General features: G+C 46.2%; 104 protein-coding genes, 3 pseudogenes and 2 riboswitches (2 of these 109 cut by a window edge). Of the genes and pseudogenes, 74 read left to right on the forward strand and 33 right to left on the reverse strand.

Going from position 1 to position 115,343, the window contains the following annotated elements:
• The 5 genes and pseudogenes from ACQW03_RS12510 to ACQW03_RS12530 all read left to right on the forward strand — a co-directional run.
• Positions 1-524, forward strand: partial view of a sensor histidine kinase gene (locus tag ACQW03_RS12510; protein WP_071643822.1) — the final stretch only. Its footprint begins 1,240 nt before the window's first position; only the last 524 of its 1,764 coding nucleotides appear in the window; its start codon lies beyond the left edge, outside the window; its stop codon occupies positions 522-524.
• 199 nt (positions 525-723) lie between these two features.
• Complete coding sequence (locus ACQW03_RS12515) at positions 724-2,391, forward strand: ABC transporter substrate-binding protein (protein WP_071643820.1); 1,668 nt, start codon at positions 724-726, stop codon at positions 2,389-2,391.
• Positions 2,392-2,405: 14 nt separating this feature from the next.
• Positions 2,406-3,291, forward strand: a pseudogene (locus tag ACQW03_RS12520) (ABC transporter permease).
• A gap of 142 nt (positions 3,292-3,433) precedes the next feature.
• Positions 3,434-3,887: pseudogene (locus ACQW03_RS12525) on the forward strand (carbohydrate ABC transporter permease); the annotation flags it as partial.
• A 63-nt stretch (positions 3,888-3,950) separates the two neighbouring features.
• Positions 3,951-6,083 (forward strand): endo-1,4-beta-xylanase, encoded by a 2,133-nt coding sequence (locus tag ACQW03_RS12530; protein ID WP_441949940.1) that lies wholly within the window; start codon positions 3,951-3,953, stop codon positions 6,081-6,083.
• Between the two features lie 142 nt (positions 6,084-6,225).
• On the opposite strand, the gene hxlB is transcribed toward ACQW03_RS12530, so the two are convergent.
• Positions 6,226-6,783 carry a 6-phospho-3-hexuloisomerase gene (gene hxlB, locus ACQW03_RS12535; protein WP_076292765.1) on the reverse strand — a complete coding sequence of 186 codons (558 nt, stop codon included), beginning with the start codon at positions 6,781-6,783 and terminating at the stop codon, positions 6,226-6,228.
• A gap of 5 nt (positions 6,784-6,788) precedes the next feature.
• A complete protein-coding gene (gene hxlA, locus ACQW03_RS12540) occupies positions 6,789-7,424 on the reverse strand; it encodes a 3-hexulose-6-phosphate synthase (RefSeq protein WP_441949943.1) in 636 nt (211 codons plus the stop codon).
• A 559-nt stretch (positions 7,425-7,983) separates the two neighbouring features.
• Between hxlA and ACQW03_RS12545 the strand changes: the two genes are divergently transcribed.
• Positions 7,984-8,859 (forward strand): DNA-binding protein, encoded by an 876-nt coding sequence (locus ACQW03_RS12545; protein ID WP_441949945.1) that lies wholly within the window; start codon positions 7,984-7,986, stop codon positions 8,857-8,859.
• 188 nt (positions 8,860-9,047) lie between these two features.
• Here the strand turns inward: ACQW03_RS12545 and ACQW03_RS12550 are convergent, their stop codons facing one another.
• Both ACQW03_RS12550 and pepT read right to left on the reverse strand, forming a co-directional pair.
• Positions 9,048-9,884 (reverse strand): methyl-accepting chemotaxis protein, encoded by an 837-nt coding sequence (locus ACQW03_RS12550; protein ID WP_025721376.1) that lies wholly within the window; start codon positions 9,882-9,884, stop codon positions 9,048-9,050.
• Between the two features lie 200 nt (positions 9,885-10,084).
• Entirely contained in the window at positions 10,085-11,320 is a 1,236-nt protein-coding gene (gene pepT, locus ACQW03_RS12555) for a peptidase T (protein WP_071643812.1), read from the reverse strand.
• A gap of 177 nt (positions 11,321-11,497) precedes the next feature.
• Between pepT and ACQW03_RS12560 the strand changes: the two genes are divergently transcribed.
• From ACQW03_RS12560 to gpmA, 5 genes are all read left to right on the forward strand, one after another.
• The gene (locus ACQW03_RS12560; protein WP_071643810.1) at positions 11,498-12,562 is read left to right on the forward strand and encodes a LacI family DNA-binding transcriptional regulator; all 1,065 of its coding nucleotides are present in this window, start codon (positions 11,498-11,500) and stop codon (positions 12,560-12,562) included.
• Positions 12,563-12,762: 200 nt separating this feature from the next.
• Entirely contained in the window at positions 12,763-15,057 is a 2,295-nt protein-coding gene (locus ACQW03_RS12565; RefSeq protein ID WP_441949948.1) for a glycoside hydrolase family 2 protein, read from the forward strand.
• A gap of 242 nt (positions 15,058-15,299) precedes the next feature.
• Positions 15,300-15,587: a hypothetical protein gene (locus tag ACQW03_RS12570; protein ID WP_071643805.1), complete on the forward strand. Its 288-nt coding sequence runs from the start codon at positions 15,300-15,302 to the stop codon at positions 15,585-15,587.
• 147 nt (positions 15,588-15,734) lie between these two features.
• Positions 15,735-16,475 (forward strand): Bax inhibitor-1/YccA family protein, encoded by a 741-nt coding sequence (locus tag ACQW03_RS12575; RefSeq protein ID WP_076292761.1) that lies wholly within the window; start codon positions 15,735-15,737, stop codon positions 16,473-16,475.
• A gap of 134 nt (positions 16,476-16,609) precedes the next feature.
• Positions 16,610-17,359: a 2,3-diphosphoglycerate-dependent phosphoglycerate mutase gene (gene gpmA / locus ACQW03_RS12580; protein WP_025721385.1), complete on the forward strand. Its 750-nt coding sequence runs from the start codon at positions 16,610-16,612 to the stop codon at positions 17,357-17,359.
• A 63-nt stretch (positions 17,360-17,422) separates the two neighbouring features.
• Here the strand turns inward: gpmA and ACQW03_RS12585 are convergent, their stop codons facing one another.
• Positions 17,423-18,916: an alpha-amylase gene (locus tag ACQW03_RS12585; protein WP_441949951.1), complete on the reverse strand. Its 1,494-nt coding sequence runs from the start codon at positions 18,914-18,916 to the stop codon at positions 17,423-17,425.
• 264 nt (positions 18,917-19,180) lie between these two features.
• On the opposite strand from ACQW03_RS12585, the gene ACQW03_RS12590 reads away from it, so the two are divergent.
• Positions 19,181-20,008 (forward strand): HNH endonuclease, encoded by an 828-nt coding sequence (locus ACQW03_RS12590; protein WP_076292759.1) that lies wholly within the window; start codon positions 19,181-19,183, stop codon positions 20,006-20,008.
• 24 nt (positions 20,009-20,032) lie between these two features.
• Here the strand turns inward: ACQW03_RS12590 and ACQW03_RS12595 are convergent, their stop codons facing one another.
• Complete coding sequence (locus ACQW03_RS12595; protein WP_076292758.1) at positions 20,033-20,428, reverse strand: rhodanese-like domain-containing protein; 396 nt, start codon at positions 20,426-20,428, stop codon at positions 20,033-20,035.
• Between the two features lie 501 nt (positions 20,429-20,929).
• Here ACQW03_RS12595 and ACQW03_RS12600 point away from each other — a divergent pair.
• Together ACQW03_RS12600 and ACQW03_RS12605 are read left to right on the forward strand one after the other, a co-directional pair.
• Positions 20,930-21,361: a DUF1641 domain-containing protein gene (locus ACQW03_RS12600; protein ID WP_013312528.1), complete on the forward strand. Its 432-nt coding sequence runs from the start codon at positions 20,930-20,932 to the stop codon at positions 21,359-21,361.
• A gap of 27 nt (positions 21,362-21,388) precedes the next feature.
• The gene (locus ACQW03_RS12605; protein WP_025721951.1) at positions 21,389-22,570 is read left to right on the forward strand and encodes an NAD(P)/FAD-dependent oxidoreductase; all 1,182 of its coding nucleotides are present in this window, start codon (positions 21,389-21,391) and stop codon (positions 22,568-22,570) included.
• A gap of 104 nt (positions 22,571-22,674) precedes the next feature.
• Here ACQW03_RS12605 and ACQW03_RS12610 read toward each other — a convergent pair whose 3' ends face one another.
• Complete coding sequence (locus ACQW03_RS12610; RefSeq protein ID WP_441949954.1) at positions 22,675-25,230, reverse strand: LamG-like jellyroll fold domain-containing protein; 2,556 nt, start codon at positions 25,228-25,230, stop codon at positions 22,675-22,677.
• Positions 25,231-25,532: 302 nt separating this feature from the next.
• On the opposite strand from ACQW03_RS12610, the gene ACQW03_RS12615 reads away from it, so the two are divergent.
• A complete protein-coding gene (locus tag ACQW03_RS12615) occupies positions 25,533-26,651 on the forward strand; it encodes a hypothetical protein (RefSeq protein ID WP_441949956.1) in 1,119 nt (372 codons plus the stop codon).
• 52 nt (positions 26,652-26,703) lie between these two features.
• The gene (locus tag ACQW03_RS12620; RefSeq protein WP_441949957.1) at positions 26,704-27,489 is read left to right on the forward strand and encodes a copper amine oxidase N-terminal domain-containing protein; all 786 of its coding nucleotides are present in this window, start codon (positions 26,704-26,706) and stop codon (positions 27,487-27,489) included.
• A gap of 127 nt (positions 27,490-27,616) precedes the next feature.
• Here ACQW03_RS12620 and ACQW03_RS12625 read toward each other — a convergent pair whose 3' ends face one another.
• Complete coding sequence (locus ACQW03_RS12625) at positions 27,617-28,660, reverse strand: stalk domain-containing protein (RefSeq protein ID WP_441949959.1); 1,044 nt, start codon at positions 28,658-28,660, stop codon at positions 27,617-27,619.
• Between the two features lie 255 nt (positions 28,661-28,915).
• A complete protein-coding gene (locus ACQW03_RS12630) occupies positions 28,916-29,092 on the reverse strand; it encodes a CsbD family protein (protein WP_013312524.1) in 177 nt (58 codons plus the stop codon).
• A 156-nt stretch (positions 29,093-29,248) separates the two neighbouring features.
• Between ACQW03_RS12630 and ACQW03_RS12635 the strand changes: the two genes are divergently transcribed.
• Positions 29,249-29,764 carry a DUF2179 domain-containing protein gene (locus ACQW03_RS12635; RefSeq protein WP_023990890.1) on the forward strand — a complete coding sequence of 172 codons (516 nt, stop codon included), beginning with the start codon at positions 29,249-29,251 and terminating at the stop codon, positions 29,762-29,764.
• Positions 29,765-30,009: 245 nt separating this feature from the next.
• Positions 30,010-30,222, forward strand: coding sequence for a cold-shock protein (locus ACQW03_RS12640; protein WP_023990889.1), 213 nt, complete (start codon positions 30,010-30,012; stop codon positions 30,220-30,222).
• A 156-nt stretch (positions 30,223-30,378) separates the two neighbouring features.
• Here the strand turns inward: ACQW03_RS12640 and ACQW03_RS12645 are convergent, their stop codons facing one another.
• The 3 genes from ACQW03_RS12645 to ACQW03_RS12655 form a co-directional block, all read right to left on the reverse strand.
• Positions 30,379-31,392, reverse strand: coding sequence for a substrate-binding domain-containing protein (locus tag ACQW03_RS12645; protein WP_441949962.1), 1,014 nt, complete (start codon positions 31,390-31,392; stop codon positions 30,379-30,381).
• Positions 31,393-31,640: 248 nt separating this feature from the next.
• On the reverse strand, positions 31,641-32,840 hold the full coding sequence (locus ACQW03_RS12650) for a glycoside hydrolase family 130 protein (RefSeq protein WP_076292754.1): 1,200 nt from the start codon (positions 32,838-32,840) through the stop codon (positions 31,641-31,643).
• Entirely contained in the window at positions 32,837-34,012 is a 1,176-nt protein-coding gene (locus ACQW03_RS12655; RefSeq protein ID WP_441949964.1) for an AGE family epimerase/isomerase, read from the reverse strand. Before ACQW03_RS12655 ends, ACQW03_RS12650 begins: the two co-directional genes overlap by 4 nt.
• Before the next feature lie 235 nt (positions 34,013-34,247).
• Between ACQW03_RS12655 and ACQW03_RS12660 the strand changes: the two genes are divergently transcribed.
• From ACQW03_RS12660 to ACQW03_RS12720, 13 genes are all read left to right on the forward strand, one after another.
• Entirely contained in the window at positions 34,248-35,570 is a 1,323-nt protein-coding gene (locus tag ACQW03_RS12660; RefSeq protein WP_071643782.1) for an ABC transporter substrate-binding protein, read from the forward strand.
• A 69-nt stretch (positions 35,571-35,639) separates the two neighbouring features.
• Entirely contained in the window at positions 35,640-36,524 is an 885-nt protein-coding gene (locus tag ACQW03_RS12665) for a carbohydrate ABC transporter permease (protein WP_028540811.1), read from the forward strand.
• Positions 36,525-36,526: 2 nt separating this feature from the next.
• A complete protein-coding gene (locus ACQW03_RS12670) occupies positions 36,527-37,360 on the forward strand; it encodes a carbohydrate ABC transporter permease (protein WP_023990883.1) in 834 nt (277 codons plus the stop codon).
• A gap of 61 nt (positions 37,361-37,421) precedes the next feature.
• A complete protein-coding gene (locus ACQW03_RS12675) occupies positions 37,422-38,471 on the forward strand; it encodes a glycoside hydrolase family 130 protein (protein WP_441949968.1) in 1,050 nt (349 codons plus the stop codon).
• Between the two features lie 11 nt (positions 38,472-38,482).
• Positions 38,483-39,442 carry an acetylxylan esterase gene (locus tag ACQW03_RS12680; RefSeq protein WP_441949970.1) on the forward strand — a complete coding sequence of 320 codons (960 nt, stop codon included), beginning with the start codon at positions 38,483-38,485 and terminating at the stop codon, positions 39,440-39,442.
• 58 nt (positions 39,443-39,500) lie between these two features.
• Positions 39,501-39,600, forward strand: a riboswitch (purine riboswitch).
• A 68-nt stretch (positions 39,601-39,668) separates the two neighbouring features.
• Complete coding sequence (locus tag ACQW03_RS12685) at positions 39,669-40,847, forward strand: MFS transporter (protein ID WP_441949972.1); 1,179 nt, start codon at positions 39,669-39,671, stop codon at positions 40,845-40,847.
• An 80-nt stretch (positions 40,848-40,927) separates the two neighbouring features.
• A complete protein-coding gene (locus ACQW03_RS12690) occupies positions 40,928-41,071 on the forward strand; it encodes an RAxF-45 family protein (protein ID WP_016822706.1) in 144 nt (47 codons plus the stop codon).
• 103 nt (positions 41,072-41,174) lie between these two features.
• Positions 41,175-43,250 (forward strand): ribosomal protection-like ABC-F family protein, encoded by a 2,076-nt coding sequence (gene abc-f, locus ACQW03_RS12695; protein WP_441949974.1) that lies wholly within the window; start codon positions 41,175-41,177, stop codon positions 43,248-43,250.
• A 343-nt stretch (positions 43,251-43,593) separates the two neighbouring features.
• The gene (locus ACQW03_RS12700) at positions 43,594-44,322 is read left to right on the forward strand and encodes an ABC transporter ATP-binding protein (RefSeq protein WP_441949976.1); all 729 of its coding nucleotides are present in this window, start codon (positions 43,594-43,596) and stop codon (positions 44,320-44,322) included.
• Positions 44,319-45,119, forward strand: a complete 801-nt coding sequence (locus tag ACQW03_RS12705; protein WP_220030418.1) for an ABC transporter permease — start codon at positions 44,319-44,321, stop codon at positions 45,117-45,119. Before ACQW03_RS12700 ends, ACQW03_RS12705 begins: the two co-directional genes overlap by 4 nt.
• Positions 45,120-45,327: 208 nt before the next feature.
• Positions 45,328-46,560 (forward strand): ABC transporter substrate-binding protein, encoded by a 1,233-nt coding sequence (locus tag ACQW03_RS12710; RefSeq protein ID WP_441949979.1) that lies wholly within the window; start codon positions 45,328-45,330, stop codon positions 46,558-46,560.
• A 16-nt stretch (positions 46,561-46,576) separates the two neighbouring features.
• On the forward strand, positions 46,577-47,443 hold the full coding sequence (locus ACQW03_RS12715; protein ID WP_053326352.1) for a carbohydrate ABC transporter permease: 867 nt from the start codon (positions 46,577-46,579) through the stop codon (positions 47,441-47,443).
• Positions 47,443-48,267, forward strand: a complete 825-nt coding sequence (locus tag ACQW03_RS12720) for a carbohydrate ABC transporter permease (RefSeq protein ID WP_441949981.1) — start codon at positions 47,443-47,445, stop codon at positions 48,265-48,267. The genes ACQW03_RS12715 and ACQW03_RS12720 overlap by 1 nt, the downstream gene beginning before the upstream one ends.
• A gap of 108 nt (positions 48,268-48,375) precedes the next feature.
• Here the strand turns inward: ACQW03_RS12720 and ACQW03_RS12725 are convergent, their stop codons facing one another.
• From ACQW03_RS12725 to ACQW03_RS12735, 3 genes are all read right to left on the reverse strand, one after another.
• Complete coding sequence (locus ACQW03_RS12725; RefSeq protein WP_441949983.1) at positions 48,376-50,061, reverse strand: DUF4179 domain-containing protein; 1,686 nt, start codon at positions 50,059-50,061, stop codon at positions 48,376-48,378.
• Entirely contained in the window at positions 50,021-50,581 is a 561-nt protein-coding gene (locus ACQW03_RS12730; protein ID WP_441949985.1) for an RNA polymerase sigma factor, read from the reverse strand. The genes ACQW03_RS12725 and ACQW03_RS12730 overlap by 41 nt, the downstream gene beginning before the upstream one ends.
• 233 nt (positions 50,582-50,814) lie before the next feature.
• Positions 50,815-51,822 carry an acrylyl-CoA reductase family protein gene (locus ACQW03_RS12735; RefSeq protein ID WP_441949987.1) on the reverse strand — a complete coding sequence of 336 codons (1,008 nt, stop codon included), beginning with the start codon at positions 51,820-51,822 and terminating at the stop codon, positions 50,815-50,817.
• 357 nt (positions 51,823-52,179) lie between these two features.
• On the opposite strand from ACQW03_RS12735, the gene ACQW03_RS12740 reads away from it, so the two are divergent.
• Together ACQW03_RS12740 and ACQW03_RS12745 are read left to right on the forward strand one after the other, a co-directional pair.
• A complete protein-coding gene (locus tag ACQW03_RS12740) occupies positions 52,180-53,589 on the forward strand; it encodes an MATE family efflux transporter (protein ID WP_441949989.1) in 1,410 nt (469 codons plus the stop codon).
• A gap of 224 nt (positions 53,590-53,813) precedes the next feature.
• Positions 53,814-54,827, forward strand: a complete 1,014-nt coding sequence (locus tag ACQW03_RS12745) for a LacI family DNA-binding transcriptional regulator (RefSeq protein ID WP_023990869.1) — start codon at positions 53,814-53,816, stop codon at positions 54,825-54,827.
• A 178-nt stretch (positions 54,828-55,005) separates the two neighbouring features.
• On the opposite strand, the gene ACQW03_RS12750 is transcribed toward ACQW03_RS12745, so the two are convergent.
• Positions 55,006-55,962, reverse strand: coding sequence for a sugar kinase (locus ACQW03_RS12750; protein WP_025721975.1), 957 nt, complete (start codon positions 55,960-55,962; stop codon positions 55,006-55,008).
• A 340-nt stretch (positions 55,963-56,302) separates the two neighbouring features.
• Here ACQW03_RS12750 and kduI point away from each other — a divergent pair, with 340 nt between their 5' ends.
• The 8 genes from kduI to ACQW03_RS12790 all read left to right on the forward strand — a co-directional run bounded on the left by kduI (position 56,303) and on the right by ACQW03_RS12790 (position 65,011).
• Positions 56,303-57,133: a 5-dehydro-4-deoxy-D-glucuronate isomerase gene (kduI, locus tag ACQW03_RS12755; RefSeq protein ID WP_023990866.1), complete on the forward strand. Its 831-nt coding sequence runs from the start codon at positions 56,303-56,305 to the stop codon at positions 57,131-57,133.
• Between the two features lie 79 nt (positions 57,134-57,212).
• The gene (locus ACQW03_RS12760; protein ID WP_025683172.1) at positions 57,213-57,857 is read left to right on the forward strand and encodes a bifunctional 2-keto-4-hydroxyglutarate aldolase/2-keto-3-deoxy-6-phosphogluconate aldolase; all 645 of its coding nucleotides are present in this window, start codon (positions 57,213-57,215) and stop codon (positions 57,855-57,857) included.
• 49 nt (positions 57,858-57,906) lie between these two features.
• Positions 57,907-58,683 (forward strand): 2-dehydro-3-deoxy-D-gluconate 5-dehydrogenase KduD, encoded by a 777-nt coding sequence (gene kduD, locus ACQW03_RS12765; RefSeq protein WP_220026334.1) that lies wholly within the window; start codon positions 57,907-57,909, stop codon positions 58,681-58,683.
• A 247-nt stretch (positions 58,684-58,930) separates the two neighbouring features.
• Positions 58,931-60,169 carry a CynX/NimT family MFS transporter gene (locus tag ACQW03_RS12770; protein WP_441949993.1) on the forward strand — a complete coding sequence of 413 codons (1,239 nt, stop codon included), beginning with the start codon at positions 58,931-58,933 and terminating at the stop codon, positions 60,167-60,169.
• Complete coding sequence (locus tag ACQW03_RS12775; protein WP_025721978.1) at positions 60,150-61,301, forward strand: winged helix-turn-helix domain-containing protein; 1,152 nt, start codon at positions 60,150-60,152, stop codon at positions 61,299-61,301. The genes ACQW03_RS12770 and ACQW03_RS12775 overlap by 20 nt, the downstream gene beginning before the upstream one ends.
• Positions 61,302-61,393: 92 nt before the next feature.
• Positions 61,394-62,758 (forward strand): MFS transporter, encoded by a 1,365-nt coding sequence (locus ACQW03_RS12780; RefSeq protein WP_441949996.1) that lies wholly within the window; start codon positions 61,394-61,396, stop codon positions 62,756-62,758.
• A gap of 62 nt (positions 62,759-62,820) precedes the next feature.
• Entirely contained in the window at positions 62,821-63,411 is a 591-nt protein-coding gene (locus ACQW03_RS12785; protein WP_441949998.1) for a GNAT family N-acetyltransferase, read from the forward strand.
• 439 nt (positions 63,412-63,850) lie between these two features.
• Positions 63,851-65,011, forward strand: a complete 1,161-nt coding sequence (locus tag ACQW03_RS12790) for a cation:proton antiporter (protein WP_076292737.1) — start codon at positions 63,851-63,853, stop codon at positions 65,009-65,011.
• A 98-nt stretch (positions 65,012-65,109) separates the two neighbouring features.
• Here ACQW03_RS12790 and ACQW03_RS12795 read toward each other — a convergent pair whose 3' ends face one another.
• Positions 65,110-65,745: an NAD(P)-dependent oxidoreductase gene (locus tag ACQW03_RS12795; RefSeq protein WP_071643740.1), complete on the reverse strand. Its 636-nt coding sequence runs from the start codon at positions 65,743-65,745 to the stop codon at positions 65,110-65,112.
• Positions 65,746-66,004: 259 nt separating this feature from the next.
• Here ACQW03_RS12795 and ACQW03_RS12800 point away from each other — a divergent pair, with 259 nt between their 5' ends.
• The 4 genes and pseudogenes from ACQW03_RS12800 (at position 66,005) to ACQW03_RS12815 (ending at position 69,977) form a co-directional block, all read left to right on the forward strand.
• Entirely contained in the window at positions 66,005-66,958 is a 954-nt protein-coding gene (locus tag ACQW03_RS12800) for an alpha/beta hydrolase (RefSeq protein WP_071643738.1), read from the forward strand.
• Between the two features lie 206 nt (positions 66,959-67,164).
• Positions 67,165-67,722 carry a glycerol-3-phosphate responsive antiterminator gene (locus ACQW03_RS12805; RefSeq protein WP_441950001.1) on the forward strand — a complete coding sequence of 186 codons (558 nt, stop codon included), beginning with the start codon at positions 67,165-67,167 and terminating at the stop codon, positions 67,720-67,722.
• A gap of 32 nt (positions 67,723-67,754) precedes the next feature.
• Positions 67,755-68,045: pseudogene (locus ACQW03_RS12810) on the forward strand (FGGY-family carbohydrate kinase); the annotation flags it as partial.
• A gap of 228 nt (positions 68,046-68,273) precedes the next feature.
• The gene (locus ACQW03_RS12815; RefSeq protein ID WP_441952389.1) at positions 68,274-69,977 is read left to right on the forward strand and encodes a glycerol-3-phosphate dehydrogenase/oxidase; all 1,704 of its coding nucleotides are present in this window, start codon (positions 68,274-68,276) and stop codon (positions 69,975-69,977) included.
• Positions 69,978-70,094: 117 nt separating this feature from the next.
• On the opposite strand, the gene ACQW03_RS12820 is transcribed toward ACQW03_RS12815, so the two are convergent.
• Together ACQW03_RS12820 and ACQW03_RS12825 are read right to left on the reverse strand one after the other, a co-directional pair.
• Entirely contained in the window at positions 70,095-70,772 is a 678-nt protein-coding gene (locus ACQW03_RS12820) for a CidB/LrgB family autolysis modulator (protein ID WP_013312486.1), read from the reverse strand.
• Positions 70,769-71,140 (reverse strand): CidA/LrgA family protein, encoded by a 372-nt coding sequence (locus ACQW03_RS12825; RefSeq protein WP_013312485.1) that lies wholly within the window; start codon positions 71,138-71,140, stop codon positions 70,769-70,771. Before ACQW03_RS12825 ends, ACQW03_RS12820 begins: the two co-directional genes overlap by 4 nt.
• Positions 71,141-71,271: 131 nt before the next feature.
• On the opposite strand from ACQW03_RS12825, the gene cidR reads away from it, so the two are divergent.
• Positions 71,272-72,171, forward strand: coding sequence for a cidABC operon transcriptional activator CidR (cidR, locus tag ACQW03_RS12830; protein ID WP_023990853.1), 900 nt, complete (start codon positions 71,272-71,274; stop codon positions 72,169-72,171).
• Positions 72,172-72,276: 105 nt separating this feature from the next.
• Here cidR and ACQW03_RS12835 read toward each other — a convergent pair whose 3' ends face one another.
• Positions 72,277-72,450: an aspartyl-phosphate phosphatase Spo0E family protein gene (locus ACQW03_RS12835; protein WP_013312483.1), complete on the reverse strand. Its 174-nt coding sequence runs from the start codon at positions 72,448-72,450 to the stop codon at positions 72,277-72,279.
• A 134-nt stretch (positions 72,451-72,584) separates the two neighbouring features.
• A complete protein-coding gene (locus ACQW03_RS12840) occupies positions 72,585-73,661 on the reverse strand; it encodes a diguanylate cyclase (protein ID WP_441950005.1) in 1,077 nt (358 codons plus the stop codon).
• 168 nt (positions 73,662-73,829) lie between these two features.
• On the opposite strand from ACQW03_RS12840, the gene ACQW03_RS12845 reads away from it, so the two are divergent.
• From ACQW03_RS12845 to ACQW03_RS12855, 3 genes are read left to right on the forward strand one after another with little or no spacing between them, the layout of a single operon-like run.
• Positions 73,830-76,202: an ATP-dependent DNA helicase gene (locus ACQW03_RS12845; protein WP_441950007.1), complete on the forward strand. Its 2,373-nt coding sequence runs from the start codon at positions 73,830-73,832 to the stop codon at positions 76,200-76,202.
• Positions 76,192-76,701, forward strand: a complete 510-nt coding sequence (locus tag ACQW03_RS12850) for a MarR family winged helix-turn-helix transcriptional regulator (protein WP_013312480.1) — start codon at positions 76,192-76,194, stop codon at positions 76,699-76,701. The genes ACQW03_RS12845 and ACQW03_RS12850 overlap by 11 nt, the downstream gene beginning before the upstream one ends.
• Before the next feature lie 37 nt (positions 76,702-76,738).
• Positions 76,739-77,347, forward strand: a complete 609-nt coding sequence (locus tag ACQW03_RS12855; RefSeq protein WP_028540785.1) for a pentapeptide repeat-containing protein — start codon at positions 76,739-76,741, stop codon at positions 77,345-77,347.
• Between the two features lie 80 nt (positions 77,348-77,427).
• Here ACQW03_RS12855 and ACQW03_RS12860 read toward each other — a convergent pair whose 3' ends face one another.
• A complete protein-coding gene (locus tag ACQW03_RS12860; RefSeq protein ID WP_071643725.1) occupies positions 77,428-78,021 on the reverse strand; it encodes a hypothetical protein in 594 nt (197 codons plus the stop codon).
• A 211-nt stretch (positions 78,022-78,232) separates the two neighbouring features.
• Here ACQW03_RS12860 and ACQW03_RS12865 point away from each other — a divergent pair, with 211 nt between their 5' ends.
• Complete coding sequence (locus ACQW03_RS12865) at positions 78,233-79,189, forward strand: nucleoside hydrolase (RefSeq protein WP_441950010.1); 957 nt, start codon at positions 78,233-78,235, stop codon at positions 79,187-79,189.
• A 137-nt stretch (positions 79,190-79,326) separates the two neighbouring features.
• Here ACQW03_RS12865 and ACQW03_RS12870 read toward each other — a convergent pair whose 3' ends face one another.
• The gene (locus ACQW03_RS12870; protein WP_441950012.1) at positions 79,327-80,511 is read right to left on the reverse strand and encodes a GAF domain-containing sensor histidine kinase; all 1,185 of its coding nucleotides are present in this window, start codon (positions 80,509-80,511) and stop codon (positions 79,327-79,329) included.
• A 369-nt stretch (positions 80,512-80,880) separates the two neighbouring features.
• Here ACQW03_RS12870 and ACQW03_RS12875 point away from each other — a divergent pair, with 369 nt between their 5' ends.
• The 11 genes from ACQW03_RS12875 (at position 80,881) to ACQW03_RS12925 (ending at position 93,869) form a co-directional block, all read left to right on the forward strand.
• A complete protein-coding gene (locus tag ACQW03_RS12875; RefSeq protein WP_441950014.1) occupies positions 80,881-81,486 on the forward strand; it encodes a hypothetical protein in 606 nt (201 codons plus the stop codon).
• On the forward strand, positions 81,470-81,994 hold the full coding sequence (locus tag ACQW03_RS12880) for a hypothetical protein (RefSeq protein WP_441950016.1): 525 nt from the start codon (positions 81,470-81,472) through the stop codon (positions 81,992-81,994). The genes ACQW03_RS12875 and ACQW03_RS12880 overlap by 17 nt, the downstream gene beginning before the upstream one ends.
• Positions 81,995-81,996: 2 nt before the next feature.
• A complete protein-coding gene (locus ACQW03_RS12885; RefSeq protein WP_104497673.1) occupies positions 81,997-82,374 on the forward strand; it encodes a DUF4280 domain-containing protein in 378 nt (125 codons plus the stop codon).
• 51 nt (positions 82,375-82,425) lie between these two features.
• Entirely contained in the window at positions 82,426-85,272 is a 2,847-nt protein-coding gene (locus ACQW03_RS12890; protein WP_441950018.1) for a contractile injection system protein, VgrG/Pvc8 family, read from the forward strand.
• 2 nt (positions 85,273-85,274) lie between these two features.
• Positions 85,275-86,717: a discoidin domain-containing protein gene (locus tag ACQW03_RS12895; RefSeq protein WP_441952391.1), complete on the forward strand. Its 1,443-nt coding sequence runs from the start codon at positions 85,275-85,277 to the stop codon at positions 86,715-86,717.
• Between the two features lie 25 nt (positions 86,718-86,742).
• Entirely contained in the window at positions 86,743-87,927 is a 1,185-nt protein-coding gene (locus ACQW03_RS12900) for a hypothetical protein (protein WP_441950020.1), read from the forward strand.
• Positions 87,928-87,951: 24 nt separating this feature from the next.
• On the forward strand, positions 87,952-89,097 hold the full coding sequence (locus ACQW03_RS12905) for a hypothetical protein (protein WP_441950022.1): 1,146 nt from the start codon (positions 87,952-87,954) through the stop codon (positions 89,095-89,097).
• 64 nt (positions 89,098-89,161) lie between these two features.
• Complete coding sequence (locus tag ACQW03_RS12910; protein WP_441950024.1) at positions 89,162-90,244, forward strand: hypothetical protein; 1,083 nt, start codon at positions 89,162-89,164, stop codon at positions 90,242-90,244.
• Positions 90,245-90,261: 17 nt separating this feature from the next.
• Positions 90,262-92,220 (forward strand): DUF4163 domain-containing protein, encoded by a 1,959-nt coding sequence (locus tag ACQW03_RS12915; protein ID WP_441950026.1) that lies wholly within the window; start codon positions 90,262-90,264, stop codon positions 92,218-92,220.
• A gap of 79 nt (positions 92,221-92,299) precedes the next feature.
• Entirely contained in the window at positions 92,300-93,694 is a 1,395-nt protein-coding gene (locus ACQW03_RS12920) for a hypothetical protein (RefSeq protein ID WP_441950028.1), read from the forward strand.
• Between the two features lie 28 nt (positions 93,695-93,722).
• Entirely contained in the window at positions 93,723-93,869 is a 147-nt protein-coding gene (locus tag ACQW03_RS12925) for a hypothetical protein (protein ID WP_441950030.1), read from the forward strand.
• Positions 93,870-94,255: 386 nt separating this feature from the next.
• Here ACQW03_RS12925 and ACQW03_RS12930 read toward each other — a convergent pair whose 3' ends face one another.
• Positions 94,256-94,603 carry a hypothetical protein gene (locus ACQW03_RS12930; RefSeq protein WP_441950032.1) on the reverse strand — a complete coding sequence of 116 codons (348 nt, stop codon included), beginning with the start codon at positions 94,601-94,603 and terminating at the stop codon, positions 94,256-94,258.
• 80 nt (positions 94,604-94,683) lie between these two features.
• Here ACQW03_RS12930 and ACQW03_RS12935 point away from each other — a divergent pair, with 80 nt between their 5' ends.
• From ACQW03_RS12935 to ACQW03_RS12985, 11 genes are all read left to right on the forward strand, one after another.
• Positions 94,684-96,144: a lipase family protein gene (locus tag ACQW03_RS12935; protein WP_441950034.1), complete on the forward strand. Its 1,461-nt coding sequence runs from the start codon at positions 94,684-94,686 to the stop codon at positions 96,142-96,144.
• A 37-nt stretch (positions 96,145-96,181) separates the two neighbouring features.
• Positions 96,182-96,478, forward strand: a complete 297-nt coding sequence (locus ACQW03_RS12940) for a WXG100 family type VII secretion target (RefSeq protein ID WP_441950036.1) — start codon at positions 96,182-96,184, stop codon at positions 96,476-96,478.
• Between the two features lie 402 nt (positions 96,479-96,880).
• Entirely contained in the window at positions 96,881-97,225 is a 345-nt protein-coding gene (locus ACQW03_RS12945; protein ID WP_023990832.1) for a hypothetical protein, read from the forward strand.
• 175 nt (positions 97,226-97,400) lie between these two features.
• Complete coding sequence (locus ACQW03_RS12950; protein WP_441950038.1) at positions 97,401-98,474, forward strand: extracellular solute-binding protein; 1,074 nt, start codon at positions 97,401-97,403, stop codon at positions 98,472-98,474.
• Positions 98,474-99,403, forward strand: a complete 930-nt coding sequence (locus ACQW03_RS12955; RefSeq protein WP_076292722.1) for a nucleoside hydrolase — start codon at positions 98,474-98,476, stop codon at positions 99,401-99,403. Before ACQW03_RS12950 ends, ACQW03_RS12955 begins: the two co-directional genes overlap by 1 nt.
• Before the next feature lie 27 nt (positions 99,404-99,430).
• Positions 99,431-100,252, forward strand: coding sequence for an ABC transporter permease (locus ACQW03_RS12960; RefSeq protein WP_013312457.1), 822 nt, complete (start codon positions 99,431-99,433; stop codon positions 100,250-100,252).
• A gap of 6 nt (positions 100,253-100,258) precedes the next feature.
• Positions 100,259-101,047 carry an ABC transporter permease gene (locus tag ACQW03_RS12965; RefSeq protein WP_013312456.1) on the forward strand — a complete coding sequence of 263 codons (789 nt, stop codon included), beginning with the start codon at positions 100,259-100,261 and terminating at the stop codon, positions 101,045-101,047.
• Positions 101,048-101,063: 16 nt separating this feature from the next.
• Entirely contained in the window at positions 101,064-102,122 is a 1,059-nt protein-coding gene (locus tag ACQW03_RS12970; RefSeq protein WP_441950041.1) for an ABC transporter ATP-binding protein, read from the forward strand.
• A 28-nt stretch (positions 102,123-102,150) separates the two neighbouring features.
• Positions 102,151-103,878, forward strand: a complete 1,728-nt coding sequence (locus ACQW03_RS12975; RefSeq protein WP_441950043.1) for an adenine deaminase C-terminal domain-containing protein — start codon at positions 102,151-102,153, stop codon at positions 103,876-103,878.
• A gap of 417 nt (positions 103,879-104,295) precedes the next feature.
• Positions 104,296-104,772 carry a Dps family protein gene (locus ACQW03_RS12980; RefSeq protein WP_025721838.1) on the forward strand — a complete coding sequence of 159 codons (477 nt, stop codon included), beginning with the start codon at positions 104,296-104,298 and terminating at the stop codon, positions 104,770-104,772.
• Between the two features lie 150 nt (positions 104,773-104,922).
• A complete protein-coding gene (locus ACQW03_RS12985; RefSeq protein ID WP_441950046.1) occupies positions 104,923-106,086 on the forward strand; it encodes a nitric oxide synthase oxygenase in 1,164 nt (387 codons plus the stop codon).
• A gap of 25 nt (positions 106,087-106,111) precedes the next feature.
• Here ACQW03_RS12985 and ACQW03_RS12990 read toward each other — a convergent pair whose 3' ends face one another.
• Positions 106,112-106,273 carry a hypothetical protein gene (locus ACQW03_RS12990; RefSeq protein WP_220030391.1) on the reverse strand — a complete coding sequence of 54 codons (162 nt, stop codon included), beginning with the start codon at positions 106,271-106,273 and terminating at the stop codon, positions 106,112-106,114.
• 120 nt (positions 106,274-106,393) lie between these two features.
• On the opposite strand from ACQW03_RS12990, the gene ACQW03_RS12995 reads away from it, so the two are divergent.
• Positions 106,394-106,852, forward strand: coding sequence for a hypothetical protein (locus tag ACQW03_RS12995; RefSeq protein WP_071643691.1), 459 nt, complete (start codon positions 106,394-106,396; stop codon positions 106,850-106,852).
• A gap of 69 nt (positions 106,853-106,921) precedes the next feature.
• Here the strand turns inward: ACQW03_RS12995 and ACQW03_RS13000 are convergent, their stop codons facing one another.
• The 5 genes from ACQW03_RS13000 to ACQW03_RS13020 all read right to left on the reverse strand — a co-directional run bounded on the left by ACQW03_RS13000 (position 106,922) and on the right by ACQW03_RS13020 (position 110,114).
• Complete coding sequence (locus ACQW03_RS13000; RefSeq protein WP_071643672.1) at positions 106,922-107,359, reverse strand: AbrB/MazE/SpoVT family DNA-binding domain-containing protein; 438 nt, start codon at positions 107,357-107,359, stop codon at positions 106,922-106,924.
• A 185-nt stretch (positions 107,360-107,544) separates the two neighbouring features.
• On the reverse strand, positions 107,545-108,264 hold the full coding sequence (locus ACQW03_RS13005; protein ID WP_013312448.1) for a 3-ketoacyl-ACP reductase: 720 nt from the start codon (positions 108,262-108,264) through the stop codon (positions 107,545-107,547).
• A 120-nt stretch (positions 108,265-108,384) separates the two neighbouring features.
• Positions 108,385-109,236, reverse strand: a complete 852-nt coding sequence (locus ACQW03_RS13010; RefSeq protein ID WP_441950049.1) for a DUF4097 family beta strand repeat-containing protein — start codon at positions 109,234-109,236, stop codon at positions 108,385-108,387.
• A gap of 4 nt (positions 109,237-109,240) precedes the next feature.
• A complete protein-coding gene (locus ACQW03_RS13015) occupies positions 109,241-109,792 on the reverse strand; it encodes a DUF1700 domain-containing protein (protein ID WP_071643483.1) in 552 nt (183 codons plus the stop codon).
• Complete coding sequence (locus tag ACQW03_RS13020) at positions 109,785-110,114, reverse strand: PadR family transcriptional regulator (protein WP_061830478.1); 330 nt, start codon at positions 110,112-110,114, stop codon at positions 109,785-109,787. Before ACQW03_RS13020 ends, ACQW03_RS13015 begins: the two co-directional genes overlap by 8 nt.
• 382 nt (positions 110,115-110,496) lie before the next feature.
• Here ACQW03_RS13020 and ACQW03_RS13025 point away from each other — a divergent pair, with 382 nt between their 5' ends.
• Positions 110,497-111,030 (forward strand): DUF6985 domain-containing protein, encoded by a 534-nt coding sequence (locus tag ACQW03_RS13025; protein ID WP_220030390.1) that lies wholly within the window; start codon positions 110,497-110,499, stop codon positions 111,028-111,030.
• Between the two features lie 87 nt (positions 111,031-111,117).
• Here the strand turns inward: ACQW03_RS13025 and metE are convergent, their stop codons facing one another.
• The 3 genes from metE to ACQW03_RS13040 form a co-directional block, all read right to left on the reverse strand.
• Entirely contained in the window at positions 111,118-113,436 is a 2,319-nt protein-coding gene (gene metE / locus ACQW03_RS13030) for a 5-methyltetrahydropteroyltriglutamate--homocysteine S-methyltransferase (RefSeq protein ID WP_441950052.1), read from the reverse strand.
• 161 nt (positions 113,437-113,597) lie between these two features.
• A riboswitch (cobalamin riboswitch) is annotated at positions 113,598-113,793 on the reverse strand.
• Positions 113,794-113,975: 182 nt separating this feature from the next.
• Entirely contained in the window at positions 113,976-114,473 is a 498-nt protein-coding gene (nrdG, locus tag ACQW03_RS13035; RefSeq protein WP_076292716.1) for an anaerobic ribonucleoside-triphosphate reductase activating protein, read from the reverse strand.
• Positions 114,470-115,343 carry the 3' portion of an anaerobic ribonucleoside triphosphate reductase gene (locus tag ACQW03_RS13040; RefSeq protein WP_441950054.1) on the reverse strand. Its footprint extends 1,076 nt past the window's final position, so only the last 874 of its 1,950 coding nucleotides appear in the window; the start codon falls outside the window, past its right edge; it ends in the stop codon at positions 114,470-114,472. Before ACQW03_RS13040 ends, nrdG begins: the two co-directional genes overlap by 4 nt.

Raw genomic sequence — 115,343 nt, forward strand, 5'->3', positions numbered from 1 at the left:
ATGAGACATCGCGCATTATTCATAACATGGCACGGATTTTCCGCAATTCGCTGGTGTGGAACAAGGATCGGGTTACTTTGGGGGAGGAGCTGGAGCTAATCCGTTGTTTTCTGGAAATTCAGCAATATCGTTTTGGAGAGCGGATACAGTACGAAGTGCAGGCGCGCCCTGAGGACTTGGACAATTTGCTTCCCAAAATGGTCGTGCTGACATTGGTCGAAAATGCAAGTATCCACGGCATTGAGCCGCTAAAGCATGGAGGACGCATTGAGATTCATTTCGAGCGTAAGGAAGAACAACTGCTTTTAACCGTTCGGGATGATGGAGTTGGCATGTCTGCGGAACAGGTACAACGTTTATATGGTTACATGCAAAGACAGGAAGAAATGGGTGAACATATAGGCCTGCAAAATGTCATCTATCGCCTTAAGCTTTACTATGGGAGCCGATTTAAGCTTACCATTCGCAGTGTACCCGGCGAGGGTACGGAGATCCAAATTAGGATTCCAGCGGAACGGGAGTGAGAACAGTACCTTATAGCCTTGAAAAACGCTAACCTATAGTTTCCTAAGTAATACCTTTAAATTGATAGTTGAACGAAATGAACAGCATTTTATAGAATGAAAGTGCTTACATTTTGAGGTATGCGCGATTCTTAATGCTTGCGGCATGTCCGCATGATTCACATAACCGGCAAAAGAGGGCGAAGGAGGAGAGTCTAGTATGGCAAGTAAAAGGTTCGGAATCATTAGTCTGGTCGTGGTTATGATGGCAGCTATGATCACTGCTTGCTCAGGGAACTCGGGTAAGGAGCGTGAGTCAGGAGATAGCAAAGAGAAGGTTACGTTCACGTATTTTAATGCCACTGCGGGAAAGGACATTAATACCAAAGAAACGCGGATCGGCAAAATACTGGAGGATCAGACGGGGGTAAACTGGAAGCTGGAGCATTTGGTGGGTGATTCCAATACGAAGATTGGTACATTTATTGCCGGTAACGATTACCCTGATGCGATAGTACCGGATGGCACAATCGATAAGCTGCTGGATGCCGGGGCTTTTATTCCCCTGAATGATTTAATCGATAAATATGGACCGAATATTAAGCGTGTATATGGACCGTACTACAACTTGATGAAGGCGGAGGATGGAAATATATACTTCCTGCCGCTCAGTGCGGTGGTAGGCAATTATTTACCTGCGCCTGATATAGAGCAAGGGGCCTTTTGGGTGCAACGCAGGGTATTAAAAGAAGCTGGATATCCAAAAATCAAAACACTTGATGAGTATTTGGCGCTGATTCGTAACTATGCTAAAAAACATGCCAACGAAGGCTTGACGGGGTACCTGGCGTTAACCACGCAGGATAGGTTTTATGCTCTTACAAACGCGCCGATGCATCTAGCAGGCTATCCGAATGATGGCGGTACGCTCATTGATATGAAATCTTACCAGGCCAGGGATTATGGAGATATGGAAATCACTAAACGATATTTGAAAGAGCTGAACCAGCTCAATGTAGAGGGCTTATTTGATAAATCGTCCTTTGTGGACAATTATGATCAATACTTGGCGAAGCTGACCTCGGGTAAGGTATTGGGCTTTTTCGACTACCGCTGGCAGGCGGGACAGGCCTTAAATAACCTCCAGGAGGCTTCTAAGAAATCGGGCAATGATGATATGGAATATATAGGACTGCCTATTGTATACGACCAGAATATAAAGGATCAATACATTGATCCGTCATCGTTCGTTAATAACCGTGGTATAGGAATTACGGTCAGTGCCAAGGACCCGGTACGTATCATCAAATTTTTTGACAATCTGCTGACGGACGAAAACCAGGTGTTATCCAACTGGGGAATCAAGGGAGAAACCTATGATGTAGATGAAAAAGGACGCTTTTACCGGACCGAGGAGCAAATTAAGCGGACTGGTCAAGACGCGTTCCGCGAATCGTTCGGGTTTAAATATTTTGAATACAGTTGGCCGCGATACGGTAGTGGTTCCACCCTGCCTGATGGCAACTCGGTTGCTCCCGGACGACAGCCTGAGGTTGCGCGTATGTCCTACACAAAGGGAGATAAAGAGCTACTAAAAGTCTACGGTGTAGAGTCCTTCTCGCAAATGTTTTCCGCACCTGACAAGCGCCCCTGGTTTCCAGCCTGGAGTATCCCGATTACCCAAGGCTCAACTGCGCAGCTCTTCCAGCAACAGAGGGGGGGACTGCAGCGCAAATATTTCCCCCGTTTGGTGCTGTCTGCACCAGAGCAGTTTGATGCGATTTGGAATGAATACACCACTGAATTTAGAAAGCTGGGTGTAAAGGCGTATGAGGAACAGATCACGAAGGAGGTTGCCCAAAAAATCAAAAATTCCGGTGAGAAATAAAGGAGGCAGCAGCTATGGGTTACTCGTTACCCCCACCTACCACGCTCTCCCCGCATCATTTGCCGCCTTCAAGACGAGCCGGCTTCAGGGGATTTATACACAAGCTGACTCAGCAACGGACATTGGTATGGATGTCCATCCCTTTTTTAATCTGGCTGTTCATCTTCAAGTATTTTCCCATCTGGGGCTGGACGATTGCCTTTCAGGATTTTAAGCCTGCCCGCAAGCTGCTCGATCAGCAATGGGTAGGATTGAAGCGTTTCTATTTTTTATTTCAGGATGAACATTTTCTACGGGTTATGCGAAATACGCTGGCAATAAGTTTTATTAATCTGGTGTTGGGCTTTATCACCACTATAACATTAGCGATTTTGTTAAATGGGCTTCGCCAGGTCGTATTTAAGCGGGTAGTACAGACGCTTAGCTATCTGCCGCATTTTATTTCATGGGTGGTCGCGGCTAGCATCATCAGTACGGCGTTGTCTGCCAATGGCGGCATTATCAATGAGGTACTAATGTGGCTGGGCGAGGGAAGCTATTTTTGGGGTATCCTCGGTGCATCGGAGGTATGGAGGAATGTGGACTGGAATACAATTATTTATTTGGCCGCAATGACGATGATTGATCCTTCGCAGTATGAAGCCTGTATTTATCATCCTGCTCATTATGAACATCGGCAATCTGCTGGAATCCGGCTTTGAGCCGCAATACTTACTGGACAACGGTATGAACGTGGATTACTCGGAGAATCTGGATATTTTCGTACTGAAATATGGTATCCAGATGGGGAATTTCTCGCTTTCGATTGCTGCCGGGATGTTCAAAACGGTGGTCAGCTTCATCTTACTGTTCAGCGCCAATCATGTTGCGAAGCGGTTAGGGGAGGGAAGATTGTTCTAGAATAAAGGGAGTTATGGGGGAGAAGGCCGCTTCGCTGGCCTTACACGGGCGATTTCGGGCCCCCTCGGATCGAATTTTTGATGCGTGCAATATCTTGTTTATGCTCTGCCTGATAGTGTTCACGCTGTATCCGTTTTTAAATATCGGGGTGTTTAATTTGATTGGCATTCGCTCCTTTATTGAGGGATTGCCGGAAGGGATTTTGGAGTCGGCGCGTATTGACGGGGCTGGGGAGTTTGCCACTTTATGCGCATCGTTTTGCCGCTGCGTGTTCCCGTACTGGCGACGGTGTCGGTGTTTACAGCGGTCGCGCAATGGAATTCCTGGTTCGATGTGTTTTTGTACAATTCGTCATATGAGCAATGAAGCACTCTTCAATATGAGCTGATGAAAATACTGCAAAATTCCAACACGTCTGTTAACACTCAGGACTATGCGAGCCAATTCGCTGGTTCGGAAAATCTGGAGAAGTCGGTCACGCCTACCTCGATTCGGGCACGATGACGATTGTCGCTTCAGTGCCTATTATTTTAGTTTATCCTTTTTTGCAAAAATACTTTGTGAAGGGTATGACCTTGGGAGGTGTCAAAGGATAGTAACTGAAATCCAATGGTGTGCCCAATACGAATTCAAAAAATTTGAGTGTGGGAGGGATTGCTTTGCGGTTATGTTGGTATAAGCCTTTTAGTCTGTTGCTGGTTGGAGCGCTGTTGTTATCACCTGGTGGTTGGTGGTGGGCATCTGTAGCGAAGGCATCTGCGTCTGTAGAACATTCTCCGCTTGTTGTGGGTACGGCGCTGTCGGCGGGCAGTGTCCATAAGACCATTGGAACGTATGGATTTGAGGAGGGAAACAGTGACGGCTGGAAACCTCGGGGAACTTATACCCAAATTGCATCCGTCACAGAAACCGCTTACGGTGGCACACATAGTCTAAAGGCAACCGCCCGCACAGAAGCTTGGAACGGAGCGGAGCTGGATGTGAAGCCACTGTTGCAGCCGGATGTAGAGTATGAAATTAGTGGCTACGTGAAGCTAGATGGTCATTCTGAAGTTCCGAGCATGGTTAAACTTACAGTGGAGCAGCAGCCGACAGGCGGGACTACGACATGGAAGACGGTAGCGCAGTCGGAGACGGCGGATACATCGTGGATTAAACTTCAGGGGAAATATACTTTTACCGGGGGGATGGACGCATTGAAGCTGTATGTGGAAAGCTCCAATCCCGCGCAGGCCTACTATGTGGATGAGGTAGAAATAACACAGGTATCGAAGACGCCAACGGAGCCGACTAATGGTATCGTATCCGGGTTTGAAGATGGTACGGCTCAAGGATGGGTGTCCCGTATGGGGACCGAGACCGTGCAGGCTTCGAATGCTGCTGCACGAAGCGGCACATACAGTCTGCTGACAACAGGCAGACAAGAGACATATGCCGGACCCAAGCTAGATGTGACTGCTATGATGAAAAAGGGCAGCCGATATACGGTCAGTGCTTGGGTGAAGCTGGCGCCGGGTGAGCAGCCTGCCAAGGTGAGGCTCAGTGTACAGCGTGATCACCAAGGGGATAGTGCGTATGAAACTGTTGTAGGTGACACGGCTACTACCGCTGGGGGATGGATGCATTTGTCTGGTATGTATACGCTCGCGTATGATGCGGACAATGTTTCTATGTATTTTGAAACAGCGGAAGGAACGCCTTCCTTTTATATGGATGATTTCGAGCTGTCACTTGTACCACCACTGGCTATTGAAAAGGACATTCCTTCTTTGCATGGATTATATGGGGGACAGTTTAGCATTGGCACGGCGATTGAAGCTTTCCAGACCGAAGGGGCTTACGGAGAGTTGGTACAGAAGCATTTTAACAGCGTCGTTGCAGGGAATGCGATGAAGCCAATCTCCTTACAACCATCCGAGGGACAGTTCCATTGGGAGGAAGCAGACCAAATTGTGCAGTTTGCTAGACAACATGGACTGGAAATTCGCTTTCATACTTTGGTGTGGCATAACCAAACTGGGGATTGGATGTTCGAGGATAAGAATGGACAGCCGATGACGCCGACTGCTGAGAATAAAAAGCTTTTGCTGGATCGGCTGGAGACGCATATTCGCGCTGTTGCAGCGCGATATAAAAATGTCATCACTGATTGGGATGTGGTGAATGAGGTCATTGATCCTGATCAGCCGGATGGCATGCGCCGCAGCAAGTGGTATCAAATTACCGGTACTGATTATATTGAAAAAGCATTCCGTGTCACGAGGGAAGCGGCGGGCCCGAACGCACGACTATTCATTAACGATTACAACACGCATGAGCCGAAGAAACGGGATTTTCTGTACAATTTGGTACGTGATCTGCTCGCTAAAGGTGTACCGATTGACGGGGTAGGCCACCAATCGCATATCCGCCTGGAGTTTCCCGCTATTAGCGAGATTGAGCAGTCCATAGAAAAGTTTGCTTCGCTTGGTCTGGATAATCAGATTACCGAGCTGGATATGGGTCTTTATTCCAATGACACAGATCGCTATGAAACGATTCCAGAATCTATGCTGATCCGGCAGGCTCACCGCTATCAAGAGCTGTTCGATATGTTTTCAAGGCAGCAAAATCATATCAGCAATGTGACGATTTGGGGTACGGATGATGGAAATACGTGGCTCAGCACGTTTCCAATAGCCCGGTTGGATAAGCCGCTACTATTCGACGAACGGTTAAAGGCCAAATATGCCTATTGGGCACTTGCTGATCCATCCAAAGTCCCGCCGTTGCCAGCAGGGAATAACGAATAAATGGTTTAAATACATGCCGGGCTTGTTTTGCCTTATTCTATGCTGTATCGAACGTCGCCTTATACAAGCATAAAAGCAGGCTGTCCTTCACATGTGACATGTAAAGGACAGCCTGCTTTGTTATCGTAAAGGAATTACAGTGTTATTCCAAATTGGCGTGTTGGCCAAACATAGATTTGGAGGTCAGCTTGCGCAGCTCCATCGTTCTGAGTACCAATGCGTCACCGTACAACAGTAGGGTTTGCTCAAACAATGAGCCCATGGGCTGAATCGTTTGGTAGTCCTTGTTGGACGGGTCCTTGGCCGCACCAGGCAGCTTGACGATGATATCGGCCAGTTTGCCAATGGTGGAACTGGGAGAAGTGGTTAGAAGCGCCAGAGAAGCCCCAAGTTTCTTTGCTTTTTCTGCCATGGAGGTTAGACTTTTGGTTTCGCCAGAGCCTGAACCAATAATGAGCAGGTCGCCCTCGCCCAAACCAGGAGTTACGGTTTCCCCGACCACGTAAGCTTGAACCCCCATATGCATCAGCCGCATCGCCAGCGAGCGAATCATGAACCCTGAGCGGCCCGCACCTGCCAAGAATACCTTGTTTGCAGCGGCGATGGAGTGGATCAGCTGCTCCGATTCTGTATCACTGATCAATTGTGGAACCAGTTGCAGCTCCTTGAGTACCTCGGATAAATATTGAGAGGTCTCCATTGGGATTAACCTTGTTTGATGAGCTGTTGCATTTGGGAAGCTACAGCCTTTTTGTCGTCCTCGCCAGTGATACCACCGCCGACGATAACCAGATCCGGTTGAGCCTTCACGACTTCAGCCAACGTGCCCAGCTTAATACCACCAGCCACGGCAGTTTTGGAGTTTTTCACGACTTTTTTGACGGTTTGCAGTGCTTCGAACGGGCTTTGTCCTTCAGCTTGCAGATCGTAGCCTGTATGCACACAGATGTAGTCAACGCCCAGAGCGTCGATTTCTTTTGCACGTTGCTCCAGGTTTTTAACACCGATCATGTCCACCAGGATTTTTTTGCCGCCTTGTTTTTTCGCTTCTTCTACTGCACCTTTAATTGTTGCATCTTCAGCTACAGCCAAAATCGTAACGATATCTGCACCAGCCTCGGAAGCTTTTAGCACTTCATAGCCCCCTGCATCCATAACCTTCAGGTCAGCCAGCACTTTCAGATTCGGGAATGCTTCTTTCATTGCTTTTACTGCATGAAGTCCTTCATTGATGACAATCGGTGTACCGATTTCTACGATATCAATATACGACTCTACTTCTTTTACCAATGCAATACCTTGCGGGATATCTACTAAGTCTAAAGCCAATTGAAGTTCCATGTTATTAACTTCACTCCTTAAGTGAATTTATATTTTGTTGAACAGGTACATGCTCTGTTGAGTATTACTCTATACTTTGGTTTCATGCACAGGTTTGATTGTAAGGCCCCGATATCCGATTGAAAAGTACGCACTAATTCGTAACGTAGTTACCCCGACGATACTATAGCATCATAAAAACCATCCATGAGAGAGCCTACATTTTGTCTTCTTTAGCATTATTTCTATAAGGGGAGTCGACTATTCGTAACCAAGGATTTTGCGGAAATCCCATAAGCGACTTCCAATGAACAAGATATAGATCGAAATGGTTTAGTTCGTCTATATCTTGCACTTCGGAGCGACTGGAATCGAATTTTGCAAAATCCATAACCATACACAGCAATGTAAGGTTGCAAAAAAGAAGGTAGCGATGATTGAATTGACTTCAAGTTAGGTTTTGACTATATTTGTAATATACTGGTATGCAAAAAATGGAGGCTAAGAGCATAACTACCCTGAAGAGTAGCCGCTGTGCTAAGGGGTAATCGCAATTTTCAGGATAGGGAGGCGGGTTTTAGTGGAAGAGGTCCTGAACCAAAGGGAAGCCATTTATTTGTTGTCGGACAGCCACGAACTCGATAAAGCTTGTGAGTTGTTTAGAATCAGCTACACACATAATGATTGGGATGAAGCGAACAAAGTAGCAGATTATCTGCATAAGTTGGCTGAAAGCCTGTATCACACCCAACTGAGAAATGCTGCAGACGGCAAGTATGAGACATTGGACACCAAACACCCGCTAGTGTTTTATTATGCTTACAGTTATCTGGCGAAGTCTATTTACTATCAGAATATGGGAAAGTATGAGGAAGCCAGAAACTATATTATGAAGTATAGCGAAATGGGCTGGTTTATGGGGCTGGATCAGAGCGGTCACGAAGAAGTAGAGAGATTCCGTTTCCTTGCCAAGGCCAATTTATTTACGATTGAATTACTTTCGGGGAGAAGGGAACTTTTGCCTGAGTACGTTCAATTTCTTCGCGACAATGAAGAGGAGCTACTTCCAGGATTGGTTGGTATTGCCGAAGCGGCTAACTTGAATAATTGGAATATAGACGACCTGCTGAACGATTTTGCTGATGATATTAAGATATTTGAAGGTTATGAAGATAGAGCAAACCGCGTATATTATTTAAAACTGGTCAACCAATTGGCCATTTACCATTTCAAGAAGAAGAAGTACTCCGTTGCCTTAAATTATGTCCTTGATTCTCTGCAATTCTCTGCCCATGTAGAAGCGGATGCCGATTTCAGGACATTGGTTGCTCTGTTTGAGACTTATCGAGATTTGGCAACACCATCACAGCAAGAGCAATACCAAACCATTTTATTAAGGGGGCTTCATAATGAAAAAGGCATTAATCTCGGTAACTATGGTCTTGGCGTTTCTTAGTATTGCTCTTCCGGTGGGAAATATTGTAGGAGGGTTAGACCCTGTGATTCCTTCAAATCATGGTGTTTTTTCTTATATTGCTTGAGTTTCAGATTTAGACCTTCAAACCCGATAGGGCTTTTGTACATAAAGGGAGCACACTTTTACGCATTTTGCGATCAGTGTGCTCCCCTTTTTTATGCCAAGATTTATTTTACGGCATACGAAGTCAGGTCATTGGCCAGATGTTGCATCGTTTCACTCGCCTTTTGCATACGCTCCATCACTTCAGTGAAGGAGCCTACCAGAGTCGCCTGCTCCTGAGAAGAAGAAACAATTTGCTCAATTTCCTGCTCCATTTGACGAATGGAGTTTTGTACATCCTTAAGGGCTCCTTCAATATCGACCGTCGCCTTTTTAGATTCTACGGATAGCTTGCGAACCTCTTGAGCGACGATACCAAAGCCTGCTCCTGCTTCTCCGACACGCGCGGCCTCGATCGCTGCATTCAATCCAAGCAGGTTGGTCTGATCGGAAATTTCCTTGATGAACACAGCTACCTGATTGATTTTACCCGAGTTTTGTACGGCGATTTGAGTGTTTTTCAAAATCTGTTCACTGGTTGCCTGAAGCTCCTCGGAATGAGCCGCCACATGCTGTACCATATCAATGAGCTGCTCGGTGATGGAGCGATTCTCGGATACGATTTGATCCAGTTGATTTTTGTTAGTCAAATTATAAGAGGCCGCAAATGCTGCGATGACTTCACCTTTCTCGTCAAATACAGGGATACTGATCATATCAAGAGGAAACCCCAGAATTTCAGCAGGAATGTGGGTCAGGCTGGGCTCACGTCCATTTTTAAGCATGGCAAAATCTTTATAGTCCTCGAGCAGCTCCGAGCCTGTTTCAAAGCCGAGATCCATACCCTCCGATTGGGTATACATAAGGACATGAGTGCGGTCGAAGAGAGCAAGGGTCACTTTCTCACGCATAATTTGTTGTATGTAGGGAATGGCTGCAATTAATGCATCTATTGTATTCAAATAGATAACCTACCTTTCTTTACTAGATATATTTTTTATAGTCTCGTATATAGTTGTCGGTCTAGAGACGGATAAAAGTTATAAAGATATTGAAAATTTAAAGTGAGATGAAAGCTTCAGAAAAAAAGGCATACCGTTTCCATTACGGAACGATATGCCTTCTATTTAATCTTAACGTGTCAGTGCTGTGTATAGGTAGTTCACTTGCCGCGTTGCTCGAACAGTTGTGCGATTTCCACAATAACCTTAGTAGCAAGTACCATGTTGTCCACCGACACATATTCAAACTTACCGTGGTAGTTCTCCCCACCTGTAAAAATATTCGGTGTAGGCAGTCCCATGTAGGATAGCTGTGAACCGTCTGTACCGCCACGAATCGGCTTGATAATGGGTTCGATATTCAGCTTTGTCATTGCTTCATAAGCGACATCGACGATATGCTTAACAGGCTCTATTTTCTCTTTCATGTTGTAATACTGATCTCTCAGCTCCAGCGCAATACGGTTTTCTCCATAAGCGGCCTGCAGCTCTTTGACTACATTTGTTAAATAAGCTTTCCGTTTTTCAAAGCTCTCGCGGTCAAAATCACGGATAATATAGTATAGCTTAGCTTGTTCTGCCGTGCCTGTAGACTCCAAGAGATGATAGAAGCCATCATATCCGTCTGTATACTCCGGGGCTTCGTTTGCAGGTAACCGACTGTGTAGCTCCATAGCGATTTTAGCAGCGTGGATCATTTTGTTTTTAGCCGTACCGGGATGCACGTTCACACCGTGAATGGTAATATGGGCGGCTGCGGCGTTAAAGCTCTCATACTCCAGTTCTCCGAGCGGTCCGCCGTCTACCGTATAGGCATATTCAGCGCCAAAAGCGGCTACATCAAAGCGTTCCGGTCCTCTTCCAATCTCTTCGTCCGGTGTAAAAGCGACGCGAATTTTGCCATGTTGAATTTCTGGATGGTCAATCAGATAGTGGATAGCTGTCATGATTTCTGCGATCCCGGCTTTGTTGTCTGCACCGAGCAGGGTGGTACCATCTGTTGTGATCAGGGTGTGGCCTTTATATTGAGTCAGTTCGGGAAACTCACGTGGAGAAAGAACCACACCAAGCGAAGCATTCAGCGTGATATCGCCCCCATCATAGTTTTCCGTCAATTGCGGCTTTACCCCTGCGCCAGTCAGCTCGGTAGCTGTATCGAGGTGAGCGAGAAAACCAATGACGGGAACCTCTTTATCCGTATTGGAGGGAAGGGTCGCCATCACATAACCATGATCATCAATGGTCACGTCTGTCATACCGATGGCTTTCAATTCACCCACCAAGAGGTTGCCTAATGTGAGCTGTCCGGGTGTAGTGGGGCAAGTGTGGCTGCTTTCATCAGATTGGGTATCTACCTGAACATATGTAGTCAGGCGGTCAATCAATTCCTGTTTCATGTGTGTATCCTCCTTGGTGTCATTTCTATTATGGTACGTATTTTATCATGATTAGCTTATAATATGAAAAAAATGGTTGACCCTTTAGGAATGACGGGTTGTGTTACACAGGGGAGACGAGTAAGATGATAGTAAAATAAAAGTAAAAATAGAGTAAAACCATTAAAGGAGTCTGCAATGCCTACGTTAAAAGATATCGCCCAGGAGGCAGAGGTTTCGATATCCACGGTCTCCCGAGTGCTGAATTATGATGAAACACTGTCTGTATCTGAGGAAACGCGGCGTAAAATTTTTGAGGTTGCCGAGCGCATGAAATATACGACTGTTAAACGTAAAAATGGCGGTATTGGTCGTCAGCCCCGCAAGAAGGCAGAGGGACCCATCCGGTTGGGTATGGTGCACTGGTTTAGCGCGTACGAGGAACTGGAAGACCCTTATTATCTGTCTATCCGGTTTGGCGTGGAAAAAGAGTGCCGCCAAAGCGGGGCGCAGCTGGAGCGTATTTTCAGAAGAGAGGACCTGACTGCGCTGAAGGCGTCATCCGAAGGGCTACATGGGCTGATCGTGCTGGGGCATTTTAGCAACGAAGAAGTAGAACGTATGCTGGAACTGCCCATTCCTTGCGTCTTTCTGGATCATCCGGTAGAGCGTACAGGGGCAGACTATGTGGTCATTGACCTTGCTCACGCTGCGGCTGATGCACTGGATTATTTGATGGGCGCGGGCCATTGTCACATCGGATATGTAGGTATGGGCAAGGATGAGCAGTCCCATGATTCCGAACGAGTCGAGCTAGATGCCCGCTATGAGACGTTTTTGCGGTATCAGGAACAGCACGGGCTGTGCACGTCGGATGATATTCATGTGTGCGGTGGAACGGCGGCAGATGGCTTCCGTGCGATGGAAGCGGCTATTCTGGCGGGAACAGAAAACCTGCCTACTGCCTTCTTTGTCGCGAGCGATTCGGTAGCTATTGGGGCGCTGAAGGCGCTGGAGCAGCATCACCTTGCGGTGCCTGAACGTATCTCAATTGTTGGCTTCAATGATATTCCGACAGCGGAATATTTGACCCCATCTCTGTCAACGGTCAAAACGCACACCGAACTGATGGGAGAAACGGGCGTCCAGCTCTTGCTGCATACGGTACGCAACGGTGCAAACGAGGTGGGGCGCAAGGTCATCATTCCGACCGAGCTAATGATTCGCAACAGCAGTGCGCCGCTACATACTGATACCCAATAAAATCGACGTTATTGATTTGGACAGCCCCGGCTTACCGGGGCTGTTTTTTTGATATAAAAAGATACAAAAATGGATTGACAATTGTCTTGTAAATGCTTACATTGAACATATATTTATTTTACCAAGTTTTACTCGTCATTTTTACTCAAATATTTTACTATGGTATAAGAGTGAAAAACAAAAGGTTGAGGTGACTGCCCATGCGTACCATTTTGCCGTTGAATGACCAATGGTTTTACCTTCCTGAATATGTCGAGAGCGAAGTAAGCGCAGGCATTGATACAAGTCGGTATGAGCCAATTCAGCTGCCGCACACCAATGTAGAGCTTCCGTATAATTATTTTGACGACAAGGCATTTCAGTTTATTTCTACGTATAAAAGAGAGCTGAACATTCCGGCAGATGCGAAAGGTAAGCGAGTGTATGTTGATTTTGAAGGAGTCATGACCTATGCCCAGGTATATCTAAACGGGGTAAAAGCGGGGGAGCATAAAGGTGGATATACACCGTTCAGCGTTGAATTGACCGAACTTGCCGAGTATGGCGGCCCCAATGTGCTCACGGTCATTGTCGATTCCACGGAACGGGACGACATCCCTCCCTTTGGGGCAGTCATTGACTATCTGACCTACGGCGGTATTTACCGCGAAGTGCAGCTGCGAATAGTAGAGCCTGTACACCTGGGAACGGTATTCATTCAGACACCGGAGCCGCTTGCGGCAAGCAAGACGGTGCGCGTGGTCGTGGAGCTGGAGGGCATCGGCGATCAGCAGGACGACTTGACGGTCGCGCTGCAACTGGTGGACGGAGCGAGTGTGAAGGCGGAGACCGAGCTGGCAGCGATGACGGCGGCGGAAGTAACGCTGGAGCTGAAAGAGCTGGGCGGCCTGCAGCTTTGGGATATAGATGATCCCAAGCTGTATGAAGCAAAGCTGACGCTGCTACGAGGCGAAGAAGAGTTGGATCAGGTGACCGTGCGCTTTGGCTTCCGCGAGGCCGAATTTCAGCCGGACGGTTTTTACTTGAACGGGCGGAAGATCAAGCTGCTTGGCTTGAACCGTCACCAGTCCTATCCGTACGTTGGCTATGCTATGCCTAAAAGAGCGCAGCGTCGTGATGCAGATGTGCTCAAGGAGGAGCTGGGGCTGAATATGGTACGGACATCCCACTACCCTCAGTCCCGTCATTTTCTAGACCGTTGTGATGAGATCGGATTGCTCGTTTTCGAAGAGATCCCGGGTTGGCAGCACATTGGCGGTGAAGCGTGGAAGGAGCAAGCGGTGAGGGACGTAGAGGACATGATTATCCGTGATCGTAATCATCCTTCCATTGTAATCTGGGGGGTACGAATTAATGAGTCGCAGGATGACCATGATCTGTACACGCGTACCAATGAGCTAGCACGAAAACTAGATCCGACCCGTGCTACGGGCGGTGTGCGTTATATTGTAGGCAGTGAGCTACTGGAAGATGTATATACGATAAATGATTTTGTTCATGATGGTGGGCACAAAAAATATTTGGCTAAGGAAATCCGCAATTTTGATACGTATGACGATACAGAAGGCGTAGACGGCGAAACGACAGGCTTGCGCCAGCCGTCTCTCGTTACAAAGCTGGATCATCCGGTCCCTTATCTGGTAACGGAATATAACGGGCATATGTACCCGACCAAGCGTTTTGACCAGGAGGAACGGGTAATGGAGCATGCACTGCGCCATACGCGGGTCCAAAATGCTTCCTATGCCGATGAGGGCATTGCCGGGGCGATTGGTTGGTGTGCTTTTGACTATAACACGCATGCTGATTTTGGTTCCGGTGATAAAATCTGCTACCACGGTGTCATGGATATGTTCCGCCTCCCTAAATTTGCAGCGAGTGTGTACCGGAGCCAGAAGAACGTCGAACAGGAAATCGTTATGGAGCCGGTCACTTACTGGTCGCGTGGCGAGCGGAATATCGGGGGCATCGTGCCGCTGGTGGTGTTCACCAATTGCGATGAGGTGGAGTTCATCTACGGTCATGAGCGCAAAGGTGTTTATCATCCGAACCGAGAGAAGTACCCGGCGCTTCCTCACCCCCCTGTCGTGATCGACGAGCTGACAGGCCACTGGGGCATGAAGTGGGAAGACGCTGTATTCATTGGGTACGTAGATGGGCAAGAAGTGATCCGCAAATACTATTCGCGTAATCCGGTGCCGACAGAGCTACGGGTAGCTGCAGATGATATGGTGCTGGAAGCTGGCGATTGGGACGTAACCCGAGTAGTAGTGGATGCGCTGGACGAATACGGCAATGCCCTGCCGTTCTATGCAGATCCTGTTTCGGTAGAGGTCGAGGGAGTGGGTGAATTGATCGGTCCTTCAAGCTTATCCCTAATTGGTGGGCGCATTGCATTCTGGATTCGTACGAAGGGGGAGGCTGGACAAATTCGTGTGAAGGTTTCTGCGCCTTCCCGTTTCGACCCACAGGAATTGAGCATTCACGTGCAATAAGGAAGCAAAGGCAACATACAATCCTACTAACCGCTTGTATACCGTTTGAGACTTCCATTATTTAAAAAGGAGTTGTCCGCAGATTCTGAAAGGGATCTGAGAGGGCAACTCCTTTTTGGCATAGTTTAGGGTATGCTAATCTATGAGTCTTTTAAATTGTGTCTTATTACTGAGTCACTTAACGTTACACTCATAGATTGGAAGCATAGAATACACTATCAAACGCAAGGGAGGTGAATTCTATGGCGATCCTTTTACCTTCGCAAATTTACAATCTTGCTGCTGGTGTGGGTAAGTCCTATTTTGAAAATTTGAAAGGCGGTAATAATGCAACAATTACCGTGAATAATACGGGTGCCAATCCGGTGGATCTGGTTGTTACCCGTGTCAATGCTCCCGTGATTACGTATGTTATCCCGGCAGCCAACAGTCTGACGTTAGAAGTGGCTTTGTTGCTGGTTGCTGCTCTCCAAGCTACTCCAGCTGGAGCTGTGACGGGCACCATCCAAATTGCTACTGCTGATTTTTAACCTGTAACGGCCTGACCCTCTAACTCTAGCTTTGCCGTATGGCAAGGTTAGAGTTTTTTTGTTTGAAATTTTCTGAAACTTTTTTCATATTGTGCCGATATATACATATAGCATAGCAAACAACAACATCGAAAAGGAGTACCCTGTATGAGCTTTAGCAATCCGGTTTTACGTGATGACATCTTTTTGCGCGAAGATGAAAGAGAAGTTAGCGAACAACGCATGACCATCGGAGGAACGGTGAACAAAACGTTACTTCTGCTGGTTCTGCTCATCGTCTCTGGAAGTATTACCTGGTACATGACCTACGAAGGAACCGTAGAGGTGCTATCCTTGCTGACGGCAGGCTTTATTGGTATGGCAGGCGTAGCACTTGCGATATCCTTTTTTCCAAAAACGGCTCCATTACTCTCTCCTGTATATGCGATTCTGAGTGGTTTTGCTTTGGGTGGCATTTCAGCTTTTATGGAGTATGAGTACCCTGGAATTGTAGCCAATGCCATTTTGCTGACCGTGGGTATTTTGTTCTTGATGCTCTTTATGTACACACAGCGAATCATCAAGGTGACACGCGGCTTTATCTCATTCGTTGTCCTGTGTACGATGGCGATTTTTCTGGTGACGCTAGTTGATTTTATTTTGAATCTTTTCGGTATGAATGTTCCGTATATCCATGAAACGGGTTGGCTGGGTATTGGTATTAGTTTATTTATCGTGATCATTGCGGCTTTGAATCTACTGGTTGATTTCAATTTTATTGAAGAGCAAGCAGATCAAGGTGCACCCAAATATATGGAATGGTATGGTGCTTTTGCATTGCTGGTGACTCTAGTATGGCTGTATGTACGGATTTTGGATCTGTTGGCTAAGTTCAGTAAGAGGGACTAAGTGCAGAGTGAGAAGAAAAGGATGGCTGAATGCCGTCCTTTTTTGTATTAAATAGACGGTTTAAAAATTGCATTTTACGTTAAATACATAGAAGTTGGGTAAAACATAAAGACAGACAGGAGAGGAGTGAGTGTATGTATCAAGTGGTGCTGGTTAGGCATGGAGAAAGCGTGTATAACCGACAAAACCTGTTTACGGGCTGGACGGACGTGGACCTGACTGAACAAGGGACTCATGAGGCCATTGAGGCGGGACGTATTCTCAAGGAGGCTGGATATACGTTTGATTTGGCATTTGCCTCTGTGCTAAAACGATCTATCCGCACGCTGTATCACATTTTGGATGAGCTGGATCATCTGTGGATACCTGTGCAGAAGTCATGGAAGCTGAATGAACGCCATTACGGTGCCCTTCAAGGGCTTAGCAAGCTGGATTCCGCCGTGCAATACGGAGAGGAGCAGGTTCATATCTGGCGGCGTAGCCTAACAGTGCGGCCACCCATGCTGGATGAGAAGGACGAGCGGAGTCCGCATCGGGAAGAGCGTTATCGCAATATTAAGCCAGAAGAGCTGCCGCTTGGGGAAAGTTTGGAGGACACGGTGCATCGGGTAGGTGAGTTTTGGAAGCAGCGGATTGTACCTTTGATTCTCAAAAAGGATCGAGTTATCATTTCTGCACATGGTAACACTTTGCGGGCCTTAATCAAGTATATGGAGAATCTGGACGAAACCGCATTGCTGGATTTGAATATTCCGACAGGCATTCCACTGGTGTACGAGCTGGATGAGCATATAGATCCCATCCGGCGCTTTTATCTCGGTGATCCGAGTCATGTAGAGGCTAAGAAGCAGGCTGTGGCCAACCAAAGCAAGGTAACGGAGTGACTTTCCATACACAAAGAGGACAGGGCGCTTCCTCGCATCCTGTCCTCTTTGTGTTGGGTATGATTAAGCGTTCACTTCTTCTTCTGTTTCTTGGCTGTCTTCATCTGCGGGAAGTGCCCACACCGATACACTGCCGGCACGAACGGGAAATATGCCGTAGCCATCCTGCTCAATCTTTACGGTATGATCGTGACGCCCAGTCAAATCTATCCATTCTTCCGCTGCATGTTGTTTGCCTACGAACATGCGCTTTTCCCCGTCATTTGCGTTGGTGATCACCACAGCACATCCGGAGCCTTCCAGCTCAGGCACGCCTTGACGTACCCATCCAATCGTATGGGGATCATCGAAATAATCTTTTTGCTCACCATAAGCTTTATGGTACCGGGCATATAGAAGCGGGTCTAGCTCAGCCTGCTTGCCTTTGACGGGCGTTTGTCCCTGGATACCGTAGTAATCGCCATAGAATACGCAGGGATAACCGTCTTTGCGCAGCAAGATCAGTGCATAGGCGCTAGGCTTGAACCAGTCCTCCACCCAGGATTCAAGCGCTTCATGCGGCTGGGAATCATGATTATCGACAAAAGTAACCGAGTTCAGGGGATGGGTATGAACCAGCGTATCCTCGAAAATGGTGCTTAAATCGAAATCCTTGCCACCCAAGGAAGCGCTATGTAGTTTGTAGTGGAGGGATACGTCAAATAGGTCGATTTTATAATCAATGGTATCCAGGAACTTTTGACACGATTCCAGATCCGGTTTCCAAAACTCGCCTACCATATAAAAATCCTGTCCGCGTTTTTTAATCATTTCTGTAGCAAATTCTCGTACAAATTCATGATTAATATGCTTGATTGCATCCAGACGGAATCCGTTGCATTGCAGAGTATCTACCAGCCATTTGCCCCAGCGGATCATCTCTTTGCGCACATCCTGATGATTATAATCAATATTGGCGAACATTAAATAATCATAATTGCCGAATTCATCATCTACATTTTCGCTCCAGCTTTTATTTTTACCTAAAATACGATAGATTCCTGTCCGGTCCTGGCTTGCATCGTAATCGGTTCCGTTAAAATGTTCAAAGTTCCATTGAAATGTGGAATACTGACCTTGACGGCCGGGGAACGTAAATTTAGTCCAGCCCTCGATATCAAAGGGCTCGGAAATGACCTCATTGCGATTATCCGGATTGACCTCGACGACCTTGAACACTTCGGTTTCATCCGCGCCAGCCTTATGGTTCATGACCAGATCGACATAGACGGCCACACCGTGGCGAACGCAGGCGGCAACAGCCTCCAGCAGGTCTTCCCTGGTTCCGTATTTGGTGCGCACCGCACCTTTTTGGTCGAATTCGCCCAGATCGTAAAGGTCATAGACGCCGTATCCCGTATCCTCGGGCGATTGGCCTTTGGTGACAGGTGGAATCCATATCGCGTCAATTCCTTTGGCCTTCAGTTCCGGTGCCAGGCGGGTAAGCTTCTTCCAGTGAGAACCGTCAGCTTCGACATTCCACTCGAAAAATTGCATCATCGTATGGTTCCTTTTCATGTGCGTCCCTCCTTCATATATAACAAGTTACCCACCAAGTGAGGGGGGCTAAACGTCAGACGGTCAATATGATGCTGAATGAAGAACAAGGATCGCTGTATAACGTATGCTAAATCATTAAAATTTGTTATACCTAAGTGTTCACAACGACTCGGGTAGCTAGAAAAGGGAACGTGAAAACGGTAAAATGAATCTAACTTAACAATAGTTCGGGTTTTGGTGAAAACCGTAAAGCACGAGCAACAGAGGAAAGGAGGGGTGGACGTGACAGAACCGCAGCAGAACAAGGATAAAGCGAGCAAACCGCTGATTAAAAAATGTACGTATTGTCAGGAAATGAAACCTTTAACGGACTTTCAGCGCAGAACGGGTCGCCGGGCTGGTCCTTATTCCCGGCGTGGTCCTTGCCGTTCCTGTCGGGGGTTGGCCCCACAAGAACGTGCGGCTACGTCCGCTCCTTCCGGCGAGGAAACGAACCCCTCGGCTGCTCCCGTGACGCAGCATAGCCTTGATGCAAATACGGCTGCGCACAACCTGGAGGCGTCACTACCTATGGAGGCACAACGCCCCCGCAGGAAGCCGGTCACGGATAAAGCGCGTGAGCGCCACCGGCAACGGGTTCGGCATCTGCTTAGCAGGCTGAAGCCTGCGGATACCCGGGCGTTGCGGCTCAATCGCAATGGCATGATTCGGCTAAGAGGCAAAACCGACCAGGGGAGACGCTGGCATCAAGAGATTGAGCTTGATCTAGCCATGACCTTGGTCAGAGAGCGTATGGCGGTGATTGTTAATCCATACACCGTGCGCAGACTGTATAGTAACAAGGAATTTCGTCAATATGTGCTTAAGCGTGACCGCTATACTTGCTTTTTTTGCGGAGACTACGGTGACACGATCGATCATTTACTGCCTCGGGCAAAAGGGGGGCACACGACGCCAGTCAATTGTGTATGTGCTTGCAATGAATGCAATCAGGTTAAGGCTGCCCGCGATGTAGATGAGTTCATTGAGTCTGGTGTGCCGCAGCCGTCTCCTGATGATTTCGAGTCACTTGATAATCCGGATGCTTCTGAAGACACCCTACATACGTAGGGCGATTCTTGGAGCGTAGGTCCCTTAGTACAGTTTTACTTCAAAGCCGGATTCTTTCCAGGCTGTTGTTCCACCTTCGATAAAAGCTACATTGGTAAAGCCCATCTGCTGGAGTGTATAAGCTGCCAATGCAGCTTGTCCTCCTGCCCCACAAGTGGTGATAATCGGGCGATTGCGGTCACGTAGACGTTCGTCACGCAAATCCTGTGGAACCTCCAAGTCAGCGCGGATGGGCAGCATGCCCAATGAAATATTGGCGCTTCCGCGAATCAGACCGCAAGCGCCTGCATCATGGGAGTCCTGTACATCGATAACGAATGTATCAGGATTTGCCTCCATTCGCTGACGTGCCTCCTGTGAATCAATGCCCTGAACGTGCTGTCTTGCTTCTTGAACCATATCTCCAAATGTTTTAGCCATCGTGTAAAACCTCCGTATGAATATATTTTGTGTTATTTTCATATTGTTGAACTGAAACGCACTTTCTCTATTACCCTCCTCTAGCATAAATTGACCCTTTTTTTAAGGGAAACTTGGACAAAAATCGAGCTTATTCTAATTTTTATCTAAAATAACAATAAAAATTTTGCAGAAATTTGTGCAAATTTAAAATTTCTTCGACGATTGTGTTGTGAAAGGTGTAATATAGAGGTATAGGGTTCCGTTTCGGCCTGTTGTAGTCACGAAGGAGCGCTTCGTGGGATATTCCGCAGCAGTAACAACAGAATACCGTCTGAGCAATATACAATTGGCATCTGCGATAAATCAGTCTTGCCCTTTAGGGTATAGGCCGGTTTTAGCTGTGCTTCTTGCATGTTTAGGGGCGCGAATTCAATGAACGTTTTATTGCTAGAGTTTATGGATACAGGTTACGAGAAAGGAATGGACTTCTATTTTCACAGTAAAGGAGGACGTTCACGCATGTCTGAAAACCAACAAGAGGTGGCAGTAACACAAGAAGCTACCAAAGAGTCTCGGGATGTATTGGACCAATTGATGAAACCAGAGGTTCAGCAATCGCTGACCGTGCTGGTAGAAAATCTGCCCAAGTTGACTGAGATGGTTACTTTGATGACCGACGCTTATGATGTAGCTCGCAGTCTGGCGACTGACCCTGTCTTTATCGGAGATATGAAAAGCTCCATGGGAGAGTTTGTGAAGCCTGTTACAGATTCGGCTAAAGGATTGGCTTCTGCTGCAATTGAAGCAAATGACCGTGTACAAACTACGGACGGCAGTGTAGGTCTGTTTGGCCTGCTCAAAATGCTTAAAGATCCGAATGTACAAAAAACGCTGCGTTTCAGCCAGGCCTTCCTGGATATTCTGAATGAGCGCCAACGCGAAAGCAAATAATTACCTGATCAAGAACGGAGGATGGACATGTCGAAGCAAATTTTGATCTTGGGCGGCGGATACGGCGGATTGCTGGCCGCTCTTACAGCACGCCAGCATATGGACGCTAGCCAAGCAACCATTACAGTGGTTAACCGCTTTGCGTCGCACCAAATTATTACGGAACTGCACCGTTTGGCGGCAGGTACAATTGCTGAAAAAGCTGTTGCGCTTCCTTTGGAAAAACTGCTGCGTAACAAAGAAATTATCCTGAAAGTGGATACTGTTTCCGAAATCAAGCCTGACGATAAAAAAGTAACCTTGGCCAGTGGCGCTACGTTGAGCTATGACGCTCTCGTTATTTCCCTGGGCAGCGAAACGGCTTACTTCGGTATTCCAGGACTGCAAGAGCATAGCTTCACGCTGAAATCAGTGGCAGAAGCCAATCGGATTCGCGCACATGTGGAAGCTCGTCTGGATGCTTACAAGCAATCCGGTAACCAAGCTGACGCTACAATCGTTATTGGTGGTGGCGGTCTGACTGGCGTTGAGCTGGTGGGCGAATATGCTGACAAATTGCCTGCAATTTGTCGAGAAAAAGGTATTAACTACGAAGATATCAACTTGTATTGCGTAGAAGCTGGACCATCTATTTTGGCAGGCTTCCCTCAACCACTGGTTGATCGTGCAGTAACAAGCCTTGAAAAACGTGGCGTTCAAATCGTAGCGGGTGTACCGATTACAGAAATGAAAGCTGACGAAGTTCTCTTGAAAGACGGACGTTCGATCAAAACGAACACACTGATCTGGACAGGCGGCGTACAAGGTAATGCACTGGTTGGCGCATCTGGCATCGAAGTAAACCGTGGTCGCGCAACTGTGAATGGTGCACTGCAATCGACTTCTCACGAAGACATCTTCCTCGCTGGCGACAGCGCAGTGGTGTTCCCGGGTGAAGGCGAGCGTCCATACCCTCCAACTGCACAGTTGGCTTGGCAAATGGGCGAATTAGTTGGTTACAACATCTTCGCTTATTTCAACGGAGCGAAAATGGAACGCTTTACACCAGTATTCTCCGGTACACTGGGCAGCTTGGGCAGAACAGACGCGATCGGTACTGTAGGTGCGAATGGCACCCAACTGAAAGGCGCTGTAGCCACTTTGATGAAGGAAGGCAGTAACATCCGTTACTTGTCCCACATCAAAGGACTTTTTGCATTGGCCTATTAATATTTCTTACATTTTATATGGTTCATTGGAAGAGAGCGCTATTCAGCGCTCTCTTTTTTGTAGCTTTTCTTTTCGGTACTAGCGATACTCACGATTCATTAGTCTTAATTCACTTTAATCTTCGCTAACTCTGCCACCTGTGCAGGAGGGAGCGCACCTTCAAATATATTCAGCTCATCAATAGATCCTTTGAACGCAGGGTCCCACCAGTTGACACCTAAGCTGAATGTTCCAGATTTGGAGGTAAAGACATCTGGGAATCCTGAGCCCGTAAATTGAAGCTTGCCATTCACATACACAGCTAACACCCCACGATCTACAGTGAAGGCGAGATGGGTCCATTCATTTGTATTGATCTTTAGGCCGGTACTGCCAGTATACCAAGGTGAGCTGCCAGACCAGACCATTGTGTTATCCTTCTCGGGTCCTCTGGGTAAAAGGCTAATCCAGTGATTACTATCCATAGCTCCAAAAAAAGTTGGTGTATGCAGAGTCAATTCGCTTGGTTTTACCCACAGTGACACGGAATATGCTGAGCTGGATATGATTCCTTCAGGCAGAGCAATGCCTGACTTTCCATCAAGGACTACAGCTTGGCCTCTTACGCCTTCAGCGTAGGACACACTTCCGCCCTGGCGATCGATTCGGTCACCGATAACTTCGCCATTAGCAAAAGCATCTTGCTGATCCTCCAGATTATGTTCAAATGTGTATGACGCAGTCAATGTTGCCTTCTCATAAGGGGATACCGTGATGTTGAAAATTTTGTCCCGACTACGTTCTCCTTTGGTAATGGTAGCTGTCAAAGTGGCAGATGCAGCCTTTTCTCCAATTCCTGGACGCTTGATTTCACCTGTATCCGTAATGACGCTTTGATCTGAAGTTTTCCAGGTAATCCGGGATTGCCGACTGCCTTCCTTCGGAAGATTCAGGCTAGCCGTCACCCGACTTGTATCGCCAAGATCTAATTCACGATACACACTGTCCACTACTGTTGTATCGGTCATATCAGGGAGCTTACTGCCCCAAGCCATCTCACCTTTATTCGATAAAACTGTAAACGCCAGGATGTATTGATTCGTAACCTGATCCCATTGTCTTAAGAACACCCCATCCAATACAGCACCATTCAGTGTTAATTGGATATTCGCATCCCCTGACTTGCGCCAAGTTCCTTGCACATCGCCTTCGATGGTATGATCTGCTCTAAGCTGAATAAATTGTGTATTCTTGATCGTAGCTGAAGAATCATTGCCATGATTAATATATTGATAATCGCCAATGAATTGTTTCTCATCCAGCTTTGTAAGCGTCTCGCCACCGTAACGATAAGGAGCTACGACAGGCCAGTCCTCCTGATTCATGAACATTTGGTGTACACGCAGCTCATGTGTCTCCCCCTGATGAGGGAATCGGGTATGAAAGACGACAAACATTTGTCCAGTAGCAGGATCGGTGTATACAGAATTGTGTCCAGGGGAAACATAGCCGTAGCCAGTGCCTGTACCGGGGTCGCCTATTTTACTATCGAACAAGAAATTACCTATCAACTTGTTGCCATAAGTTATATTTTTGGTGTTTGCCGGCAAAACAGCATTCTGCCCTTTGGCATCCTTATAAGGTCCTGTCGGACTCTTGGAACGGAATAACCTCATGTTATACCCTCCGTCCGCTGCAAGGCCACCGTAGGTTACATACAAATAGTAATAACCCGTCTCCTGGTTGTATTCAATATACGGACCTTCCCCTGACTCACCGTATCCACCTGCGATCTTGGTGCCAAAATAACGATCAATGAGCCGACCGTCTTCTGTAGTTCCATCTTTACCTGGGTACATGGGTTTGCCAGTTGCCTTATCCAGCTCCAGTAAAAATATTCCCCCGGACCATGAACCATACGTCATCCACAAGCGCCCGTTTGCATCGTAAAAAACGCTTGCATCGATTGCATTTGGGAACATCCGATTCGCATAAGAACCATCGGTATTAAACCATCCCGGTCTGGGACCCTCAAGCTTGCCTTCCTTAATGAGTTGTTGAATCGGCGTATTTGTCCACTTTTTATCCACTTTGCTATCTTTATCGAATGCAGTCTCCTTCGTAAAACCAGTGTGGATAATGGTATCCACATATTGATATGGACCCTCGATTTTGGGTGCAACTGCAATGCCGATCGCGGAACGAATGTAGGTGGAAGATGCACTATAATAAATCATATATGCCCCTTTTGTCCCATCCTTATTGACATAATGCTCATTCCAAAATACATCGGGCGCCCATACCGAGAATCCTCCCTTACTGTCCGCATCATTCTCACCCGCCCAAGCGAAAGATCCGGCCAGATTCTTCGATAAATCCCCGTAAAGTGTGTTCCCAGGCGTAGTGTAACCGTTTCCAAAAGAAGTCCAGTTTGTAAGATCTTTTGACTTCGCCGCTGAGATATGTGACCCAAATACATAATAAGTGTCACCGTCTTTGACAATGGAAGGGTCATGAACCGATACATTAGAGAAGGTTGGCGCATCCTGCTTATTGTTCTGGTCTGGCACCGTTGCCGCCGCGTCTATTGCACCTAATGGTGCGCTTGCGATTGCTAATAATAATGTTAGTGTTATTGCAATACTTTTCCTGACTTTACGTTTAACAAAACTTCTCATCATACACATTTGCCCCTTTCTAAATTGGAATACAGTGATATATTCTATTTTCATCGCTAAATACCTTTATATTTATAAATATTATTAATGTATTTATGAATTATATAGATGCAAGGAAGGTTTTAGCATCTAAGCGACCTTGACGCCACTGCTCCACACTTTCTTTTTATACGTAGTTGATCCTTCTATACACTATGATTTGTAAAATACTATGCTCTCTTTTTAGGTAAAATTTATAAATTATGGTTGACGTTATATATTTGTGGAGGTATGCTAGTTTCGAAAAATAACTAGGAGGTTTGTGTATGTTTAGGAAAAATAAGTTTATTGGCATGGGATTAGCAACTATCCTCATGTGTTCGGCATTCTCGGGAAGCTTCGCTTATGCGGAAGCTAAGTCCACTACGTACGATGCTGCTTTTTTTCAAAATCTCAAACAGCGGGCCATTGTCCATGAACTTCAAGAACACCAGATTGCCGTTAATCCGAAAGCATCTATTACTGAACTACTGAACACGGCCGATAGTACATCACTAAAGAGTAAAAATAATAGTGATCTACAACAAAATCTGGAGAAGCTTAACAAGTCGGAATACATATATCTTACGCTCGATGGAGAAGTATACAGCTCAGAAAAAGGTTATGTAGGCATGGCAGATAAAGTTGAATCAAAAGAAGATAGTGTAACGGATGCTACTTATATGAAAACAAACTCTTTGAGTGAACCAAGCAACAATCATGATGTTTCCAAATCAAGTAAAAATAATCCCACTCCATCGCAAGTGAGTGGAGGAACAACAGGAGCTTTTTCAAGGGTTCAATTGGATTATGATGGCTTTGATGGCGTGACTGGAAATTTTTGGCTTCCCTATGTTCATAGATTGGGAGATGGAGAGCAGCCGTGGTTCTACTTCGGCTTTGATTCAGCAAAAGGACGGGGAGTTGAAGGAGGATTTTCTTACCAGACTGGTCGGAAAGTTTGGCAGGGATATGTTAGAAACAGTAATCGGTTTGAATATTCTTACGGAACATGGTCAGAGGGAGCAGAAATCAAACCTATGAAATTCTACATTGACTCTAATTCTGGCGATTCTTATCTAATAGTTGGCTCCGAGAAAATTGTCGCTATGATGACTTTTTTTGATGAATCTGATTTTCCTTCGTTGTCTCTTAAAAGAGTTTTTTCAATAGCGAAAAATAACTTTGATGGGAACAATATTTATGGGGCGATAAGTGGGGATTTTTATAATTTACTAGTTTCTAAGGTGAACTCAGATTACTACTATTCTTGGGGGGATTACCCTGAATATTCATTGTGGGACGGGGAAAAATGGCATGGAACTATTGCTTGGCCTACTTATTATATTAAGTACTATGATCCCGACACTAGGATGGCTAGTTGGATTCAAAACCAAAATAGATGATTATCATATTTTTATGAATGGTAACTACGTTATAAGTTTATAGGAGAACGGTATGAAAACTAATTTTTTAATATGTTTTCTAATTACTTTATTGTGTTTAAATCCAATAGTAGGGGACGCAACTGCTAAATCTCAAGAAATCCCTATTCATTTTAAAGTAAACGATTTCTACATTTTATATACTCAACCTGAACCACCATTTGTTGATCCTAAAGGAAGGTTGTTAATTCCCCTCAAAGCGGTAAAAGATTTACTGGGAGGTAAGGTGGCGTACAATGCTATGAATAAAACGGCAACGGTAAATTTATTGGGGCGTAGCGTAGTAGTCACCATTGGATCAAGAGATATTTTTATCAATAATGAGCCCGTAACAATGGATACCGTACCTGTTATGAAAGAGAATGCTATGTTTCTCCCTATTTCAGTGTTGGTCAAGGATACGGATGCCAAGATGCAATGGGACTCAGAACGGGGCTTACTGAAGTTGGAACATGATAGTTTTAATAAAAGTCAGGTGCTTCTTAGCTTTTTGGGGCAAGATCTTGCGGAGGTAACGAATAAGGAAGCCTTTGACCTACACAGTTATGAATGGAATGGTGTAGGAAAGCTAATAATTCACGCAAACTATGATGAAAGCTTGAAATTTTCCGAGAAACAAGTGGACATCCGCCCTTTAATAATGTATGGGAAAACATTTACTATGGATCCTTACTCTAAATCTATACCAGGAAGCAAAATTCAATGTACAGGAAAAGGGAAGCTGACGTTAAAACGCGATTTTGGGAATATGGGTGAAAAGGTGCAATATATTATTGCAGCGGGACGACTTGTTGATTAGAGCGAAGAGTAAATTATACTGTATAACTTAACCTCACGGTATATAATAAAGAGAGACCGGATCCATAATGATCTGGTCTCTCTTTATATGAATATTTTGATTAGTATAATATAAACAAGTCATAATCTTAGAAGGTAATGATTTGACTGCTGTTCCCTTTATTGCGTATAGTTCCATCGATTCTATCAATGGACTCTTCGTCTTTAAGAAAATTAATAATGCCATCTGTCAGGTTGCTTCTTTGTAAATTTGACATTTTATTCCAATCATCCGGATTTACATACACATCCACGTTAGCTTTACTGCTGTCGCCTCTTACGCTGAAATCAAAGCCGTATCCGGCGTAGCTGCTGTATCTGTTGAATAAATCACGTTGGATACTGCTTGCGTCGAAAGATGTACCTACTTTTTTAATCGTAACATCGCCTCTGCTATTGGTTGTAAAGGTTGCTAATTTATCTCTATTACTAGAGTTCTTAACCGTACCCTCTACCTCGGCATCTTTGTACTCTTTCAAAATATCTTCAACGATATCTTCCAGATAGGTTCTTTGTTTGCTGCTGGATAAACCTTCCCATCTGGATTTCGTCATTTCGATGGTCACTGTAATATCCTTTTTGTTGCCACTGAGCTCAATATCCGAATTAGTATCGTAGTCATCGCTGTGATCATCGTTCAGCTCCTTTTGAAGATCCTTCAAGGTGCTAGAGCTGCTTTTGCTCGCGTCATCTTTTAGCGTCTGATTGTCTTTTTGCAGTTGAGCGATGGTAGCGTCTTTCGTTGTGTTTGCTGCTTTTGCTGTGTTGAGCTCTTGAGTCAGCGTCGTAATCTGGTTGTTCAGTGCTGTAACCGTAGATTGATCAATCGGAACACCATTGTCAGCAATGACTACGCGCTTGTTTGTGCCATCCCATGTTACTTTTTTATCCAAAGCTGTACCTGCCAGCTTCAGTGGGATATACGTAACGCCATCCAGCAGGAACGGTTCTGTTTTGGCATCAGAAGCAACCTCGGTTCCGTTGTAGATGATTTTGATATTGTTATATACTGCTTGGATCGGCTTAGTCACTTGTGCGGCATATGTGGATTGGCTGAAAAGAGCCCCGGATATGGCCAAGGCGGATACGGCAGTGATGATGACAGGTTTTTTGATAGATTTCAGTGATTTCATTCGTTGGTCTACCCCTTTATTTAAGAATTATAGCCTGGTTCATAGACTAGAGTAACATTAATGCCTACAAAATCCAACAGCTTGGAGAGTCATTATGGGTTGTGCTTATATTGGTTAGACGCAACAGCAACCGTAAAAGTTGCCCTGTTTGCGCAAAAGTTTTTCCAAAAGTATCCGAGCAACACAAAACAAGCCCGCTGCACAAGACAGCGAGACTTGTTGGTAAAACAGTGCGTCGAGGTTATCCATTCAGGATTATTTGCCGTCCTTCAGTTTGCCTGCTGTTTCCTGAAGATGGCCTTTGGCCTTATCCAGTTTACCTTCGGCTTGAAGGGACTTATTATCGGTAGCGTTCCCGATTTGGTCCTTGATTTCACCTTTGGCTTTGTTCACATTACCTTTGATTTTATCGCTAGTTCCGTTATCCTTCATGTTGTAGCCCTCCTTATGTGATCGAACTTTCATTCAGCATGCTGTAGTTAGTCATTACCCGAGCGAGGGTAATACGAAACCAGAGGCTGTATATCACAGACGGGGGTATAATGTTGGATACGGGTTAAATCAGAACGTGAAGTGGGGAGTGAGCGTATGCTCAAAATTTTATTGTTTATTCTTGTTATTCAAATTATTTACGTATCGGCGTATACACTGCGCATGATTCTGACGCTGAAAGGACAGAAGTACATTGCTGCGCTCATTAGCACCGTGGAGGTTACGGTCTATGTGTTGGGCCTGAACGTTGTGCTTAAGTATCTGGATCAAGTGGCAAGTCTTGCAGTCTACGCCATTGGCTATGCATTGGGCATTCTTATTGGAGCATGGATTGAGGAAAAAATAGCGCTTGGTTATGTCACCGTTAAGGTGATCAGTAATGAGATCAATGGAGGAATTGCCAATGCGCTGCGGGACAAAGGATACGGTGTTACAGCCTGGCTGGGCAGTGGGCGTGATGGAGAGCGCCTAGTGATGGAAATTTTGGCTAAACGGAAAAACCAGAATAAGCTGTACCAGTCCATTCTGGAGCTGGATCCTAAGGCTTTTGTCATTACGGTAGAGCCGAAGCAGTTTCATGGCGGCTTCTGGACCAAGGCTATCCGTAAATAAACATTTTGGTAAATTGCGCATATTTTTTGGAGGTTGGAGCATATTAATACCCGCACAGGTGAATTTTTCAAAAATCCAATAAGCGACTTCCATTGAACAAGATATAGATCGAATTGGTTTAGTTCGTCTATATCTTGCACTTCGGAGCGACTGGAATCGAATTTTTGAAAAAATAATGGCGCAGGTAGAAATTAACGGTAATCCGACAGGGGATATTACCCTATAAAAACCGAGGGGGGATATAGATGTACAGACGCCAGGCCCCGGAAATCATTCCAGAGGAAAATACGGCTATTTGGTCGTGTACAAACGAGGGTTGCAACGGTTGGATGCGAACGGATTTCACCTTTTTGAATGAGCCGGCTTGTCCACTTTGCCAAGCCTCGATGGGGCAGGAAATGCGAATGCTGCCGATTCTCAATCGGGCGGGCAATTCCTTTGTCGCCCAGCGCTCCTAATCCAGGATTTTGCAAAATCTACAATTGAATGTGAGTACGATGATCACACTGCAGAATTTATGAACGTCAAAAGCCGCTCCAGCGACATGCTGAGCGGCTTTTGGTTGTGGAAATTAGAGTAGGGGTGACCTGTCCCCAAAGTAAAATATGCATTGATCATGGTCTCTGGATGGGCTGCACGGAATCACGATATACAATATGTCCCTGCACCAGGACTCGACCAAAGCGGATGCCGGGATGGCTTATTTTTTTCATCATCGAATCAATCGCGGTACGTGCCATCTGCTCGATGTCTACTCCGACCGTGGTCAGTTGCGGAACAATAAGAGTGGCGTATACATCGTTGTCAAAGCCAACCACAGAGCAGTCTTCAGGTACGCGGTAACCCAGGCCAATGAGCTTATGCACCAGATTGTGAGCGACCTGATCGCAGTTACATACAAAGGCAGTTGGTAGCGGCTGAGGAAGCTCCATTTCAACATAAGTACCTTCATCGTCCCGGTCACTGAGCACCCACTCGTTACGGAGGGGCAACCTGTGCTCCAGCAAGGATTTATAGTAGCCGAGGAAACGATCCTGAATACTACTGGTGGAATAGATATTACCCACATATGCAATATCCCGGTGTCCCTGGGCGATCAAATAGTTGGTCAGCTCGTAGGCTCCGTAAAAATTATCCGTCACCACGGAGTCGATATCGGCATGTTCATCATAAAAATCGAGAAACATTTTGGGCAGGTCCATGGTTTGTACAAGCTCAATATATGGCTTGCTCACTTGGCCCAGGAGAATGAAGCCGTCCACCTTGCGGTCGTAATAGATACGTGGCAGATTAAGCTGTTCTTCGTCTTCGCGATGGAGGATGTGAAGGATGCCGTAGTAGCCATATGGCTCCAGTGCCCGTGAAATTTGCTGGTAGATGTGCAGATAAAACGATTGGCCGGGGCCGGTAAAACGTTCAGGGATGACAACACCAATGTTATAGGTGAGGCCCTCCTTCATGGACTTGGCAACGGTATTGAAACGGTAACCCATTTCGCCCGCGAGCGTCTTAATACGCTCTTTTAGCTCCTCGCTAACCCCATCCTTGTCATTGAGCGCCTTCGACACGGTCACGCTGCTTACTCCCAGCTTATCTGCAATATCCCGCATCGTTACGTTGCTCTTCATTCCTGTTCCGCCTTCCAATTTTAAAAAGATAAGCATTTTGCCTAATCCAGAGAATGGATGCAAAATGCTGGGGAATATATCAGTAGCTTAGCCGCCTGTAAAAATCCAAAAAGATTTAGCAGGGTTGCTGTCCTGTAAAGATACAAAGACTGGCAGCATGGCTGCCCATAGAACAACTGTTAGCCTGCGGGTAACAGTTGTTCTATGGATAGTATACATGGTTCCGCAAGCAGGATAAAGCCTGCGGCTTATGTCCGCTGGGAAGGACGGGAGTGTGCTTGCAATAGCGCTTCATTGTGGTGAATCAGCTCACGGCGAACAGCGGCGCTGCTGAGAGAGCGCAACGGGTCGGATGGTGTATTGAAGGTGTAGTCCTCCAGTCGAGCGATGGTGGTCGTCGCTACGTGGATACGGGTATCACTGGATGCGTAGTAAATAAAGACTTCATCTTGTTCGTTAACGACTGCCCCATTGCAAAAAATAACATTCGAAACGTCGCCCACGCGTTCCTCATCATAAGGAGCCAGAAAGTGCCCGCCGGGCTTGGCGATGACGCGCGTGGGGTCTTCCAGACTGGTGGCAAAGGTATACAGCACATACCGCAGCCCGGCGGCCGTATTGCGTACCCCGTGAGCGATATGAATCCAGCCGCGACTGGTTTTGATCGGGGCAGGGCCCTGACCATTCTTGGCTTCGTACACCGTATGATAACAACGCTCATCAATGACGGTTTCGTGTTCAATCACGGGTTGTGTAATATCTTTGCACAGGCCGAAGGCGATGCCACCGCCCGAGCCGGTGGAAATAAATCCGTCCTGGGGACGAGTATAGAAGGCGTAGTGACCGTCCACAAATTCAGGGTGCAGAACAACGTTGCGCTGCTGTGGGGACTGGGTAGTGATGTTGGGAAGCCGGGTCCATGTACGAAGATCACGAGTACGGACCAGTCCGGCCTGAGCGACAGCACTGGACGTATCGTGAGGTGGCGCGCCAGGGTCTTTTTTCTCTGAGCAATAAATACCGTAAATCCAGCCGTCCTCATGCTTCACCAACCGCATATCGTACATGTTTGTTTCTTCTGGGTCGATATCCTCCCAGACTAGGGGGGCGTCAATGAATCGAAATTGATCAATGCCGTTATCGCTCTCTGCCAAAGCGAAAAATGACTTTCGATCCAGTCCCTCGGTACGCGAAACAAGAATGTATTTTCCTTCATGATAGATTGCTCCTGGATTCAATGCCGCATTTACACCCAGCCGCTCCATGAAAAAGGGATTAGTTTGCGCATCCAGATCAAACCGCCAGTGAAGTGGAACATGATGGCGTGTGAGCACTGGGTAGAGATAGCGTTCGTAGATACCATTATAAAAGGTAGTTTTGACCTCATTGGGGCGTGTAATCAGTTCCTCTTGCTGCAATAGCAGCTCATTGTATTTGTTATGGATCATTGGTTCTCCATCCTTTCTAGCATTTCTATGCAAAATCGGCTGTTGTGATAAGGGCACTTCCAAGGGCCTGCAATCTCTCTCGCATCAGGCTTACCATCCGCTTGAACTGACCAGAACCATTCGCCTCCGGGGCGCGGATCGATGATATATTGCCGGGTATAGGACCATAGATTTTTCACAATTTGCAAAAAACGTTCGTCTTTTGTACGTTGAAATGCATTGTAAAAACCAACCATTCCCTCGGCCTGTACCCACCAGATACGTGAGGTGTCTACCCGCTCTCCTTCCCGCTCGTTGATGAGCGATCCGTCCGGCTGAACAGCGCGCTCTGCTACCGCATTGGCAATATCCATCACCATATCCACGTATTCTGACGGGTAATAACCCAGCACATTCATAGCGTCCTCAATCAACCAGCTGGCTTCGATGTCGTGACCATATGAGGTCAGGTCAAGCAGAGAGCGCCATTCACGATCGAAGAATACCCCCAATCGTCGGGCAGAAGCATCGTAAACACGATGATATAAAATGTCCAGTACGTTCGTCAGCGCATCTCGAACCTCTTCATTTGGCCAGACGCGCAGCAATTGGGTATACGCCTCCAAAACATGAATATGCGTATTCATGGTGATATGCGCGGTAACCCCATTTTCGCTGAGTAGCTCATTAGGCTGCGTGTTCCACAAGCGGTCATATTGTTCGCCGTATGCCTGGCGGGTGCGATCATATCCTTTTTGCTCCAGCAGGTGGAACAGCTCCATAGCTAGTGGCAATGCATTCGGGTCGTCTGTGGCACGTGCATACTCTGCTAGCGCATAGATCGCGAATGCCTGCGCGTATACATGCTTGCACGTGTCCACGGGTTGCCCGGTGTAGTCCACCATCCAGTACATTCCTCCATGTAATGGATCAAGCAGGTGATCTCGCAAGAAAGTGAATGCATGTCGTGCGGCTTCTGCATAGGTATTTTCCCCTGTTACACGGGCAGCCGCCGAGAATGACCAGAGTAGCCGTGCAGTGGCAATCCCGCCTTTGTCGGCTTGGTTATGAGTGTGCAGATCCACATCCACCTCGCCGTAAAACCCACCGTGTGTCTGATCCTTCAGTCCAAGCCAGAATGGGAGTATGTGTTCCTTCCATTCCTGTCTAATTTCGTCCAGTAGTGTTTCCAAGAGACAAAGCCCCCTTCGGAAAATAAGTTATTAAGTTATCGTTAACTTTACAGAAGTATCATATCTAGGTGTTTGTAAACTGTCAACTATTCTCGTCTTGTGTTTGTTTATAAGATAATAGCCTAGTGTACTGTACAAAAAAATAATGTAATTGACATAGTAAGCGTTATCATAATAAAATAACTTTTGTTAGCTTAACGATAACCTTATTCAAAAAAATGGGAGGGGTCGTTTCATGAAGTTGTCTAAAGTTTTGATGCCATTGTTGTCAGTACTACTAGTAGCAGGTTTGTTTGCAGGCTGTACTCCAAAAGCATCGGATACACCAGCAGCCAGCTCTGATCCAAAGGATGTGGAAGGTGAAATTACGGTTATCACACAGCGGACAGATATTGTGGATACGGTGTTTCAGGACTACGCCAAGGAATTTAACAAGCTTTATCCGAACGTGAAGGTCAATTTTCAGGCATTGGCCGATTATGAGGGCCAAATTAAAATCCGGATGGGGACCAGGGATTACGGAGATGTTTTGCTGATTCCTGGCAGTATTCCAGTTGAAGAGCTGCCCAATTTTTTCGAGCCACTGGGTACTTATGAGGAGATGAAAAACAAGTATACCGGCCTTGAAGAACGTACGGTGGATCATAACAGCTACGGTATTCCGATTGCGATGGTTTACTCTGGTGTGATTTATAACAAAAAGGTGTTCAAGGACGCAGGAATCACGCAGCTTCCCAAAACACCGGACCAATTCCTAACAGCGTTACAGCAGATTAAGGACAAAACCAAGGCAGTGCCGCTGTTTACGAACTATGCCTCTGGTTGGGCACTGACCCAGTGGGAGTCTAGTCTGGCAACATTGGCGGGTACGAAGGAATACGTAAATGTCACACAGCCGAATACAGATGACAATTTCACGAAGGGCCAGCCCCACTATGAACTGTATAAGGTCTTGTACGATGCAGCTAAAAAAGGCCTGATTGAAAAAGATCCAACGACTACGGATTGGGAGACCTCCAAGGCGGATCTCGCTCAAGGCAAAATCGGTGCGATGGTACTTGGCTCTTGGGCGATTGACCAGATCAAAAGCACAGCTCCTAACAAGGATGATATCGGTTTTATGCCTTTTCCGACGAATGCCTCCAAGGTACTTGTACCGCTAGCGGGTGATTTTAATCTCGGTATTAACGTAAACAGTGAAAATAAAGCGGCGGCCCGTGCCTGGGTGGACTGGTTTACCGAAAAGTCCAACTATGCTGTAGAGCAGGCAGGCAGTATTAGTCCGCTGAAGGGTGCCCCAATGCCTAGCATTTTGAAGCAGTACGAGGATCAGGGAGTCGTTTTTGAAACGCTCACTCCGTCCCCGAAAGGACAGGAAGGAATTGTTGATAAAATAGATAAAATGGGCGAAATTGGTTTGTGGCAGCCTGATTTCAAGAAACGCATTATTGAGGCAGCGGTTGGTAACCGCCCGGAATCGTATGATGCCATTATGAAGGATCTGAACGATGCATGGGTGAAGGCGCGTGCTGAAGTGGCTGCAAAGGAAGCAAAATAGCCATCTGAACTGACGAGAAAAGAAAGGATCGACGTAGCAGTCGATGGACGGATAGCCAGGAGGTGCAGCATGTTAAAATTTTCGAATCTCAGCTACTCCAAACAAAGATTGGCGATTATTGTTGCCTTTTCATTTATTCCGCTAGCGCTGCTGATCACTTTTGCGTACTTGCCGGTGATCAATATGTTTAAGTACAGCTTTTCGGACTGGAACGGCTATAGTAAGCGTCTGGAATATGTGGGTTTTGAAAACTATATCAAAATCTTTACCGACCCCGAGTATTTCTCGGTGTTTAAGGTCAGTCTGTATTACTTTGTAGCCACGTTTGTACAGATGGGTCTGGCCCTTTATTTTGCAACCATTCTCAGCTTTCAGACCTGGTTTAAAAATTTCTTTAAAGGCGTTTTGTTTTTTCCTTCCCTGATGAATGGGGTGGCCATTGGTTTTATTTTTCTTTTCTTTTTTAAGCCAGACGGCACGCTCGATACACTGCTTCAGGCGATGGGGCTGGGTTCGTATGTCAAGCTGTGGCTGGGCAACCCGGAGATTATCAATATTTCGCTGGCAGGTACGTCGATCTGGAGATACATGGGCTTTAACTTTATTGTGTTTCTCGGTGCGATTTCTTCCATATCCAGTGATCTGTATGAAGCAGCCGATATCGATGGAGCCAACCGCTGGCATCAGTTCCGTTCAATTATTCTGCCGAGCATCAAGCGGATTTTGCAGTTGAACCTCATTTTGGCAATTAGCGGTGCGGTCAGTGCATTCGATATTCCGTATATTATGACCGGTGGCTCCAACGGTAGCGAAACATTCGTCATTCAAACTCTTGATGTGGCATTCAAATACAGCAAGGTCGGTTTGGCCTCGGCGATGGCGGTTGTTCTGCTGCTGATTGTAATCGCTGTTACGCTGCTTCAACGGTTGCTAATTCGGGGAGAGGAGGACTAATCATGTATAAGCTGAAAAGAATACTGGCTAGCAGCATCAAGTATGCCGCGCTACTACTAGGTGCGTTCATTGCACTGCTGCCGATTGTCGTAATCTTGTTTGCATCTTTGAAGACGAAGACTGAATATGCGGCAACCAGTCCTCTGACTCCCCCCGTGAACTGGCTGAATTGGGCTAACTATACCAAAGCCTTTATTAACGGAAATATGCTGACCGGATTTGTGAACACAGCTTTTATCCTGTTGATTTCGATCATCGGAGCTACGTTAACGGGTTCCATGATCGCGTATATTTTGAACCGTTTTAAATTTAAGGGCAAAAGTCTTATGCTCGGAGCGTTCCTGCTCGCGACCCTCATTCCGGGGGTAACGACACAGGTATCGACATTTCAAATTATCAACAAGCTGGAGCTGTTTAACACGCCTTGGGCGGCGATCTTGCTGTATTTGGGAACGGATATTATTGCGGTGTATATTTTTCTGCAATTTCTGGATTCCATTGCGGTGGCGCTGGATGAATCGGCCATGCTGGATGGGGCCTCCTATCTGACGATCTACTGGCGCATTATCTTGCCCCTGCTGAAGCCTGCCATTGTGACGGTGATCATTATCAAGGGCGTTAATATTTACAACGACTTTTATACCCCGTTCCTGTATATGCCCAAAACAAGCCTTCAGGTCATATCGACGGCGCTGTTCAAGTTTAAAGGGCCATATGGCTCGCAATGGGAAGTCATTAGCGCGGGCATTATCATTGCCATTATTCCGACGTTGATTGCGTTTTTATCATTACAAAAATATATCTATAACGGATTCGCGCAGGGTTCGGTGAAATAGAATAATGGCGAAATAGAAGATTCGGTGAAATCAAGTATCTCGGTGAGAGGGGAATAAACGTATGAATAAATGGGATGTGGATTTGGGAGTAAATAGCGTACGAATTGTGGGAAATAGTCTGCCGGAAATGCCGTGGCAGGATAAGCCTGAAGGCAGTGAGGCTCCGGTATGGAGACATAGTGAGAATCCGGTCATTGGGCGTAATCCGGTACCAGGCATTGCCCGTATTTTCAACAGCGCAGTAGCTCCGTATGAGGGACGGTTTGTAGGGGTATTCCGGGCTGAAACGATTAATGGACGTCCGCATTTGCATCTAGGCTGGAGTGAGGACGGGTTGGCTTGGGACATTGAGACAGAACGTCTGCATTTGGTTGACGAGGAAGGGAACGATTACCAGCCTAATTATGCTTACGATCCGCGTTTGGTCCGCGTGGAGGATACGTATTATATCATCTGGTGTACAGATTTTTACGGTGCAGCGTTGGGGATAGCCCAAACAAAGGATTTTAAAAGCTTTGTACGATTGGAAAATCCGTTCCTGCCGTTTAATCGCAATGGTGTGCTGTTGCCCCGTAAGCTAAATGGAAACTTTATGTTGCTATCCCGTCCGAGCGACAGCGGACATACACCGTTTGGCGACATTTTCCTAAGTGAAAGTCCTGACTTGGTCTATTGGGGCAAGCACCGTCATGTCATGAGCAAGGGCGGACAGGGCTGGTGGCAATCGGTAAAGATTGGCGGCGGACCGGCTCCGATTGAGACGACCGAGGGTTGGCTGATGTTCTACCACGGGGTGACGGGCACGTGCAATGGGCTGGTATACAGTATGGGCGTAGCCGTTCTTGACCTGGATGATCCGTCTAAAGTTAAATATCGTTCCTCTAATTTCGTGCTGACCCCAGAGGAATGGTACGAAGAACGGGGCTTTGTGCCGAATGTGGTGTTCCCGTGTGCTACGCTGCATGATGCGGACACCGGGCGGATTGCGATTTATTACGGAGCCGCTGATACGTATGTAGGTATTGCATACACGACAGTGTCCGACATTATGAAGTATGTGATCGCAACGGATGAAGTGGTCGCAGACGACCGTGAGTCGGGCCGGATGTAGGAGGAACTTGAATGCCAGAGGATATGTCTTTACAGCAATTGCAGTCGTATATGGGGAGTAACCCGAAGCCGCCAGACTTTGACGCATACTGGGAACGGGCATTACAGGAGCTGGCTCGGCAGCCGCTTGATTATACACTAGAGCCTGCTGATTTTGTCTCTCCGATGGTGGAGTGTTACCATCTATATTTTACTGGAGTGGGCGGAGCAAAGGTTCATGGGAAGCTGGCTCGTCCCAAGCACCTTACGGAACAAGGGCCAGCGTTGGCCATGTTTCATGGATATTCCTGCGACAGTGGCGACTGGTTCGACAAGGTGAGCTATGCGGCACACGGATTCACCGTACTGGCCATGGATTGCCGGGGGCAAGGAGGCCTGTCTGAGGACAATTTGCAGGTTCAAGGAACGACGGTTCGCGGCCATATCATCCGTGGAATTGACGACCCGGACCCGGATCGGTTGTATTACCGCAATGTATTTTTGGATACCGTGCAGACGGTGCGTATTCTAATGTCTATGGAGCAGGTCGACCCTGAACGGATTGGCGCATTTGGCTGCTCCCAGGGAGGGGCCTTAACGGTTGCCTGCGCTGCATTGGAGCCACGTGTCCGTATGGCAGTTCCGGTATATCCATTTCTGTCGGACTATAAAAGAGCTTGGGCGCTGGATGCCACTACATCTGCATATGAAGAACTGGTTTATTATTTTCGTTGGTTTGATCCGAATCATATGCGCGAGGAGGAGCTCTTTCACCGACTAGGCTACATCGATATTCAACATTTGGCAGATCGTATTCGTGGTCGTGTGTTGTTTGTGACGGGGCTGTCGGACATCATCTGTCCGCCTTCTACGCAGTTTGCGGTGTACAATAAAATTGTATCAGACAAGGAAATACTCCTGTATCACGAATACGGTCATGAGTACCTACCTTATCTGTCGGATCGTGCTATGAGCGAATTTTTGCGGCTGTAGGGGGGTTGAACTTAGCCACAGACTCCTTTATAGTAATAGCTATAACCTTCGTGAATGCATAATAAATGAATGCCCCATTTGTATAACCTCAATAATATGGTTTGAGGGTCTCTACCAGGAACCGATAAATCCTGATTACAAAAAGTGTACGTCTTGTACATTTCTTGTGGTCAGGATTTTTTTGCGTAATACGAGGGATTTACATGACAGCAAAGGAGCTAATGTAATGAACTTCAAAGTAGTTATTTTAACGATTGCGACCTTTACGGTGGGTTTGGTGGAGCTGATTATCGGTGGCGTGCTACCCCAAATTGCACAGGATTTGAATGTCTCCGTAAGCACGGCAGGACAGCTTATCATGATCTATGCGCTTGTGTATGCTATTGCTGGGCCAACTTTGTTGGCGTTGACCGCCAAAATTGAACGAAAACGACTGTACCTGTGGTCGATGTTTATCTTTATTCTGGGAAGTCTGCTGGCCTTCTGGAGTCCGAATTATGCTGTTTTGTTTTTATCTCGTATCATTACCGCTGCAAGCGGGTCGCTGATCGTGACATTGTCATTGACCATTGCAGTCAAAGTGGTGTCCAAGGCTTATCAGGCCCGTGTCCTTGGTGTCATCTCCATGGGGGTTAGCTCCTCCATCGTTCTAGGTATTCCAGCCGGGGTGCTGATTGGAAATGCGTTTGGCTGGCGGGTGCTTTTCCTGATCATTGCCTTGTTGACGGTCGTTGCTATGATCGTTATCAACTTGTTTATGGAGCGGATTCCGACGGAACATGTTGTGCCTATGCGCGATCAGCTGAAATCCTTAAAAAATGTTAAAGTCATCAGTGCTCATCTGGTGACCGCGCTGACACTGGCGGGCCATTACACGTTATATGCGTATTTCACTCCATTTTTAGAAAATATGATGGGCTTAAACGCTTCGTGGATTAGTGTGGCCTATTTTGTCTTTGGGCTGGCGGCAGTGAGCGGCGGATTTATTGGCGGCTCTTTGGCAGATCGGTTCGGCACAGCGAAAAGTATTCTAGTCGTCGTAGGCGTGTTTATCGCCGTGATGTTCTTGCTGCCATTCTCAATCCACTCGATTTATGTATTTGCGCCACTACTGATCATCTGGGGCATACTGAGTTGGGCCTTGTCGCCCCCGATGCAAAGTTATCTTATTGAAAATGCACCCGAATCGGGTAGTATTCAGCAAAGCTTTAATTTCTCCGCACTCCAGGTCGGGATCGCTTTAGGTTCTGCCTTGGGAGGAGTAGTGATTGAAAATAGTGAATCTGTTGCCACGAACGCTTGGGTGGGTGGGGCATTTGTGATTGTTGCTTTTGTCTGCGGCGTATTTTCGATTACCAGAGCGGGGACATCGCAGGCTGTCAGAGGGCACCACTCTGTTTCATAATTTGCTGGACCATCGCCCTCTTTTATAATGCGAGCAAACATGTTATACTACACACAATTATGAAAAAGGAGGTGAGGTAGGTGAATCACGAGATGCTGAACAACCGTATTAGCCAGCTGCCGATTGCTATGGCTGGCATTGTTCATGCTTTTCCATACAACGGGAGAAGTCTGTCCAATTTTAATCATACGGTTGTAAACATCGCGAGAAGACGCCTACCTTAACTCGAACGGATTTCTGTATCTTCCGAAGAGTCGCGGGGTTGCTCCTGCGGCTCTTTTTGTGTTACCCGGGTAAGGGTCTTCCTAAATAAAGGAGAGCCTGAACATGTATATAGTAAACGGTCAACAATTGAAAAAATACCACGCTGCCAATCTGATTTTGGATGGTGCATCGTTTGATATCCATACGGGAGAAAAGGTGGGGCTCATCGGCCGCAACGGAAGCGGTAAAACCACCCTATTACGCCTAATCGCACGTTTGTCCCGCCCGGATGAAGGGCAGCTCGTCATCGCCAAGGATACGAAAATTGGCTATTTGCCGCAAATTCCGGCGGAGTTTGAGAGCTTCACTGTGTACGAAACACTGGCTTACGCCTATCGTGAGCTGAAGGATTGTCGCAATCAGATGAGCACACTGGAACGGGAAATGTCAGATCCAGTTGTGGCAGCAGACGTGGGCCTTCTGGAGAAGCTGCTGCAATCATATGCTGCCTTGCAGGAACGGTTTGAACGCAACGGCGGCTATGAAATGGATGCAAACATTGACCAGGTGGCGGATGGGCTGCGTATTCCCAAAGGTATGTATACGCGCAGCTTCGGCTCGCTGTCGGGTGGAGAGAAAACAAAAATAGCGCTGGCATCACAGCTCATCGGACGACCGGATTTGCTGCTGCTGGATGAGCCGACCAACCATCTGGATTTGAAGGGGCTGGAATGGCTGGAGCAATTTTTGCAGGGCTACACAGGTGCGTGTGTGGTTGTATCTCATGATCGTTATTTTCTGGATCGGGTCGCCGTTAAAATGATTGAGCTTGAGGATGGCGAGGCGTTTACGTATTATACGAACTATAGCGGCTATGTTAAGGAAAAGGAAGAACGATTGCTACTGCAGTTTGAAGATTATAAGGAACAGCAAAAGCGGATTAAAAAGATGAAAGAGGCCATTCGGCGTTTTGAAGAGTGGGGGCGCAATGGCGACAACGAAAAGTTTTTCAAAAAAGCAGCCTCTATTCGTAAGGCGTTGGAGCGTATGGAGCTAGTGAAGCGGCCTGTATTGGACCCGCAGGGGGCGGAATTTCACTTAAAGTTGGAGGATCGTTCCGGTCGCCGGGTGCTTCAGTTTGAAGAAATTGTTAAAGCCTATGGAGAGCATCAGATATTAAACGGGGCAACGGGCAGTCTGGAGTTCGGTGAAAAGGTGGCCTTACTAGGTGATAACGGTTCAGGCAAAACGACGCTGCTCAAGCTGCTGCTTGGTCAGGAAAGCGCGGATGCAGGCACGGTCCAGTGGGGTGCGCGCGTAGAGTACGGATATTTGGCGCAGCAAGAGAGAGAACGGAATAGCCGGGCGACTGTGCTTGCTTACTTCAAGGAGGAAGCAGGGGTGGAAGAAGGCGAGGCACGCGGGTTGCTAGCGAAGTATTTGTTTTACGGTGCCGATGTGTTTAAGCCCGTGAGCATGCTGTCCGGTGGCGAATGGTCCCGCTTGCGGCTGGCGTTGCTGGTCATGAAAAAGCCAAATTTGTTGGTGCTGGATGAGCCGACGAACCATCTGGACATTGACTCACGCGAGGCGCTGGAGGAAGCGTTAGACACCTACACGGGAACGGTACTGGCGATTTCACATGACCGCTATTTTGTGAATAAGCTGGCAGGACGCGTGTGGGAGCTGGAGGCTGGAAAGCTGACCTTTTATCTGGGCAGCTTTGATGAGTACCGAGCGAAGAAGCGGGAGCTGGAAAATGCTCGTCTACAGAGCGAGGGGGACACCGGGACACGCTCAACATCTGCAAGCAGTGCTGCATCCGGTGGCGGCTCAGGCTCGGGCTCAGCTGCACATTCCAGTGCAGCGAGCAATGGCACGGGGCTGGCTGCGCAGACGGGAGCGACTACGGGAGCCGATGCGAGCCGTGCACGCTCAGGTCGCTTGGGCTCGCCCGCTGCCGGGTCTGGAGCCCGCGGAGTGAAGGCTGCGAAGCCATCACGCACGCCCGCGGCATCCAGCGAGCGGTTGGAGCGGGCCATCGCCGCCAAAGAAGCAGAATTGGCGACAGCGGATGCAGAGCTGGAGCTGCTCGGCACAAGCGACGACACGATGCACATGGCGGAGCTATGGGACGCGCGTGAGCGACTGCAAGCTGAGCTGGACGCGTTGCTCGGCGAGTGGGTTGAGTTGGAGTAGGTGACAGGCTAGTAATTACTGGCTAGAAAACAGTTTATTTTATATAGAGGGTAGCCCTGAGGTAGAACGTTTACTTAAGGGCTGTCCTTTTTTGAAATGTAAAAACAAACATATCATTACAAAAGTTAATAACCGTTAATTAAGATAATGGGTATTGATGTATTATTGCTATTATATTTTACATATAAAGCTAGCCGTTTACATTTCGCAACATGTGATATTTTTTAATTGAACCAATTATAACATCCAATGTTACATGAAGCTTATGTTATCCAACATGATCTTACATATCAAATACACGCGTTGGAGCTATGTTGTGATTTGTATGGATGGAGGGAATGGTATGTCGGACTCCTTACTGGAGGTCAGTCAGGTAACGAAAAAAATGGGGAGAAGGTATTGGTTGGACCATGTTTCCTTTACGCTTCAGAAAGGGAAGATATATGGATTTATCGGACCTAATGGAGCGGGTAAAACGACAATGATGCGAATCATGACCGGATTAATGCAGCCAACCAGCGGCTCTGTTAAGATAGCCGGCTATGATGTACAGACGGATCGGGAAAAGGCGTTGTCCAAGGTGGGGGCTATTATTGAATCTCCGGTATTTTATGACTATATGACAGGTAGAGAGGTTTTACGCAATTTATCACGGTTACACTCTGAAATTGCACCCTCTGATCGGGAGACCCATATTGAACAGTTGCTGACAAAGGTGAGGCTGGAAGCACAGGGAGATGACAAATTGAAAGCGTATTCAACGGGAATGAAACAAAGGCTAGGTATTGCACAGTCCATGCTGGGTGCTTCTGAGCTTTTATTGCTGGATGAACCGTCTAATGGGCTTGATCCTATCGGGAAGCGTGAGCTGAGAGATATTGTGCTACAGCTCCATGCTTCAGCGAATTATACCTTTTTTATCTCCAGTCCTCTGTTGGATGAAATACAACAGATATGTGATGAGCTCATTGTTATCAAAGGAGGCAGGCTAGCCTGGAAAGGACCTGCTGAGCAGCTAGTCGAGGACAGTCAGCGGCTAGAGAATGCTTTTATGGGATTGATGGGACTATGAAATCATTAATATACAGCGAGTTCGAGCGATTGTGGAGACGAAAGTGGTTCTGGCTCATGGTATTATGTACACCGATTCTAGCCTGTTCGACAGGAGTATATTTTTTGCGCACGATGAAGGTTCCTGTAGAGTTATTATCCTTAAACTTTGTCGTTTCGGGTCTGCGTGAGAATTTGTTTTTAGTATGCAACATAGCTGTGGCTACTTTAGCGGCTGCTGTATATACAGAGGAATTTCGAAGCGGGCAACTGCGGTTGTTATTTATACGCCGATTTACCCGCGGTCAGATTTTCTGGAGTAAGCTGTTGGTTTTGAATACATCTATCTTATTTCTTCTCATTGCATTTGCAGTATCCTCGCAGGTGATCGTTGAAGTATGGACTCTTTCATATCATATAAGTGATGCGGGACTGTCCGGATCTCAAGGACTACAGATGCTTAAATACTATGGTTGGGCGCTTGCCTCATTATTGGCAATAAGCTCCTTTTACTGCTTTATCGCTATGTATAGCAAAAGTGTGACGTATGCCATCGGTGTTTGTATGGTATACAATCTGGGCTCACTGTTGTTTGATTCATTGTATTTAAAATTGGCCGCTTTGGTTTCTCATATCCCCTACTTATACAATGTGATTGCATTTATGGTTGTTCCATATATGCAGCATACAGGACTAGATAGGTCCTTAATGGGGAATTTGTCTGTGAATGGAGCGATTATCACCGTGGTTAGTCTATATCTTATCTTTTTTACTTGGGGCGCATACCGCCGTTTTGTGACTGATGATTATCTGTATTAGGAGCATCCGTAACCTGAACATCATAAAAATAAAAGAAAGATCCAATCGACCGTTTGAGGTCAATAGGATCTTTTTTAACATTAATTCCTCCTGATATCAAGATTGCTGTATGGTTCATGCTATAGCAGTATCGTTTCTTTTCCCTAAGGGACGGGTATTAATTGTCTAGTCCCGCATAGATTGACATAGGGGAAAAGGAGGTATGAGCATGTTGAGTTGGGTCAAAAAGCTGTCTACACTGGCGGCAATCCTTTTGTTGGCTGTTTCTGTAAGCGCATGCAACAAGGGCGATGCTTCGGGTAAGGTGAAAATTGAATTTTTTCAAAACAAGCCGGAGGCCAAGGGTTCATTCGATAAGCTAATCTCTCAATTCAATCAGGAACATCCCGGTATTGAAGTGACACAGGTCAACCCGCCGGAGGCAGAGACCGTGTTATTGACCCGGGTTGTCAAAAACGATGTACCTGACATTGTGGGGCTTGGGGCCACCGATACCTACTCCATTTTGGCACAAAGCGGTATTTTTACGGATCTGGTGAATACAGAATTGCCACGTACAATTGACCCGATTTACCTCAAAATGCTTAAGGATGTAACCGGGGTCGATCCCGTATATGGAATTCCTTATGCTGCGAATGCGAATGGTGTGATGTATAACAAAACGCTTTTTAAGGAAATGGGATTACAGGTGCCCAAAACGTGGGGTGAGCTGATTGCAACGGCGCAAAAGATTAAGGCTGCTGGGAAAATCCCGTTCTATTTTACATATAAAGATGATTGGCAAACAAACCTCCCCTTTAATGCGCTGGGCCCGAATCTGGTGGGCATTGATTTTTTCCTGCAACGGCGTGAAAATCAGGTCACCTTTCAGGACAAGTACCGCGAGGTTGCTGAAAAGCAGCTGGAGCTTCTGAAATACGGACATGGTGATAATTTTGGCAAAAACTATGCCGACGGTAATCGTGCCTTCGCTAACGGGCAGGGATTGATGTACATTCAGGGCTCGTGGGCCATATCTGAAATTCGCAAAGCCAACCCGAAAGTGGAGCTTGGTTTTTTCCCATTACCGACAGGGAATGACGAAAAGGCGGTCAAACTGGTGTCCGGTATAGATACACTATTAGCCGTATCGGAGAGCACTCCGCATAAAAAGGAAGCCGAGGAGTTCATTGCCTTCTTGTTGAAGCCGGAAAACAGCAAGCAATACATTACAGAGCAAACGCTGTTTTCGGCGGTGAAGGGAGTTACGCAGGATGATCCGAGTGTGGCGGAGCTGTTGCCTTATTTTAAATCGGGCCGAGTCATTGATTTTGCCGATCACTATATTCCCAAAGCGGTCCAATTGAATTCTATTGTGCAGGCCTTCCTGCAAAATAGAGACATCGACGCTTATCTGGCCAAGTTAGACAGTGAGTGGAATAAGGTAGCTAACCGCCGATAGGAGAGGAGGAAGAGACATGAATAAGCGACTAACGACTTTTTACTGGATGACGGTGCCGGCGGTGCTATTGTTTTTTGTGTTTTTGACCTTGCCTGCCTTGCAGGGCTTTTATTATTCGCTTACGAACTGGAACGGTTTTGGTCATCAGTATCACTTTGTCGGGTTTAAGAACTATATTAATTTGTTTCAGGATGACAATGTGGGGAACGCATACTGGTTTACTTTCAAATTTGCGATTGTGGTTACCATTGCGACTAATATCCTTAGTTTGCTGATTGCGCTAGGGCTGAATGCTAAAATACGGTTTCGTAACTTTTTCCGCGGTATTTATTTTCTGCCTAATATTTTGAGCGTGCTAATCGTGGGTTACATATTCAATTACTTGTTCTCGAACGTGTTTACGATTTGGGGGCAAAATTTAGGGATTACCTCATTGTCGACGAACATTTTGGGCAGCGAACAACTGGCTTGGGTGGGGGTTGTCATCGTAGCTGTATGGCAGGGGATTGCCTTCAATACGATTCTCTATCTGGCCGGGCTGCAAACCATTCCGACAAGTCTGTATGAGGCGTCCAACCTGGACGGTGCGGGTAAATGGCGCGAATTCTGGAGCATTACCTTTCCGTTAATTGCTCCATTTTTTACGATCAATATGGTATTGGCGATGAAAAACTCCCTGATGGTGTTCGATCAGATCGTGGCTTTGACGAATGGCGGGCCGGGACGGGCCACCCAGTCGATTTCCCACTTGATATACACTGGGGGATTTAGAGGCGGAGAATTTGCTTATCAGTCGGCTAACTCTGTTATTTACTTTATTGTGATCGCGATCATTTCCATCTTACAGCTGAGATTCCTCCAGAGAAGGGAGATGGATAACTGATGAAGACAAGCAGACGTACCAACTGGCCTGTGCTGCTTCTGGTAGCGTTGGGAACAATATTTATTCTGTTTCCTCTCTATATGACGGTGACGATAGCACTTAAAAATCCCGAGCAAATGGCGCAGTCCGCCTTTGCCTTTCCGACCGAGCTGCATTGGGAGAATTTTAGTCGTGCAGTGGAAATGACTAATTTCTTCAGCGCTTTTCAGAACAGTGTGATGGTCACGACATCGACGGTCATACTCACTTTGCTAACCAATTCAATGGTCGCTTATGCGATTGCCCGTAATATGCAGCGACGCTTTTTTAAGGGATTATATTTTTACTTTGTGAGCGCCATGTTTATACCGTTCCCGATCATCATGCTGCCGATTGTAAAACTGGCCTCGGGCCTTCATATGACTAATCTGTTGGGTCTCATTATGCTGCATACAGTGTATGGTTTGGCGTTTAATGTCTTCGTGTATGTCGGTTATATTCGCTCCATTCCGGTGGCATTGGAAGAGGCAGCCACGGTAGATGGTGCGACGACATGGGGTACTTTTTGGCGCATTATATTCCCGCTGATGGCGCCGATTAGTGCTACGGTGGGGATTCTCACTTGTCTGTCCACATATAACGACTTCCTGCTGCCGCTCATTATTATCAGTGATGCGGAGCAGTATACACTACCGCTCGTCCAGTATGTATTTCAGGGGCAGTTCAATACCGACTTTAATTTGGCCTTTGCTTCGTACCTGATGGCCTTGCTGCCGATGATTATTGTCTATCTTATTGCACAAAAATGGATTATCAATGGCGTTACGCAAGGTTCTGTGAAGTAGGGCGGGAGTCAATCGTTTCAGGCAGACTGTGCCTTCCTAGGAAATTAAAAAGGGGTTCCCTATACCACGGTTCACCCAGGTATAGAGGACCCTCTTTTTATAGCATTGCTATTTAGATGCTTCGCTGTTGCTTGTCAGAGGCTGCAAGGGTACGGTTGTCTCTGCTTCCGGGTCGTCCGTTGTATAGTAGAACATATAGATAGAAGCTTCCTTCCCTTTGAAGTTCTTGTAGACATCCACTGCCTTGTTATTGCCGTCTCCGGCGAAATTGGCTGTGATCGGCTTGCCGATAATCCGTTCTTTACCCAGGCCAATATGCGTCTGGTTAATCCCTCCAAAGTGAGCGTCCTCGCTTTCGGTTTCTACGAATAAGTCCGATCCCTGTTTGTAGTAGGTCCACTTCACAGGATAGCCACCGATTTGCGTCGTTAGCGTCTGCTTTTGCTCAGAAATATCAGTTAAACGCTGTGGCGTTTTGTCATCCGAATGGGTCGTAACCTTGTATTTGCCTGTAAAAGTAACAGGAGTGTCCTTGATAATCACAAGATTGGACGGTCGTTCAAAACGGATCGTGTTCAGATCGTGTTCCTGATCAGGTGAAGACCAACGACTACCCTCTAGCGTTGTGCCGTTCACAGAAAGAAAGTATTTTTGATAAGGTAACATGGCGAATTTCTTTTCGCTTCTGATCGTCACACGGATTTGTGTAGGTGTGACAATCATTTGTTCTAGCGTAAAATTCGGATTGCCGTTCTCCAACGGGGTATTCAGCACGCTTTTAATCGTCCCGCTTTCCATTTTCTTTTTGCTTAGCTGCAGATCAAAGTTTATGGGTTCATTTATACTTTTCTCAGTTTGCGCATATTGCAGTTTGAAAGTAGTCTGTCCTTCCGGTATATCTGCTTTAGTAAAATACTGCTGGGCTGTGTATTCCCCATTCTCTCCGGGTGTACCAAAAGCTCCTCCAGGTTGAGGTCTCACAGGTTCTCCACCTTTGTAGGCAATGATTTGTGGATTGTCCCATTCCTTCGGCTTGGACGAATCGAAGGTAATGGCCGAGGACAGCATTAGTTTATCCTTCCCTTGTTCGAATACCTGTACCTTCAAATCTTGTAAGCTGTTACGATCCAGCTTGAACGTCTGCATCTGAGGCGATTTGATATCGAGTGGCAAATCCAGTTCCTGAACGCTGGTGAGCTCAATATGATCTAGGGTCAGTCGCACGTCCTCTGTTTCTTGCTGCGGTGTCCAATCGCTTTCAAAGTAGCCGTTATAACGTTGGTTTTTCTCGTCCCATTGTTGAAAGCTATACTCGCCTGCACTGCTTTTCCCCGCAGCGCTTTTAAGCGATACGCCTTTGACATTCCAAAACTCGTTCTCTGCTCGTTTTCCGACCTCCAAGCTGTACAGAATCACGGTCCGGTTCTCATCGACAATAGCGGTATGCAGCGTCAACTTCACTCCGTCTCTGGTTACGGATTGCTCCAGCGGCTGTCCAAGGTCTTGATTTAGTGCCGTCTGAATGCCGCTTCTTCCGTGCAGCAGATCGCCCCAATTATAATGGATGGCGGCATAGACGGGAACGGCAACGAGAAGTGCACTCAGAGAGGCGGCGATAGCTATTTTGCGCCAATTTCTGTGTCGGTGCGGAGTGAATGAATCGGAAGTGTCGGTTAGCGTAGGGGCAGTATGCCCTGTCTGTTCCATCCGGTTCCACATCTCATCGAAGTCAGGATAGGCCATTTCCGAATCATCATTTAACTTGCGCTTCAATGCCTTTTCTATGTTGTTCATAGTTCTCTCCTTCCATCTCGGGAATTTGTACCCCTGCATCCCGCAGTATTTGCTCCAATAACTTTAGTCCTTTGTGAGTCCTCGATTTGACGGTTCCCAGCGGAATTTCCAGCAGTTTTGATATTTCCGCCAGCGTGAAATCGTGCATATAGCGGAGTGTCAGCACAGCGCGGATTTTGGCTGGAAGACCATTCATATAAACGGCCCATTCCTCTGCCGATTCGCGTTCTTCCACCAGCCTGTCTACAGGCTTACCTTCCGCCCCGCTAAATAGATAGGGATTAGCCGATACCTTCAAATGCAGGCTTTTCTGGCGTTTAAGATAATTCAGACAATGATTGACCGTAATTTTCATAATCCAGGCTTTTAGTTGTTCAATCTGTTCACGATTGCTGCGAAACAGGATGATAAACACTTCCTGTGTTAAATCCTCTGCATCCGATGCATTATGTACCATGTAGTAGCAGGTTCGGTATACATCTCGTTGATACAAATCAAACAACTCTCGATTACTCTCCAATGATGTGCTCTCCTTTCTCGTGCAGTTTATCTATATAACAACTGAGGTCCTCAAAAGGTTCATTTGGTTGCGAAAAGTAAATCCTCTGCTTCAAATGTACCACACGAAAAAAAGAAGCCTGTAAATCTCAAAACTGCAGATTTACAGACTTCTCATATGTTCCTAACCTAGACCCTATGGGATGACTTCTTCACGCGAAAACCGTCAATGGATAGCTTGCGCACCTACTCCGCTTAGTCAACCAGCCGTACTAGCGTTCTTCCTTGCGAGCGGGCTGCAAGGATGTCTTCGAGCGCGCTTGGCAGGTCAGCCAATCCGACTTCGCGCTCAACGAGCTGCTCCAGCCGCTCCGGCTTCCATTCGCTGCCGAGTCGCTTCCAGATCGCTACGCGGGTGTCGTATGGGCAGAAGACAGAGTCTATGCCCAGCAGACTTACGCCGCGCAAAATAAACGGCAGCACTGTCGTAGGCAGCTTGGTGCCTGCCGTCAGGCCGCTCACGGCTACAGAGCCGTTGTAGGCGATTTGGCTGAGCAGCGAAGCGAGCGGCTTTCCGCCTACAGGATCAACAGCCGCTTGCCAAAGCTGCTTGCCCAGCGGGCGGATGCTCTCCGTCCCGTCGTAGACCTCCTCGCGGGAGATGACCTCGGCTGCTCCGAGCGCCTTGAGGTAATCGTGAGCATCAGCCTTGCCACTGCTGGCTACGACATGGTAGCCTCTCTTGTTCAGCAGGGCAATAGCTGCCCCGCCTACGCCGCCCGTCGCTCCAGTGACGAGTACCTTGCCCTGCTCTGGAGTAACACCGTTTTGCTCCAGCCGATATAACGACAGGGCTGCGGTGAATCCGGCTGTTCCGAATATCATCGCCTCTCTCGGCGTGAGTCCGTCTGGAAGTGGAACCACCCAGTCCGCAGGCACGCGTGCATATTGGCTGAACCCCCCGAATTGAGACACACCCAGCCCGTATCCGGTAACGAGCACCGCTTGTCCTTCGCTAAAGCGGCTGTCCTCCGAAGAGACGACGGTTCCCGAGCAATCTATGCCTGGTACGAACGGATAGGCTTTGACAATATTGCCATCCTTGCGGGCAGCAAGCCCATCTTTATAATTGATGCTGGAATAAGCGACACGAATCAATACTTCTCCAGCAGGTAAACTGCTAGCTTCCAGAGAACGAACCTCTGCTTGAACTTCACCATCCTGCGTCTGATCGACGACAAGAGCTTGAAATGATTGAGTCATCTGTAAAAGCCTCCTTTATTACCTTTTAACCCTATGAATGTCCTATATATTCCATCTTTAATTCACAAATTATGCTTAGAAAGCATACGACAATCTTCACAACCTGTCAGCGGGAATGCTCACAGGCTCGTATTCTATTATACTCTTTAGCTCATAATTACGTCAAAAAGACCAGATTCCTGGTATATTCTTTCAATATTCTGTTTCAATAAAGTTCGATAATCAATTATAAAGAGAGTGATAAATGAATTCTTACGCATTTTGCAAATCATTTCACGCAAACGGGATGTATTTTCAGAATGACTGTGCTAACATACCTTTTGATCGTTAAATAAATCTATGAAGAAAGGTGAATGAATGACAACCAGAGCACTAAAAAAAGGTTCGGTATTGTCCGAAGCTAAGGAACTGAATTTGTTCCGTTTAACATGGCCTATTTTCCTTGAATTGTTTCTGTTTATGCTAATGGGGAGTGTCGACACGTTCATGATCAGTTCTGTATCTGATAATGCAGTGTCGGGTGTGGGCGCGTCCAATCAAATTATTTCAATCGCTATCCTTGTACTGGAGGTTATCGGCAACGGCGCTGCTATCGTCGTAGCTCAATATATCGGTTCTAAGAAACTAGTCGAAGCGGCCCAGGTTACAGGTACGGCCATTACGTTGAATTTGATGGTAGGTCTTTTGCTAAGCGTAATTTTTCTTGTGTTTGGTACGCATATGTTGCAATGGCTGAATGTCCAGGGGGACATTCTGGCTTACGCGGAGTCGTATATGAGCATCGTCGGGGGTGCCATTTTTCTTCAGGCATTGATTAACGCGCTGGCGGCGACCATTCGTACGCACGGTTTTACCAAAGAAACGATGTATGTATCGGTTTTTATGAATGTGATCCACGTGGTCGGCAACTATGTTTTGATTTTGGGGCATTGGGGAATGCCAGCACTCGGTGTAGAAGGTGCTGCTATTTCTACAGTAGGTAGCCGCTTTATTTGTCTCTTGATCTTCTTCTGGTTGATGTACCGGGTCACTGAGGTTCGTGTCGAGTGGAAATATTATGTCCAATTGTCCAAAAAGTTTATCTCTAAAATATTGCGTATTGGTGTACCATCCGCGCTGGAGTCCATTATGTATCAGTCGTGTCAGCTCATCTTCACACTGTACGTGACTTATCTTGGCGCAGAAGCAATGGCGACACGCCAATATGCGAATAATATATCAAGCTATATTTACTTGTTCAGTATGGCAGTCGGTATGGGTACGGCTATTGTGGTAGGAAGGCTCGTGGGAGCCAGACAGAAGGATACTGCCTATAAACGTGTACTGACCAGTGTGAAATGGGCGTTGCTCGTGACCGTGATTATTGATGCGGTGGTCATCTTTTTCCGTGTTCCCTTGCTTGGTTTGTTCACGGAAAACCCTGAAATTATTCGTTTGGGAGCACAGGTCATTTTACTTAGCATTCTGCTAGAAACTGGCCGGACAACGAATATCGTCATTATTAACTCGTTGCGTGCTGCTGGAGATGCGAAGTTCCCGGTCTTTATGGGTCTGATCTCCATGGTCTGCATGAGCTTGCCGCTTGGTTATCTGCTTGTATTCAAGCTGGACATGGGGCTTGCCGGCGTGTGGCTGGCGATTGCTGCTGATGAATGGACTCGTGCTGTCATCATGTATGCCCGCTGGAAAAGTCGGTTATGGGAAAAGCATGCGTTGGTCGAGCACGATACACCAGATCAGTCTGTAACGCCCGTTCCGGCACACTGATCCGAGCAGTATTTATGGTTACGCGGAGGCAGTTCAAGAGAACATCTTGAACTGCCTCTTTTTGCTCCTGGAGAACCATACTTCTACACGGTGGCACGATAGGCAACTTTGAAGTTCGACTTATATCATAATGGCATTCATAAATAGAAGTATGGTAAATTTACTAAAAAAAAGATATACTTTTGTTGCACTAACGCAGTACATGAAAGACAAGGAGTGTACCGATGAAGAAGCCGACGATTGAAGATGTTGCCCAGAAGGCAGGAGTGTCTAAAAGCACTGTCTCGCAATTTCTGAACAAACGATATAAATATATGAGCGACCAGACCAGAGACCGGATTGCCGAGGTTATTCAAGAGCTGAACTATCAGCCTAACGGGCTGGCCCGCAGCTTGAAGCAAAACCGGACGTTTATGGTCGGGGTCATTGTAGCCAACATTGACTATACCCTTTCGATCCAGTCTATCCGTGCGATTGAGGAGGAATTGCAGCGTTTTGGCATTCAGGTGATCATTTGCAACGCCGATGAAAATCCGGACAAGGAGGGCCAGTATATTGAGATGCTCAAGGCTCGGCAGGTAGACGGCCTGATCATCTTCCCGACAGGCAAGCATGCAGATATCTACAACCAGCTCATTCGTGAAAAGTATCCGTTAGTGTTTTTGGACCGTTTGGTAGACGGGGTGAATACGCGCAGCCTGCTGCTGGATAACGAAATGGCGATTAAGCTGGCGATTCAGGAACTTGTGGCTCACAAACATGAGCGAATTGCGCTGATTACTTTGCCCCTTGGCTTGAATCGGATTACTCCACGGGTGGAGCGGCTCAGCGGATACAAAAAGGCGCTGGAAGAGCATGGCTTGCCATTTCGAGAAGAGTATATGCGCAGTGTGCCGAGAGAAGAAATCCAGCAGACACTGAAGGAGTTGTTCCAGCTCCCAGAGCCGCCGACTGCGCTGTTGGCCGGGAATGATATTGTGCTAGCAGAGGCGCTGAAATATGTAAATGCCCGCCGTATACGCATTCCGGTGGAGTTGTCTATTATCGGGATTGACGATGCGGAGTTTGCCCATATTTACAATCCGCCGATTACGACTATTACGCAACCGATTGCGGATATGGGGAAGCAAGCGGCAAAGACGCTGCTGTCCAGCATTGAGGAGGGCGGCGAATCGGTTCCGATTATCTACCGATTTGTGCCGGATATTAATCGAGGAGAATCAGTTAAAACGTTGTAGACGAGCATCATGTCATATATTTAAAATAGCCCGTATTCCTTTGTACGACCTGAGCTTGCGTATGCTACTCAGGTCACACAAATGCGAATACGGGCTATTAAAAGTTAAGGCCGACTTCTTTCGGCCTTGTTGAGCTTGCGCTAATAGCGGTGAAGGCTATGCGGGGAATGAAACCGGATTAATTCGTGCTGGCGCTGAGCAAAAAGGATTCCAGCCCGGCTCGTGTCGGATAGCCGTCCATATCTCCAGCTGACATGACAGCCAGTGCGCCAAGGGCATTACCGCGTTTGACTGCCTCTGCCAGGGGCAAGCCTTCCAGCAGTGCGCTGATAACACCTGCTGCAAATCCGTCACCCGCGCCTACGGTATCAACAACATGCTCTACGCGGAAGCGTTTGACGTATCCCTCAGCATCTGCGGATTTGTAATATGCACCTTCGGTTCCCAGCTTGATGATGACCAGCGAGGTACCTCGGTCAAGATAGAAGGAAGCGATATCCTCCGGTGAGGTGTAGCCTGTCAATATTTTACCTTCATGAATGCCGGGTAGAAGCCAGTCGCACCCCTCAGATGCTTCGTTAATCGCCTCTACCATCGTTTGCGTGTCAGGCCATAACTTGGGTCTGAGGTTCGGATCAAAGGATACGGTTTTGCCAGCCTTTTTCATAAATTGCCGCGCATGTCGTGCGAAATCACGGCACTCAGGGGAGAGGGCGACAGAAATACCTGTAAAATGCAGATGGCGAGCTCCGGAAAAGTAAGCCTCGTTAAAATCAGCGATGCTTAATGTGGAAGCGGCGGAATGTTTGCGGAAGTATTCCACCTCTGGGTCCCCACTTGTAACTTTGGATTTAATCAGCATGCCGGTAGAGTGGTCTTTGGTAAACATGACGTTCTGGGTGTCGATCCCTTCCTGACGTAGCGCACTGGCAATGAACTTGCCGAACGTATCCTCGCCGAGTTTGGTCACGAGTCCCGCCCGTAGACCCAAACGCGCCAAACCGGCTGAAACATTCGTCTCTGCCCCGGCCAACGCTTTGGTGAATGAACGCACCTCATCCAGAGAGCCTGCTTCATTGGCATAAAACATGGCCATCGGTTCTCCGAAGGTAACAGCATCCAATGTTGAGGTCATTTGTATTCCTCCTTATGTTTAGTAAACTTAATCTGTAAGCGCATGCACCAACTGAATAAATTGAAATTATCACATAAATCGGTTTTTCACAATGATGAAGTTGATATATTTGCTAAAAACTTTTTGGGTAATATAGATAAAAAAATGCGATTTTGTTTATCAAAAGGTAAAAAGCGTGTAAAACTTCGTGTATATTAAGGTTTTTTCTAGGAATGGTGAAGTTTTGGGTTGACACCCTCTTAGATAATTATTACAATTCTAGCTAAGAAGTAGAGTTAGAAACCGCTTTTATAACAATTCCGTTGATAAAAAAGTTTATCTAAACAGGAGGAATGTTTTTATGGAAATGCGTTATTCAACTCATCCCGAACATGCCAAGCATTTTACGACTGAAGAGTTGCGTCAGCACTATCTGATCCAGGAACTGTTTGTACCTGAGGAGGTAAAGCTGGTCTATACGCATGAAGATCGTGTCATTATCGGGGGCATTTATCCCGTGAATAAATCTGTTGCACTGGAAGGTAACGATCAAATCAAAGCGGAAACTTTCCTGGAGCGCCGCGAACTGGGCATTTTTAATGTCGGGGGCAGCGGTACGGTCAAGGTGGATGGTGAAACTTACGAGCTGGCCACAAAAGACTGTCTCTACGTAGGTAAAGGTGGCAAGGAGTTGATCTTTGAAAGCGATTCCAGTGAAAAGCCTGCGAAATTTTATATCGTTTCAGCTTTGGCTCATACCACGTATCCGACGACGAAGCAGTCTTTTGCCGATGTACCGTCTGAAAGTCTGGGTTCGCAGGAAACAGCCAACAACCGTACGTTGCGTCGCTTTATCCATGATGAAGGCATTCAAAGTTGCCAATTGGTTATGGGGATGACGACGTTGGAGAACGGCAGTGTGTGGAACTCCATGCCGACGCATGTTCATGACCGTCGTATGGAAGTGTATTTCTACTTTGAACTGGATGAGAATGCGAGAATGTTCCACCTGATGGGTGAACCGAACGAAACGCGCCATCTGGTGATGAAGAATGATGAAGCCGTTATTTCTCCACCTTGGTCTATCCACTGCGGTGCGGCTACGGGCAGCTATACCTTCATTTGGGGCATGGCCGGTGAAAATAAAACATACAAAGACATGGATCAGGTTGCCATGAGCGAGTTGCGCTAATCCGATCAGTGTATTGGAGCGTAGACCTGCAAGCGGCTTAGGGTACATGGTCATCCCATTCGTGGAAAGGATCAGGAACATGACGAAAAAGAAAGTTTTGGAACATATCACTTCAGTAGGTGTCGTCGCAGTCATTCGGGGAAACACGGCGGAGGAAGCATATCTAATGTCTAAAGCCTGCATTGAAGGTGGCTTGGATAATATTGAGCTTACATTTACGACGCCGGATGCGGATCAGGTCATTCGAAGATTGAGAGACGAATTTAAAGATCGGGCAGTGATTGGTGCAGGAACGGTATTGGAGTCACTGACGGCGAGAATTGCTATTCTGGCCGGAGCAGAGTTTGTCGTGAGTCCTTCTTTTGAAGAAGAAACAGCGAAGCTGTGCAATTTGTATGCGATTCCTTATATGCCCGGCTGTATGACGCTAAATGAGATCAAGGAAGCCATGAAATTGGGTAGCGATGTCGTGAAGTTGTTCCCAGGAAGTGCGATGGGGGCGGACTTTGTTAAGGCCGTCAGAGGTCCAATGCCTCATGTACAGATTATGCCAACTGGTGGCGTTGATCTGGACAATATGGAAACCTGGCTGCGTAACGGATGTGTAGCCGTGGGAATTGGGGGTAATTTGACGGCTCCAGCCAAAGAGGGTCGCTACGACTTGATCACAGAAAATGCAGCACGTTATGTAGCTAAGTATAAGGAAGTACGCGCAGCGCTGTAGGCTTCAGGAATTATAGGTTTTTATACTAATTTGTGATGGAGGCGTAGGCATGGGTCTGGACAATTTTTCATTGGATTTTTTCAGTCTGAAAGGTAAAACGGCAATTGTAACAGGAGGCAACAGTGGTTTGGGTCAAGGGTATTCCGTAGCTTTGGCCAAAGCGGGCGCAGACCTGTTCATTGTAGCTAACAATGATGATTATGAAGAAACAAGACGTCTGGTCGAACCTACAGGTGTGAAGGTTGTCTTTCATGAGGCGGATCTGACGAATAAAGCATCTATTAAGAAGATTGTAGAAGAATGCGTCAAGGAATTCGGCAAGATTGATATCCTCGTAAACAATGCAGGTACGATTCGTCGCGCCCCTCTGCTGGAGTATAAAGATGAGGATTGGGACGCTGTCATGGAGATCAATCTGAATGCCGTATATCATCTGAGCCAGGAAGTGGCAAAGGTGATGGTAGAGCAAAAAAGCGGGAAGATTATCAATGTCGCTTCTATGCTTGCTTTTCAGGGTGGCAAATTCGTTCCGCCATATACAGCGAGCAAGCATGCGGTAGCTGGTTTGACCAAGGCATTTGCGAACGAGCTGGCGGTTCATAACGTTCAGATTAATGCGATTGCGCCGGGTTATATTGCTACGGCAAACACGGCTCCAATCCGTGCGGATGAAAGTCGCAATCAAGAAATCTTGTCGCGTATTCCTGCGGGTCGTTGGGGCGATCCGTCTGATTTGATGGGAGTTGTGGTTTTCCTCGCCAGTCAGGGTTCCGACTACATGAACGGTCATATCTTGGCGGTGGACGGCGGCTGGTTGGTACGTTAAGCAGCGCTGGTCGCATCGAGGTTTATGAACTGAAAGCTGCCTCAAAAGGAAACTATCCTTTCAGGCAGCTTTTATTTTTTCAATGAAGCTATATGGTGAACTTGAAGACTTGGGGCGCTGTGTCGATCCGTCCTATGCATATGGCACGAATGCCTTTATAATTTAATGAGATAAAAATTGCTAGGCTCCAGCCGTACACTTGGTTGGAGCCTTTGAGCATAACACAGATGGATTGGAGAATGGAGAGATGAGTTCACAGCAACACCAACGAGCTTTGGTATACAAATCTTTGTGGCATGCCGGTCCTTGGGTGCTTGCCGTAGGGATCATTCTGGTAGGTGCCAATCTGCGCGCCTCGATTACCTCGGTAGGACCTCTTATCGGTTTGATTAAGGATTCTTTGCATATTTCGAATACACTGAGTGGTCTATTAACGACATTGCCGCTGCTGGCTTTTGCCCTGTTGTCGCCCTTTGTAGCCAAACTGTCGCGCCGCTTTGGGTCGTCTCTTATTATTTTTGCAGCCTTGCTGCTGTTGACCGCAGGTATTGTGGTGCGCTCAACGCTGGGGGTGACCGCATTATTTATCGGGACCGCCATGCTGGGACTGGCTATTGCCGTGTGTAATGTGTTGCTGCCCAGTCTGATCAAAGAGGAGTTTCCTCGCAACAGCGGACTAATGACTGGCGTATACTCAGTATCCATGAATGTGGTCGCAGCAACCGCATCTGGCCTGAGTATACCGCTGGCTATAAATGGAGGTATGGGCTGGCGAGGTGCTTTGGGAGTATGGGGGATTGTGGGTGTCGTAGGTATTTTACTCTGGGTGCCCCAGCTCCTTAAGGCACGCAAAACAGCCAATAAAGCGGCAGTGTCTGCCCGAACCGTGAATGTATATACATCGTCTTTGGCTTGGAAGGTGACGCTGTTTATGGGGCTGCAATCTGCTCTGTTCTATGTTCCTGCCGCCTGGTTTCCAGAAATGATGAGCGGACAGGGAATGGATTCAGAGACTGCGGGATGGATGCTGTCCGTCCTGCAGTTTTCGCAAATGCCATTTACTTTTATTGTGCCTATTTGGGCGGCACGGGTGAAGGATCAGCGGGTATTGGTTCTGATTATGGCTGCGCTGTATTTTATCGGTCTGGGTGGATTTCTGCTTGGAGCTACACAGTGGAGTGTGATTTGGGTCATTTGTATCGGTATAGCGGGTGGTTTTGCTTTTCCGTTAGTGATGATGTTCTTTAATTTGCGGACGCGGACACCGCAGCAGGCAGCAGAACTGTCTGGTATGGCGCAATCCTTTGGTTATTTGCTAGCAGCGACCGGGCCGACACTATTCGGTTATTTGCATGATGCGACACATGGCTGGACAATTCCGCTGCTGCTGCTCTTGTGCCTGAGTGTTCTGCTTATGTTTATAGGGCTGGGTGCAGCCAAGAAACGATATGTCGGAGGCGAGGTGGATGATCAGACTGCAATTTGATGCAGATGGTTACAGTGTGATCTGTAGTGCAGGTCGTGTTATGTTGTTGGCTAAAGAGTTTGCGCTGTTGCGCTTTCTATACGATAACCGGAATCAGGTGTTCACCCGGGAACAACTGCTGGATCGTGTGTGGCCGCTGGAGTATCCGGTGGAGCGTACGGTGGATGATCATATCTACAGATTGCGCAAAAAACTTAAATCATGGGATGTGCTCCGTATTCATACGGTCAGAGGGTATGGCTACAGCTTGACCTTGACTGACGTGCAGCCACAGAATCATCCGTCCTTGCACGATCAGGAGGTGCAGGACGCCGTACATGGACTATTCCGGAAATACCAGCTGTTGGGGCAGGGGAATTCCATTGTAGCGCTTGCTGCCCAGCAGGAGCAGATGGGTTTTGAATTGTCTGTCTTTTATCAAATGTATACCCGTTTTGTACAGGCGGATGTGTCCTGGTTCTTGGAGCGGGAGGACTTTACACGCGCAGACCGATTGTATTGGATGCTGCTGCTATATATGTGCACAGCAGGGGTGACGGATGAGGGGCTTGCTCTATGCGAGTGTGCGCTTTCCAGCAGGCTGCTGTCCAGTGATCAGGAACGGGAATTACGCATTCTCAACATCCTGGAGGCTTATGTGGAAAATGGAAAACCTGAACGCGCACAGGAAGGTCTACCACTGACCTTGATGGTCATGGAGCGGGATGATCTTGATAAATTTGTGATGCCTGTTGCACTGATGGAGATGTACATGCATCTGGCTTCCAATCATATGGAAAAGGCTGCGGAACTGTCTGATCGTCTGGAAGGCATGCTGTCGGAGGCTCCGTATTTGCGCGAACTGGGCCGTTATCGCATGATGCGCGGACTTATGCTTTTACGTACTGGAGATGTGGGCAACGCCGAGCGGCTCATGGATGAAGGGCTGGACACCCTTGATATGGCTAAACAGGAATTGCTAAAAATCAAGGCGGTCTGCCAAATCCGCAGTTTTTTGAAGCTTTGCGGCTCCTATCCCACGCTGGAAGAGAAATATGCGGCTCAATATGATCGGCTTGACCGGGATAACAGTTTAACACTGCATCGTCCAGCGCTAAGGCGCTGGTTGGAACAAACACTTTCTGTTGTCTGATGTTTTTAGCTGTCTGATTTTCCTCTGATATAGACCCGCTAGAATGTTCTTATTGCTAAAGAAGCTGAAAATGAGAGCAGGGTGAGTAGATAATGAAGGAAAAGAAAGAACTGCAATCCACGCCTAGCATTTGGCGCAATGGCCGTTTTCGGCGGATGTTTGCGGCGCACACGGCTGCTTCCTTTGGCGATTGGTTTGATGCTATCGCCATTCAGGTGCTTGTTGCCTATCGCTGGGAAGCTGATCCTATGATGATTGCACTGATTCCGGTAGTGATGGCGCTACCGGGTCTGCTGCTGGGTTCCATCGCGGGCACGTTAGCCGACCGGGTACACAAAGCCCGGCTGATGATCGTCTGCGATGCAGCTATTGCCTTATTGACGCTGGCCATTCTCGCCGTCCCGGGTCCGGTGTGGCTGCTGCCTTTGCTCGGTCTGCGCGCGGCGGCTGGCGTATTCCAAATGCCTTCACAGCAAGGCTTGACCCGCACGGTAGTCGCCAGCGACGACCTATTTCGGGCGACCTCGCTGAATGGGTTGGTCAATCAGGCCTCCAAAGTGGCAGGGCCATTACTGGGCGCTATGACCTTGACTGTGTTGTCCCCCCAGGCATGCATTATTCTCAATGCATTGCTGCGTCTCTGTTCCGGCCTGCTGCTGTGGCCGCTACGCGGAATCGGTCCGGCGCTGGTCAGCGCAGACCAACAAGCTGTTGCAGCCGAGCAGCAAGAAAAGTCGGCTGCGCATACAGCAGCACCTGAGGCTGATGAAGCCAAAATGCGGGAGGAGCATGTCCGCGCATCTCGTTTTTTCAACCAATGGCGTGAGGGCTGGGCGTTCTTATGGTGCAGTCGAATGCTTTTGCATACGCTCATATTCGGACTTTTCGGCTTAATCGCCATTCTCATGATCGACTACCAGTTCCCTACATTGCTGCGAGTGCTCGCTCCGGGTAATGAATCGCTGCTTGGCTGGCTGGTTTCAGCCATTGGGGCTGGCGCCGTCGGCTGTATGCTTGTGCTTAATCGCTTGAATCGCATAAGCGCAGGCTGGGGGCTCGGTGGTGGATATGTGCTGGTTGGCGGAGCTATTGCTGCTTTAGGCTGGGCGCAACCCGGAACTGGATTGCCCGTACTGCTTATGATCGGGGCTGTGCTGGGCGTGGGCAACGGCCTGTACATTATCACCCAGAACTATATATTACAAGCCAAAACCCCTGCTGATATGGTAGGACGCGTCTTTGGTATCCAAAGTACCGTGATTGGAGCAATCATGGTCGTTTCACCGCTTGCCGGAGGAGTATTGATCCGAATAGCAGGGGCGGGCACGGCTTTTGTCTGGATCGGGATGACTGTTGGAATCCTGGGTTTGACGGGACTGCTGCTTCAATCCGTGATTTGGCGTGAGTCCCTCGCTGATTCTAGCCTGACTACGGAGCAAAATGCAGACCTTGCGTAGTCGATCTTGCGCAATAATTTGCTTCGATTTTCGTCATTTATATTTTTAGCATGGGAGAGATCATGATGACTCAACGAACTTCAGTCTCAGAGCCTGTGGCACGGTTACTTGAAGGATCACGGGTATACTTGCGTCCCGTTAACGTAGAGGACACCGAGCTATACTATAATACATTGTTCGATCAGGATGTGCGGCGGCTGACAGGCACACAACGCAGCTTTACCAAGGATCAAATTGCCCGTTATATTGAAGCTAAAGGACAGGATGCCTCAAGCCTGCTTCTGTTGATTGCGCTTCGCGAAGATGATCGTGTCATTGGGGATATAGCCCTGCAGGATATGGACAGCTTGAACCGCAGCGCCAACATCCGTATTGCAATCAATGAGCAGGGAAATCAGGGGAAAGGCTACGGCACCGAAGCGCTTGTACTCATGCTGGGTTACGGATTCGGTATCTGTAATCTGCATCGGATTGAGCTGAATGTATTTGATTTTAATGAACGTGCCATTCGTTGCTATGAAAAAGTAGGCTTTCAGCGTGAAGGTGTACAACGGGATGCTTTATTCTACAATTATGAATACCATGATTCGATTCTGATGGGTATGCTGGACCACGAATACCGCGACCGCTATGTGAAAAAAGCAGAAAATTGATTCAGCACGTTTACACAGGTTCACAGAAGAGATACAATTAAAAGATAAAGTTGCTTGTTTGCGCAAGTATGTAGAACCGACAACATCAAATGAATATATGAATTACCGGAGGAGCCTGTCACCAAGGCTCCTTTATGTCTTTTTTAGGGGAACCTGTGCTGTATCTCGGGTTCCCCTTTTTATTTTGCAAGTTGTCCGTTAAGGTCAGACACATATTTTGCACGTTTGTTTAGCATTTTATGATTCAGGATTTTGCAAAATTCGATTCCAGTCGCTCCAAAGTGCAATATATAGACGAACTAAACCATTTCGGTCTATATCTTGTTCATTGGAAGTCGCTTATGGGATTTTTGCAAAATCCTCGATTATCAGTTTTATTCAATATTGTGGGTTATGCGCAGATGAGTTCAAGGATTAAATAAAAGGAGGTTATCAGTCTATGCAATTTATACTATATCTTCTGCTGATTCTACTGTTCACAAAAGTCGCGGGTCATTTGTCTGTCAAGCTCGGTCAACCAGCGGTGTTGGGAAAGCTGATCGCAGGAATTGTGCTGGGCCCAGCCGTATTAGGATGGGTTCAGAATGATTCGCTGATTCATAATATGTCTGAAATCGGAGTGCTGCTGCTGATGTTCATTGCTGGACTGGAGACGGACCTGGATCAACTTCGACGTAACTGGAAGCCTGCGGTAGCTGTGGCGGTTGGAGGTATTATTTTACCGCTAATTTGCGGTTTTGGTGTAGGGGAAGCCTTTGGATTCTCGGTGCATGAGGGCTGGTTTCTAGGAATTATTCTGAGTGCTACCTCTGTAAGCATTACGGTACAGGTACTCAAGGATATGAATAAGCTGAATACCCGGGAAGGCTCGACCATTTTGGGTGCGGCAGTGCTGGATGATGTGCTTGTCGTGGTGCTACTAGCGGTAGTAATGAGTATATTCGGTATGGGTGGAGAAACTTCGCTGGGGCTTCTTGTTGGCAAAAAGCTAGTTTTCTTCGTGGTAGCTATTCTGGGGGGCTGGTTCGTTGTTCCATGGATTATGAAAATACTTGCTCCACTCAAGGTGACTGAAGCAGTCATCACGACCGCGTTGATTATTTGCTTTGGGTTTGCGTATTTTGCGGATATATTGGGGATGGCAGGGATTATCGGGGCTTTTGCTGCCGGGATTGCCATTGCACAAACCAGCTTTAAGCACGTCGTAGAAGAAAAGGTGGAGCCCATCGCTTATTCCATCTTTGTTCCTGTATTTTTTGTAAGCATTGGATTAAATGTATCTTTTGAAGGAGTGGGTCAGCAACTTGGATTTGTTGTTATTTTGACACTGGTAGCGTTGGTGACGAAGTTAGTGGGAGGCGGTATCGGCGCGCGGCTGACGGGTTTTAATAACCTTTCTTCGCTCGCGATTGGCTCCGGTATGATATCACGTGGCGAGGTCGCACTTATTATCGCAGCTACCGGATTGCAAACGGGTCTGCTGGCACAGCAATACTTTACATCCGTGATCATTGCTGTCATTTTGACGACTTTGGCTGCACCTCCGATTCTTAAGCTATGTTTTAGCGATAGGAAGTCTTTAAACCAGATAGAGAAGTAAGAGACTGGTACTAACAAGCCATACCAAAAGACCCTTCGGATTCATATTTCCATGCAGCATGGGAAAGTGAGCGAAGGGTCTCTGCTAAGGTGCAGGAATTAGGACTCGGACACCACAGTGAAACGTTGGTTCAGATGTTGCGGTTTTTCGATTTCGTCTACTACGGCAACCGCATAATCCTCATAGCTGACATAGCTTGCACCTTTGGAATTAACCAACAGCGTGTCTTTTCCCACTTGGTAAGAGCCTGTACGTTTACCCAGAGCAAACTCCGCAGAAGGACTAATGAAAGTCCAGTTCAGGTCGCTGGTACCACGCAAAATTTCCAGGTTTTTTCCTTGGTTATTTGCTGTTGGATATACGAAATCAGGGAAGCCAGGAGCATCTTTTACCAAAAGTGTTTGGGATTCGTCAGTGAACAAGCTGCCTGCACCACCTACGACAATCAGGCGAGTACCGGATACATTACGGAGGGCTTCAATTAGTACGTTACCTGCATCGACATGCAAATGCTCTTGTCCGAGTGGAGCGGCAAATGCATTAACGACTACGTCAAAACCTTTCAGATCATCTATTTTCAGATCAAAAACGTCTTTTTGTACTACAGTAGCACGACTTTCTGTTACTTTAGCCGAGTCACGGACGATGGCGGTTACTTCATGCCCTCTGTCTAATGCTTCTTTTACGATATTACTTCCTGCTTTACCGGTTGCACCAATAACTGCAATTTTCATAATAGATAGCCTCCTATAAATATGATGTGGATGATTCATTCGTTTGATCGTAAGTGTACTCAGTGCATTTACGAACTTTAATATGTAACTATTATAGTTACAATATAAAATAAAAGTCAAGCTCTTCTGTTGGGCAAACTAAAGTCCTCCGATTGGAAAGAGAGGAACTCGTTTAAATATATAAGGTGAAACTAAATGAGCAAACTTAGCCATATTGGATATATGTAGACTACAGATAAGAAAGGAAGAGTGAACCGATATGAGTAAAAAAGTACAGCTTGAACCCGCAGCACAGAAATTTGCAGACGATAATGCCAAGCCTCCGTTTCTATATGATTTGGGTCCTGAAAAAGGACGTGAAACGGTCAATGAGGTTCAATCCGGTCCAGTAGACAAACCTGCCGCAGATTTAGAAGATCTAACTATTCCAGGTGGGCCTGGCGGCGAGGTGAAGGTCAGAATTGTTCGCCCACAACAAGTGACAAGCGATCTCCCGGTCATTGTATATATTCATGGAGCAGGCTGGGTATTCGGTAATGCCCATACGCATGATCGTCTGATTCGTGAATTGGCAGTCGGCTCACAGGCAGCAGTTGTATTCCCAGAATACAGCTTGTCACCAGAAGCTAAATATCCGACGGCAATTGAGGAAATTTACGCGGTCGTTCAATGGGTGGCACAGCATGGTCGTGAGCATGGACTGAAGCCTGATACGCTGACGATAGCCGGAGACAGTGTCGGCGGTAACATGACCGCGGCCGTAACGCTGCTGGCCAAAGAACGCAGTGGTCCTTCCATCAGGCAGCAGTTGTTATTTTATCCGGTGACGGACGCTTCCTTTGACACGGAGTCGTACCAGGAGTTCGCCACAGGATATTTCCTGAGCCGCGAAGGAATGCAATGGTTCTGGGATCAATATACGACGGATCCCAACGAACGAGCGCAGATCACGGCGTCCCCGTTACGTGCCACCACAGAACAGCTCAAAGGGCTACCGCGTGCGCTGGTCATTACAGGCGAGGCCGATGTGCTGCGCGATGAAGGTGAGGCTTATGCGAATAAGCTGCGTGAAGCGGGGGTAGATGTGACCGCTGCACGTTTTCAGGGCATCATACACGACTTTGTGATGCTGAACCCATTGTCGGAAACCACGGCCAAGCGCGGTGCGATCATGCTCGCTACCTCATGGCTGCGCCAAGGGTTTGAAGGCTAGTACACTATAGAGCATTTTAAGGGTGCCGTCGTGTGATTTGATCTAGTTTTTTGAACGATTAGGCTGTCTTCTTCCTGCTAACATCTATTGCAGGGAAGGCGGCCTTTATACATATCTGCAATGAGACCGCTTCACCTTCGTCGAACAGAGTGATAATATAAAATTTGAACGAGTTTGACCGACATTCAGCTTTAAGGGGGGGTTCCATGCCATTTCAGGGACAACGCATTTTACCTGCAGCTAAGCATATGAAGCAGCTGGAGGGTATTTTGGACAGCTCTTATGAGTATGCGGTTTTTCTGGATACGCATGTAGCGCAGCTGCGCAACCTGTACCAGATGGCTAGGAGTCGCAACAAGCAAATGCTTCTGCATGCCGACTTGGTGCAAGGCTTGAAGAATGACGAGTATGCGGCTGAATATTTGTGTCAGGAAATTAAGCCGTTTGGGATTATTTCGACCCGATCCGGGGTGATTGCAACCGCTAAAAAGAAGGGGATTCTTGCTGTACAGCGCGTGTTCCTGCTCGATACGATTGCGCTGGAAAAAAGCTACACGCTGGTGGGAAAAACACGACCTGATTATATTGAGGTGCTGCCCGGTGTTGTTCCACCGATGATTAAGGAAGTTAGCGAACGCACAGGCATTCCTATTCTGGCGGGCGGACTTATTCGCACCCCAGAGGATGTGGAAGCGGCGTTGGCTGCGGGAGCTACAGCAGTTACGACCTCCAATAAACAACTGTTCGAGCATTATAAGCAATAGCTTTTATTTGAATCAAGTGGGTAACAATACATCCTGTGCGTTCATTGCGTGTAGATGGAGGCGCAGTGATGAACGAGTTCCTGATGCAGTTCCAGAGCGATATTCTCGATCTGCCTGTAGAACGACCTGCTGTGAACGAGACAACTGCACTCGGTGCGGCGTATTTAGCGGGACTGGCAGTCGGGTTTTGGAGCAGTCTGGATGAAGTCCGGGGATATGCGCAGAGTGATCATACCTTTACTCCGTCCATGAGTGAGGACATGCGAACTGAGCTTTATGGTGGCTGGAAAAAGGCAGTTCATGCCGCAATGGCGTTCAAGTAGAGACGGTTTTGCGATAGAAGGGAGCCATCTGGCAACAGGCAGATTTCCCTTTTCATAGCGTACCGTGTGTGCTACGATATAGATAAGTTAATACTCGTCAGGAGACTTGGAGAGACCATGAACCGCTCGGCATCCGCCGCAGCGATGTTCGTGGTCTTTTTTTGTACCTTATGATGATTCGGTTGGCAGATTGCATCGTGGATATATACAAAGCTGGAGGGATAAATGATGGGAGAACAGGGATTTGCTGCGCAGGAGAGAACCGCTGTTTTGGAACGTATGGGACATGAGCATTTTGATATTTTAATCATTGGCGGCGGCATTACAGGGGCGGGTATTGCGCTGGATGCGGCGGATCGTGGTTTGAAGACGGCACTGGTGGAGATGCAGGATTTTGCAGCAGGTACGTCCAGCCGCTCGACCAAGCTAGTGCATGGTGGTCTTCGTTATTTGAAGCAGTTTGAAGTTAAAATGGTAGCCGAGGTCGGGAAGGAACGGGCAATCGTATTCGAAAATGGTCCACATGTGACCATACCGGAGCGTATGCTGCTTCCTTTTCACAAGGGCGGCACGTTTAACGCATTCACCACCTCTGTCGGGCTGCTGGTATATGATTTCCTTGCTGGTGTTAAGCGTAGTGAGCGCCGTCGTATGCTGGACATCCAGGCTACGCTAGAGCGCGAGCCTTTGCTGAAGCGTGAGGGACTGAAGGGAAGCGGCAGCTATGTGGAGTACCGCACAGATGACGCTCGCCTGACGATTGAGGTCATGAAGGAAGCTGTTACACGAGGGGCGCTGGCGGTGAACTATGCCAAGGCTGACAAGCTGCTGTATGACGAAGGACGAATAAGCGGTGCAAGCGTAACGGACCGGGTAACGGGAAAGCCATACGAAATTCGAGCTTCGCTGGTTATTAATGCAGCCGGACCATGGGTAGACACGTTGCGGGAAATGGATCGCTCCAAAGAAGGAAAGGTGCTTCGCCTGACGAAAGGTATTCACCTGGTGTTCGATGCTGAGCGCTTTCCGCTCAAACAGGCAGTGTACTTCGATACACCGGATGGACGCATGGTATTTGCCATCCCACGTGATGGAAAAACCTATGCAGGCACGACCGACACGGTGTATGAGGGGGATACGGCGCATCCCCGGATGACCGCCGAAGATCGGGCCTATGTGCTTCAAGCGATCAACGGAATGTTCCCAGATGTAAAGCTGACTGTTACGGATGTAGAATCCAGTTGGGCAGGGGTACGGCCGCTCATTTATGAAGACGGTAAAAGCCCTTCGGAAATTTCACGTAAGGACGAAATTTGGGAATCCCGTTCAGGTCTGATCACGATTGCAGGCGGCAAGCTGACGGGCTACCGGAAAATGTCCGAACTCGTCGTGGATCGTGCGGTACGGGAGCTGGGGCGCTTGCATGGGCAGAGCTTCCGGGCATGCCGCACCAGACATATCCCGATTTCGGGTGGCAGCGTAGGAGGCTCAGCGGGCTGGGACGCGTACGTAGGTAAGCAAACCCTAGCAGGTGTTGCGCTCGGCCTATCGCCGGATATAGCTAAAGCATGGGCTACCCGCTATGGCTCCAACACAGAGCGATTGTTCGACATAGCGGCACAGAGCATGAAGGAGGCTACCGAGCAGGAAGCGGCGCTGCCTGTGGAAGTGCGTGTCCCGCTCCTGTATGCGTTGGAACAGGAAATGACAGTGACACCGTCTGATTTTTTTATACGCCGAACCGGGGCGCTGTTCTTCCAGATTGACGAGGTGAAGCGTTGGAGACAGCCCGCCATCGCATGGATGTCTGAACGTGCAGGCTGGAGCGCCGCGCAAGAACGACAATATACGGCTGAGCTGGATGCTTACCTGTATGAAGCTGTAACGCCTGTAGAGGCAGAGGTGAAACCCGGTGACGTTAAAGCTATTTGAGGCCGCGAGGGATATATATCCTTGAGCCATCCATTGCTTTGAAACTTTGACTGAAAGCAAAAAAAAGCAGCGATTCTTCATAACAAGAGAATCGCTGCTTTTTTGTATACAGATTGCTTACAGCATCAAGTGGAACAGGAACGGGGCAGCCGCCAAGGTAAAGAGAGCGGCGAGCACCATCGAGATGCTGGATATCGTCCCCGTCAGCGAACTGAACTCGAATGCTTTGGAAGTGCCTGTACCATGAGCACCGGTACCGAGCAGCACCCCACGTGAGACTTCATTTTCGATACGGAACAGCTTTACAATCATCGGACCGATAATAAGACCGCTCAATCCGGTCAGAATAACGAATACAGCCGTGACCGTCGGATTGCCGCCAATCGTTTGCGATACATTCATCGCAATGGGCGTCGTAATGGAGCGAGGAATCAGGCTGCTCAGCAGCGAAGAATTCAGGTGCATCCACTTAGCAAGCGCCATGGAGGACAACACGGCTACAACAGACCCAGACAGCACGCTAAGCACGATTTGGGTCGCGTGTTTTTTTAACACAGGGAAATATCGGTACAAAGGGACAGCAAATGCAATCGTAGCTGGCTGTAGCAGCATGGACAGCAAGTGAGCGCCCGAATTATAAGAACGGTAGTTCACACCCGTCAGCGTCAAAATCAAAATGATAACAATAGGTGTAATGAGCAATGGAGACAAATACACCTTAGGTAGTGTGCGGTACATGCGTTTGGCCATCCAGTAAATAGCGAGTGTCAATACAATACATAGAAGACCGGTCATGATGATTTATGCTCCTTTCGTTTACCAAGCAGACTAGCGACCATACCTGTGCAGGCCATCACCAGAAAGGTGCCGAGCAACACGACCAGCATAATGCTCATACCATCGTGTTCCAGCATCGGCCAATAATTCATAACGCCGACAGCGGAGGGGATAAAGAATAATAGCAGCTCGGCCAGCAACCAATTTGCGCCAACTTCAATCCAGCTTAGCCGGACCAAGCCGGTTTGCAGCAGAATAAAAAGGATCAGCATACCAATGATACTACCGGGTACAGGCAGGTGGAGCCAGGAGACTACCGCGTTCAGGATGAGCGAAAAGGCCATCAGGACGGCGATCTGGAGGACACCGCGTATGAAGCTTTTCATATATAATGGCTCCTATCTTTGAGATCGGTTATTTTCAAACTGTAATGAAATTTTACATCACAAGCTTTCATGAGTAAAATGCATATAAAGAATGTAATCTATTCCGTTTGTCTATGGGAGAAGGTGTAGCTTTGGATATCCGACATTTACAATATTTTTTGGAAGTCGCGCGGTTGCGTAGCTTTACAAAGGCAGCCCAGAGCATGTTTATTACCCAGCCGACGATCAGTAAGACGATTAAAAGTCTGGAAGATGAACTGGGGGTCGCTTTGTTCGACCGAATTGGCAAAAGAATCGAACTGACGGACGCGGGAAAGGTAATTGAGCTTCAAGCACAAGCGATTGTAAAGTCCTTTCAGAGCCTGTCCTCGGAGCTGAGTGATTTGATGAACCTGAAAAAGGGACATATCCGTATTGGCCTGCCCCCTATGGTCGGATCGAGCTTTTTCCCGCGTGTCATTGGAGAATTCCATAAGGCATATCCTGATGTGACTATTCAATTATTTGAGGACGGAGCGAAGAAAGTGGAACAGGACGTAGAAGCCGGGGCACTGGATATCGGGGTGATTGTGCTGCCTGCGGTTGGAGATATGTTTGAGACATTTCTGTTTGTGGAGGAAAAGCTGAATTTGCTCGTTCATCCTACGCATGCATTGGCAGAGTGCAAGGAGGTACCGTTATCTGCGTTGGCGGAGGAGGCGTTTGTACTGTTCCGTGAGGATTTTACGCTGCATGACCGTATCATTGCCGAATGTGTCCGTGCTGGCTTTCAGCCGCGTGTAGTCTACGAAAGCTCACAATGGGATCTGATTAGCGAAATGGTTGCTGCAAACCTGGGAGTAGCGCTGTTGCCGGAGGCCATTTGCCGAGATCTGGATTCCGAGCGCTTGCGTGTTCTTCCATTGGTGGACCCCGTCATTCCTTGGCATTTGGGGATGATCTGGCGGAACGATCGTTATCTGTCCTTTGCCGCCAGAGAATGGATATCGTTCACACAACAATTGTTGAGGACGGAATATGGCGGAAAATAGTAAGTCAACGAGAAGGTGAGTACGATGCAGATGTGTACCGAAGGAGGACGAATACTGCTTACATCATAAAAAAGCTGCCCTGAGGGGCAGCGATGTAGCTTGCTTCTATGAGTGTGTTTGGTTTATTGCACGCTTGGTGTGAAGGTACTTGTCCATAATACGGTCAAGTCTGGAGGATTTGTCCAATACACGTTCATCTTTTAATCCGTGTAAGTCAGCCATGCGATTCAGTTCACGGCGTTCTTTTTCCATGAGTTTTTCCAATTGTTCGAGGTTCACAAAGCCCACCCCCCATGTCGATTGTAAGGCATGTCTCCACTAGCGGCAGCAGTTTTTTTGATAACGATGTTATTTCCATTTTACCACTTTTTATTAACAATAATCCAGCTTTCCTGACATTTAGCGACTAATATTTATGGTTTTGCCAGTTTCACCTGATTGCGTCCTGAACGTTTAGCTTCATATAATGCCTCATCTGACTTTTCCAGTAAGTGCCTCGATGCAATGACAGGTGAACTGCCTGCTCCGATGGATACGGTTAGCGAGATCGAGATTCCGTCATTCAAAAGAAAACGTTCATTTTCCACAGCTTTCCGAATCTTTTCGGCAAAGCTTGCTGCTTTCTGACTATCACAATTTCCAATCAGAATGGCAAATTCCTCTCCGCCCTTACGGGAGGGGTACGCCCTCGTTGTAGATTCCCGGGTTAACAGCATTCCCAATTGGCTTAAGACGGTATCTCCGTTCAAATGACCATACGTATCATTAATATTTTTAAAGTGGTCAATATCCAGCATCACGAGTCCAAAGGGTTGTTTTGTAGTCTTGGAAGTATGAAAGACCTCTTCGAATAGCGCATCGAAAGCACGCGGACTGTAGAGTCCGGTTAAATGATCCCGATTTGCAGCCTCTTCCAGCAGATGAACAGCCCGTTCTGTTTTTTTGATATGGGACATCATAAAATAAGTGAATAGGCCGCCAAGTAACTTAAAGGTTGTGATTATTATCATAGATTCATTATCAGGAGGATTAGCCACATAGAAAGTAGATAATAGCGACACTATAGCAGCTCCAAGCACGGCCGACATCCACTTGCGGAGTGTTAGGCTTTTTTCTCGAATAAAGATAAGTGAAATGCCCAATGTCATGAAGCAATTGACGGTAGCAGTCAGAGAGACATCTGTCCAACCACCTGTGATGTAAATACGGTACAGGCTAATGATTAGGGTGGTCAGCAGACCGGATACCGATCCTCCCATATAAACAGATATGATAATCGCCAATTGGCGCAGATCGACTACAAAGTGCCCACGGATCCATAAACCGGTCATCATTAACAGAATGCCAAACAGACCCAGCATTAAACCGTTCATTACCCGAAAAATGAATACATGGTTTTCTAGGTAACGTTCATATTTCCGGGAAAATAAATTTCCAAAGAATAAGAAGCTCGTTAATAGCGCAAAATTGTTAATTAATTCTTTTAACATATCCCTATCCTTTATGCTGTAATGAGAGTTGTAGTATCGTTGGGAATAAAGCAGAAGGCCTCGTTTCTATATTTCGGTAAAAAGTAGGCATGAGTGAATACCAATCGACCACAAACGATTCTTATGTCCCTTACGTTTCGTTTATCTACGTGGTACAGTGAGAGGACTATGACCGGAACGGGTGATCGTATGAAGGAACCAATTCACATATCGGTGCGTCCACTTGTGGAATATGTACATCGGAGCGGCAGCATTCATAGCGGCTTTCGCTCGAATAGCAGTATGCTCGAAGGAACTCGCGTCCATCAGGTTATCCAGAAAGGTTACAAGGAGCATGACCGCAAAGAGGTACATTTACGTACAGAAATTTCGTATAAGGACGAATTGTTTATCATTGAAGGCCGCTGTGACGGACTGATTGAGCTGGATGGCGTATGGACGGTTGATGAAATTAAATCGATCTCTTTGCCCCTCGAAGATATTCAGGGTGACGGTCAACCCGTACACTGGGCACAAGCATTTCTGTATGCCTATATGATTGCTCGTGAGGAACAACAGCATTCCATGCAGGTCCAGCTTACTTACGTACAGGCACACAGTGAAGACATTCGCCGATTCAGACGAGAATTATCCTTTACTGAGTTGGAAGCCTTCGCACAGGAGATGATTGCTGGTTATGCACCGTATGCATTCCTGCTAAGAGCACATGCGGAAAAGCGGGATGCCAGCATTGCTATGTTGAACTTTCCCTTTGATACGTATCGTTCGGGTCAGCGAACTCTCGCGGGTTCGGTGTACAAGACGATTGCCGAAGGGGTTAACCTGTTTGCCAAAGCGCCTACAGGTATTGGTAAAACGGTATCCACCTTGTTTCCTGCGATCAAGGCTATCGGTGAGGGGCAGGTTAAGCGAGTATACTATGTAACGGCTCGTACCACCACTCGGGCAGCAGCCGAAGAAGCTTACGCCAGAATGCAGGGCCAAGGGCTGCACATGCATGTGGTGACTTTGACTGCGAAGGATAAAATTTGCTTTAAGGATGAAAATGATTGTGATGCTGGATCATGCAGCATGTGCGAGGGCTATTACGACCGGATCAACGGTGCGATATCCGATATTTTGGCGAATGAGACGTTAATGACCCGAGCGGTGATTGAGCATTATGCGCGCAAGCATAAGGTATGTCCCTTTGAATTTTCGCTGGATGTGGCGTATGCCTCGGATGGTATAATCAGTGATTATAATTATGTTTTCGATCCACGGATTTCTTTGAAAAGATTGCTGGAGGAGCACAAGCGAAAAGGTGTTGTACTGGTGGATGAGGCGCATAATCTGGTAGAACGCGGCCGGGACATGTTTTCGGCGGAAATTTTGAAATCTTCTTTTTTAGAACTGAAACGAGAATTTAAGTTGCTAAGTCCAGAGATTGCTGCGGCTGCGAGTGCAGTGAACGCACATATGATTACGCTGCGCAAGCAATATGCAGATACAGGAAAAGCAGTGGAGACAGCAGCACCGCAAGAGGTGCTGGAGCTGTTGGCGCCTTTTGTAGAAGCAGCTGAACGTGAACTGGTGACGGGGGACAGTACAAGCCACGTAAGCGGTGAGGGTACGGCTTATGCATTGCTTCTAGATACGTATTTTACCGCTCAGAATATGCTGCGAATTGCTGCTTTATATGATGAACGGTACGTTACTTATGTGGAAGCGGGGCGCAGTGAAGTGAGGGTCAAGCTGTTCTGCCTCGATCCTTCTCACTTGCTGGGACAAGCTATTAAGGGCTACCGCTCAGCCATTTATTTTTCCGCAACGTTGACACCGCTTGCTTATTACCGGGACATGCTCGGAGCAAACGAGGAAGATTATACGTTACAGGTTCCTTCACCCTTCCATCAGGAGCAGTGGGATGTACGTCTGCTGCCGCTCTCCATCCGTTATCGGGATCGTGAGCGTTCCAAAGGGGCGATTGCGGATATGCTGGCTGCATTGGTTGTGGAACGGAAAGGAAATATCCTTGTATTTTTCCCGTCCTATCCATATCTGCGTGAGGTATATGAGGAGTTCATGCTTCGGGACGTGTCCGCAAATACGTTGGTACAAAGTCCGGGGATGACCGAACCAGAGCGGGATCGATTTCTAGAGGCTTTCCAGCCTGGGCAAGAGCACACCTTGCTTGGCTTTGCCGTACTGGGTGGTGTGTTTGCTGAAGGTGTCGATTTACCTGGGGATCGCTTAAATGGGGTAGTGGTCGTCGGCGTCGGCTTGCCACAAATTGGAGCAGAGCGGGATGTGCTGCGGGATTATTTTTCCGAACAGGGACGGAATGGTTTCAACTATGCGTATGTATATCCAGGGATGAACAAGGTTCTTCAGGCAGGTGGCAGACTTATTCGCACAGAGCACGACGAAGGATTGCTGGTCCTGGTAGATGATCGTTTTGCCAAGGAACCGTATGCTTCTTTGCTGCCAGACGAATGGAAAAGCTACCGTCTGACGGAACAAGCGGGATTAAGGAAGGAATGGATAGACTATGAACTTTAATTTTCATAATGACTCCATACGCGGGGTGCTGCGTAGCTTTGGGCATGAAGATGCCGAAGTGGATAATATAGAGACTTTTGTGACATTTGCACGCTTGGCTAACGGGATTTTCAGAGAAATGGATACCGATTTTAGCAAGTTGGGGGCTTCTCAGGGCCGGATTATTGTTCTTAGCCTGTTGCATTGCCATTCGCCGCATCGCATGACACCATCAGAGTTGGCGGAAAAAGCTGATGTGACGCGTGGAACCATGACGGGGTTGATCGACGGATTAGAGCGAGATGGCATGATTGAACGTGTGGCTCATGAGAGTGACGGGCGGATGGTGACTGTCGGATTAAAAGAGGCGGGACGAGAGTTGTTAAGTAAGATAGTCCCTTATTATACGAAGTTGATTCGGTCGTGTATGTCTGAGTTTACGCCGCAGGATCATAAGATGATGAAGGGTTTACTGGGAAAAATGAAAGGCGGTTTTGAGCGGTCCTTGCCGAAATGCTGAATTCCTAATATAAGGAATAAGGAATAGGAGAGAGAACATGTTCTTTTATACAGATGAGGTCTATGAAGCCCGTGATTTTGGATCAATGGATGCCAGAGAAGGCGAGTGGAGAAATTGCGAGTTTACCCGATGTCGCTTTCGGGGTGTGGAGATGAATGAGTCCCTCGTGGAAGGCTGTACTTTTGTGGACTGTGATTTTACCGGAGCCATTCTGAATGCATCTCACTACAAGGAGTCGGCTTTTACCAATTGTTTGTTCACCAGCGCCAATCTGTTTGTAGTCCGGTTTGATAACTGCAAGCTGGTAGGTTCAGATTTTGCAGGGGCGAATATGGATGGTATCACAATTACGGGCGGAGACTGGTCTTATACGAATTTGCGTCATGCAGATTTAAGAAAACAAGATTTGCGAAAAATACGATTCAAGGAAGCTGACTTATCCGAATGCAATTTGGAAAAAGCAGATTTACGGGAGGCGGATCTTACCCGAGTAAGACTGCACAAAGCCCATCTTCAAGGAACAGACCTGCGCGGTGCGAAGATGGATGGTGTGAATTTTAAAGATCTGGACATCACTGGAGCCAAGCTGGATATCGAGCAGGCAGTAGCGGTGGCCCGCTCCTATGGTGCCAAGGTGGAAGGCTAAAAAGCACGGGATACAAGAGCTGTCTCGATCTGCAGTACCCCGTGTGGGTGAAATGGATGGTTGACTTGAATTTGAAAGACTTAATCTTTAGTGGATGCCGGCAGTAGTGGAATTGCTGCTTCCGGGTCCCGGTTTGGCAAATGATCAATTCCCACAGGCTCTAGCGGTTGCTGTGGAACCGTCCAGTTGCGCGCGATATCTGCGGCAGTTCGCTGCTCCAGCAAGCGTTTGGCTACTTCATAACATTGATCGACATGCCGATTACCAATGGTTCGCATAGCAGTAAAGCCAATTGCCGCGGCTAGCCCTTGCCCCAGAAGAGGGACAAACTTGCTAACCTGCTTGGTAGCGATACGAATGCCCATTTTTTGCAAAATCTGCACGATGACTTCACGGGTAATGAGTCGCCCGATCAGCTTGCTGCCAATCGAGGTGATAAAACCATACACCATGGATTTTGTTTCTGCGTCCAGACCTTCCAGCTGCTTCTCAGATAATCCGAATTTGCCATTAATAGCTGGCAGTAGCTGCATCAAAATGCCAACATCAGCAAGAACGTCAGCCCCAGGAACTGGAACTAATACCGCTCCACCTGAGGCCGCAGCCCTTTTCGTCACCATGGATTTACATTCTTTACGGATCTGCTCCAACTCTTCTATTGTTCGGGCTGTCATATGCATCTCTCCTTCATACGCTTCCGATTAGGACCCATGATTCTACCCTGTTATTACACACATTTCTACCTTTCTTAAGCATGGAGTAAGCAAAAAATCCCTGATTCACGCACTATCCCACATTTACTCCTGTGAAGCGATCAGGCATAATGAAGGATGGTTGCCGATAAGAACAAGCCTGTTTTACGGGGATAAAGGAAGGAAGAGACAGATGAGTCAGACAAACGTTTATTTTAATCATGATGGTGGAGTGGATGATCTAGTATCCCTTTTTATGCTGCTTCAGATGGAGCAGGTTCATTTGACCGGAGTATCGGTGATTCCAGCAGATGGTTACCTGGAGCCTGCAACGGATGCCAGCCGTAAAATTATTGATCGTTTTGGACAAAATAAAGGGCCTGTGGAAGTCGCAAAGTCTAATTCACGCGGTAAAAATCCGTTTCCTGCCGCTTGGCGTTTACATTCCTTCTATGTGGATGCATTACCCGTACTGAATGAATCAGGGCGTATAGAAGCACCGCTTTCATCCCTGCCAGCTCATCAGCATCTGATCGAAAAGGTACGCGGAGCTGAAGGTAAGACGCTGTTGCTATTCACTGGACCGCTAACCGATCTGGCGCGAGCGCTGGATGAAGCACCGGATATTGAAGCAAAGATTGAAAAGCTGGTATGGATGGGCGGCACCTTTGAAAAAGGGAATGTGGAAGAGCCGGAGCATGACGGCACAGCAGAGTGGAATGTATTCTGGGACCCAGAAGCGGCATATCGGGTGTGGCAAAGCGGCATCACGATTGATCTGGTAGCGCTGGAAAGCACAAGCAAAGTGCCATTAACTCCAGCAGTACGCAATCGTTGGGCTGCCGAGCGCCGATATGAGGGCGTGGATTTCTTGGGCAATTGCTATGCAGGATGTCCGCCGCTCGTTTATAGCGAAACGAACTCAACCTACTACTTGTGGGATGTGCTGACCACTGCATCCGTAGGACGCCCGGACATTGTCAAGAAAAAGACGGTGCATTGCAGCGTTATCGCAGAAGGACCAAGTCAGGGCAGAACAGTGGAACAGGCAGATGGACGTCCTGTGAACCTGGTATATGATACAGATCCAGAAGCCTTCTTTACGTATATGGCGGATTTGGCCAAGCTAGCTGCTCCCAAACGTTACTAAGTCTGGCTATGCACAAACGTACGGCATAGGGCGATAATACTGCCTAGTGATACGTACTCATAACATAAAGCCCGTGACATTATGCGTCACGGGCTTCTATTACATGATTCTCTATATATCACAAGCTAATCTCTGTTTCAGGCAGATTCCTGATATATTTTCAGGGTGAACTGGAGCGTTATCTCTGTGCCGCTACCAGGTTCACTGATCCCTGTCATCTTACCCTTCATTCGTTTTAATAGATGTTTGGTAATCTGCCAACCCAAGCCTGGATTACCATATGAGGGCGAATACCCCCGGTCATGTTCAAGCCACAATTTTAATTTATTTGGAGATATACCGACTCCGGTATCCTTCACCTTTAATTCCAGTTCAACCTCAGGTGCATCGGTCACGGATTGGGTGGTTGCAGATAAAGTGACAGCTCCTGTGCTTGTAAACTTCACTGCATTATCTACCAAATTAATCAGCATACGGCGAATTTTAGACTCATCCCCGATAAAAATAGGCGAGCTGGTGAGATTCCAGTCGAGCTTCAACTCTAGATTCCGCTGCGCGGCTACCTCTGTATACAGGCTCAATACATTTTCCATCATCGTTCTCAGATCAAACGGGTCTTCAATATCATCAATCTGCCTAGACTCCATAGTGCTGTAATCCAAAATATTACTCAACAACGTCATGAGCGAGCGACTGCTCGACTCCATGATGCTCATATATTGCTGTTGTTCCTCTGTTAACTCCGTCGTCAGCATGAGATCGGTGGCTCCCCATATTTCGGTTAGCGAAAACCGAATTTTATTACTCAGGGAAGATATCAAATCCAGCTTGCTCATAGAAGAGATTTCAGCATCTAGCTTGTCTTTCTCCAGTTCCACCACATAGCCCAGAAATACAGCCATAGCCTGAAGGGCCTTCAGTTCGGATTCTGTCAAATGTACAGATGGCGCGTCCAAGATACAAATGGTTCCGTAAGCCTGACCATTTTTCATGCGAATAGGGATTCCTGTAAACGAGTGGTTTCCAATGGTTTTAGTCACATCTAAATTGCATGTGTGCGGGTGAATCGTCGTTTCTGTAATCGTGAGGTGATCCGCAGGATGGTCCAACACCAGACTACAATAGCTAAGCTCGAAAGGGAGCACATCTCCTTCCTTAACGAGCACCTCTTCCCGGTTAAATGAATCTACAATCACATTCGTAATGCCGTCATTAGCGGCAATAAAAATGGTGTTTACATGTAAAATACCACTTAGCACATCAATGACATGCGCGGTAGCCTCTTGAATACTATTATAAAAACCTGTAGGTGAAGTAATCATGTATCTCCAATCCTGATGCAAAGTGGTGGTTATCCAAAACTCTAGCAGTTTGTGTATCCCATTCCCGATCCTCTGAATGTGTTTTTGGAGCGTATCATTAATTATACATGATTATTTCATTATAAACCGATCTTTCTACTTCCATTTACCTATTCGCTTGCGCAAACCTTCATTTCTTAGGTCTAGTGAGGAGGTTTTTTTGAGAGTTTGGTGTATGCGAATACACATTCATGAAATTATCTAATTATTTTTTTGGCTTTTTATACATTCGTTGGCAATCTCATCATATGAAAATTGTGTAATAAAATAGGAGGATAGGACCAGTAATATCATGTAAATATTCTATATAATAGGTTCAGAGGTGGAATTATGAATAGACTGGAAGCCCTAGAACACTTCCATAAGACCTATGCGGAAGATGTATTGAACCAGAAATTACATCAAGCAGCGTATTTGTATGAACAAAGAAAAGATGAGCTCATTTTTTCTTTTATTCAATCCTTTCAATCGATCTGCCTGCAAGCCCATTCCGCAGAAGTGGCCAAGACAAGGATCGGATACATTACTTATTCTATGAGGCGCACGTATCTGATGGATCGCAACTATAACTATGTCGTCGAAGCCTATGATAAAAATTGGTTCTTTGATCCTCAACCTTGTTATGGAATCTATGATGCAGGCTGGGTATTCCGCTTTTTAGCAGAAGTGGAGGGTGAATTGAATCAGCTTCGAAAACCCTATATGAATAAGATTTTTCAGCCTGATGTGGAGCGATTTGTACTCCAGGCTGCAGGGGAATTTCATAAATATATTCTGAAATTAGCGAAAGATGCTATTCAGCAGGCTGTACATTTACCTGAATTCAAGGCGTTGAAATGCGAGGACGAATTGGAAGTAAGAATAGGGGAGTATAAAGGAATCAGTGAGGTGGTGTATTCAACAGCTTATGGAGTACTACATGATTCAACAGGATAATCGTATTACGGAGTATATGTATCCAGTCGAGACGAATCGAAGGCAGTTATTGGAATGGGCAGAAAGCTCATCATGTACTGATGAAGAATCTATTTTACAATTTTATGTATCAGGTGATGCGGACTATATTGATTTTATAGAGCATCCGGTATCCATCGTTTCTGAACAACTAAAGGAAATCTTTGATATATATCAATCCGGATTAAGCTGGAAGTTGGTTGTTTTAGCCGATATGCTGAGAATGCAGCAAACAAGGTATTGGCTAGCAAATTTGCCTAGCCTGATGTGTTTATCACCATGTAGTGAATATCATAGGGACGGTACACTGAAGAAAATCATTCTAGATGAACATGCAGTGGAGAATCATAAAATATTCAGGATTCAGGATGCCAATCATCATATTATTGTAGACCTCGATGTGGCTGAATGTATTTTGAAGTTCAATCTGGCAGGCTTGAAATTACAAAAGGTCGATACAGAGGGGCCATCTATACAAAGGAGAGTCTAAGAATGAGTGAGAGCTATGTAGTGGACGGGGCACAGATACATTGCAGCTATGGAAGTCATACGGAAAGATTTAGTGTTTCAGCTAACAGGGGGATTAGTATTGGCGACAAACTGCAAGGGAATATTCAGGATTTTCACCCGCAGACGCATATCCCTTCTTTCGGAATGTGCCGTAGTATGCATAATCCTGCAGTCTCTTCTGCTAACAAAGGAAATTCCGGAAAAATCATTCCGCAGCCCTGCAAACCGAGCGTTTCTATGCCTTGGTTGAATGGGAAAAAGGATGTATACGTAGATCAATCTCCGGCTCTTATGAGCTGCTCCACGAACTTATGCATGTGGTGTGGAAAAATCTCGTTCTCCACAGACGGGCAGGAATAGTTAGCAGATTGTAGGATTTGCATCACATGAAAAGCAAACGGGGGGAGTAAGATGGGACTGGCAGGAACTGTGCTGACTTATGGAAATATTAGAGTGAATGCACCGTATGAAATTATCAGGCTGCTTGATTTTGAATTGACACAGAAGATAAATGAGCACGGTAAGGTGTACATTACTGCTCTCATACCGGATGAGGATCATGCGAAGTATGACGGTTTAGCGCATGATGAGGATGTGCTAGAGGTATATGAGACGGATGAAGACCGAGGGACAGTTAGCATTTTTAAAGGAATCGTCACCAATATTAGAATTGCATTCAAGAATGGCGTATATCACATGTACATAGAGGCTGCCTCTTTTACATATCTAATGGATCAACAACAGAAAAACCGTTCTTTTCAAAATAGCAACTTGACGTATTATCAACTGTTCCGCGAACTTATAGATGCCTATCCACACGGGGATTTTATTGACCTGACGGACAGCGACAGAAAACTGGACGGCTTTATTATTCAGTATGGGGAGAGTGATTGGGAATTTTTAAAAAGAATGGCCTCTCATCTGCAAGCTGGACTCATTGCCGAGATTACATCCGTGTTCCCGAGACTATGGTTAGGTACCTCGAAAGAACAGGTGAAAGGTGAACTGCGCAGCATTAACTTTTCCCTCCAAAAAACAAAGTCAGGTCCAGAATATACATATGCTGAAGTGGAGGATACGAAGCGTTTTGAACTTGGAGATGTCGTCGTGTTTCAACGAAAGCATTGGGTTATTGATCAGATTCATGCAGAGATGAAGCAAGGCATCATGACATATGGCTACGTTCTCGTTCCGGAAGCAGGTATTCCGAGGGAGGTTATACATAACCCGTTTATCAAAGGTACCTCTATTGAAGGGAAAGTCATTGAGTTAGATGGTGAAAATGAATCCGTTAAACTTCACTTGTCCGTGGACTCTGTGCAGCCCATAGTTGAGGGTTGCTGGTTTTCTTACCCCACCATGTATACCAGTGATGGAATCGGTTGGCATTGCATGCCTGAGTTAGGGGATCATGTTCATTTGTATTTACCTTCTAACAAAGAAAAGGAAGCTCGTGTGGTTCAATCCCTGCGTAAGAGAGACTACAAAGGAGATGAAATCAGCAAGCCGTCAAGAAAGCTGTTTCATACCAAAACTCAAAAAGTGGCGAGATTCGATGACAAAGAGGTAGCACTTTCCACCCAAAAAGAAAAGATACTTGTACGCTTAAATCCTGCTTCCGGCATTCACGTGTATAGTCATCACGATCTTACCTTTCACGCCGATACAGATCTAGTGCTGCATGGCAAAAAGGTACAGATGACCGCTACTCGCGAAATATCTCTGACGTGCAAAACCAGTCATATCCGAACCGATGGAACGCTTCATATCAAGGCTAGTAAGTTCATGAAAAATCAGGTGCCAGATGCAGAGCTGAAAGCCTATAAATCCCTAGTTCAAGAATTGAAAGGGAAGGGGTATCCGCAATGGGTACAGGACTTGCTGCTTCAATATAAAACGGACTACTACAAGGCCGTGGCAGCCGGAGACCAAAAGGGGGCCAAGGAAGCAGCGGCCAAGGCCAAGCAATTGCGTCAGCAGGTGGCAGAAATAGATCGTATGCCCGCCTGGGCCAGAGCGCAAATGCACCAATACACGTCCCAGTGGTGGGAAGCGCACAGCGCAAACGACAAGGCCAAGCAAAAGCAGATGCATCTTCTCGCAAACCAGCTGCGTGACAATGTGCTAATCAACGAACTGATTCGTGGGCATTCTGCCAACTCCTATCTCGATGCGAATCGGTTGGAGGAGCTGTCTGGACAATACGCAGATGCGGCCCATAAGCTGACCGTTGCTGATCAAAAGGCTCTAGCCAAGGAAGCAGCTGCTCTGCGGAGTAAGTATGGCGTGAACAGCCAGCTTGCCAGGGAGAATTTGAACAAGCTTGCCAAGAAGTATCCAGACAGCTTCTCGTACAAGCTTCCAACAACAGGCGATTGGGATAAGGAGCTTAACGCCGCATTGCAGGATTTTGCGAAGAAATACGGCTTGGACAATAAGGGCTACGGCCGTGATGTGCTCGCAGTGTACCTGCATCAAGTAGCCAATGGCGTTCTTCCATGGCCCAAGGTTAGCAAGGCTGCAACGCCGACTGTTCCAACAACGAAAACGGAACCGGGTAAGAAGACGCCGACTACCCCTGAAAAGCCGCAGAAGGAGGAACCAAAGCCATTAGATCCTGAGGATTATAAAGATGGATTGGTAGTGGTGAAAAAGATTGAAAACTATATAAGTAATAAAGGTATAAAAGGTAATCAGGCTCGAGCTCTGTACAGAATAAACGATTACACGAATAACAGTATCATTCAAAAGAAACTGTCCTCGAACCGTAAAGCACCGCTCGTGTTTTTCTTTGAAGGAGACGGTTCGTATAGTTATAAACAAGAAGATCACCCGGAAGGTCGATATGGAGCTGTGGCAATTGTGGTGATAGATGGCGAAATTAAGTATACAAGCAAAAACGCCAGCACACTTCCTGATTATGAGAGCAAGGATAAAACTGTTAAAGATGGAGTGTATGAGTTTGTAGGGGGGTTGCATCGGGGGTCTTATCCTGCTTTGCGTATTCGGGATGGTGCAGCAGTTCCAGCAACCAAAGGAAGCCAAAAAAAGGATACCACAGCAGAAGGCGTAAATATACACAAGGGCTACAATAAAGATACTAAAGGTAAACCGACTTCGACAGCTTGTATTACAGTCCATAAAGACGAGTATGTAAGATTTTTGAGTTCAGTAGGTGTGGTGAAGAATTCATTGGATGAAAGACCTAATCCTGTAACAGGACTAGCTATTCTTGATCGGAAGGATAGATCAAAGTGAAGATGATCAGAAACATATTAATCATTCTTTTTTTAATCGTGTTGTCAGCATGTAATGCTTCTCAAAAAACCTCTACTCCCTTTTCTTCAAAAACGGTAGATATGACTTCAGAAGTGGTGGAATCAGCTAATAAAAATGATAAAACGGAGCTTGTTAAAGAGAATAGCAAGAAAGAATGGGCTTTAACCGTAGAAGAAGGCAAAGAAGATCCAGCAGAATTTTTAGTTCAGCTGGAAGGCTCAAAAGTTGAACGGTTCTTAAGTGCCGAGAAATTGATTAGTCTCCTACAGTCGAAGGAGGATAAAGAGAAATATCGAGATTCTTATGTAAATGTAGGGAGAATCCAAGAAGATGGGAGTCAAATCGCATTCGTATTAGATTTATTTGAAGAAGCGAGATTAATAGTACAGATTTATGATTTGGATTCGGGTAACAAAGTACATGAATTTAAGCTGCCTTATAACCATCCAGTAATTTCGTCTGATTTAACCAAGTATTTATATGAGGATAAAGACAAAGCGTATATATATGACACGTTAACTAATCAATCAACAGCTATTCAGTTAGATGGAAGTTCTATAGATATAGATGACATTCATCAAGGACAATTTTCTCCAGACAGTACCCAGTTTTGTTTTACCAACAGCCAGCAGAATATTGTCATATTTGATGTATCAAATTATAGAACCATTAAGAAAATCCATATAGATTCTGGTATGGCAATAGTCAATCAATGGGCTCAGAAGAATCAATTAATCTATTCTATTGACTCCATGTCTGTAAATAAAACGTACTTGTTAAATTTAAATAATGGAGAGGAGCACCTTTTAGGCAAAGGGATGGAACGACCCTTAATGTCTCGTGATGGGTTGGAGCTATGGTTTGAGAAGTTAGACTTGCCGTCTAATTATAAACTGAATATAAATACAGGTTTAGAAAGTAAAGCCGCATCTATCACTACAATTAATGGGAATACAGCAACGCCTGTGCAGTGGTTTTATACTGCTAATGATTTTTCTAAATATGATAGTGAAATAAAAGTGCATCAAATTAAAGCTTCATCTATTCTGCCAAGTAAAGGCACGCAGACTTATGATGCCAAAAATCTGTTGGATGGAGATACATCTACTGCATGGTGTGAAGGTGTGAAAGGCAACGGGGAAGGGGAAACTATACTGTTAGATCTCGGGTCATTACAGATGGTAAAGGGGATCGAGTTGATTAACGGATATGCTAAATCTGAGAAAAGTTATCGGGAGAATAACAGAGTTCAAAAACTAAAACTGGAATTCTCAGATGGTTCTTCTCTAGAAATGAATGATTTTAACACACGTAAGAAATTTAAAGAGCCTATTAATACCTCATTTATTAAACTTACTATTTTATCAGTTGAACGTGGAACGAAATATCAGGATACATGTATATCCGATGTACGGCTTTTCTAGCATTCTTACAAAAGGGAGATAGCCTATGAAGTGGAAAGAGCCAACGTTTGGTGCAACACCTATGTTGAAAGCTTTAGCAACCGCTAATGCGCACAGGAAAGCAAAGGCTTTTGACTTGGTAGCAGAGCAGAAGAAACAGAAACTGAATTATCCTGATTGGGCACAGACCTGGATGCGTAAATACAAAGAGGATTGGTACATCGCTCAAGCCAACGGTGACGAGGTTGGCATGCGTAAAGCGCAAAAGCTAGCAGAGGGACTGCGAAGCAAACTACGCGAAATGGCTACGTTCCCCAAATGGGCTCAAGAGCAAATGCAAAAAGAAACAATTCGTTGGATGGCTGCTGAGGCAAGCGGGAATATCAAAGAAAAGCTAGCTGCTGAGAAGGCGGGACGAGCTATACGAGAGAAACTGGGTGTGATTGATAAAAGCATTAAAGAACCACCAAAAGAACCAGTTACGAACGAATCAAAGGATGAACCTACAAAAAATGTAAAGACTCCGACTGGAAAATGGATACCTGCTGAATTCCAGTACAATGGTAACTCTAAAGCAGAGAAACTCTTCAAAAAGTATTCATTAAATTTTACAAAATTAAAATGGAATCAGGAAAAGCTGCATAGTTTGTGGGAAGCTACAAAAAAGATACAAGAAGCATATGATATTCAGATTGATCCACGGCTTTTGTTAGCTATCATTATTCAGGAAGGAACAGGAAGCTTCAATACTAGCAGTTCAAATCGAGCAGCAGATGGACAACATGGTGCTGAAACTGATTATGCCAAAGATTTAATGAAAGCCAACAGTTTAATATTCGGAAAACTATTGGGATATATTTACTATGGCGAGGATTTTAGAAAAGCAGTAGCTAAAAACAATAAATCACCTGGAATCACTGGTAATGGGACTTTATTTCAATATTGCAACTGGAAAACCCCAATCGTCAGGATGAACCGAAAAGTAGTAGAACTCGGACCATATGCTGGAAATGGCACGTGGGGAACAAGCGTAGAGAAACTATATAATAAACTTAGTAATAATGAAGCCGATAATTATGAACTATATATATCAAGTATTAATAAAAGTAAGGCTCAAGAAATTGTCAGATCGGAAGGGATAAAGCTACCTGCTTATACATTTAAGGCTCAACGCAATGCGCAAGATTCGAGAGGCGTTTCTAATGGAGAATGGACAATAACAGGCAACTGATAGTTTTTGAAATGAGGAAAAGAAATGCGCAAGCTAATTGTAATCATTGTAATCATTTTCTGGCTAACAGCGTGTAGCTCTGCAGTTGTTAAAACCGACAATCATGAAGTACCCACTCAAGCTAAGTCAGGACAGGAAATAGCTGAGAAGATTGTATCTGCCGATCCGAAGCCCCTTCAGGAAGAGGACTTTGAAATTTCATATCGATCACACAAGATTGATAAAATAACAGACATTAAAGAACTTATTCATAAGTTGGGTTATGGTGAGGGATATGATAGTTCCAATCGAGGATTTATTAGTGGAAACGGGGCTTACAGAAGGTGGAACTTGTCTTATCCTAACTACGTGGACCCAGAAATAAGATTTGTAGTGTTATCTAAGATTGAGCTTGAAGGTGAGGAATTGGTGGATGGTGAAAGTTATCTAGTAGCTGTGAGCTTGGAAAGTCCCAAGTTTAAAACAAAAAGAGGATTGAAGATCGGTGATACCCTTGGCAAAGTACTACAGCTCTACGGCAAACCGAGTATTGTAACAAATGGGAGTCTGCTCTACTCCAAAAACGGCTTGCATTTGAGGATTCTGTGGGACACTAAAAAGGAAAATGTATATAATATTTCCATTGATTACAACATGGAAAAATCCATAAAACAGCAACGTAGCGCAGATTATGTAGAAGAAGATGCTCAGCCCGACCCTAATCTGGAACCATATACTATTCAAGAAGGACAATCTTTTATCACTTCTCTTAATGGGTGGGGGAAAGTAAGGTTTGTATCTACATTAAAAGATGAGGGTACGAATGATCTGATACAAGCAAAGTTTTTTTTGGAAGTTAACAATGACAAATATGTGGAAAAGAAGATACTATACGAATTCCCCGAATTTTATGGTAACAACGGTAGGATGATTGACAGGATTAAAGCAGTAAGCTTTAAGGATTTAAATCAGGATGGGCGTACGGACATTGTCATAATTGCGGATTATATCACCGGGGTTAATGCACATGGAATAGAGACTCACCCTGTTGCGGGTATTTACTTTCAGAAAAAGGACAACACATACACTACCCTGCCTGAATTGGATAATAATATCAATCAAACAGGCCACAATCGAACACTTCAAAATGTCATTCAATATGTAAGTAAACAACGTATAAACATGCAATGAACAATGTAAGAGAGGAGTTTTTTGAATCAACTTTATAAAACAAAATAGAATACTATCTTTAATATTGTTATTTAGCCTGCTATTGAATGGATGTTCGGAAAAATCTACGAATGAGAAGCAGCAGGCAGTTGATCCCATCAAACCTAGCACTCAAGTGGTAGAGCAAAAAGCTGTGACTGAACCAGAGCCTGCTGCTCAAGAACTAGATCAAAATAGCAATATTGTTACTCCAATAAATAAAAGAAGTAGTGCTCGCGCTACAGATTCTGACACATTGGATCAGTTTATAAATAAAATTCAACCCCAAGGTGAGCATATTCAAAAAATATTAAAAGAAGATTTGGATCGTGATGGAAAGCTGGAATACGTGCTTGTTTTTGGATTAGAAAAAGAGAAAATTGACGACATATTTGTAGTCCGGGAGGATGCTGGTTATCACATCATTGATAAATTAAAGGACCCAGTTATGGTTGTGCATCTTAATAAAGATGTGAAGATCATGAAGTTGGATCAAACAGAACAAAAATTTATCGTGGTATATTCCACTAGCGAAGTGAATGAGGCAGAAGGCTTCTCTATATTTGCTTTGGAACATAACCAAATTAATAACCTGAATTACAGTTATCCAGAAGCAACAGGGCAAGGAATCAGGAAGCTGGAGGATATTAATAAAGATAGTGTTTTTGAGGATGTGAGTTATTACCGTTTTCAGGATACTCAACAACATACAATCATGACGTATCAGAAATTTGACAGGACTGGACCAGAAAGATCAGAAGTATTATATGGAAATAAAGATAAAAAATTTGTATACCCTACGATTCCTAAAGATATTATCCAAAATTATTTGGAAGATCATTATCTTATGAATCGCTTCTTGATACACTTGCCCGAAATGGCGGAATTCACAGCTTTGTCAGAAAACCCGAAAAATAATTTTTTTGAAGATATCATAGATTTTTCAACTATGGACTATACGAGATTAGATCTGAATATAAAAGAGATTGCTATTAAGGCTGATCAGCGGGCATTTTTGGTAAAGAGTAACTCAGAAGAAGGGGAATCAAACCAAGGACTTGTATTTACATTAGAAAAACAGTCAGGCAAGTGGAGGATTATGAGCATAGAGTCAAACGATAAATCGTAGAGAGTGTGATATCCAGCATGAGTCACTTCAAGGGCGGTCGTATATGTTTCGTCCTGTTATTGTTATTTTCCTTCGTGGTACTGAACGGATGTACGAAGGGAAATGATTCTTCAAAAGCAGCAACAAATTATGCGCTTGTTCTCCAAAATGAAGCCAAAACGATTTCCTATTCGAAAAAGTTGGATGCATTAGTTCAAAAACTTCGTATAGTCAACGATGAGAATATGGATTCTGATATCAGACAAAACAAGCTTGAGGAGTTCACACAGGAATTTAATTTGTTGTTAAACGAGCCAAAAAGTGTAGAGATGAAGGATGGAGAATTAGTAGAAAAGTTCGATAACAATCTCACTATCTTAACAAAATCGTTTCAGTTAAAAAGTGGGCAGCTAAACGTTAGAGTTATGAATTATAGAGCACCTAAAACGGTGACAGGTACGATCGGAGATAAATACACATTTATTCAGTGGTGGAGTACGAAGCAGCTTGTACACGCCCAGATGATTGAGGATGGCGGGCCAGAATTGGCTACAGATTTTGTGGTTCGAGATTCAGACCAAGGAATACAGTTGTGGTTAGGGGGACATGTCTCCATATATCATCCAGACCCCGTATTTGTTGATTTGTGGGAGTTGTCTGGACAAAAGTGGACGCAGAAAAGTATAGATGTGGGTAAGATGAAGCTCCCGGATGCGTGGGAGCTGAACAAGGATATGGATGAGCCTATTATTCTCGAGAATCGACAACATGATAGCGTGAGTATCGAGGTTTTAGACCACGACGATGGTTTCTTAATAAACAGTGATGATTCTGAACAGAACATTAGCATTGAGTTCTCCAAAAGCGGGGAAGTCCATATTGATTCTGAATATAACATCACCTCAAATACTCATATTGAACAGCAAAGCTACGAACTCATTCAAGCGAAATATTCGGAAAATGGGATCATTATTAAATATCCTCAAATTACAAAACTCAAGGATACTGTAAAGCAAAAATCTTTAAACCAAATTCTTAAGACCGAAGCTGTAAAAGGATTACACGAATATGTCGATTCTGGTACTGAAGCTCATGTAGAGATTGATTATGAAATTAAACGGCAAAGTGAACGGTTCTTGAGTGTTCAATATACGGGTGTTCGTTATGTGAAGAGCGCAGCCTATCCTAATCATATTTTCTATACGACCAACTTGGATATGAAGCAGGCTTCAAAATTAAGATTGAGTGATCTGATAAAGATCGAGAAACCTTTGTTAGAGCTTTTAAAAAATGGGGAAATTACAGATGTACAACCGGAGCAAAAAGGCTTAATCGGTGGTTTTACACAAGATGAGTTGATTCAATCGTTAACAAGTGCAGACCTAACAAAAGGATCGACTGAGGAGTCAGCATTAGATACATTTAGTTATCTCACAAATGATTCGTTGGGGATGAGTGTACCTATGGCTCATGTGGTAGGGGACCATGCGGAGTATGAGATTCGTTTTGGGCAAATTCCAGATAATATCAAGCAAAATAAGGAACTATGGAGTGAGCTAAGTCCTGTTGTGGATCAGTCTGTTTCCGCTAGTGGCGGTGAAAAATTGGATACAGATCAATATGAAATTGAAGAGTCGCAGTCTTCTCACACTACTCTCGAAGGTTTTGGAAAAGTTCGGTTTGTATCCACATATGGGTATCCGGAAGGTCTTCGTAAATTCTTTTTCTTCCTATTGGATGACCAAGGACATATTCTGTATCCATTCCCCGATTTCTACGGGAACCGTGAGTGGGTTGCACGTTACGGAGGTGTAGAAGCAGTGGTCTTTAAGGATGTGAATAAGGATGGATTGAAGGATGTTATCGTCATTGCCGATGTTGACAACGGGATTCATGGACCTGGTAGAGTTGATGAATTTCCTATAGCGGACATATATTTTCAGAAAAAAAATAAAACCTTTACCACGCTCCCTGCATTGGATCAGGCAGGAGCATAATCAAACCATTAAAGATGTCATTCAATACGTAAGCAAACAACGGATAAACGTAAACTAACTGGCAAAAGGGAGCGGTAACATGGGATATCCAATCATCAAGTATAATGGAACGGTTTTATCTCTTAAAAATCCGAAAGTTAAAGTTGTACAGAAAATGAATGAGCATGTGAAAGTCTTTTTGACAGGTGTGTTAACGGGTGCCCAAATGGAAGAGTACACAGATCATATGGAGGCAGGGGCTAAGTTAGTCGTTTCTTATGTGAATGATGATCAAAAGCAGATTGTATTATTTAGGGGATTAGCCACGCAGTTCAGAATCAGGCTGGTGTCCAATGTAGCCTATTTGGTCGTCGAAGCCCTCTCCTATACAAGCCAGCTGGATGAAGTGCTTCATAGACAATCCTTTCAAAATGTAAAGATGAAGGTGCAGGCATTACTTGAACATGTACTCAAATCATATCCCAAAGCCAATTGTACGAGCCGTTTAAAAGATCAGCTTTTACAGGAATTTACGATGCAATTCGACGAAACGGACTGGTCGTTTCTGAAACGTATAGCGTCTCGGCTTGGTTGGGGACTGATACCTGATCCGATTGGAGACAAACCTCAGTTTTATTTTGGATTACCAGATGGTGTCAATCAAGGTGAGCTCAAACAGTATAACTACTCGATGACCAGAAAAGCCAAGCCAGGGGCCAGCAAGGACGACAATCTTTTGTATTACAAAGTACAAACGACAGGGGCCAAAGATGTTCTATTGCATATTGGCGCAGAGGTTAAATTCAAAGGGAAAACCTTATACGTCCTGCAGTCTGTTGCGTTTATACGGCATAGTGTCTTGTGGCATGAATATGTGCTGACTACATCGGATGGAATGAAACAGGATTTGATTTTAAATGAGAGCATTCGTGGCATATCATTGAAGTCCAAGGTCATTGGAATCGAGCAGGATCATGTGAAGGTTTTCTTTTATGAAATGGACAAGGTCAAGCCGAACGTCAAGGAAACCTTCGCTTTTCCAACGGCTACATTTTATACATCGGAAGGGAATACGGGATGGTACTGCATGCCAGAGTTGTTTGACTTTGTAGATATCTACTTTCCGACCTCTAAAGAAAAAGACGCCATTGTAACTCACTCGATCCGCAAGAGATCCAAAGGCGGTGACTTTATTAAGGACCCGTCGACGAAGATCTTTATGACCAAGTACCGCAAAGCTATTATTTTTGAGAAAAATGAAATTTTAATCACGGGGAACGACGATGAAGTGGTGATTCGACTGCTGGATGACCATGGCATTGAACTGCGAAGCAAAAAGGATATCCGTGTAAAAGCTGACGGGAACCTGGTGTTCAATGCGGGTAACACGATACAGGTGACCGCGAAGGATGCTATCGGTTTAAAATGTAAAACGAGTTTGGTAGAAATGGATGGTAACATCAAAATGACTGGAGAAAAGATAAAGACGCAATAACTAAATCCATCGTGAGAGGATAAAGAGTATGGCTAAAGAAACCACAGGAGCAATCGTAAACGAGAAACCGCCTACCCAAGAAGATATGATTCAAGAATGGAAACGTAAAATAAGCAAAGGCGAATATCCTTTTATTCATGTAACTAAGCATAGCACCAAAGGTGAAGAGCTCTAAGTATGTTTAGCAACAAGTAAATAAGGCTCCTAAGGAGCCTTATTTGAGTGTGATGATTTGTACCCTTTTAGCACTATTATGTAGCCGTAAAGGTGAATTTTATTAACTACATTTGTCATTGCATACTCGTTAGTACAACAAATTAAAAATGGTGTTCATCTATGCAATTTTCTCCTAACATACAGTTACAAAGACCTATTCTACATAAACTATGTACTATGACCAGATATACTGCATCCAATGACTTTATACTTATTTTTCCTCTCGGCTATATCGCTCGCAAAAAGGATGCACTATAATTATACTACTTCTTAATTTGGGAAAAATTAGACTTTAACATAGATTACAAATATGTTGAAAGTGAAATGCTCGATGAGTATCCCTTCTCAGGAAGAAGGGGCCTTGTATTTGGGGACTTCACTGTCGATAAACCAATCTGGCCCGGAGACGTCGATCACTTCTTTGGTTTTATAATTATAGTAGATGGTAATTTTGTTGTCTTCGTGGCCTTTAATGTACCCATACAAATAAAGCCTGGAGTGGACAGCAGGATCATCCACAGCATAATCCTTTAATATGAAATCGGCATTATAGTGTTCTTTAATAAACTCCACACCGATGGGAGTGGCGACGTCTACTAATTCTTTTTTCTCTTTGTCGGACAAGCTGGAACAACCTCCTAAATACATAATAATTAAAATAAGTGCCAGAATCAGTGGGATTTTTCTGTTCAAGTTACAATTCTCCTTTTCTGGTAATCACCTTTTTTCATAACTCTATAATATATTTACACAATAGACAAGGTGGGAATAACTTGACCTACACTAACGATAAAACATACTGGACCATTGCGGATAAAGTTTATGACCGGGAGTTGACTGCTAAAGATTCTAAAAGCAGAATTCTTCCTGACTGGAAGATTGTTGAGCCTGAAGGGGCTATGCTGCATGATACGAACGGTTCTGGATTCGATGCGACTGTATTCCTTAACGAGAAGACCAATCAGGTGATCATCGGTTATAGGGGGACAGAACCTCCGAATCGACCCAAGTGGAGTGTGGCGATGGACTGGGGAACGGATTTCAGCGATGTCGTCGGAGGACGCGCGAAAACGTTGGAAGAAGTCCATCAATATTATGAAAATAATAAGGCAGAGGTGGCTAAACTCCCACCACAGGTGCAAAGTGCATTTCTTCAATATGAGGAGAAGTACCAGAATAATCAATTTACACAAGCTCAGAATCTATATGATGTTGTAAAAAAAGAGTATCCCTCTGCTGAAATAACGACCACAGGCCATTCTCTGGGAGGAGCGGAGGCAGAATATGTGGCGGTGCGGAACGGGCTGTCATCAGTCGCTTATAATCCACCAAGCATTGTACATCTATTACCGGATGATCTTCAAAAGAAGGTGGAAAATGGCGATTTTCGAAAGACGAATGTCGCTTATGTCAATCCGAAAGACACTATCGGTTCGGGAGTTAATGATGCACAGCCACATGTGGGTACAACCTACTTTATAGACAATGATTATAAGACAGCTAATGAAGCCAAAATCACTGTTCCTGTTTCATTACCGGTCAGAAGGGAAAGTAAGTGGGCCAACTTTTTTTTGGGACCCAAATGGTCTCCCATTGTGTATGTCCCGATTACGTTGCCTATGATGCAGCAAGATCCGATTACAAAGTTCTATAATTCGGTATTTGGAGAAGCGACGCATAGCATGGATCATTTCACATTTGATAAAAACGGCAATATCAGCAATCCGCTGTACACGATGGATGGACAATTGGTAGAAGGTAACCCACGGGTGCAGGCATACGAGCAGATGCTGGCCGCGCGAGCAGAGCTTAAGGAAGTCGTGGGCGATTTGGTCGAACGCTACGGTGGACAATTAGGTGCCTTCGGGCAGTTTGCTGCTAATGCACTGGGTGTGAATTTGATGGGAGCAGGACAACAAGATGGTCGCGTTAATGGTGGGGCATATTTTGTAGGCAACAAGAATACAGGCACAATTCAATTAACACCTGAGGAGCTAAAGCATGCGGCTAACCAGATGCGTTCCAGCCTGCATGGATTCTCTAGCGATACCCGAGCATCCATCCAGTTATTTCAGGCTCATATCGGGACGAGTGAAAGTCAGTCTTTGACCCCAATTGCGCATAGTGCAACGGCAACGTTAGATCGGATTAATCGCTGGTATCAGGAATCGATTACGGAGATCGCAGAATATATAGATCGCAAGGGTCAGGAATTCACGATGGTGGATCAGTAATAGATCAGCTGTAAGAACACAACAGGGGGCAAAAGAGATGAGTAGAATATCTTTGAGCCTGGGGGATCTGCGGAGGGCTGTACAACAATGCGAACAGCTAAAGCAAAGACTTCAGCATCAGGAGCAGCAGATGAAAAATATATATGGTCGTCTGCAAGACTGGCGGGGAGAATCGGCTGCTGAATTAACACGTAAAATGGAGGCGTTTCTCCAAGGAACCACGGTACGGATGCAAGAATTGGACGAGCATAAAGAGCAGTTGAAACGTTATATTCGTAAAATGGAAGAAGCAGATCGGCGCGAAGAGAAACGCAAACGGGCAGCGCAATGGTAATGTAAGGCTCAACCATTAAGTCAGCTACATAACATAAAAAAACCGTACAATCGCTAGGGGACTCCCGCGGGGTACGGTTAAATGCATTTAAGTAAAAACCACATATATAGTAGAAGAAAAAAATTTCCTCTGGAGTGACGACGATAAAACCTTTGGCCAGAGATTTATCGGAGTCTACTTTAAATTATCCTGTGAGCGAATATAGCAGTGTTCGGAAGCTTGGAGATGAGTTAAATAAAGTGTAAAAATGTTGAAAAGCTACAAAGTTCGACATATTGTTCGCTTTTTCGCATCATATGTTATTGAATTAGGGATTTTTGTTTGCTATTTATCGTATATTTATGTATAATCTATCGTGTTGAAAGATTGATTGTACGTAATATGCTGATGAGGGTGGGTTCATTGACGCTGCTCGACAGTAACGAAAGCAAGAAGCGGATGTGCCAGATTTACAATGAAGTTTCAAAGGAACTGTTCGGCTTCGGGACCACGCTGCTGCGGGCCACCGTTGAGAACAACATTGTTACCTTTGTGGCGAAGCACCGGCGTTCTCCACGCTCGGCAGCATTGGAAGTGGAAGCCCCCGGCTTGAAGCTGGAAGTGGATTTCCGAATGTCCATGCTGTACAAGAAGAGACTTCGCGAGAAGCTGATTGAGGATATGGAGCTCGATATAGAAGCTTTACTGCGCGATTATGATGCAGCAACGCAGTGGGCAATTACGAACATCATACTGAAAGAATCCTAATAAAATTGGATATTCGGCTTTTCGCTTCGGATCTATCTGAGGGGAGAACCTGTTATAACGCGCAGCGGGATCAACTTATTCTTTGTTTACGAAGAAAAGTATTCTTGTTTTACAAGAGTACTTTTCTTTTTTGTGTCATAAGGTGTGCAGAATAAAAAAACAGGGGGAGTTTCATATGAAAAAATGGTTTAAAGGATTTATGGCTGTGACCTTGGCATCTGTGGTACTGGCAGGTTGCGGCAGCAATGCTACTGGCGGTCAGACAGATGGAAAAGATGGCTCAGCTGATGGGAAAAAGAAACTAGTTATTTCAACATGGGGCTTTTCCGAGGACTTTTTTAATAAAGAAGTGTACGAGCCTTTTGAAAAGGAACATAACGTTGACATCGTAGTCGAAATTGGAAATAACGCAGAACGGTTGAACAAAATCAGCCAAGGCAGCACAGATGTCGATCTGATTTATCTGTCTGATTATTATGCTCAACAGGGAATTCAACAGGGATTGTTTGAGAAGCTGGATCGCAGCAAGGTGCCGAATCTGAACCAAATTTATGACATTGCCAAAGCACCACTGGGTGAGGAGTATGGTCCTGCTTATACAGTTGGGCGTCTCGGTATTGCCTATAATCCGGAGCTGGTGAAAAAAAATGTGACCTCTTGGGCTGACCTGTGGGGGAATGAGTTCAAAGGAAACGTGACTCTGCCGAACATTACGGCGACTGCCGGACCAATGATGGTAGATGCAGCCTCCAAAGTAGCGGGTAGTAAGGAGTTTAATGAAGACCAAGCCTTCGGAAAACTGAAAGAGCTGAGTCCGAATATCGTTAAGTTTTATAGTAAAACGTCCGAGTTCGTGAACATGTTTAGTCAACAGGAAATTGCGGGCGGTCCGATCATGGAAATGTACTTCAAAGATTTGCAGGCGGCTGTGCCAGGAGCGAAATTTGTAGCTCCTAGTGAAGGTGCTTACGCAGTAATGAACACGATTAATGTAGTGAAAGGCTCCGACCAGAAGGAGCTGGCTGAGGAATTTATCAACTGGCAGCTGAGCAAGGAAATTCAAGAAAAATCCGCCAAGGCAAAGGTTGATTCCCCGGTGAATACGCAGGTGGTACTATCCGGTGCGGATACAGAGGGAATTACGTACGGTGCAGATGTAGTGAACAAGCTGACCAAGCTGGATATGAAGTTCGTTAACGATCATATCAAGGCATGGACAGATCGTTGGAACCGGGAAGTTGCACAATAATGAAAAAGGTCATATTAGATGTAGATACGGGCATTGATGATGCGTTGGGTATTTTACTAGCGGCCAAAAGTGGTCAGCTGGATATCCAAGCGATTACTACAGTATGCGGTAATGTTTCACTTAAACAAGCAACATTGAACACATGCAAAATCCTCGACCTTTTGGATAGACCGGATATTCCGGTTTATCGGGGGGCAGAGGCTCCCTTAATACGTAAAGGTCTGCACGAGCACCGTGTCCATGGAGAAGACGGCATTGGAGGTGCATTGAGTGGAGTAGTACCAGCCATGTCTGCGTCCGAAGGTTTTGCACCGGATATCATCATTGATACCGTGATGGCTCACCCGGGGGAAGTGACGCTCATTTGCACCGGTCCACTCACCAATCTGGCACTGGCGCTACTGAAGTGTCCCGAGCTGACGGATCACGTCCATGAGGTCATTTTTATGGGCGGTGTTATTCACGGGTGCGGCAATATTACACCTGTAGCGGAGTACAACATGTATGCTGATCCTGAAGCCGCACGAATCGTATTTCATGCAGGATTTGGTCGATTGATACAGGTGGGACTGGATGTAACACGGAAGGCTCTGCTGACTGTGGATCATATTGCTCGTCTGACCCGCCCAGCAATTCGTAATTATGTAGCTGAAAGCACGGCCGTTTATACCAAGCGTTATGAAGAACGCAACGGGGTAAAAGCGTGTGCGCTTCATGACCCGCTTGCCGTGGGTGTCGCGTTGAATTCGAGGTTAGTAGATACCTCGCTGTTGTATGTCGACGTGGAAACCTCGAGTCGCATATGTGACGGACAAACAGTGGGCGATGTACAGAACCGCCTCAATCATAGCCCCAATATGAATGTGTGCGAACAGGTGGACAGCGAAGCTTTTCTGGAGCTGTTTATCCAGGTGCTGAATAAGGAATAACATTTTGATAACCGCAAGGAGCTACCCATGAAGAAAACATACTTGTATTGGCTGCTGCTGCCAGGTCTGCTCTTTCTGGCGGTGTTCATGGTCATTCCGATTGTGTTGACGATCGGTTCGACCTTCGTACAGAACAGCTCATTCACCCTAGAAGGCTATCTCCATTTCTTCAAGGACCCTTATTTTCTGAAAATATTGCTGACTACGCTGGAAGTCAGTGTCGTAACGACACTCGTGTGCGTATTACTCGGCTTCCCGACGGCTTATTATATTTCGCAAAAGGCCCCGCGTCGTAAAGGGATTTTGCTAGCGCTGGCTATCTTCCCCTTGTTGACGAGTCCGGTGGTGCGGTCATTCAGCTGGATGGTCATTCTGGGTCGCAAGGGGCTGTTAAATAACGTGCTCATCGGTTTAGGACTCGTGGATGAGCCGCTGAATATTTTGTATACTCCGGCAGCGATGATTATTGGTCTGGTTCATTTGTTTTTACCGCTGATGATTATTTCACTGATTGGTGTACTCGAAAATATCGACGGTGATCTTGTTCATGCTGCTCAGAGCCTCGGGGCCTCCAGATTCAGCGCATTTCGTAAAATTGTATTTCCGCTGTCTGTGCCGGGCCTGATCATTGGAAGCATTCTCGTTTTCGTGGGCAGCCTGACTGCATATACGACACCAGCACTACTTGGAGGAAAACAGCGGGTTATCGCTACATTTTTGTATCAGAACGCGATGACGCTAAACGACTGGTTTTTAGCTTCTGTTATTGCAACAATTATGATTGTTATTACATTTATCGTGGTCGGTCTCTTAAATAAGGCGGCCCATAAACTCAATCCGAAGGGGTAGGTGGATATGCGGGAGAAACATTACGGACTAGGCTTCTTTAGCCTGCTGGTCTTCATCTTTCTGCTCGGTCCGCTGTTGATCATATCGGTCACTTCTTTCGAGCCGGGCACGGTATTAAAATTTCCTCCGCAGGGCTTTTCTTTGCGCTGGTATGAAAATATTTTTGAAGTGGATTTGTTTATGTCCACGTTCAAAACGTCCATTGTCGTTTCTCTGCTAGGCAACATCTTGGCACTGTTGATCGGTATGCCTGCCGCCTATGCACTTAGTCGTTTTTCGTTTCGCGGGAAGGATGCGCTGAATGCTTTGTTCCTCTCCCCGTTGCTTATACCGGGTATTGTTCTTGGTTTTACACTGCTGCGCTATTTGATCATTGTTTACCATTTACCAGTATATGCTGGACTATTGATCGGACATACGGTGATTATGTTGCCGTTCATTATTAGAGTCATTGCATCCAGTTTGTCTAACTTTGATTTTGCGATTGAGGAAGCAGCGCTTAGTTTGGGGGCTGGACGGCTGGAAACCTTTTTCAAGGTGGTTCTGCCTAACATCCGCTCAGGTATTATTGCGGCTATCCTGATTGCCTTTCTGGAATCATTCAACAATGTCGACATTTCCGTCTTCATGACAGGACCGGGCTTCAGCACCCTGCCCATTCAAATGCTGACTTACGTCGAAAATTATTTTGACCCGACGATTGCGGCGATTTCGGTTATGCTGATGATTTTGACCGGTATCCTGATGTTCTTGATTGAACGACTGATGGGATTGTCTTACTTCACTAAAAGGTAATGGAGGCTTCAACCTTATGGCACTGCTTACTCTGGATCGCGTATCGGTCGCTTATGACAACCAACTGATCTTGCAGGATTTCGATTTGCAGCTCGAACGGGGGCAATTGCTCTCGCTGCTCGGACCGAGTGGTTGTGGCAAAACGACCACACTTCGTCTCATTGCAGGATTTCTCGAAGCTAAACAAGGAACATTTTTGTTTGGCGATAAGGATTATACTCGGGTTCCGGTAAATAAACGGAACTTCGGCTTTGTATTCCAAAGTTATGCACTCTTCCCGCATTTGTCCGTTTTTGATAATGTTGCCTTTGGTCTGCGGTTACGCAAGGTAAAGGAAGATGATGTAAAGCGCCGCGTTATGGCCATGCTGGATACGGTTAGCCTGGGGGGATTTGAAAAACGTTTCCCCGGTGAATTGTCAGGCGGACAGCGTCAACGTGTTGCGATTGCGCGAGCGCTTGTGATTGAACCCGATCTGCTGTTGTTTGATGAACCTCTGAGTAACTTGGATGCTAACCTGCGTGTAAACATGCGTGTGGAAATCCGCCGTATTCAACAGGAACTGGGCATCACTACCGTATATGTATCGCATGATCAGGAGGAATGTTTTTCGATTTCTGACCAGGTTGCGATTATGAATAAGGGGAACATCGAACAATTAGATGCTCCATCAACCATTTTTAAATATCCGACGACCGAATTTGTCGCCCGTTTTATTGGGTTTAATAATTTTCTGAGTTTTGACGAGCGTACTGAAGAAGGGGATCGTATTCAACTGAATACAGGCGATCTTTCGTTCGGCGTAGCGCGTAATCAGGGTACTGCCCAGCCGGGTGCTCGTCAGGGCGCTATTCGCCCGGATGATTTGGTCATTCGAACAGAAGGCAACGAGATAGGAGAAAATGAGCTTCCCGGTATTATTAAGGTAAGTACTTACCTGGGGCGTAGCTATCAGTATGTGGTAGAAACGGCGAAAGGCAACTTTACGGCTAATCAGGAAATGGATACGCCTTACCTGAGTGGTCAGCGGGTCACCCTGCATTTTCCGGCAGATAAAATGGTGCTGGTCCAATAATCAGCGGGTTCGATGAAGGAGATACATCATGCGTGCAGACAAAATGATTTTACAAGTTAAGGTGTATAACAGTTACTACAAGACGTTCGAAGAAGGTAATGTAGCTATACTTGGCGGTAAGTTTATGTATATCGGTCAGCGTGGTCTGGAGTCTTTTGAGGTGGCTGAGATTGTAGAGGGGCATGGGAAATATATGATTCCCGGCCTGATTGACATCCATCTGCATATCGAGAGCACAATGGTGACACCGGCAACCTTTTCCTATGGGCTGATTCGCAATGGGGTAACGACGATTGTACCGGAACCGCACGAAATGGCGAATGTTTTCGGATTGGAAGGCATTCAGGAAATGATGGAAGCCAGCAAAGATTGCGTGGCTGATATGTTCTACGGTATTCCAAGCTCTGTCCCGGCAACGCCGCTCGAAACCTCAGGAGGCGAGATCGATATTCCCGAGATAGATGCCCTGCTGCAAACCGGTGAAATGATCTGCCTGGGTGAAATTATGAACTATGTGGATGTCATTCGTGATCCGGAGAGCAAGACGAATCGCATCTTACGCCATGTTCGTGAGCATTACCCGGAGCTGATCATTGAAGGCCATACGCCGCAGCTGCTTGATCTGGACCTGCATCAGTTGATCTATGCGGGAATAGGCTCAGACCATACTCACCAAAGTATTGAAGGTATGAAGGCGCGGATGGCCGCCGGGATGTTTATTGAAATCCAGGAAAAATCCATGACCCCTGAAGTGATGGACTATCTTATTCAGGAAGATGTGGCACAACATTTTTGCTTCGTAACGGATGATGTGATGCCAGACTCTTTCGTAGAACGAGGGCATCTGAACCATATCGTAAGTAAAGCTATCGGAATGGGCATGAAGCCTGAGGATGCCATTTATGCAGCTACGTTTACTCCTGCTGCACGGATGCGTATGCATGACCGCGGAACCATTGCACCGGGAAAAATAGCTGACTTTGTATTGCTGTCCGATCTTGGTCAGTTTGATGTGGAGCAAGTCTATAAGGACGGACACAAGGTTTTTGATAAATTCGAGGAATACCATCAGGCACCGATAAAATGTCGCTTCCCCGCCCATTTTTATCAAAGTGTGAAGCTCAATCCGCTCACCGAGCAGGATTTTACTGTAAAGATGGATGTAGCTGATGGCACACATCAATGCCGTGTTATGATGGTCAAGGATGGCTCAACTTTTACGAGTGAACGGATTGCACCTGCACATGTGGAGCAGGGTGAACTGGTATGGGAACATGGTGAACATGGACTCATCGCTACGTTTGAGCGATATGGAAAGAATGGCAACCGTGCTTACGGTTTGATCGGGGGAGATACGCTTAAACGTGGGGCAGTGGCAACCACCTATTCGCACGATAACCATAACTTGCTGGTCGTAGGGCATAACAAGGAAGATATGATATTGGCCGCGAATACGGTTCTTGCCAGCCAAGGCGGTTTTTGCGTAGTTGAAAATGGCAAGGTGCTGTCCCATTTGCCGTTAACCGTAGGCGGGATTTTAACAGAAGGACCGCTGGAAATGGTTGCAGCGCATGTGAAAGAGCTGCGTTCAGCCTTGCTGTCGCTGGGCTACCGCCATTACAATCCAATCATGTCGCTGAGTACGCATTCTTTGCCGGTCAGCCCAGCCTTGAAGATTACCGATCATGGTCTGATTGATGTAAATGCTGGCAAGGTTGTACCTTTAATCGTGGAACCTTCAGAGATACAAGAATAATAAAAGAGCCGCCCCTTTTACGGGCCGGCTCTTTTTTGTCGTGGTTAGGTATGAGGTAGGTTATGGATTTTGCCTAAAATAAAGATGCTTTAGCAGACAAAATTAACATCTTCTATCCTCCTATTGATGTAACCTATGTATAAAAGATAAACAAGTCCTGATTGTGGATGTCCGATTGCATGTAGAGTTAGATTTACAATCAATTCACGTAATCTTCATGATTAAAACCGAATAAAGACTTGAAAAACATCGACACAGTGTTATAATTAAAACAGGATTTAGATTAAGTCTAAATTAATTAACTAATATTTATTGGATTGACGCATGGGATTTTGAAGAAAATCAGACACTACTGCTAACGAGTATCCAAGCTTTACACCAACTATATTTTGAATGATAACGAGAGGGGATTTTAACATGAGTACATTAAATCATACGAACGCACCTACACAAGAGGCTATTCAAGAATTGCACAAGGCATTGAATCGTCAGGTAGCTACCTGGTCTGTATTGTACACAAAATTGCATTATTTCCACTGGTATGTGAAAGGACCTAAATTCTTCACACTGCATGCTAAATTTGAAGAGCTTTACGATGAAGCAACAGCTAATCTAGATACGATTGCTGAACGTTTGTTGGCTATTGGTGGCCGTCCGGCTGCGACCTTGAAGGAGCATTTGCAACTGTCAGCTATTCAGGAGTCCGCAGGTGAGCAGACAGCTGACGATATGGTGAAGTCCGTTGTTGCTGATTTTAAAACCATCACTGTTGAACTGGCTAATGGGATGGAAGCAGCGGAAGCAGCACAGGATAAAGCGACAGAGGATCTTCTTAACGGCTTGAGAGAAGCATTGGATAAACATATCTGGATGCTGAGTGCGTATTTGGGATAAGATATTGGGATATATTTCCATGTATATGAAGATCAGGTGAACAAGATACACATCCCGTTGGTTCCACTCTGCCACTGGAGTATAATAACGTGAAGGCGTGGAAGACCACAGGCTCTTGAGTTATAGAGCTACCGGGATGGGGTGTATGTTATGGAAGTGAAACAACAGCTTTTGCATGAAGCGGAGCAGTTTATATATACATGTTATGAGGAGCTGGGCCGAAGCCGCGATGAAGCGGAAGCCCGGCTTCTTCATATTCGTTACGACATAGAGGCTACGGGAACGTATGATCATACGTACGAAGAGCTGGAGCACGGAGCACTCATGGCTTGGCGCAATAGCAATCGTTGCATCGGGCGCTTATTTTGGGACAAGCTTTTGGTCAGGGATGCGCGGGGCGCGTCAGATGCGACGGAGGTGGTCCGCGAGCTCCTGGAACATATGCGCATAGGAACGAATGGCGGTAAAATTAAGCCAACGCTTACTGTATTTCGCGCCTCCAAGCCGGGGCAGCCGAATATTCGCATCTGGAACCATCAACTCATTCGTTACGCTGGATATGAAACCGATCAAGGGATTATCGGGGACCCGATTTCGTTGGATTTTACCAATGCTTGTAAAGATATGGGCTGGCAAGGAGCGATGACTCCTTTTGATATTTTGCCACTGGTTGTGGAAGCAGGCGGGCGGCCTCCCGAGCTATTTGATATTCCCGAACATTTGGTGATGGAGGTAGACATTGAGCATCCAGAACTTTCGGGTTTCGCTTCCTTGGGATTGCGTTGGTATGCCGTGCCTATGATTTCAGACATGACGCTGGAGATTGGCGGTATCATCTATACGGCGGCTCCCTTTAACGGCTGGTATATGGGAACAGAAATCGGCGCCCGTAATTTTGCGGATACCTTCCGCTATAATATGTTGCCACAGGTGGCTAAGGTGATGGGGCTAGATACGACGAGTGAAACAACGCTTTGGCGTGATCGTGCGCTGGTGGAATTGAATATTGCTGTGCTGCATTCTTTTAAAAAGGCGGGAGTCAGCATTGTCGACCACCATACCGCAGCGGCACAATTCAAGCTGTTTGAGGAACGGGAGGCCAAGGCTGGGCGCGCACTGACAGGCAACTGGACATGGCTGATCCCCCCGCTATCCCCGGCAACAACGCATATTTTTCATAGTTCCTACGATAATCGGCTTGTGAAGCCGAATTTCGGAGTTCAAGATAAGCCGTATATGTCGAGGCAGGCTAATACAGCATCAGATACAGTGCTTCAGCAGAAGCGCCAAGGTTGCCCTTTTCATTCCGAATAACGATGAGAATGACCTAATGGCTGGATTAGGATTCCAGCTTATCCCATGCAACGATAAAAAGGGTAGCCAGTGGTCCTATTAATAGGGAGAGCAGAAACCAATTTAGCCCGCTCCGATTTTTGGATTGTGTCAAACCGGCATTAATAAGGGCAAGCGTTCCCCAGCCTATATAATAATCTTCTGACATGGTATTCTCCTTTGTAAAAAGGTATAATATCGTACTGTGTATGGTATGAACACATCCATGATTTCATGAGTTTAGAGTAAATATAACTTTATATATCCTGGTTTGAGGAGCGAAGCTAAGTTGGAAAGATATCAGGCAGAGCGCATTGTCGCTGAGCTTTTGGAACGGGCTGCTATAGGTGTAACAGTCAAGCTGGAGAAACGTTTTCCTGGTGGAAGGCTGATTGGGGGCAAATATGCTATGAATGCTCACGCCATTACCATGTATACGGACGTTATTGAAACACAGTGTTTACAAATGTTCGGCAGCGTTGATCGAGTTGAGGAGTATTTTACGGTTGTGCTTGCACATGAGATCGGGCACGCCGCCGATACGGAATTAGTGGATCTCTCCGATGCTTTGGAGCAAGAGAGCGGGATAGGGACCCGGCAACGACTTGCGCTGCAAATTGAAGAAAACGCATGGAATTATGCGCTTAGACTGGTGCCTGAAATAGAAGCAACGTTTATTTCTGCCGTAATAGACGAGTCCTTGCTGGCCTATCGAGTCCCGGTTATGGAGCATTCTGACATTGCGTAACGATGATGATCCGAGAGCCGTCAGGCTCTTTTTTTGTTGATAATAACAGACGAGATCGGGCCGGATCATTTAAAGGAGTAGCTTTTTAAGCTGCGACACGCGTCCCTGGGATAGTTCGAGCATTTCGGCTAATTCTTTTTGAGATACATTAGGATGCTCCTGCATGAGCTGTTTTAGTTTATTTAGGAGATCATTCTGATTTCTGTAACTCCTTCTTTTCTTGGGCTGGACAGAACGTGCTTCACTCAAATGACTGGAAGGATTATCGCTCTTCAGATTTTCAATACAACTTTTACATATCAGATGATCCCTGAAATAGCTCAAATGATCTACGGCGCCACAAAAATAGCAAGAAACCCCCGTATACTTGCGAATCATCAGTCCCTCTGGGGTAATAAAAAAATCGAGAGCATCTCCAATATTAATATTCATAGAATTGCGCAGCTCCTTGGGCAGCACAATGCGGCCCAAATGGTCTAATGGCCGTGTCATTCCTGTGTTCTTCATCATTTTTCCCCTTTCCTGAAATGCGCTTATAGTTGTAGGAATTGTATGTATATATGCTGGAAGTAAAAAGCGCTTATATTACAGTTTGTTTTGGTATAGCTATGCTGAAAAAAAGCTCCGGCATGACGAACAATTACGTCTGCCGGAGCATTGTACAGCCAATGAATCTAAGATGTCGTGTCGAATTACTGTGGGTTGGTTGTCCAAATACCGGCTACTTTTAATTGAACCCGTGGAGGCAGTTTCAATGCAGCTAATGTCAGATCGGCCAAATCTTGCGGTTGAAGCATGCGATCTTCATCACCAATAGGCAATCCTGCATTTGCCGCCAGTTCTGTATTGACAGTGCTTGGAGTCAGCGCGGTGACGCGAATGTTAGATTTGCGAACTTCCTGCATCAGTGCTTCCGTGAAGCCCATCAAAGCAAATTTGGATGCGCAATATGCCGAGCCTGTTGCAAAACCTCGTTCTCCTGCCGTCGAGGAAATATTAATAATATTCCCGCTCTTTTGTGCCAGCATGCTTGGAAGAACAGCATGTGTGACATAATAGGTTCCCATCAGGTTTACGCGAATAATACGTTCCCACTCTTCGGGGTCCATATCTGCGACTGTGCCAAAGGTAGCAATGCCTGCATTATTGATCAAAATATCGACAGCGCCCAGCTCGTGTTCCAGTGAAGCTACAGCGGCAGCGGCCTGTGCGCGATCCGATATATCTGCAACGGCACTCACCACTTTCACACCGTATGTACTCCCCAGCGAATCCTGCAGCTTTTGCAGGTCAGTCAATGTGCGTGAAATTAATCCCAGGTTTACGCCTTCCTTAGCTAAAGTTTCGGCAATTGCTTTACCGATTCCTTTGCTGGCCCCTGTAATAATGGCTGTTTTATTCTTAAGTTCCATCCAGTCTCCTCCTTTTCACTCCATAACGTGGTTGTGCATGTGAGCACATGGTTACATTATACAAGGTTAAACTCATTGAACCAAACTTCGCCTCTGATGAGGTATTCATCCAGAGGTCTCCTATTTGGAAATATTAATATCCCCTGAGGTGGTTTCTACCTTTATCACCTTCACACTACCGGGAACAGATTCGGGAGTATCTATACTCCCAGAGTCAGAGTGGACATTATAAACACCTTTAAAATCGGGAGCTTGCTTAATCTTCACGTCACCAGAATCAGCATTCACTTCCAAGTTGGCTACGGCACGTTGCGTAATATTTGTCTCTCCTGAGGTTAGGGAAATAAGGCCATTACCGCTATAATCGCGGATGGTAACATCGCCTGAAGTAAGCTTCAACTCCATATCTGCTGCAAGCTGACTGGCTGTGAAATTGCCGGATGTTAAATTTGCGATCAGGTGGGTACTTTGGAAGTTTGTAATCTCGGCAGTGCCTGAAGTAGCGGTGATGGAAGTATTCTGCACGGAGCCATCTTGAAGTTTTACATTCCCTGAATGTGCATCTACCTGTAGGTCAGTTAGTGTTTCGCCGGAGGGCATCTCTACGGTAATCGTTTGATCCACATCAGGGGTGATCGAAAGGAATGACAAGGAAGCGGCCGGCTCCGATTGAATCGTAAGCATACCGTTCTCAATTCGGGCATTATGAATTTGGTCGGCTACCTTTGTCTGAACTTCTCCACTAATGCGTATCGTACCTTGGTCGCCAGAGCCAGGAGTAAACAAAATAGAGACATCATCAGAACTGTCCACTTTCAGCTTCTGTAGCTGACCACGTGTGAACGTCCATTTTTTGTTAATCGCAGTTGTTTCCTTCATGACTTGTTGACTCCATGGGGCACCGTAAGCCACCATTCCGACTGCACCGATCACAATGCACAGGCCTGCTGTAATAAACCACTTTTTATTCATGTTGTTAGTAAGCTCCCCTCAGGGTAGTCTGATTCCATTTCCAGTATCGTACTGTGCCTTTGACCATAAGGAGTAAGAGATAGCGTACTCCAGACAGCAGCAATAGACCTATACCCGTCAACGTGATAGAGAAAAAGAATTTGGCCGGGTAAAAGGTACTGTTTAGCGCATAGTCAGTAACGGCGAGAAGGGGGGCTGCAATGAAGCTGACCGCTACCACGGTCAATGAAACCCATACTACCCATAGGGTAGCCATAATCGGGATGGAGATCAGCAAGTTAAGAAACAGCAGCCCTAAGAAAGTAAAAAGATTGCGTGCGAAGCTTCCCTGGCGAAGCGGAGGAGAAGCGTTCCAAGCTGCATTGGGATCATCCAACGCTTCTCGGGCAATATCCTCTGGGTTACCCAGCTCATTGGCAATCTCACTTTCGCTTTTTCCATTGACCAACCCGTAGTCAAAATGCTGGCTCAAATCACTAAGCAGCTCATTGCGTACCTCTGCAGGGAGAGGAGAAAGACGCTGCTCCACCTCTGTAAGAAACTGTTTTCTATTCATCGGAATTTCCTTCCTCCAGTAGGCTTGCGACATGATGGACAAAATCATTCCATTCCCGCGTAAGTATTTTTGTATAATGGCTTCCAGTATCAGTCAGCCGATAATATTTGCGGGGGGGCCCCTCGGTAGATTCCTGTAAATACGTTGTGCAGTATCCTTCTGATACCAGACGGCGAAGCAGTGGATATAGGGCTCCCTCAGCTACTTCAATATGACGGGAGACGGCTTGAGCCAACTCGTAGCCATAACGGTCTCTGCGTCCAATTAGAACTAGAACGCACAGTTCCAGTACCCCTTTTTTGAATTGGATGTTCACATTCACGAGCGGTGCTCCCTTCCTGGATGTTATCAATAGTTCATAGGTGTCGTTCGGAATAAGGGGAAGAAACGTGTGTTTGTGCATAATTTGTCACGGGTACTAATTATAGAACAGTAGTCAGGTATAATTTAACATCATGTACTGATTAATGCAAGGTACTAAATTTTTAATAATAAAATATTTGTGCCAAAATGGGCGGATTTTCTTTCTTGAAGGCTTCAATGAATAGCGAATGTTGTAGAAAAAAGTAGTTTTATTTGGGAATTCCTCGAAATATGGCTGGAAGCACAAATAGGATGCTACTTTAATTTCATTCATTAAAATGATAGATTGTAAAGTATTCAATAGGGTTATAGATTACTTTTTATGAAGAGGTGGGTAAAGGGTGGACTGGAAACATTGGTATATGGAACTGGAACAGGATGATGAGCCTTGGGATGTATCTGAGGAGGTTGTTCTGCGTGGTGTAGTGCATCTTAATTTTTGCGGGCAACCCTCGGAAGTAGAAGTTGAATTTATCGTGGGAGCCGACTCCGAAGAACAGGCACAGGCTATAGCAGAACCTACAGACCTGCAAAAAAAGACATGGGAGCAGTATATGGAATATTCGTCAGCTATTCATCCTCAAGTGTTGGAGTCCATACACCATCATTATGCTGGCATAGTGGAAAAGTACCGGAATGCTTACAGTACATGGGGAGAGGACCCCGATGAATATGCGCCTTATGTGGAGCGGCCGGAACAATTGCTGGATCGAATACAACTTATGTCTATACTAATTTCCGACTCATCGGCAAAGGATGAATTGTATTTGAATTTTAGTTGTTCCTGGGATCGAGAACATGGCTTAGGCGTACATATGAAGCAGATGAAAATGGAGCATATTCAAGGCGTTTATACATTATATGACCTAGAATAAATCCCCCTTCCCGGCTTTTAGCAAAAAGGGCGGGGAAGGGGAATAGGATAAGGTGAAATGATGGCGCTATTCGATACGATAAAAAAATTAGTTGGAAACAGCCAATGCAGCCCGGGCTGCTTGAGCCGCTTGTACCATTAGTCGCAAGGCGGCGACAGATTCCTCCTTGGTGCGGGTTTTCAGACCACAGTCTGGATTAACCCAGAACAAATCTGATGGCAGTACGCGCAGGGCACGCTGGATCATGCTTAGCATTTCGGATACATCGGGGATGCGCGGACTGTGGATGTCGTACACGCCCAGACCGATGCCCTTGTCGTATACCTGATCTTCAAAGCTGACAATCAGTTCTCCGTGACTTCGTGAAGTTTCAATAGATATAACGTCGGCATCCATATCGGAGATGGACTGAATCATATGCTGAAATTCGGAATAGCACATGTGCGTATGGATTTGGGTCGCAGGCTCAACGGTGGCCGTGGTCACAAGGAAGGCTTGAACCGCCCAATCCAGATAGGCTTGCTGTTGTTCTTTTTTCAGTGGAAGCCCTTCACGAATTGCAGGCTCATCGACCTGAATCATGCCGATGCCCGCTTGTTCCAGTGCCTCTACCTCTGCCCGTAATGCCAGAGCCAATTGTAAAGCAACTTGACTACGAGGAATATCGTTGCGTTCAAAAGACCAGTTCAAAATGGTCACAGGGCCTGTAAGCATTCCCTTAACAGGCTTGGAGGTTAACGATTGGGCGAATGCCGTTTCTTCCACGGTCATGGGCTGATCGAAGGAAACGTCTCCGTATATAATCGGCGGTTTGACACAGCGGGAGCCGTAGGACTGCACCCATCCGTTTTGCGTAAAAGCAAAGCCGTTCAGCTTTTCGCCAAAAAATTCAACCATATCGGTCCGCTCAAATTCGCCGTGTACAAGCACGTCAATGCCAATGTCCTCCTGAATATCAATCCATTCCTTAATTTGCTGTTGGATGAACGCCCGGTATTGCTCGGCAGACCCTTCTCCTTTGCGATAGTGCAGGCGGGCCTTGCGGATCTCGGCGGTTTGCGGGAAGCTACCAATGGTCGTCGTCGGCAGCGGAGGCAACTTCAGCTTATTTTGCTGAATCTCACGACGCTCGGCGAAAGGAACGCTGCGTGACAGAGGCTCTTTTGCCAACAGGTCGGCCAGATCTGCAGCTGTCTGTACGCGTGCCGCTGAGCTGTTGAAACGGGTTACCGCATCCGCACTTTGCTCAAGCTTGGCGAGTGCGGAAGGATCGTGTTTGCCAAGTGCAGCCGTCAGGACGGCGATTTCCTCCAGCTTTTCATCGGCAAAGGCCAGCGCTTGCACCAGCTCCTTGTCCAGCTTTTGCTCTGCCTCCAGACTGACTGGCACATGCAGCAGACTGCATGATGGCTGTACGATAAGCTGTGCGGCAGTGGTTTGTTCTGCTAACTGACCCAGCAGGGCAGCCACAGCGTTCAGGTCGCTGCGCCATATATTGCGCCCGTCAATGACCCCAGCGCCCAGCGTTTTTCCTTTAGGGAAGCCATGCTGTAATATATGCTGAAGATTTTCGCCATCATCATACACAAAATCAAGACCCAGTCCCTGTACCGGAAGTGCGGACAGACGCTCATAATGGTCCAGGCTGCCAAAGTAGGTTTGCAGCATTATATTTAAAGAGGGCGCAGCTTGAGTTAAAGCTTCATAGACTTCCTGAATAATGTCCAAATCCTCTGCCGGGAATGAGGTGGTCAGGACAGGTTCATCGATTTGGACCCACTGAACGCCTTCTGCCGCTAGTTCAGACAGGATACGGGTGTACAGTGGCAGGAAGCTTCGTACGATGGTGGCCAAATCCTTATGATCATAGCCTTTGGAAAGGGTAACGAATGAATAGGGGCCGATGAGGACCGGTTTCCCATCAATGCCTAGTTCTTGTTTTGCTTCACGATAAGCCTGTAAAGGTTTATTTTCAGTGAACACCGGGACTGCGTTTGCCAATTCAGGAACGATGTAGTGATAATTGGTATTCATCCATTTGGTCATTTCACTGGCGGTTGCTCCCTTCTGTCCACGAGCGATCCCGAAATACACGGACAGAGGAACCGGACCTGCGGGACGATGGTTGAACCGTTCGGGTACCAGACCGAACATCACAGATGTATCCAGCATGTGATCGTAATAGGAGAAGTCTCCGACAGGAATGCGATCAATCCCCTTGTCACGCTGCTTGCTCAGATGCTCCAACCTTAATCTTTTCATCTCCGTTTGCAGTTCGCTTTCGTCAATGCTGCCGTTCCAGAAGCGTTCCAGTGTTTTCTTCCATTCCCGGTTTTCGCCGATACGTGGATATCCCAGATTACTGCTAATCAAGCCGGACAATTCAGGCCATTCAATAATGGACATGTACTTTTCCTCCTAGTGGGTAGCTGTTTTATTTTTACGTACCAAAAAAGGCATTCTTCCCCCCAGAGTTAAAAATAAGTAGGGGAAAGAATGCCTCCGTGATTGAAAAATCAAAAATACGGCGACTGCTCTTAACACCTCCCTATCTTCCGTAGGTACTTGCGATGTTGTTAAAATAGGCAGGTCTCCTGACTTACGGATCATGACTCTCAGCATTCCTTCCCGGTCTGTGGACCAGTGGATATATGAACAGCTGAAAGTTCCCCGTTTACAGTGGCGGGACCGTGCCGGATTTGCGCCGGCTTCCCTTTTAAGCCTGATCTGAATAGAACAGACACCTATCTCCAAGCTATGCGGTTGAGGTATGACGAATAATTATGCACTCGTATACTTGTTCACCATCATAAGTGAAACTTACAGGATGCGCAATAGAAACTCCAATGGAATCTGTTAGCATATGAAAAAAAGACAAGCCTTACCCGTGAGGGGGACTTGTCTTACATTAGATATAGCATCTTGCCTTCTGGGTAGACATCGCCTTATGCCAATGAAACGGTATAGCCTGCCTGAATACTGGCTCTCACATCCACCAGACGCTGGTTGCGACTGCCCCGGAAGGGAAGGGTCAGGTCCTTTTGCTGTTCTACAAAACGACCATCCACAATCACATCGCACAAAAGCGCTAGCTCCTGTCGCTCCTGATCTGTGAGTAAATCTTCATAGACAAAGCCAGTATAAGCCCACACGGTTCGGTCGGGACAGGCCTTGCGGAAGTCACGCACAAATTGCGAGCATTCTGCTGCTGAGAAAAACGGATCTCCCCCGCAGAGAGTCAGTCCGTCCAACAACGGATTATCCATGATGTCACGAATGACTTCCTGTTGTCGTTGGGGTGTGAATGGCTCACCTGCACGGAAGCTCCACGACGCTGGATTAAAGCATCCGGGACAGGCATGGCGGCAACCGCTAATGAACACGACGGTGCGCAGGCCGTATCCTTCGTTCAGAGATTCCGGAATGTAGCCACACAAATTCACTTATGTTTCACCCGGTCTCGAACTTCTGCCTGTTTTGCAGCATTAAAGCGAACGGTATAATCTCCTGTCAGATATCCGGTTACCCGACGTAAGCGCTGAAAGTGTGTATGTTCCTCATCTGTGCCGCATTGGGGGCAGCTTGTCCCGATAATCCCTTCATAACCACATTCCGTACAACGATCCACCGGGTGGTTGATAGAGAAGTAGCCGATGTTCTGATGCAGCGCGTACTGAACAATTTTAAGAAACGCATCCGGGTTATTCCGCGCATTGCCGTCCAGCTCGATGTATGAAATCGCACCAGCGTTGCATAGGTTATGGAACGGAGCTTCCAAGCTGATTTTACGAGCAGCCGGGAGTGTGTAATACACGGGAATATGAAAAGAATTCGTGTAATATTCTCGATCATTTACCTCAGGAATAATCCCGAAATCACGTTGATCCAGCAATGTGAATTTGCCCGACAGACCTTCGGCAGGCGTAGCGAACAATGTAATATTTAAATTGTGATGTTCACTCATTCGATCGCAATACACGCGCATGGAAGTGATGATTCGCTGTGCCTCGCGGTATACGAAATCATCCTCCCCGTGGTGTTTCCCGTATAGTGCCTTCATGCACTCAGCCAGCCCGATGAACCCGATCGAAAGCGTACCGTGCTTTAGTACGCTTCCCACCTTATCCTCTGGCGCCAGTTCTTCTCCACCTTCCCATACCCCTTCACGCATCATAAAGTCCGAAGCTTTGGCCGGCTGGCTGGTCTGGATTTGATAGCGATGGATTAGGCCATCCACCGCAATGCGCATAACTTCTTCCAGTCTCGCATCAAAGCGATCACGGTCAGGTGTCAGGCGTTTGCCTGTGCAAATA

The organism is Paenibacillus sp. DRB1-1, assembly GCF_052119485.1.
GTDB classification, from domain to species: domain Bacteria; phylum Bacillota; class Bacilli; order Paenibacillales; family Paenibacillaceae; genus Paenibacillus; species Paenibacillus polymyxa_B.

What these genes read in the sequence shown, in the direction of transcription:
- ACQW03_RS12515 (WP_071643820.1), top strand. Translation starts at nt 724, where the DNA reads ATGGCAAGTAAAAGGTTCGGAATCATTAGTCTGGTCGTGGTTATGATG.
- hxlB (WP_076292765.1), bottom strand. Translation starts at nt 6,783, where the DNA reads ATGGAGACCTCTCAATATTTATCCGAGGTACTCAAGGAGCTGCAACTG.
- hxlA (WP_441949943.1), bottom strand. Translation starts at nt 7,424, where the DNA reads ATGGAACTTCAATTGGCTTTAGACTTAGTAGATATCCCGCAAGGTATT.
- pepT (WP_071643812.1), bottom strand. Translation starts at nt 11,320, where the DNA reads ATGAAACAGGAATTGATTGACCGCCTGACTACATATGTTCAGGTAGAT.
- ACQW03_RS12560 (WP_071643810.1), top strand. Translation starts at nt 11,498, where the DNA reads ATGCCTACGTTAAAAGATATCGCCCAGGAGGCAGAGGTTTCGATATCC.
- ACQW03_RS12565 (WP_441949948.1), top strand. Translation starts at nt 12,763, where the DNA reads ATGCGTACCATTTTGCCGTTGAATGACCAATGGTTTTACCTTCCTGAA.
- ACQW03_RS12570 (WP_071643805.1), top strand. Translation starts at nt 15,300, where the DNA reads ATGGCGATCCTTTTACCTTCGCAAATTTACAATCTTGCTGCTGGTGTG.
- ACQW03_RS12575 (WP_076292761.1), top strand. Translation starts at nt 15,735, where the DNA reads ATGAGCTTTAGCAATCCGGTTTTACGTGATGACATCTTTTTGCGCGAA.
- gpmA (WP_025721385.1), top strand. Translation starts at nt 16,610, where the DNA reads ATGTATCAAGTGGTGCTGGTTAGGCATGGAGAAAGCGTGTATAACCGA.
- ACQW03_RS12585 (WP_441949951.1), bottom strand. Translation starts at nt 18,916, where the DNA reads ATGAAAAGGAACCATACGATGATGCAATTTTTCGAGTGGAATGTCGAA.
- ACQW03_RS12595 (WP_076292758.1), bottom strand. Translation starts at nt 20,428, where the DNA reads ATGGCTAAAACATTTGGAGATATGGTTCAAGAAGCAAGACAGCACGTT.
- ACQW03_RS12600 (WP_013312528.1), top strand. Translation starts at nt 20,930, where the DNA reads ATGTCTGAAAACCAACAAGAGGTGGCAGTAACACAAGAAGCTACCAAA.
- ACQW03_RS12605 (WP_025721951.1), top strand. Translation starts at nt 21,389, where the DNA reads ATGTCGAAGCAAATTTTGATCTTGGGCGGCGGATACGGCGGATTGCTG.
- ACQW03_RS12610 (WP_441949954.1), bottom strand. Translation starts at nt 25,230, where the DNA reads ATGATGAGAAGTTTTGTTAAACGTAAAGTCAGGAAAAGTATTGCAATA.
- ACQW03_RS12615 (WP_441949956.1), top strand. Translation starts at nt 25,533, where the DNA reads ATGTTTAGGAAAAATAAGTTTATTGGCATGGGATTAGCAACTATCCTC.
- ACQW03_RS12620 (WP_441949957.1), top strand. Translation starts at nt 26,704, where the DNA reads ATGAAAACTAATTTTTTAATATGTTTTCTAATTACTTTATTGTGTTTA.
- ACQW03_RS12625 (WP_441949959.1), bottom strand. Translation starts at nt 28,660, where the DNA reads ATGAAATCACTGAAATCTATCAAAAAACCTGTCATCATCACTGCCGTA.
- ACQW03_RS12630 (WP_013312524.1), bottom strand. Translation starts at nt 29,092, where the DNA reads ATGAAGGATAACGGAACTAGCGATAAAATCAAAGGTAATGTGAACAAA.
- ACQW03_RS12635 (WP_023990890.1), top strand. Translation starts at nt 29,249, where the DNA reads ATGCTCAAAATTTTATTGTTTATTCTTGTTATTCAAATTATTTACGTA.
- ACQW03_RS12640 (WP_023990889.1), top strand. Translation starts at nt 30,010, where the DNA reads ATGTACAGACGCCAGGCCCCGGAAATCATTCCAGAGGAAAATACGGCT.
- ACQW03_RS12645 (WP_441949962.1), bottom strand. Translation starts at nt 31,392, where the DNA reads ATGAAGAGCAACGTAACGATGCGGGATATTGCAGATAAGCTGGGAGTA.
- ACQW03_RS12650 (WP_076292754.1), bottom strand. Translation starts at nt 32,840, where the DNA reads ATGATCCATAACAAATACAATGAGCTGCTATTGCAGCAAGAGGAACTG.
- ACQW03_RS12660 (WP_071643782.1), top strand. Translation starts at nt 34,248, where the DNA reads ATGAAGTTGTCTAAAGTTTTGATGCCATTGTTGTCAGTACTACTAGTA.
- ACQW03_RS12665 (WP_028540811.1), top strand. Translation starts at nt 35,640, where the DNA reads ATGTTAAAATTTTCGAATCTCAGCTACTCCAAACAAAGATTGGCGATT.
- ACQW03_RS12670 (WP_023990883.1), top strand. Translation starts at nt 36,527, where the DNA reads ATGTATAAGCTGAAAAGAATACTGGCTAGCAGCATCAAGTATGCCGCG.
- ACQW03_RS12675 (WP_441949968.1), top strand. Translation starts at nt 37,422, where the DNA reads ATGAATAAATGGGATGTGGATTTGGGAGTAAATAGCGTACGAATTGTG.
- ACQW03_RS12680 (WP_441949970.1), top strand. Translation starts at nt 38,483, where the DNA reads ATGCCAGAGGATATGTCTTTACAGCAATTGCAGTCGTATATGGGGAGT.
- ACQW03_RS12685 (WP_441949972.1), top strand. Translation starts at nt 39,669, where the DNA reads ATGAACTTCAAAGTAGTTATTTTAACGATTGCGACCTTTACGGTGGGT.
- abc-f (WP_441949974.1), top strand. Translation starts at nt 41,175, where the DNA reads ATGTATATAGTAAACGGTCAACAATTGAAAAAATACCACGCTGCCAAT.
- ACQW03_RS12700 (WP_441949976.1), top strand. Translation starts at nt 43,594, where the DNA reads ATGTCGGACTCCTTACTGGAGGTCAGTCAGGTAACGAAAAAAATGGGG.
- ACQW03_RS12705 (WP_220030418.1), top strand. Translation starts at nt 44,319, where the DNA reads ATGAAATCATTAATATACAGCGAGTTCGAGCGATTGTGGAGACGAAAG.
- ACQW03_RS12710 (WP_441949979.1), top strand. Translation starts at nt 45,328, where the DNA reads ATGTTGAGTTGGGTCAAAAAGCTGTCTACACTGGCGGCAATCCTTTTG.
- ACQW03_RS12715 (WP_053326352.1), top strand. Translation starts at nt 46,577, where the DNA reads ATGAATAAGCGACTAACGACTTTTTACTGGATGACGGTGCCGGCGGTG.
- ACQW03_RS12720 (WP_441949981.1), top strand. Translation starts at nt 47,443, where the DNA reads ATGAAGACAAGCAGACGTACCAACTGGCCTGTGCTGCTTCTGGTAGCG.
- ACQW03_RS12725 (WP_441949983.1), bottom strand. Translation starts at nt 50,061, where the DNA reads ATGAACAACATAGAAAAGGCATTGAAGCGCAAGTTAAATGATGATTCG.
- ACQW03_RS12735 (WP_441949987.1), bottom strand. Translation starts at nt 51,822, where the DNA reads ATGACTCAATCATTTCAAGCTCTTGTCGTCGATCAGACGCAGGATGGT.
- ACQW03_RS12740 (WP_441949989.1), top strand. Translation starts at nt 52,180, where the DNA reads ATGACAACCAGAGCACTAAAAAAAGGTTCGGTATTGTCCGAAGCTAAG.
- ACQW03_RS12745 (WP_023990869.1), top strand. Translation starts at nt 53,814, where the DNA reads ATGAAGAAGCCGACGATTGAAGATGTTGCCCAGAAGGCAGGAGTGTCT.
- ACQW03_RS12750 (WP_025721975.1), bottom strand. Translation starts at nt 55,962, where the DNA reads ATGACCTCAACATTGGATGCTGTTACCTTCGGAGAACCGATGGCCATG.
- kduI (WP_023990866.1), top strand. Translation starts at nt 56,303, where the DNA reads ATGGAAATGCGTTATTCAACTCATCCCGAACATGCCAAGCATTTTACG.
- ACQW03_RS12760 (WP_025683172.1), top strand. Translation starts at nt 57,213, where the DNA reads ATGACGAAAAAGAAAGTTTTGGAACATATCACTTCAGTAGGTGTCGTC.
- kduD (WP_220026334.1), top strand. Translation starts at nt 57,907, where the DNA reads ATGGGTCTGGACAATTTTTCATTGGATTTTTTCAGTCTGAAAGGTAAA.
- ACQW03_RS12770 (WP_441949993.1), top strand. Translation starts at nt 58,931, where the DNA reads ATGAGTTCACAGCAACACCAACGAGCTTTGGTATACAAATCTTTGTGG.
- ACQW03_RS12775 (WP_025721978.1), top strand. Translation starts at nt 60,150, where the DNA reads ATGATCAGACTGCAATTTGATGCAGATGGTTACAGTGTGATCTGTAGT.
- ACQW03_RS12780 (WP_441949996.1), top strand. Translation starts at nt 61,394, where the DNA reads ATGAAGGAAAAGAAAGAACTGCAATCCACGCCTAGCATTTGGCGCAAT.
- ACQW03_RS12785 (WP_441949998.1), top strand. Translation starts at nt 62,821, where the DNA reads ATGATGACTCAACGAACTTCAGTCTCAGAGCCTGTGGCACGGTTACTT.
- ACQW03_RS12790 (WP_076292737.1), top strand. Translation starts at nt 63,851, where the DNA reads ATGCAATTTATACTATATCTTCTGCTGATTCTACTGTTCACAAAAGTC.
- ACQW03_RS12795 (WP_071643740.1), bottom strand. Translation starts at nt 65,745, where the DNA reads ATGAAAATTGCAGTTATTGGTGCAACCGGTAAAGCAGGAAGTAATATC.
- ACQW03_RS12800 (WP_071643738.1), top strand. Translation starts at nt 66,005, where the DNA reads ATGAGTAAAAAAGTACAGCTTGAACCCGCAGCACAGAAATTTGCAGAC.
- ACQW03_RS12805 (WP_441950001.1), top strand. Translation starts at nt 67,165, where the DNA reads ATGCCATTTCAGGGACAACGCATTTTACCTGCAGCTAAGCATATGAAG.
- ACQW03_RS12815 (WP_441952389.1), top strand. Translation starts at nt 68,274, where the DNA reads ATGGGAGAACAGGGATTTGCTGCGCAGGAGAGAACCGCTGTTTTGGAA.
- ACQW03_RS12820 (WP_013312486.1), bottom strand. Translation starts at nt 70,772, where the DNA reads ATGACCGGTCTTCTATGTATTGTATTGACACTCGCTATTTACTGGATG.
- ACQW03_RS12825 (WP_013312485.1), bottom strand. Translation starts at nt 71,140, where the DNA reads ATGAAAAGCTTCATACGCGGTGTCCTCCAGATCGCCGTCCTGATGGCC.
- ACQW03_RS12840 (WP_441950005.1), bottom strand. Translation starts at nt 73,661, where the DNA reads ATGTTAAAAGAATTAATTAACAATTTTGCGCTATTAACGAGCTTCTTA.
- ACQW03_RS12845 (WP_441950007.1), top strand. Translation starts at nt 73,830, where the DNA reads ATGACCGGAACGGGTGATCGTATGAAGGAACCAATTCACATATCGGTG.
- ACQW03_RS12850 (WP_013312480.1), top strand. Translation starts at nt 76,192, where the DNA reads ATGAACTTTAATTTTCATAATGACTCCATACGCGGGGTGCTGCGTAGC.
- ACQW03_RS12855 (WP_028540785.1), top strand. Translation starts at nt 76,739, where the DNA reads ATGTTCTTTTATACAGATGAGGTCTATGAAGCCCGTGATTTTGGATCA.
- ACQW03_RS12860 (WP_071643725.1), bottom strand. Translation starts at nt 78,021, where the DNA reads ATGACAGCCCGAACAATAGAAGAGTTGGAGCAGATCCGTAAAGAATGT.
- ACQW03_RS12865 (WP_441950010.1), top strand. Translation starts at nt 78,233, where the DNA reads ATGAGTCAGACAAACGTTTATTTTAATCATGATGGTGGAGTGGATGAT.
- ACQW03_RS12870 (WP_441950012.1), bottom strand. Translation starts at nt 80,511, where the DNA reads ATGATTACTTCACCTACAGGTTTTTATAATAGTATTCAAGAGGCTACC.
- ACQW03_RS12875 (WP_441950014.1), top strand. Translation starts at nt 80,881, where the DNA reads ATGAATAGACTGGAAGCCCTAGAACACTTCCATAAGACCTATGCGGAA.
- ACQW03_RS12880 (WP_441950016.1), top strand. Translation starts at nt 81,470, where the DNA reads ATGATTCAACAGGATAATCGTATTACGGAGTATATGTATCCAGTCGAG.
- ACQW03_RS12885 (WP_104497673.1), top strand. Translation starts at nt 81,997, where the DNA reads ATGAGTGAGAGCTATGTAGTGGACGGGGCACAGATACATTGCAGCTAT.
- ACQW03_RS12890 (WP_441950018.1), top strand. Translation starts at nt 82,426, where the DNA reads ATGGGACTGGCAGGAACTGTGCTGACTTATGGAAATATTAGAGTGAAT.
- ACQW03_RS12895 (WP_441952391.1), top strand. Translation starts at nt 85,275, where the DNA reads ATGATCAGAAACATATTAATCATTCTTTTTTTAATCGTGTTGTCAGCA.
- ACQW03_RS12900 (WP_441950020.1), top strand. Translation starts at nt 86,743, where the DNA reads ATGAAGTGGAAAGAGCCAACGTTTGGTGCAACACCTATGTTGAAAGCT.
- ACQW03_RS12905 (WP_441950022.1), top strand. Translation starts at nt 87,952, where the DNA reads ATGCGCAAGCTAATTGTAATCATTGTAATCATTTTCTGGCTAACAGCG.
- ACQW03_RS12915 (WP_441950026.1), top strand. Translation starts at nt 90,262, where the DNA reads ATGAGTCACTTCAAGGGCGGTCGTATATGTTTCGTCCTGTTATTGTTA.
- ACQW03_RS12920 (WP_441950028.1), top strand. Translation starts at nt 92,300, where the DNA reads ATGGGATATCCAATCATCAAGTATAATGGAACGGTTTTATCTCTTAAA.
- ACQW03_RS12925 (WP_441950030.1), top strand. Translation starts at nt 93,723, where the DNA reads ATGGCTAAAGAAACCACAGGAGCAATCGTAAACGAGAAACCGCCTACC.
- ACQW03_RS12940 (WP_441950036.1), top strand. Translation starts at nt 96,182, where the DNA reads ATGAGTAGAATATCTTTGAGCCTGGGGGATCTGCGGAGGGCTGTACAA.
- ACQW03_RS12950 (WP_441950038.1), top strand. Translation starts at nt 97,401, where the DNA reads ATGAAAAAATGGTTTAAAGGATTTATGGCTGTGACCTTGGCATCTGTG.
- ACQW03_RS12955 (WP_076292722.1), top strand. Translation starts at nt 98,474, where the DNA reads ATGAAAAAGGTCATATTAGATGTAGATACGGGCATTGATGATGCGTTG.
- ACQW03_RS12960 (WP_013312457.1), top strand. Translation starts at nt 99,431, where the DNA reads ATGAAGAAAACATACTTGTATTGGCTGCTGCTGCCAGGTCTGCTCTTT.
- ACQW03_RS12965 (WP_013312456.1), top strand. Translation starts at nt 100,259, where the DNA reads ATGCGGGAGAAACATTACGGACTAGGCTTCTTTAGCCTGCTGGTCTTC.
- ACQW03_RS12970 (WP_441950041.1), top strand. Translation starts at nt 101,064, where the DNA reads ATGGCACTGCTTACTCTGGATCGCGTATCGGTCGCTTATGACAACCAA.
- ACQW03_RS12975 (WP_441950043.1), top strand. Translation starts at nt 102,151, where the DNA reads ATGCGTGCAGACAAAATGATTTTACAAGTTAAGGTGTATAACAGTTAC.
- ACQW03_RS12980 (WP_025721838.1), top strand. Translation starts at nt 104,296, where the DNA reads ATGAGTACATTAAATCATACGAACGCACCTACACAAGAGGCTATTCAA.
- ACQW03_RS12985 (WP_441950046.1), top strand. Translation starts at nt 104,923, where the DNA reads ATGGAAGTGAAACAACAGCTTTTGCATGAAGCGGAGCAGTTTATATAT.
- ACQW03_RS12990 (WP_220030391.1), bottom strand. Translation starts at nt 106,273, where the DNA reads ATGTCAGAAGATTATTATATAGGCTGGGGAACGCTTGCCCTTATTAAT.
- ACQW03_RS13000 (WP_071643672.1), bottom strand. Translation starts at nt 107,359, where the DNA reads ATGAAGAACACAGGAATGACACGGCCATTAGACCATTTGGGCCGCATT.
- ACQW03_RS13005 (WP_013312448.1), bottom strand. Translation starts at nt 108,264, where the DNA reads ATGGAACTTAAGAATAAAACAGCCATTATTACAGGGGCCAGCAAAGGA.
- ACQW03_RS13010 (WP_441950049.1), bottom strand. Translation starts at nt 109,236, where the DNA reads ATGAATAAAAAGTGGTTTATTACAGCAGGCCTGTGCATTGTGATCGGT.
- ACQW03_RS13015 (WP_071643483.1), bottom strand. Translation starts at nt 109,792, where the DNA reads ATGAATAGAAAACAGTTTCTTACAGAGGTGGAGCAGCGTCTTTCTCCT.
- metE (WP_441950052.1), bottom strand. Translation starts at nt 113,436, where the DNA reads ATGTCCATTATTGAATGGCCTGAATTGTCCGGCTTGATTAGCAGTAAT.